This is a genomic window from Pseudomonas sp. NBRC 111131 (genome assembly GCF_001320525.1).
Taxonomy (GTDB): Bacteria; Pseudomonadota; Gammaproteobacteria; order Pseudomonadales; family Pseudomonadaceae; genus Aquipseudomonas; species Aquipseudomonas ceruminis.
Map to the genome: position 1 here is coordinate 1 of NZ_BCBH01000003.1, position 113,969 is coordinate 113,969.

The following is a 113,969-nucleotide window of genomic DNA, read 5'->3' on the forward strand; positions in this document are numbered from 1 at the left end:
TGAATCTGGAATATCACGCCTCTGCAACGCAGCAGGCCGACGCCACTCGTGCCCACAATAATAAAGAAGGTGTGATCAGAGCCTTGCGCCTGCACACAGCAATTGCGCACTATATTGCCCAACCGCCTTTCTCTATTCCAAGGATTGCCGCCCACCCATGAACACCCAGCCCCGCAGCCTGGCCGCTACTCTCTTCCCGATCGGCCTGCTGCTTATCGCCATGGCATCGATACAGTCCGGCGCCTCCTTGGCTAAAAGCATGTTCCCCATCATTGGCGCACAAGGCACCACAACGCTGCGCCTGATATTCGCCAGCATCATCATGCTGCTTATTCTTCGCCCATGGCGTGTCCGCATGACTGTCAGCACCCTGCGCAACGTAGTGATCTACGGCATGGCGCTGGGCGGCATGAACTTCCTCTTCTATATGGCCCTGCAAACGACTCCGCTGGGTATCGCCGTCGCCCTTGAATTTACCGGTCCCTTGGCCGTGGCACTTTTTGCCTCACGCCGAGCGCTTGATTTTCTGTGGGTTGCGGTGGCGGTAGTCGGCTTGCTGTTGCTGATTCCGGTCGGCGACGGCGGCCAGGCTCTCGATCCGATAGGGGTGACTTACGCACTCGGCGCAGGTGTCTGCTGGGCGTTGTACATTCTCTTTGGCCAGCGTGCTGGCGCAGAGCACGGCATCCAGAGCGCCGCGCTGGGTGTTGTGGTAGCCGCCTTGTTCGTTGCCCCCATTGGTATCGTCCATGCGGGCAGTGCCTTGCTCACGCCAGCCGTCATCCCGCTGGCCCTCGGCGTTGCGGTACTTTCGACCGCCCTGCCGTATAGCCTGGAAATGGTGGCCCTGACCCGTATGCCTGCACGCACATTCGGGACGTTGATGAGTATCGAACCAGCCATCGGCGCGCTTTCCGGTTTGCTGTTTCTCGGCGAGGTACTGAGTACGAGCCAATGGTTAGCCATCCTGGCAATCATTACTGCATCGGTAGGCGCCACACTGTCCATGCGCCGGGAAGCGGCACCCGTGGTCGCCGCCGACTGATTTGAGAAATATTTTCATTTGAGACAGGATTAACCATTGTGGCACCCCGCTCTGCTGATTAAGCTGTCACAAAATCATAATCTTTTAGCTATCTACTTGAATGAATACGGGCGCTGGGGAAAACTCAGGAAGAACCGAAGCGATAACGACAGGGTCAGACAGCTGATCAGCCCTGCATTTAAGGACAGGAATGAAACGTATTTTGCTCATCCTGGCCGTCCTGGCCATGGCTGGATGTGCCGCAACGGCCAAGACCGAGGTCAAAAAAGGAAAAAAGGGCCTGCATATCAATTGCTCCGGCCTCTCTTCGTCCTGGGACAAGTGCTACAGCAAGGCCGCCAGCTCGTGCAGCACACGCGGTTACAAAGTCATCGCGCGCTCTGGCGATACCGACGAGGAACCAGGTGATTATGTGTTCGGCATCAATCCGGCCGGGTACACCAGCCGCAGCATGATCGTCATCTGTAAATAACGAAAGGGCAGCCTTTGAGCTGCCCTCCGTTCATCTACCCATCTGCAGCGCCGCTCATAACGGCGCTGTACGCGCTTCAAGCCAAGCCAACGCCTCTCCCGCCAACAGTGGCGTCAAGCGCTCACGCACTGTCGAGTGATAGGCGTTCAACCATCCGAGCTCTTCCTTGGTCAGCAATTGCACAAGCAGGCAACGGGTATCGATTGGGCATAGCGTCAGCGTTTCGAAAGCAAGGAAGTCACCAAAGGCGCTCTTGCCCGAATCCCGATTCACCACCAGGTTCTCGATACGCACCCCCCACGCGCCGGGTCGGTAGGTGCCTGGCTCGATCGAGCTGATCATGCCCGCCTGCATGGCCGTCTGCGGCGTCGCGGCGGCCTGGTAGGCAATTACTTGGGGCCCTTCGTGTACATTCAGGAAATAGCCCACGCCGTGCCCGGTGCCATGGCCATAGTCAACCTGGTCTGCCCAGATGGGCGCGCGCGCGATGGCATCGAGCAGCGGCGACAGAATGCCGCGCGGAAAAGTAGCCCGCGACAGTGCAATCATGCCCTTGAGCACCCGCGTGCAATCCTGCTTCTGCTCAAGGCTCGGCGCGCCTACCGGAACCATGCGAGTAATATCGGTGGTCCCCCCCAGGTACTGGCCACCCGAATCGATCAACAGCAAGCCATCCCCCTCGATGACCGCATGGGACTGTTCGGTCGCACGGTAATGCGGCATCGCGCCATTGCCATTGAATGCGGCGATGGTGGCGAAGCTCAGCGAAACGAAACCAGGACGGCGAGCGCGCGCCGCGCTCAGTTGTGCATCGATGTCCAGCTCGGTAATTGCCTGCTTGCCGTGTTGCGCTTCAAACCAGGCGAAGAATTCGCACAACGCCGCGCCATCCTGCTCCATCACCCGCCGGATGTGCACCAGCTCCTCTTCACCCTTGCATGATTTGCTCAGGGTGGTCGGGTTCAATCCTTCGACCAGTTGCACCTGTTCGTCCAGGTGCTTGAGCAGGCCACAGGTGACCCGTGCCGGGTCGACCAACAACGTGCTGCCTGGCGGCAACGCTGCAAGCCCCTGGTGCACCTGCGTGTAATCGCGCACCTCGATGCCATCAACTGAAAGCACATGACACAGGTGTTCATCGACCTTCCCTGCGCCCACGAACAACAGCGCCTGCGCCTGGCCAATCAGCGCAAAGGAGACGAACACCGGGTTGTAGGACACATCGCTACCACGCAGGTTGAACAACCAGGCGATATCATCCAGGGTCGCAATGAAGTGCCACTCTGCGCCTTTCTGTGCCATCGCACGACGCAGCAAGGCAAGCTTTTCTGCCCGACTGACCGTGGCATGGGGCGGCAAGTGCTGGTAAACCGGATTGTCAGGCAGTGCCGGGCGGCCCTCCCACACCTCAGCCAGAAAATCTCGATCGGTAATCAGGCGCACCGCTTTAACCCGTAGCCGCTCCTCGAGCTGACGCGCCGACGCCAGGGCCATTACTGCGCCATCAACCGCCACGACACCCTCTGCTGCAACGTTGTCACCCAGCCACTCCAGTGCACCGGGCTTACCGGGTAGTAGCTTCATCAGTTCGATACCGCTGCCCGCCAGCTCTTTCTCGGCCTGTTCCCAGTAACGGCTATCGACCCACACACCGGCAAAACTCGCAGTGACTACCAGGGTACCCACCGAGCCATCGAACCCAGACAGCCAGCGGCGTCCTTGCCAATAACCCGGCAAGTACTCGGAAAGGTGAGGGTCGGCGGAAGGCACCAGCAAGGCATCGACACCCGCCCTGGCCAAAACTTCGCGCACGCGCGCCAGGCGCTCCGGCACTCGATGCTCAATGGTGGTCTGAACGTTCATGCGCACTCCTGCGGCGACATCTTGGTTGATCCAGAGACGATAATGGAGCAGCCACCACGGCCCTGCAATCATGGCGATCGCGTCACAGCACCAACCATCGATCGCCTTGTGCTGAACTTCCCACACGCAAGGGCTTCACACACAATACATTCATAGCAGACAGGCCGATCCTCATGTCCAGTGCCTGCGAACCGAAGACCGCTGTGGTACTCCTTGATACCCGCGAGCACACGCCAGAACACGAGCACGCGGTGCATCTCAAGCTTGCCGATGGCCTCGCCCATCTGCTGGGCTGCGCCCGCGCACAGCCTGATCAGCCGCACACCGCCGCGGACAACGTCTACTACCTGCCCACCGAAACCCTGATCGACCCGCAACGCTACGTGGCAATGGGTATCTGCTCTGAGCAGGACCTGTTCGGCGGCCTGGTCAGCCATCCCTACATGGCTACCAAGGCAATCTCCCACCCACTGCCGGCCAACGCCAGCTTCCCGCCAGGCTGGACCGACGCCTTCGCGTGCCAGGCGAGCGATGCACTGCTGTGCGGCTATACCGTGTTCAGCAAAGCCGATGCCCGACGCGCCGCGCAACTGCTGCTACAAGACGGGCCTCTACGGATCAAACCCGTGCTGGCGTGTGCCGGACGTGGCCAGGAGGTTATCACTCAGTTGCATGAGCTGGAGCCGTTACTGGCCAATATGGAAGATCAGGACCTTGCGCTGTGGGGACTGGTGCTGGAGGAAGACCTGAGCAATGTGCAGACCTTCAGCGTCGGCCAGGTGCGTGTTGCCGGGCTGACCTGCAGCTACTACGGCACCCAGCAACTGACCCGTGACCACCAGGGGGTTGAGGTCTACGGCGGCTCCGACCTGGTGCTGGTGCGCGGGGACTATAACGCCCTGCTGCAATTGCCCCTGGAAGACCCTCTGCGCCTGGCGATCAACCAGGCAATGTTGTACGAGCACGCCGCCGAGCAGCACTTCCCCGGTTTCATCGCCTCGCGGCGTAACTATGACATAGCCCGCGGCAACAACGCCCACGGCCATTTACGCAGTGGTGTGCTGGAGCAATCGTGGCGCCTGGGCGGTGCCAGCAGTGCAGAGCTGCTGGCATTGCAGGCGTTTGCCGACGACCCCGCGCTGCAGCGGGTGCGCGCCTCCACCCATGAAGTGTTCGGTGCGCTTGATCTCCCCGCTGACGCCACCCTCTTCTATCAAGGAAACGACAGTGAACTCGGACAATTCAGCAAATTCGCGCGGATTCGCGACCATGACCATTCAGAGTGAAACCGTTGAGCTGCACGTCGAGAATGACAGCATCGTCGGCACCCTGGTCAGCCCAGGGAGCAAGATGCCCGGCATTCTCTTTGTCCACGGCTGGGGCGGCAGCCAGCAGCGTGACCTGGCACGCGCCCGGCACATCACCGGCCTGGGCTGCGTGTGCATGACGTTCGACCTGCGCGGTCACGAAAAGACCGAAAGCCAGCGCCTTACGGTAACCCGCGAACAAAACCTCAAGGATTTGCTGGCCGCCTACGACCGCCTCCTCAGTCACCCTGCAGTAGACAGCAGTGCCATTGCCGTCATCGGCAGCAGTTATGGTGGCTACCTAGCCACTTTGCTGACCCTGCAGCGGCCAGTGAAGTGGCTGGCCCTACGCGTCCCGGCCATGTACTGGGACGACGACTGGGATGCGCCCAAGCAAACCCTCGACCGCCAGCGCCTCAACGCCTACCGCCAGCGAGCGCTCGGTCCGGCCGATAACCGCGCGCTTTGCGCCTGTGCAGAATTTGGCGGCGATGTCCTGTTGGTCGAGTCGGAACAGGACGACTACGTACCGCATGCAACGCTGATGAGCTACCGCTCGGCGTTCGTCAGCGCCCATTCGCTCACCCACCGCATGGTCGACGGGGCCGATCATGCGCTCTCCAGCGAGGAGAGCCAGAAAGCCTACAGCTCGATACTGGCGGCGTGGGTCAGCGAGATGGTCATCGGCGCCCGCCTGGACCGTTACCCCCATTACGCGCCTTGGTATGCCTGAGCCCCGCCGAGCGCGCAATGCAGGCCACCACCGGCCCCGCGCATCACACTGTGCAGCGCCTGATAGGCGGCAAAGTTGACACCACGCGCCTGATACCGGCACAGCAGGTCGAGAAACGGCTCCTCGACAAAGCACTGCGCTGACGCTGCCCAGGCCTGGCGCGACTCCCATTGCAGGTACTGCAATACCCGGCTGCCGTCGTCGCTGGCGTGGACGCTAACGCCTTGCAGGCCGTAACACCGTGCAGTCAGCGCCTCGCTGCGCGCGATGAGCGCATGGGCCAGTGCTGCCTGCCGGACGACAGGCACTTCATACTCGATCATCTGGGTAAACCACAGGGGATGCGGCTTGGCCGTCATGGACAGTCTCCTTGCTCCGGACGCTTGCAGCGCAATGGCCAGCAGGGTAAAACCTCCAGTCAACTCAAGGTCAAGAGTTTTTTGCATGCGAGAACATACGCCGGTGGTCCAGGACAAGCTGCTCAGCGTTGGTCAGTTGGCCGCACGCAGTGGCGTGGCCGTCACGGCCCTGCACTTCTATGAAACCAAAGGGTTGATCCAGAGCACCCGCAACTCAGGCAACCAGCGTCGCTATCCACGGGCGATGCTACGGCGTGTGGCGGTAATCAAGATGGCCCAGCGCCTGGGCATCCCCTTGGCCGATATCGCAAGGGCTCTAGCCGCCTTGCCGAACGACCACGTTCCCACGGCCGAAGACTGGCAACGGTTGTCGCAAGGCTGGCGCGAAGACCTCAATCGCCGTATCGACGAGATGCTCCTGCTGCGCGATCAACTGGACGGCTGCATTGGCTGCGGCTGCATGTCATTAAAGGAGTGCCCGTTGCGCAACCGGCAGGATCACCTGGCAGACGCAGGCCCCGGACCGCATTTGCCCTGAGCGGCGCGTCACGCTTGCAGTGCAAGGCGCCGCCGGTAATCACTGGGGGTCAGGCCGGTTATTCGCTGGAACACCTTGCGAAACGCACCCGGATCCTGGTACCCAACGCCCCAGGCGATCTGTTCGACATTGCGCCGGGTGAACTCCAGCATCCGACACGCCCGCCCCACCCTCACTTGCTGGCAATACTCCGTTGGCTTCAAGCCCGTAGCGGCTCGGAAACGGCGTAGAAACGTTCGTTCTTCCAGCCCGGCGCAAGCGGCCATGCCCGCCAGGTCAGCGTCCCGCGCGCCAATGGCCTGCAACCAGTGCTGCACCTTGAGCACCGCCCCATCGCCGTGGTCCAGCCGTGGGCTGAACAGCGCCCCGGGCAAAGGTGCCATGACGGGCTCGACGGAAAGGTAACGTGCCGTTTCCCAAGCTACCGAGGCGCCGAGAAAACGATCCAGCAGGCGCAGACCGAGCTCGGTCCATGCCATCAATCCGGCAGAGGTCATGATGTCTCCGTCGTCCAGCAACGGCTGGTTGGCCTCAACCCGGACCTTGGGGTAACGCTGTGAGAGTGTTTGGGCGTAGTTCCAGTGTGTACTCGCCGAACGGCCATCCAGCAAGCCGCTGGCAGCGATGAAGAACACGCCAATGCAGACAGAGGCCAGCACTGTGCCCTGACCGTGCCATACGCACAGCGCTCCCCGGTGGCGCTCGAGCAGCGCTGATGACGGTGTCGACGCCAGGCTCGGCGGGATGATCAATACGCGCACGTTCTGGATTGCACAGCGCCGGCTAGCTTCGGTGAGCCGCAATTGCCCTGCCTCATCCGCTTGCCAATGGCTGACGCGAATCTGTGGCAGTTCGTTTGCGCCGAGTTCGGCGGCCACCTGGTTGGCTACGCTGAACAGATCGGCAAGGCCAAGCACAGCCGCACGCTGCGCGCCCGGGTAAAGCAGCAGGCCGATCTCCAGGTTGTCGGTGCTGTCAGTTTTTGCCGTCATTGTGTCGATCGCGCCAATCCTCAACTCGGTGCGCACAGCCTATAACTATTGGCATCTAACCACTACTGCCACAGGAGGCAGCATGAGCAAGCAGGCGCTGATCATCATCGACATCCAGAACGATTATTTCCCCAGTGGCAAATGGCCCCTGGACGGCGCTGAACGGGCTGCCGACAACGCCGCCAGGCTGCTGGACGCGGCGCGACAGCGCGGCGACCTGGTGGTGCATGTACGCCATGAATTCAACAGCGCCGACGCGCCGTTCTTCGCACCAGGCTCGCGCGGTGCGGCGATCCACCCAAAAGTCCTGCCTGTGGACGACGAACCGGTAGTACTCAAGCACAAGGTCAATGCGTTTCTCGACACCAACCTCAAGCACCTGCTGGATCAGCAAGGCGTCAAGGCCCTGACCATTGTCGGCAGCATGAGCCACATGTGTGTCGATGCCGCTACTCGAGCCGCTGCCGACTTCGGCTATGACGTAACGGTGGCACACGACGCCTGCGCTACCCTGCCCCTGGACTTCAACGGCAAGCAGGTGCCGGCCGCACAGGTGCATGACGCGACGATGGCGGCATTAGCGTTCGCGTATGCCAGCGTAGTGAAGACCGACGAGCTGCTGAACGGCTGACCCGTCAAATCACCACGTTGCGCACGAAGCGGGTAGGCACATCACCATCGTTGCGGTAGGCATACCTGCAGTTGCTGGCAAACACATGAAACTGCCCGACCTGCAAGCAATGCTCCACACCTTCGATAATCAGGGTAAGTTGCCCTTCGGCCACATAGATCTGCTCGCTCCAGCCCTCGGCATCCGCTTCGCTGGCGTAGCGCTCACCCGGCGCCAGGGTCCACGCCCAGATCTCCACTTCCCGGCAGGCGGTGCTACTGGCCAGCAGCACCGCCTTGCTTTGCGGGTGCTCACCGGCCCACGCCAGCTCATCGATACGGCTGGGATCGCGCCGGTCGGGCGCCTGGATCAGCGTGCTGAAGGCAACGCCGAGCGCTTCGGCAATCCGATCGAGGGTTGTCAGGCTGACGTTTTTTTCCCCGGCCTCGATCGCTACCAGCATACGCCGGCTGACACCTGACCGTTCGGCCAGGGCGCTCTGGCTCATACCCGCCGCATTGCGCAAGCTACGGACATTCAGGCTGACATGCTGCAGCACCGACGCTCGGTGGGGGAAATCTTTGTGCACTCTATCGCTCACTTGTACGGACTGCGCAGTATACTGCCCACTTTGCGCAGATTGTGCGCCCCCCCCCTTCGAGTGTGCAAGAGCATGACCCTACCGAGCAGTAACCCAAGAACCGCCCTGTCCTTTCGTCTGAGCAAGGCCGAGATCGTGCTGGTGTTCATCACTATGCTGTGGGGCGGCACCTTCCTGCTCGTTCACAACGTGATGACCGTCAGCGGCCCGATGTTCTTCGTCGGCTTGCGCTTCGCAGCGGCAGCCCTGTTCGTCGGCCTGTTTTCTGCGCGTGCGCTATCCGGCCTGACCTTCACCGAACTGAAGGCCGGCGTGCTGATCGGTGTTTCCATCATGCTCGGTTACGGCTTGCAGACCATGGGCCTGCAAACCATCAGCAGCAGCCAGTCGGCGTTCATCACCGCGCTATATGTACCCTTCGTGCCGCTATTGCAGTGGTTGGTACTGGGCCGGCGGCCAGGGCTGATGCCAAGCATCGGCATCTGCCTGGCCTTTGCAGGCCTGATGCTGCTTGCTGGGCCTGAGGGCGGTGCGCTGCATTTCAGCGAAGGCGAAGTGGTGACGCTGGTGAGCGCCGTGGCCATCGCGGGCGAGATCATCCTGATCAGCCGCTATGCCGGGCAGGTGGACGTGCGGCGGGTAACGGTGGTGCAGCTGGCAACCGCATCGCTGCTGTCGTTCCTGATGATCGTCCCTACCCAAGAGCGAATTCCTGACTTTTCCTGGTTGCTGCTGCTCAGCGCCCTGGGCTTGGGCGCCATGAGCGCGGTGATTCAGGTGGCGATGAACTGGGCGCAGAAGTCCGTATCACCGACCCGCGCCACACTGATCTACGCTGGCGAACCGGTGTGGGCGGGGATCGTGGGGCGCATAGCCGGCGAGCGCTTGCCCGGCGTGGCGCTGCTTGGCGGGTTACTGATCGTGGTCGCGGTGGTGGTCAGCGAGCTTAAGGTTCGGCGTACCGCCTCGGTCCCCGAAGAACGCGATGAGCATCACGAATGCGAGCGAGAAACCGGCCGTTGAAGTGGGTAACTGCAGCTATGCTTTGTAAAAAACTGTTATAAAAAAATAGCGTGTCACACCCTGTTTGTATGATTCTGCGACAGCTTGCGTGTTGGTGATCACTTGCTCGGCACGTATGATCCTTGCAAACCTTTCCAGAATAGAACGCTATGTCATTGATAGTGCTACTGCTTCTGCCCTTCGTGGGCAGTTGCCTGGCAGCTGTGCTGCCGCACAACGCACGTAACGCCGAGTCCATTCTCGCCGGGCTCGTGGCCTTGGTCGGCACCGTCCAGGTAGCACTGCTGTACCCACAGGTCGCCCACGGCGGTGTCATTCGCGAGGAATTCCTCTGGCTACCCAGCCTGGGGTTGAACTTCGTGTTGCGCATGGACGGCTTCGCGTGGCTGTTTTCTCTGCTGGTGCTGGGCATCGGCACCCTGGTCTCACTGTATGCGCGCTACTACATGTCGCCACAGGACCCGGTACCGCGCTTCTTTGCCTTCTTCCTGGCATTCATGGGAGCCATGCTTGGCCTGGTCATCTCAGGCAACCTGATCCAGCTGGTGTTCTTCTGGGAACTAACCAGCCTGTTCTCGTTCCTGTTGATCGGCTATTGGCATCATCGCGCCGACGCTCGACGCGGCGCCTACATGGCGTTGATGGTGACCGGTGCCGGCGGCCTGTGCCTGCTGGTCGGTGCCGTGCTGCTGGGGCATGTGGTCGGCAGCTACGACCTGGACAAGGTACTGGCCGCCGGCGATACCATTCGCCAACACGCGCTTTACCCTGTGCTGCTGCCGCTGATCCTGATCGGCGCCTTGAGCAAAAGCGCGCAGTTTCCCTTCCAATTCTGGCTGCCCCATGCCATGGCGGCACCCACACCGGTATCGGCCTACCTGCATTCGGCAACCATGGTCAAGGCCGGGGTATTCCTGCTGGCGCGGCTGTGGCCGGTACTGTCGGGCAGCGAGGAATGGTTCTGGATCGTCGGTGGCGCGGGGGCCATTACGTTGTTGCTTGGCGCCTTCGCGGCCATGTTCCAGAACGACCTCAAGGGCCTGCTGGCCTACTCGACCATCAGTCACCTCGGGCTGATCACCCTGCTGCTGGGCCTGAACAGCCCACTGGCAGCCGTCGCTGCAGTGTTCCACATCCTCAACCATGCCACCTTCAAGGCCTCGCTGTTCATGGCCGCCGGCATCATCGATCATGAAAGCGGCACCCGCGACATCCGTCGCCTCAGCGGCCTGATTCGTCTGGTGCCCTACACCGCGACCCTGGCCATGGTAGCCAGCGCCTCCATGGCCGGCGTGCCCCTGATGAATGGTTTCCTGTCCAAGGAAATGTTCTTTGCCGAAACCGTCTTCATCAGTTCTACCGCCTGGGTCGAAGCCACACTGCCGGTAATCGCCACCCTAGCCGGCACCTTTAGCGTCGCCTATGCCCTGCGTTTTACTGTCGACGTATTCTTCGGCCCGACCGCCCAGGACCTGCCACACACGCCTCACGAGCCGCCACGCTGGATGCGCGCCCCGGTCGAACTGCTGGTGCTGACCTGCCTCGTGGTGGGGATTTTCCCCGCCCAGTCGGTCGGCCCGTTGCTGGCGGCGGCCGCCTTGCCTGTAGTGGGGGGCACGCTACCGGAGTACAGCCTGGCCATCTGGCACGGCTGGAATGCGCCCCTGATCATGAGCCTGGTGGCCATGAGCGGTGGCATCGTGCTCTACCTGCTGCTGCGCAACCAGCTGCGCCGTGGGCGCTTCCCTTATCCGCCGCTGATCGAGCGTTTCAACGGCAAGCGCCTGTTCGAGCAGGGTCTGGTACACCTGATGCTGCTAGCCCGACGTATCGAAGCGCTACTGACAACGCGCCGTTTGCAGTCACAGCTGTTCATGCTCGTGCTGGCCGCCTTCCTCGCCGGCATCACACCTATGCTGTACAGCGGCCTGACCTGGGGCGACCGGCCCAAAATCCCCGGCTCCGGCGTGTTCGTCGCCCTCTGGCTGATCGCCATCGCCTGTGCCATCGGCGCTGCCTACCAGGCGAAGTATCACCGTCTTGCCGCGTTGATCATGGTCGGTGTCTGCGGCCTGATGACCTGCATCACCTTCGTCTGGTTCTCCGCACCGGACCTTGCCTTGACCCAACTGGTGGTCGAGGTGGTGACCACGGTGCTCATCCTGCTCGGCCTGCGCTGGCTCCCTCGGCGTATCGAAGGCGTCTCGCCGCTGCCCGGCAGCCTCGACCGTGCCCGCATGCGGCGCTTGCGCGACCTATTGCTGGCGGTGCTGGTCGGTGGTGGCATGGCCGTGCTGTCCTACGCCATGCTGACCCGCCCGACGCCAAATGACATCTCTTCGTTCTACCTGAGCCGGGCACTGCCCCAGGGCGGCGGCACCAATGTGGTGAACGTGATGCTGGTAGACTTCCGCGGTTTCGATACCCTTGGCGAGATCACCGTACTGGTGGCGGTGGCACTCACTGTGTTCGCCCTGCTGCGCCGCTTCCGTCCGCCCAAGGAAAGCATGCAGTTACCGTCCCAGCAGCGGCAACTGGCGCCTGATGTGGTTACCGACCTGATCAACCCGCGCCACGCCACCGACACCGCACTGGGCTTCATGATGGTGCCCGCGGTGCTGGTACGCCTGCTGTTGCCGATCGCCCTATTGGTGTCGATGTACCTGTTCATGCGGGGTCACAATCAACCAGGCGGCGGCTTCGTGGCGGGCCTGGTGATGTCGGTGGCATTCATTCTTCAGTACATGGTGGCCGGCACCCAGTGGGTCGAGGCACAGATGAGCCTGCGGCCGCTGCGCTGGATGGGCACCGGGCTGCTGTGTGCGACCCTGACAGGGGTTGGCGCCATGCTGCTGGGTTATCCGTTCCTGACCACCCATACCGCCCACCTGCACCTGCCATTGCTCGGCGAGGTGCATGTGGCCAGCGCGCTGTTCTTCGACATCGGCGTGTACACCGTGGTGGTCGGCTCGACCCTGCTGATACTCACTGCCCTGGCGCACCAGTCGGTGCGTGCCTACCGCCCGGGCAACCCGTCGAAATCCAGCCAAGCAGGAGCCGCCTGATGGAAGAAGTCATTGCAGTCGCCATCGGTGTACTGGCCGCCTCGGGGGTGTGGCTGATCCTGCGCCCCCGTACCTACCAGGTGATCATGGGCCTGTGCCTGCTGTCATACGGTGTCAACCTGTTCATTTTCAGCATGGGCAGCCTGTTCATCGGCAAGGAGCCGATCATCAAAGAGGGAGTGACCCAGGACCTGTTGCACTACACGGACCCGCTGCCGCAAGCCTTGGTACTCACCGCGATCGTCATCAGTTTCGCCATGACCGCGCTGTTCCTGGTGGTGCTGCTGGCGTCCCGCGGGCTGACTGGTACCGACCACGTAGATGGCCGGGAGCGTGACGAATGAGTGTGATGAGCCAACTAATCGTCGCGCCCATCCTGCTACCGCTGCTGACCGCCGCAGTCATGTTGCTCCTGGGCGAAAAACATCGTCGGCTCAAGGGGCTTCTCAACCTGCTCTCGACGTTCAGCGGCCTGGCGATCGCCGTCTGCCTGTTGCTCTGGGTGCGCGCCCAGGGCCAGGCGGAATCCATCGGTGTCTACCTGCCGGGTAACTGGCCCGCGCCCTTCGGTATCGTGCTGGTGCTCGATCACCTGTCGGCACTGTTGCTGACCCTAACCGGCGTCATCGGCATCAGCGCCCTGCTGTTCGCCCGCGCCCGCTGGGACGGTGCCGGCGCCAGCTTCCATGCGTTGTTCCAGATACAGTTGATGGGCCTGTACGGCGCCTTCCTCACCGCTGACCTGTTCAACCTGTTCGTGTTCTTCGAAGTGCTGCTGGCAGCTTCCTATGGGCTCCTGCTGCATGGCTCCGGGCGTGCGCGGGTTCGCGCCGGCCTGCATTACATCGCCATCAACCTGTTCGCCTCGTCACTGTTCCTGATCGGCGCAGCCATGCTCTACGGCGTCACCGGCACCCTCAACATGGCAGACCTTGCGCTGAAGATCCCGCTGGTACCGGAAGCCGACCGCGGCTTGCTGCATGCCGGCGCGGCCATCCTGGCCACGGCCTTCCTGGTCAAGGCCGGTATCTGGCCGCTGAATTTCTGGCTGGTGCCGGCATATGCTTCGGCCAGCGCACCGGTTGCCGCGCTGTTCGCCATCATGACCAAAGTTGGCCTGTATGCGGTACTGCGCCTGTGGACGTTGCTGTTCTCGGGGCAAGCCGAGGCATCGGCGCATTTCGGTGGCCAGTGGCTGGTCTATGGTGGCCTGGTCACGTTGGCCGTTGCCGCAGTGTCGATTCTGGCCGCCCAACGCCTGGAACGCATGGCCGCGCTCAGCATCCTGGTGTCCGCAGGCACCCTGCTTGGCGCTGTCGGCTTTGCCCAGACGGCACTGACCGGGGCTGCCCTGTTCTACCTGGTGAACTCGACGCTGGCACTGTGTGCCCTGTTCCTTCTGGCCGAGCTCGTCGAACGCTCACGTTCGGCCAACGAAGCCCCCCTGGAGGATGAAGAGGGGGCCATGCCTCCTCCGCTCGAATCGTTGCATCCACCCAAGGGCATCAACCTCGACGATGAGCAAAAGGCAGTCATCGGCCAGATCATCCCCTGGACCATGGCGTTCCTCGGCCTGAGCTTCATCGCCTGCGCGTTGCTGATCATCGGTATGCCACCGCTGTCGGGTTTCGTCGGCAAGCTCAACCTGATCAGCGCGCTGTTCAACCCGCTGGGGCTCGGCGTTCCGTCTCAACAGCCTCTGAGCGTGGCAGGCTGGGCACTGGTTGCCCTGCTGATACTGTCGGGGATGGCCTCGCTGATCGCCTTCGGCCGCGTAGGTATCCAGCGGTTCTGGAAACCCGAGGAGCGCCCATCGCCTTTATTGCGTCGCTACGAATGTCTGCCGATCGTGATTCTATTGAGCCTTTGCATGGTGCTCAGTTTCCGCGCCGAACCGTTGCTGCGCTACACCCAGGACACTGCCGCCAGCCTGCAAGCGCCTGACGCCTACATCAAGGCCGTGATGGCCGCGCAGCCTGTCCCGGGCCCAACCACACCAGACGCACAGGTGCAGCCATGAGCCGACTGTTCCCCGCTCCGCTGCTCTCCGTCGCACTGTTCGTGCTATGGCTGTTGCTTAACCTGTCGGTCAGCCCGGGTAACCTGCTGCTCGCGGCCGTACTCGGCATCTTCGCACCGTTGCTGATGGCACCGCTGCGGCCACAGCACGCCCATGTGCGGCGCCCACTGACGGTGGCAAAACTGATTGGCCGGGTCGGCCTGGATGTCATCCGCTCCAACCTGCAGGTGGCACGCGGCGTGCTGGGTGCCGGGCAACGGCCGCCACGCTCGGCCTTCGTGCACATCCCCCTGGACCTGCACGACGCCCACGGCCTGGCCGCGCTATCGATGATCACCACCGTGGTGCCCGGCACGGTCTGGTCAGAGTTGGCCCTGGACCGCAGCGTACTGTTGCTGCACGTGTTCGACCTGGAGGATGAAAGCGCCTTCATCGAGCATTTCAAACAGACCTACGAACGCCCGCTGATGGAGATATTCGAATGACAGGCCTGCTCGCCAATGCAGTCCTCGCCAGCCTGTTCATCTTCGCCCTGGCCATGGGCCTGGCGCTGATCAGGCTGTTTCGCGGCCCCTCCGCCCAGGACCGGGTGCTGGCGCTGGACTACCTGTACATCCTGGCCATGCTGATGATGCTGGTGCTGGGGATTCGCTATGCCAGCGACACCTACTTTGAAGGCGCCTTGCTGATAGCGCTGTTCGGTTTTGTTGGCTCGTTCGCCCTGGCCAAGTTCCTGCTGCGCGGTGAGGTGATCGAATGAACGAAGCCCTTGAACTGCCGTTCTGGCTGGAGCTGGTGACTGCCGCTTTGCTGCTGCTTGGCAGCCTGTTTGCGCTGATCGGAGCCATTGGCCTGCTGCGCCTGAAGGACTATTTCCAGCGTATGCACCCACCCGCCCTGGCCTCGACCATCGGCGCCTGGTGCGTTTCACTGGCTTCGATCATCTACTTCTCGTGGCTCAAGGAAAGCCCGGTACTTCACGCCTGGCTGATCCCCATCCTGCTGTCGATCACGGTGCCTGTCACCACGTTGCTGCTGGCCAGGGCAGCACTGTTTCGCAAGCGCATGGCCGGGGATCCGGTGCCCGAGGAAGTCAGCAGCGGTCGGGATCGCGGTAACTGATCGCGGCAACCTCACCCCTGGGTGAGGCGTTGCAACTCACGGCGAACCATGGCCACATAGGGTGGCGGGCCAAGCTGGTAGAGCTGGGCTGCCACCCAGTTCACCCAGGCGCTCTGCATCTCGTCGCGTCGAGCCAGCAAGTATTCGGCCTGCGCCAGCGCTTGGGCCTGATGCTGGCGATGGAACGCGGCACGGCTGCCCTGCGGCTCACCAACGTCGCTCATTCACTTGCCTTGAACGTGGTCAGCTCGCCCTTGCGCCATTTGGCGACCTTGCCCGTCACTGCCTTGAGCAACTTGCCCAAGCCTTCCTGCACTTGTTGCTGGGCAGCGAATACCAGCATCACGCCCTGGCCTTCGCGGAACACGATACCTTCACCTTCTGGTACCGAGACAAAGGCATAGTCCCCTACACCGTAGACATTGAGCTTGATCTCGCGAAAGCGCATCTCCAGCTTGCCGCCTTCACGGCTAGGCAATACGGCGGCGCGAAAGTGGTCGCCGACTTTGAGCTCCAGGCGCTGTTTGTCATCGACCACCAATGCACTCTCGGTATCGATCTCGGCCATGTACAGGCCTTCGGGGTTCTGCTCGGTGACGTATACGAAACGGCCTTGAAACAGCTTGGCCAACTTGCCACGCAAATCGCCAAGGGCAAACAACGCGTGGGTATCCAGAGTACTGACTGCCAATGAAGTAATCCTCAAACCGGTGACATCCGCCCCCACACGGAGTCGGTGAGGCACGGCCTTGCTATTCGATGGACGAAAAGAGTAATGAAGCGATGAACGAAACGTCTGTGCCTACTGGCGATACAACATGCAGGAAACTTTACTCTGGCTTGCCAGACGTAGCCTCGACAGAGGCTTTAGGGACATTCCACAACCGGGATGCGTAAAGTCTTACAACTACTCCGCCAGAAAAGATGCGATAGATAACAGCCAGCCCCTCGGCAGAACGGGCTCTGCACACCATCAGCGCACTACTGGGTAAGAAATATGCACGAAAACACTGAAATCCGTCGAGAGGCAATGAGCATTTCTTACCGCTCAAGGCCCCGTTACGTTGTGATACCCGCTGGTATCGAGTTCTTCCATATCACTGAAAGCGCCACTGGCCGCGTCAAGGGCTTTCGCCGCCGTCACCATGACGCCTGTGAGCTGGCCCGAAGCCTGGAGCGCTGAAGTGCGCTCAGGCGGCTTGGCCCTTTTGCACCTGTTGCAACCAGGCCGCCTGACACTCCAACGCCTCTTCTCGGGTGGCAAACGCGGTGCCTCGGCGCTCGCCGTTGACCAATACCACCCAACATACCCGTTTGCCGAGGGCCTGCAAGGTGGCGGGCACGCCCGACCCAATCATCACGGCTACATCGACGCGGCTATTCATCATTCCCTCCGGAATTTAATTAGCAACCTAACGATGTAACCATGATACGCGCGCCATTGCGCCGGTAAAAGCCAACGTTGGTATAGCAGTGTTGCGTCATCAGCACCAATCGACGCGCCGCCACGTCAAGAAACGCAAAAAGCCCCAGGGACTGCTCCATGGGGCTTGGCACGTAACGCTCAGTCAGATCTGGCGCTGATGACGGTCGAGCTGCTCGTGACGCTCCTGGGCTTCGATGCAGTACTTGGTGGTCGGGCTGATCAGCAAGCGCTGCAAGCCGATCGGCTCACCACTGTCGTCGCACCAGCCGAAGCTTTCATCAGCAATACGGCCCAGCGCCATCTCCAGCTGCGGCAACAGGCGCTGGTCGCGTTCGATCGCGTTCACCAGCCAATGGCGCTCTTCTTCAACCGAGGCCACATCGGCAGGGTCCGAGGGCGTATCCAGGCTTTCGATGGTGGCACGGCTCAGCTCGATGCGTTCATGGGTTTCGACTTTCATCGCTTGCAGCAGCCCAGTGAAGAAGGCCAGCTGGTCAGCGTTCATGTAGTCATCGGCCGACATGGCCAGCAACTGTTCCTTGGTCATCGATTTCTCTATGAAAAAATGTGCATTTGGGCGATTCGGGTGTCGCCGACGCCAGGGCGTGGGCAACGGAATTCTTCAAGCGCCAACCGGCACTCTTTTACAGGGGGCGGCAGTCTAAGGCTCCACGTCGCATGGAGCAACTGCAATAAAGGGGGAATTTGCCGGAAATGACATCGATTCCGCCAGCCGGTGGGCTCTGGCCCTCAGCGTACGCGGCTTTGCAGGCCGACCCCACATACGATCACTGGCATCCAAGCCGGTGCTCCACGTGCGAGCCTGAGCGCTGCAAGCAGCGCCCAGGGGGCCATCAGCGGTCCTTGAACTGCGCTTCACGCTTGGCGACGAAGGCCGCCATGCCTTCTTTCTGGTCTTCAGTGGCGAAGGCGGCGTGGAACACGCGGCGCTCAAAGCGCACCCCTTCGCTCAAGGTCACTTCAAAGGCGCGGTTGACGCTCTCCTTGACCATCATGCTTACCGGGATCGATTTGCTCGCGATGGTCGCTGCCACCTTCAGCGCTTCATCGACCAACTCGGCCTGGGGCACTACACGCGCAACCAGGCCAGCACGCTCGGCTTCCTCGGCGCCCATCAGACGCCCCGTCAGGCACAGTTCCATGGCCTTGGCCTTGCCCACGGCGCGGGTCAAGCGCTGGGTGCCGCCCATGCCTGGAAGTACCCCAAGGTTGATTTCCGGTTGGCCGAACTTGGCGTTGTCGCCAGCAAGGATGAAATCGCACATCATCGCCAGCTCACACCCTCCGCCCAAGGCAAAGCCGGAGACCGCGGCGATGATCGGCTTGCGCCGGTTGGCAATACGGTCGGCGTCGCTGAAAAGGTCGTCGACGTAGATCTGCGGGTACTTGAGGTCAGCCATTTCCTTGATATCGGCGCCAGCGGCAAAGGCCTTGGCCGAGCCGGTCAGCACCACGCAGCCGATGTTTGGGTCACGCTCGAGCTGGTCCAGGGCCTGGTTGATTTCGCCGACGATCTGCGCATTCAGGGCGTTCAGCGCCTGCGGGCGGTTCAGTGTGATCAGGCCGACCTTGCCGTGGATGTCCAACAGGATGGTTTCGAATGCCATGCAGGCTGCTCCTTCAAAGATTGCGCGCAATAACCATGCGCTGAATATCGCTGGTGCCTTCGTAGATCTGGCAGACCCGAACGTCGCGGTAGATCCGCTCCAGCGGGAAGTCACTCAGATAGCCATATCCCCCCAGGGTCTGCAAGGCATCCGAACAGACCTTTTCGGCCATTTCCGAGGCAAACAGCTTGGCCATCGACGCTTCTACCAGCGCGGGGCGCTCGGCGTCACGCAGCGCGGCGGCATGCAGCACCATCTGCCGGGCCACGGCAATGCGTGTGGCCATGTCGGCCAGGCGAAAGGCCACCGCCTGGTGTTCGATCAAAGGCTTGCCGAAGCTCTGCCGCTCGTTGGCATAATCACGGGCCACCTCAAATGCCGCACGGGCCATGCCGACTGCCTGCGAGGCAATGCCGATACGCCCACCTTCAAGGTTGGCCAAGGCGATCTTGTAGCCCTGCCCTTCTTCGCCCAGGCGGTTGGCGACAGGCACGCGCACGTTGTCGAAGACGATCTGGCAGGTGTCCGAAGCATGCTGGCCGAGCTTGTCTTCCACCCTGGCCACCTGATAACCCGGCGTGTCAGTGGGCACGAGGAATGCCGTGATGCCTCGCTTGCCGGCATCCGGGTCGGTCACGGCGAATACGATCACCACACCCGCGTTCTGCCCGGAGGTGATGAACTGCTTGCTACCGTTGAGCACGTAATGGTCGCCTTCCAGGCGCGCGCGGGTCTTCAGGCTGCTGGCATCGGAACCGGCCTGCGGTTCGGTCAGGGCGAACGCCCCCAACATCGACCCGCTGGCGAGCGGAACAAGAAACTCCTGCTTCTGCTGTTCAGTGCCAAATTTCAGGATCGGTACACAGCCCACCGAGTTGTGCACGCTCATGATGGTCGAGCAGGCCCCGTCGCCCGCGGCGATTTCTTCCAGGGCCATGGCGTAGGCGACATAGCCTGTGTCGCTGCCGCCGTACTGCTCCGGCACCAGCATGCCGAACAGGCCCAGGCCGGCCATCTCGTCGACGGCTTCGCGGGGGAAGCGATGCGCCTTGTCCCACTGTTCGGCAAAGGGCCTGAGGCGCTCCTGGGCAAACTCACGGACGGCGTCGGCAATTTGTTGTTGCTCGTCAGTTACCAGCATGGTTCACCTCAATACAGGCATTCGACGGCCATGGCCGTGGCCTCGCCACCGCCGATGCAGATGGCTGCCACGCCACGGCGCAAGTTGTTCTGACGCAATGCCGACAGCAGGGTCACCAGGATACGGGCGCCCGAAGCGCCGATCGGATGTCCCAGGGCGCAGGCACCCCCGTGGATATTGACCTTGTCGTGGGGCAGATCGAGGTGCTTCATGGCCGCCAGGGTGACCACGGCAAAGGCTTCGTTGATCTCGAACAGGTCGACCTCGCCCAGGTTCCACCCAGTGCGTTTCATCAGTTTGTCGATGGCACCAATCGGCGCCGTGGGGAACAGTGCCGGGGCATCGGCGAAGGCAGCGTGCCCATGGATCACTGCAAGCGGCTTGAGGCCACGTTTATCGGCTTCGCAACGGCGCATGAGCACCAGCGCCGCAGCGCCGTCAGAAATCGAACTGGAGTTGGCTGCCGTAACGGTACCGCCCTCACGGAACGCCGGTTTGAGCTGTGGGATCTTGTCCGGCCGCGCCTTGGGTGGCTGTTCATCGTCCTTGACCAGGCGTTTTTCCTTGCCCTCGGTGACTTCCACGGGAACGATCTCGGCGCTGAAACGGCCGCTTCTGATCGCGTCCTGGGCGCGAGTCAGCGAGGCGATGGCAAACTGGTCCTGGGCTTCACGGCTGAACGCCCCCGCCTGGGCGCAGTCCTCGGCGAAGGTGCCCATCAGGCGCCCCTTGTCGTAGGCGTCCTCAAGGCCATCCATGAACATATGGTCGATGATCCTGCCATGGCCCATGCGGTAGCCGCCGCGGGCCTTTTCCAGCAGGTAGGGGGCGTTGGTCATGCTCTCCATGCCACCGGCCACCACCACATCGGCAGTACCTGCCAACAGCAGGTCATGGGCCATGATCGCCGCCTGCATGCCCGAACCACACATCTTGTTCAGGGTCGTGCAGGTGGTGTGCTTGTCCAGGCCGGCACCCAACGCCGCCTGGCGCGCAGGGGCTTGGCCCTGGCCTGCTGGCAGCACGCAGCCGAACAGCACCTGCTCGACACTGGCGGCCTGGATGCCTGCACGTTCGACGGCGGCGCGGATCGCCGCGGCCCCCAGCTGCGCAGCGGTGAGGCTCTTAAGGTCGCCCTGCAAGCCGCCCATGGGCGTGCGCACGGCGCTGACGATGACAATCGGGTCGTTGGCGAGGCTCATGTGCGTCTCTCCTTACTTGGCAGCCATGCGCAGTGCGCCGTCGAGGCGGATCACCTCGCCGTTGAGCATGCTGTTCTCGATGATGTGGCGGGCCAGTGCCGCGTACTCGTCAGGACGGCCCAGACGCGGTGGGAACGGTACCCCCGCTGCCAGTGAATCGCGCACCTCCTGGGTCATGCCCGCCATCATCGGCGTCTCGAAAATACCCGGGGCGATGGTCATGACACGGATCCCGAAGCGAGCCAACTCGCGCGCGACGGGCAGTGTCAGGCTGGCAATGGCGCCCTTGGAGGCTGCATAGGCGGCCTGGCCAATCTGCCCGTCATAGGCGGCAATGGAAGCAGTGTTGATGATCACACCGCGCTCGCCCCCCTCGTCCGCCTGCCCCTCGGCCATTGCCACCGCCGCCAGGCGGAGCAGGTTGAAGCTGCCGATCAGGTTGACGTTGATGACCTTGGCGAAGCTGGCCAGGCCATGGGGGCCCTGTTTGCCCAGTACCTTCTCGGCGCCGACGATACCGGCGCAGTTGACCAGGCCGTGAAGGCTGCCAAACGCACTGACTGCAGCGTCAATCGCAGACTGTGCGGCGTGCTCGTCGCTGATGTCGGCGATGGCGAACCGGGCGTTGTCACCCAGCGCCCGAGCCTTGGCCTCGACGGCAGGGGCATTGAGGTCGACCAGCATTACCTTGGCGCCAGCGTCTATCAGCATTTGTGCAGTGGCCGCGCCGAGCCCGGAGGCTGCGCCGCTAACGATGAAGTGCTTGTTGATGATCTGCATGGTGTCTTTCCTTTCAGGCGCTGGCGCGGGTGGCCTGTTGCGCTTGTTGTAGGGCAATTTCCTGGTTGCGCAGGATGAAACGTTGCAGCTTGCCGCTCGGGGTCTTGGGCAATTCGCTGACGAATTCGATTTCACGGGGATAAGCATGGGCGTACAGGCGTTGGCGCACATGCTGACGCAGGGTTTCTTCCAGGTCGGCGCCACCGTGGTATCCGCCGGCCAATACCACAAAGGCCTTGATCAGCTCAGTACGCTCGGGGTCGGGCTTACCGATCACCGCCGCTTCGACCACCGCAGGGTGCTCGATCAATGCGCTTTCCACGTCGAAGGGGCCAACCCGATAACCGGAGGTGGTGATCACATCATCGCTGCGCCCGACAAAACTGATACTGCCATCGGCATTGAGCTCCACGGTGTCGCCACTGAGGTAGTACTTGCCCACGAAAGACTTGGTGGGCACGCCGTGATAACCACCGAACCAGCACAACGGTGACTGTTCCCGGTCTACCGCCAGGATCCCAGGCTGCCCGGCTGGCAACTCCTCACCCTGTTCATCCAGCACGACGATGCGGTGGCCAGGAATGGCAAACCCGGCCGAGCCCAAATGGACCGGGTGGGCAAGGCCGTGGTGGTTGCACAGCACCATGCCCAGCTCGGTCTGGCCATAATGGTCGTGAATGGTCACTCCCAGCTGCTCGGCGAACCAGCGGATCACCTCTGGGTTGAGCGGCTCACCGGCGCTGCTGACTACCCGCAGCTGGCCCTTGATCGGCGTGGAGAACTCGTTGCCTGCGGCAATCAATAACCGGTAAGCCGTGGGCGAGCCTGCCAGGTTGGTGATGGCCAGCTTGTTGATGACCTGGGCACAGCTCTGGACGCTGAAGGGGCCATCGTAGAAGGTAGTGGCGCACCCGAGCGACAATGGGCCGGTGACAGCGTAGTAAAGGCCGTAGGCCCAGCCCGGGTCGGCCAGGTTCCAGAAGTTGTCCTCTGGACGCAGGTCAATGGCATCGCGCATGTAACCCTGGAAGGCGACGATGGCGCGCAGCGGCACTTCCAGTGGTTTGGCCGGGCCGGTAGTGCCAGAGGTGAACATCAGCAGAAACGGGTCGTTGCCGCTAAGCATGACCGGTTCGCATGCCTCGGCAGCCGCCGCCAGGCACTGATGGAAATCCAGCTCACCCGCGCGCGCCTGCACGCCGATGATGGTTGGGCAATCGGTTACCTCGTCCAGCTTGGCGCGGTTGAGGCTATCGGTGACCACTACCCGTGCATGTGACTGCTCGAGGCGGTGCTCGATGGCCTTGGGGCCAAAGGCAGTGAACAGCGGCTGATACACCGCGCCCAGCCGCCAGGTGGCAAGGATGGTCACCAACAATTCGGGGGTACGTGGAAGCAACCCTGCGACCCGATCGCCAGCGCCTACCCCTTGGGCTTTAAGGACATTGGCAAAGCGTGCAGACGAGGCGCGCAGTTCATCGAACGTGAAATGCTGGCTATTGCCGTCACGGTCTTCGTACCGCAACGCGAGCTTGTCGCTGCCACAATGGCGGTCGCAGCATTCGACACAGGCATTGAGCTCAGCAAGAGTGCCCTGCAGCGCTGCGGCAGCTGCCTGGGCATGGTCGAACGCACCTGCGGCCTGGGCGTAATCGCGCATCGTCAGACTCCTGGTTTCTTATTGTTGGAGTACAGCCTTGTTCTGAACGATGTTGTCCCCCTGCACGCTGCTCGGCAATGGCCAAACCGCTCAATCGAGATGAGCGGTTTGGCCGTACGTGTCAGCCCCGGCGTGCGGCATCGGACCTCAGCTCGTACCGGGTAAGCGCAACCCGATGCTGATTCACTGCCCTGTGGTGCTCGACCTCGTACTCATCCAATACCTGAGCGCGCATTTGCGGGGTAGCGTCAGGGTTTTCGGCATGGAACCTTGCGATACGTTCACGATAGGCATGCTCCATCGCCTGAAAATCGCTGGCGTAGCGGTTGCCCAGGTAACGCTGCCAGAAACTGCGCTGGCTCAGGTCCTCGGCAAAGTCTTCAATACCGCCTACCTGCTCGATGCGTTGCCTGACATCACCTATCAACGCATCATCCACCCCCAGCGCTTCAATACCTCGCAGGGTGCGGGGCTGGCCTGGCAGGCTCAGCGCCTCGCGCAGCCGTACGCGGTACAACAGGTCGATATCCCGGACGTCGACTTCAGCGACCTCTGCCTCGTCCCCAGCAGCCCGACGCGCAACCTCTCGCTCCTCATTCAGTTGCACAGCCGTCTGACGCGCAAGCAATGCCACATAATCGAGGCGGTACAAAGCAAACCCCAACCGGATATGCGCAGACACCTGATCAAGCTGGGTGGCATTACGCTCAGCCTGCGCCTGCAGCAGGCGCAGTTGCATGCGGCTGAATACATCCACGACCCGGTTCTGGGCCTGTGGCTGTTCAGCGGCCCACTCGAACATTTCGCTGCATAGCGATGGATAGATCTGCATGTCGTGGAGCAATGCCCACACCTGCTCGGCCAGGTGATCACGCGCGTTCTCATAGTCAGCGACATGCTCAAGCTGCCCCAGCAGCTGGATAAAAGCGTCGCTGTCGTTTTGCGCCGCCACGGCATCCCACGTCAGGCCGCGCTCGAAGCGTACCTCTGCGGCACAAGCACCCAGCCACACCTGACGTATGTGCTGCGGCTCGACCGCCAGTTCTGCTACCTCGGGAATACCCTCAAGCGCGTGAAGCGCCATGACCTGCACAGCGCTCAACCGGTTGTGATCCACCAGGAACGCCTGACGGAATGATCGTGGCATCTGCAAGGTCTCGGGTGCGATTTGGCTGAGCACGTTGTCACGCAGGTCAGCCACCTGCAGACGCGGGCATAATTCGATGTACTGCGGCCATGTGTTCAGCCGGCAATGGCGCAGGCTCAGATGCTCCAGTTGCTGGAGCCGATGGAATCTCAAGAACACCGCGCCAATGGGGTTGTAGCTCAAATCCAGGCGAGACAGCCGAGGAAGCGCGCTAAGCACTTCGATGGTCAACGGATTCAAGCGGATGAGATTGCGCGCCAGGCGCACCGTACGCAGCTCCTGCATATAGGCGAGCCCGATCGGGATACTCAACAGGCGGTTGCCGTTGAGGTTCAGGGTACGCACGTTGACGAAGCAGTGCAAAAAGTCAGTGGGCACATGGGTGATCGCGGTGTCGTTTATGACCAACGTTCTCACATACCTGAACGTCACGTGCCCAGGCAGCTCAGGCAAGCTGGCCAGCTGCGCGAAACCCAGTGTCATTCGCAGGCCAGCAGGCTGGCCGTCGGCCGCCGGAATAAACTCGCCCTGCCCACGCCAGGCGCGCAGCAGGCTATCTGCCAGACGCTGGCGATTGACACGCTGCGCATCACCCAGCTCTGCCAATACCCAACGGTTCAATGCACGGTTCAATTGTTCGTGGTCATCCTGCAACCGTGCCAGCGCAGCAAAGGGCGTTTCATCGCCGCCCATCAACCCCTCGAGCTCTTCGTTCAGCTGATTGTCACCCAAACCAGGAAAGAGCGCGCGCAAGCCATCGAGCAGGGTCTGCCGAGAAGTGGGCAGGCCTTCCCCGCGCCCACTGAGCGCGTACCCTACCCGGCCATTGGCCATCCGCTGGCCGGGGTTGAACCAAGGCGCCTGCACGGGCCAACCGAGCAGCGCTACCTTGCCCTGGTTACCGGCGGGTAGCCGCTCTGCAAGCATCCGGCGCAATTGCCCGGCCGCATCGCCCTGCTCGATACCCAAGGTGCGCAGTTGGGCAGGAGACAGGGCCGCCACCACCGCTTCGAAAACATTCAACGGTGCGGGACCTGTTACCGACAATGCGCGGCCTTGCCCATCGTACAGATGGAAGTGCCTGTCGATGCGCACCAACTGCAGGCGCCCCGCCTGCGGCTCTTCTGGGCCCAACACCGCCACCACACGTCCATCCGAGGCTGCTTCGCGCACCTCCAGCGCAAGCTCTGCGGGCCACCCCGGCAGGTTGGGCAACAGGGCAAACGCCAGTTCGTCGGTTTCGCTGCAGCTCACACCGTCCAGGTAGAAACCTTCGACAGCCCGCGTAAGCCGCGCGGCCCGCAGCAGCGACCGGGCCTTGTTCGCCAGCGCCAGCGGCACGCGTTGCTGCGCCCGGGCAATGTTCAGCGCCGTTGGGCTCAGGCCATCGAGCACTTGCGCAATATAGCTTTTGGGTAACCCGGGGAAATCACGTGCAATCACTGCTGCCACAGGACCGCTGGCGCGCGGTCCGTAAGCAAAATGCTCCAGCGCCCGCCAACGTATCGACGGCATCTGCCCGATCAGCCGCTGGCGCAAGCCCGCCGACGGCCCGGCCACTTCAGGCTGCGCGCTGCACCAGGCAAGCAGGTCGCCCTCAGTGTGGGCAAGCGTTCCTTCGCTCAGGTGGCCGATGAATGCCTCAATGCGTGCGTGTGCCTCAAAGCGGCGCAAGGTGTCGGCCAGCGTGATGGGTGCAGGACGGTTTTCCACCAGAATGCCGCGCAATTCATCCTGATCGATGCCGGCAATGCTGAGTATCTGCTGCGCTTGCAGGGCATCGACAGGAGGATGCTGCGGCCACAGGCAATCAAGCATCCGGGCGCTGTCCTGCCACTCCAGAGGCCGCTCCCCCATCAAGCGCCATCCGCGTTCGCCGTTATGCAGCACCCTCGGCCCGTATGCGCCGGCCCGTGAAGGGTGGCGTAGGCGCCAACCGTCTTCAGGCGTGGGGCGATGCACTTCGTAGTAGCGGCTCTGGATGCGCAACCAGCGCCGCGGCCCTGCGCCATACAGGCCATCCGCTTGCAGGCGGGCATCGCCAGGACTTGTTTCGTAAGGCTTCAAGTCGTTGGCCCACAGCCGCTTGCGCTGAGTATCCAGCGCGATCGGCTCAAGCGCATTGATGAACGCACTGCGCACGATCGCCACCGCCGCCACGGTGGCGGTGGCCACCGCGAGGGTTTCGGCCACGCTGAGCAGATGCTCCAGCGCCTCGTGCTGATGCCCCTCCTGCCAGTCCATGGCGCCCTCATAGACTTCAGAGACCATCTGCACCACCAACTGCCCGAGCAGCAGCGCGCCTACCACAGGCAAAAAGAGCCCAGCGAGGTTGATCAGCCCCATTGCCGATGCTTCCCACACCAGCAGCCGCTGCCTGGCCGCGGCCTCATCGATCTCGGCAGTGGGTACCAATAGCAAGCGCGCATCGTCCTTCACCTGCTGCACCTGAAGCCTGGCAACGGCGAAAAAACAATCTTCGACAATGGCGCCTCGCTCTATCTGCAGGTCTGGCTGCGGATCCTTCAGGCGGTTGTCGAGGGTCCTCAGGAAGGCCGGCCGATGCATCAGGCCCACTTGCCGGGCCACGCACTGGCGAAAACCAGGCGTTTTCAATTGCGTGACAAGGGCGTCATGCAGCTCGGCCAACGAGTTGAAACGCTGCAGAGCCTGTGCTGGGTCGCTGGGCACATAAAGCAGTACGCTTTCGACAGCGCCGTTGGGGGCTCGCAGCTCGATCAGCAGTGCATCACCCAACTGCTGCCCCAGTATTTGCAGCGTACTGACGCTGTGGGGCAAAGGCTGCCCGATGGTATTGGGGATGAAAGTGGCCACCTCGCGCAGCGCCACTTGCTGCAAACCGCTGATCTGTCCCTTGAGCACGGCGATTTCCAGGGCGAGTAGAAAACCGGCTCGCTTATCGTGGGCGACAAGCGCCAGGTTCTGCTCGTGGTAAACCTGCTCAAGTTGTTCCTGGTATAGCGTGCCGGCGTCCAGTTGGCGGCAACGCTCTATGAGCCTCGCATCACCGGCGACCAGCACGTCGTGGCTACCCGCACGCCCAAGGCCGCTTCCCTGGAAAAAGCGGGTACCCGCCTCAAACCCCTGCATCAGCCGCATCAGCCCAGGCGCGTAGCTGTAGGAGGGCGCATAGCGAAAGGGCTGCGAACCTTCCAACGAAGGAATTTCAGGCGTGACGGTCATCCAGCGCAGGTCAGCGATATCCGTCTGTGCAGGTAGATCGTCCTGCAGCAAGTGCTGAAACTGCTGCTGGGCGAACCGTTGCAAAGGCAGCAAGTCGCTGGTTGCGCTTCGCAGCCGGGCCTGGCTGTGTTGATGGGCTTTGAACGTATCGCGCAGTTTCCTGATCTGGCCCCGGGAAGCGCGCTTGAGCCAGTCAGGCAGCTGGGCCTTGACGAATTCGTCCGTGGCGCTCGATAGCCTGTCGTCCACGGAGCGTGTTTGGGAGGTGGGGGTGGCCAGGTTCATGGCGGCTCCAGCAAGGGTTGAAGGAGCTACATGCTTCTACCTCGCAGGCATCGCCAGCAGTTGGAAAGGCTTCAGTTGTCAGGGCAGCCCAGCTCACTCACCGGTATTGCCTGCCTGAATCAAGGCGCGGTAGTGGCCAGGGTTGCAACCGAACCATTTGCGAAAAGCCTTGTAGAACGAACTGCTGTCAGCAAACCCCAAACGCTCGGCGAGCTCGCCCAACGCTGGCTCCGCCTGGGCCAACCAGGCAATTGCCAGTTCACGGCGCGCGCTGTCTTTCAGGCGCTGGTATGTCTGCCCCTCGTCCGCCAGGCGCCGACGCAGGGTAGCGCCGGACAGGCACAAGCCGCGCGCCAGGCTGTCGGCATCTGGCCAATCGACCGGGTCCAGCGCAAGCAGCTCACTCCGGATGCGCCTGGCCAGGCTGGCGGGGTCGCGGTATTTGACCAGGATGTTGCCGGGGGCTTCGGCAAGAAACCGCTGCAGCTCCTGAGCAGTCCGCTTGAGCGGCAGCTCCAGGCAGTCGGCGGCGATGATCATGCGCGTACGCGGCCGGCCAAATTGCAGGTTTTCTGAGAACATGACCCGGTAATCATCGCAGAACGGTGGCTCGTCGCAGCGCAGGTCGATGGCCAGAATCGGAATGCGCCGCCCGGCCAGCCAGCAGGCCACTCCGTGGACGATCATCCAGAAGGTGAAATAGGTGAACGCGCGGCGCGGTTGCTCACGGGGTTCGTTGACCACAATCTCGGCCAGGCTCTGTTGGCGCACCAGGCTGGGCTGCAGGTCATCGAGCATCAACGAAAGGAAACCCAGCGCGATCTCCAGCCCCGCACCGAGGGTCGGCTGGGCCATGGCGGCCCGGGTCAGAAACGCCAGGCTACCCATGGGCAACCCGCGGCGGTCCATGGCGAAGAATTCATCGTTGCAGCGCCGGGCCAGCAGCCGCCAGAGCCGAGCGTATGCATCGGCTGAAACCCGCGCCTGCGCCAGGGTGAGTTGCGCGGGGTCGATCCCTGCGCGCAATAGCACGCCGACGTCGGGTTGCCCCGCCGGGCAGGTTTGCAACAGGGCCTCGCGCACCAGTTGCATGGAAATCGTGTCTTTCTCGCTCATCGGCCATCCAGCAGGTTGCGCGGTCCCGGCCCTCGATGGCCGACACCTGAAGTATGCCAGGGGGCGATCATGCCTGTGTCAAACCCATGAATGCCTGAATCAGGCGCAGTTCCCGACGCCGCTCCAGGCAGCCGATCATGTGCCGGTTCACCAGCCCGACACCGGCGATGGGCCGCGCCACCACACGTGGATCGTGGGACACCTCCATCGACGAGACGATGCCGATACCCAACTCGGCGGCCACCGCTTCGGTCACAGCTTCGCGACTGTCCAGTTCCAGCAGTACCCGGGGCTGGACGTTGGCCTGCGTACAGGCCTGGTCGAAGGTTCGGCGGGTGATCGAGCTGGGTTCGCGCAGCACCATGATCTGTTTGTGCAGGTCGACCAGCGCCAACTCTCCGCTGGCAAGCGCCCAAGGGTGGCCCAGCGGCAACAAGGCGCACATCCGCGAGTCGCCCAGGCTTTGCAAGTACAAGCCCTTGCGCGGCTCCACTTCGGTCAATACCGCCACATCGGCATGCTCCGAAAGCAATGCCGCCAAGGTTTCCTGAGCGTTGCCCAGGCGCAGGTTGACCGTAATGCCCGGGAAGCGCGCCCGCAGTTGCGCCAGCATGGGCATGACCCGGTGCGGCCCGTCGGCCGCCACCTCCAGCCGCCCGGTGAGCAATTGCCGATTGGCCTCGAGCATGGCCTGGGCTTCTTCGGCCAGGCCGAACATGGCGCGGGTAATGGCTGCCAGCCGAATTCCTTCCTCGGTCAGCTCGACCCGCCGGGCTGTACGGCGCAACAGCGTGATCTGGTAGCGCTCCTCCAGCGCCTTGACGTGCCCGGTCACCGCCGGCTGGCTGATGAACAGCCGCGCGGCGGCTCGAGTGAAACTGCCTTCACGGGCGACGGCATCGAAGGCACGTAGCTGGAATAGGTTCATTTCTATCGTTCTGACTTATACCTGGCATAACAACAAGCAATTTGATTGATGAGCAGGTGAATTGCAACCTAGCACCCGTAGTTTCAGCGCCAGATTTTTTGGCTGACCACCCGCAGCTTGTGAGGAACCACGGAATGAGCAACGCCCCGATCCTGCTTACCCCCGGCCCGCTGACCACGTCACTCCGCACCCGCCAAGCCATGCTGGTGGACTGGGGTTCGTGGGACCGCGACTTCAACCAATTGACCGCCAGCGTCTGCGAGCAACTACTGGCGATCATCGACGGTAGCGCCAGCCACCATTGCGTGCCCCTGCAAGGCAGTGGCACCTTCGCCGTCGAGGCTGCCATCGGCACCCTGGTACCGCGCGACGGCAAGGTGCTGGTACTGATCAACGGCGCGTATGGCCAACGCCTGGCCAAAATCTGCAAGGTACTGGGGCGCAACTACAGCACCTTCGAAACCGCCGAAGACCAGCCCACCACCGCCGCCGACGTTGATCGCCTGCTGGCCGGCGACCCTGCGGTGACCCACGTGGCGCTGATCCACTGCGAAACGAGCACCGGCATCCTCAACCCGTTGCCCGATATCGCCCAGGTGATCAAACGCCACGGCAAGCGCCTGATCATCGATGCCATGAGCTCGTTTGGCGCGCTGCCGATCGACGCTCGCCAGATTCCCTTCGACGCATTGATCGCCGCGTCCGGCAAGTGCCTTGAAGGCGTGCCCGGCATGGGCTTCGTCTTTGCCGAAAAAACCGCCTTGGCGGGTGCCGAGGGCAATGCCCACTCACTGGCCATGGACCTGCATGACCAGCATGCCTACATGGCCAAGACCGGCCAGTGGCGGTTCACGCCGCCCACCCACGTGGTCGCAGCCCTGCACGAAGCGTTGCAGCAGTACAACGAGGAAGGCGGCCTGCCGGCACGGCATCAGCGCTATGCCGACAACTGCAAGACCCTGCTCGATGGCATGGCCGCCATCGGCCTGCGCAGTTTCCTGCCGGCCGAAATCCAGGCCCCTATCATCGTCACCTTCCACGCCCCAAATGACGCCCGCTACCAGTTCAAGGACTTCTATGAACGGGTCAAGGCCAAGGGCTTCATCCTTTACCCAGGCAAGTTGACCCAGGTCGAGACCTTCCGCGTCGGCTGCATCGGCGTAGTCGGGCCAGACGGCATGCAGGCCGCCGTCGATGCCGTGGCCCACGTGCTGCGGGAGATGGAAGTGCTGGATATCTGACCTTTTGCCCACCCCAATTTAGGAAATAGCGCACATGAACTACAGCAATCCAACCCAGCTGCAAGCCGCCATCCTTGACTGGGCCGGCACCGTGGTCGACTTCGGCTCCTTTGCCCCCACGCAGATCTTCGTCGAGGCCTTTGCCGAGTTCGACGTCCAGGTGTCCATCGAAGAAGCCCGTGGCCCAATGGGCATGGGCAAATGGGACCACATCCGCACGCTGTGCAACGTGCCGGAAATTGCCGAGCGGTACCGCAACGTATTCGGCCGCACGCCGACTGATGATGACGTCACCGCCATCTACAACCGCTTCATGCCGCTGCAGATCGAAAAGATCGCCGTGCACTCGGCACTGATTCCCGGCGCCCTGGATACCCTCACCGGGCTGCGGCAGGACGGCCTGAAGATCGGCTCGTGCTCGGGTTACCCCAAAGTAGTGATGGACAAAGTGGTAGAACTGGCCGCGCAGAACGGTTATGTCGCCGATCATGTGGTGGCCACCGACGAAACCCCCAACGGGCGCCCCTGGCCGGCACAGGCCCTCGCTAACGTAATTGCCCTGGGTATTGACGATGTGGCGGCCTGCGTCAAAGTCGACGACACGGTGCCGGGCATTCTGGAAGGCCGGCGCGCCGGCATGTGGACTGTCGCGCTGGTGTGTTCGGGTAACGCCCTGGGTCTAACCTGGGAAGGCTACCGAGCGCTGAGCGCGGAAAAGCTGGAGAGCGAGCGCAAGCGCATTCATGCGCTGTTTTCGGGGTCGCGCCCGCACTACCTGATCGACACCATCAATGAGCTGCCCGAGGTAATCGCAGACATCAACCGGCGCTTGGCCAAGGGGGAGATGCCGCAGGCGTTCTGACATACCTGTGGTGTAGCTATCGCCGGCAAGCCGGCGATAGCACCGGCTCAGAGCGCTCGGTTCAATTTCACCCAGGACGCAAACTTGTCGATGAACCCCTGCAAGAACGGCCGCGTCTTGTCATTGAGCTTGCCACTGTCTTCGAACAGGCTCGCCGCCCCGCCGATGTAAGCCTCGGGCATCTGCATGCAGGGCATGTCGAGGAACACCAGCGACTGACGCACCGCATGGTTGGCGCCAAACCCGCCAATGGCCCCCGGCGACACACTCACCACCGCCGCCGGCTTGCCGCTCCAGGCGCTTTGCCCGTAAGGCCGCGAGCCAACGTCGATGGCGTTCTTCAGGCCGCCCGGCACTGAGCGGTTATATTCCGGAGTGACGAACAACACCGCGTCGCTGCGGCGGATCTCATCGCGAAACCGCTTCCAAGGCTCAGGCACGCCAGCGGCTTCGACGTCCTCGTTATAAAGCGGCAAGTCGCCGATTTCGACAATCTTCAGGGCAAGACTGGACGGTGCCAGCTCTGAAAGTGCCCGGGCCACCTTGCGGTTGTAGGAATCCTTGCGCAAGCTGCCGACGACGACCGCTACCGAATACACCTGGCTCATGGCGATTTCCAACCTTTGCTGGGTTAAGAGACGTTGTAGTTATAGATGACTGTTTCTCACTGCTTAGGTTTTTTTTCCCTGTACAGAAAACTTCCAGGTATCTTCCAAGGTCTATGCCTGCAGACATTTCCTACGTAATTCAGAGGTTTTCACCTAAATGGCAGCAGTAATGGTCGGCCAATTCCACGCCCGTGACGCCGAAGGCCGTATCTACCCCGTTCACGAGTTCCAGGAGTCTACCCTGCAGGCCGACGGCAGCGCCTTGGGCGCACCGATCACCACGTACCGCCTGGCCATCGGCGACCGGGTCAACCACCTGGGTGAGGACCGCTTCGAACTGGCGCAGACAGGCGTCGAGATCATCCGGATTCCTTGATGCAGTCCACCGTGTAGGTGCCGCCCTCGTTCTGCAGCCCATGCACATCGGCAACGAAGCCAGGGAAGCCGCTGTTGAAGGCACGGGCAAACGCCAGGTAGTCGAGGATTGCGCGGGTCGCTTCGGTAAAACGCTCACCGGGCATGATCAGCGCAATACCCGGTGGATACGGCACCAGCATCACAGCCGCAACCCGGCCCAGCAGCGCCTCGATCGGTACGGCCTCGACCTCACCGCGGACCATCTGGTCATAGGCCCGTGCCGGGCTCAGCGCCGCCTCCGGCAGGCAGCTGAACAGGCGCTTCAACTGCTTGGCCGTGGCATTGGCCCGATAACAGTCATGCAACTGGTCGCACAAGTCGCGCAAACCGATACCTTGATAACGTGACGCATCGACCGCAACGATGCTGGGCAAGCAGACGTTCAACGCCGTATTGCCGTCATAGTGCCGTTTGAACTCGAGCAATTCGGTCAACAAGGTGCTCCACTTGCCCTTGGTGATACCCATCGAGAACAGCACCAGGAAGCTGTACAGGCCGGTTTTCTCCACCACCAACCCGCGCTCCCAGAGAAACTTGCTGACAACTGCTGCCGGAATCCCCCGTTCACCCAATACGCCACCCGCGCTCAGGCCCGGCATCACCAGTGTCACCTTGAGCGGGTCGAGCAGCACATAATCCGCCGTCACCTCGCCAAAGCCGTGCCACTCAGCCCCCGGCTGCAACAGCCAGTCCTGCGCGGCAAGCCGATGGATACCCTCCGCCGCCGGCGGTTGCCAGATGCTGAACCACCAATCATCCACCGCGATGTGTTCGCGCAGGTTGGCCAACGCCCGCCGAAAGCTCAGCGCCTCATCGAACATCTCCTGCAGCAGCGACCGCCCTGCAGGGCCCTCCATCATGGTCGAGGCTACATCCAGCGAGGCGAGGATGCTGTATTGCGGCGAGGTGGAAATGTGCATCATGAAGGCTTCATTGAAGCGGTCACGGTCCAGTTGCCGCTGGGCGCCGTCTTGCACGTGGATCATCGACGCCTGGCTGAAGGCGGCGAGCAGCTTGTGCGTCGAGTGAGTACTGAACACCAGCGGGCTGTCCTCGGCACAGGCCGTGCCCATGGCAAAGCGCCCGGTGAAGAAGTCATGGAACGCCGCATAGGCGAACCAGGCTTCGTCGAAATGCAGCACCTCGACGCTGCTACCAAGGGCCTGCTTGATCAGCCCGGCGTGATAGCACAGGCCGTCGTAGGTGGAGTTGGTGACCACCGCCAGCTTGATACGCGGCTCACGCCCATTGGCCAGTGGGTTGGCCTGGACCTTGGCACGGATTGATTCAGGGCTGAACTCGCTGAGCGGAATCGGCCCGATGATGCCCAGCTCGTTGCGTTCCGGACACAGGTAAATGGGGATGGCACCGGTCATGATGATCGCGTGGACCACCGACTTGTGGCAGTTGCGATCTACCAGCACCAGGTCATCACGCCCTACCATGGCGTGCCAGACGATCTTGTTGGCGGTGGAGGTGCCATTGATGACGAAAAAGGTATGGTCAGCGCCAAAATTGCGTGCGGCACGGGCCTCGGCCTCGGCCAAGGGACCGGTGTGATCCAGCAGCGAGCCCAGTTCCGGCACTGAAACGGAAAGGTCCGAGCGAAGCGTATTTTCCCCAAAGAACTGGTGAAACGCCTGGCCAACAGGGCTTTTGCGGTAGGCAACGCCACCGCCATGGCCGGGCGTATGCCAGGAGTAATTCGATTGCGCGGTGTGCTGCACCAGCGCCTTGAAAAACGGCGGTAGCAGGCCATCCAGGTAATTGTGCGCGGCTCTTGCAACCTGACGGGCGAGGAACGGCACGGTGTCCTCGAACAGGTACAGAACGCCGCGCAGCTGATTGAGCTCGCTCATGGCCTCGGCCGGGGCGTTTTCCAAGGTCACTTGCTCGCCCAGGGCGAAGATCGGCAGGTTCGGTGCACGCTGCCGCGCCAGACGGATCAGCTCAGCCATGTTTTGTAGCAGGTGGGTGTTTTCGCCGACGCCTTCGGCGGCTATCAGCATGCACGCCAGGCCGTGGTGCGTGGCGGCCACCAGCCGCGCCTCGGCATTGTCTGCCGCCGCGAGGATGGCAAACCCATCCTGGCGCAGCTCCTCGGCGATGCCGCGCACGCGCTCGCCGGCAACGCTGTCAGCCTTGATGGAGCGGTGGACAATGAGGATGGGGAACTTGAGGTCCTTGTACATCAGGTGGCTACCTCCGAAGGACGGGTCGTCCATTTCAGGGTAGTAGAGCTTGATGGCCGCTACTGGCTACGAATCAGCCGGCCGGTGTTTCGGTCAACACCTGCCACATCGAAGGCCCACCCGCGGACTTGGCAATTGCCGCCAGACGCTCGGCGTGCGCCTCCAGTTCCTCGGCATTGGCCAGAATCACCCGCCCAGGTGCACGCCCGGTAATCCGACGGATCTCGCTGCCGCCAGTGCCCTGCCCTTCGTTGTCGCCGTCAGCCCCATGCCCAGCCAGCGAAAGGCTGGTTTGGCCACCGGTCATTGCCAGGTAGACGTCGGCCAGCAGTTCCGAGTCGAGCAACGCGCCGTGCAGGTCACGGCCAGAGTTGTCGATGTCGTAACGTTTGCACAGCGCATCGAGGCTGTTGCGCTGGCCTGGGTGGCGCGCTCGCGCCAGCAGCAGGGTATCGAGGATGGTGCAGTGCTGGGCGAGATCAGCGCGGTCGTGCTGCCCCAGCAGGGCAAATTCGTTGTTGATGAAGCCGACGTCGAACGCCGCGTTGTGGATGACCAGGGTGGCGCCCTGGATGAACTCGAAGAATTCCTCGGCCACATCACCGAAGCGCGGCTTGCCGACCAGGAAGGCGTCGGTGATGCCGTGGACGTTGATGGCGCCCTCGTCACTTTCCCGATCCGGCTGCAGGTAGACATGGAAGTGCCGCCCGGTCAGTCGCCGACCAATGACTTCGACACAACCGATCTCGATGATCCGGTGGCCTTCGCTGACCGGCATGCCGGTGGTTTCGGTATCGAGAATGACCAGCCGTTTATCTTGTTGCTGCTCCACGCGGGGCGCTCCAACTTGCATCAGTTACAGAGCCGGGGAGTATACCTCAAGCGGTAACGTGCAAGCTGCTTTCAACGTTTGGCACGCACCTCATCGACACCACGGTTGGCCAACTGGTCGGCACGCTCGTTGCCGGGGTGGCCGATGTGGCCCCGCACCCACTTCCAGGTGACCTTGTGTCGGTTGACCTGCTCATCGAGCTGCTGCCACAGGTCGGCATTCTTCACCGGCTCTTTCGAGGCCGTCTTCCAACCGCGCTTCTTCCAGTTGACCATCCACTCATTGATGCCCTTCATCACGTATTGCGAGTCGGTGGTCAGTTCCACCTCGCATTCGCGCTTGAGTGCCATCAGCCCCTGGATCGCAGCCATCAGCTCCATGCGGTTGTTGGTGGTTTCGCGCTCGCCGCCCCACAGTTCCTTCTCGACGCCCTTGTAGATCATCAGGACGCCCCAGCCACCGGGGCCGGGATTGCCCTTGCAGGCACCATCGGTATACATCTGGACGCTATCGCTCATGTACCACTCATGTCAGTGCTTTTCAGTATCCGGGTTGGCCGCGGTGCGGTTGACCTTGGCCAGCGGCAACGGCAACAGCTTGCCCATCGGCTCGCGGCGCTCCTGGCGCAGCGGCCGCAGACCGACCACCATCTTGCGCGCCACCAGCAGGTACACGCCGCCGCCGGACGTCTGCCAGCCGCCGGCCACCCGCTCCCAGCCAACCAGGCGCTGTTGCCAGGCCGGTGAGGCAAGCGGCGGACGATAGCACCCGAAGCGGCGTTTCTCCAGCGCGAAGCCCAGCAGGTTGAGCCAGTCGCCCACCCGCGACGGCGAGATGCAGCGGGCCTTGCGCAGCGCCCCATGGCTGAAAAAGTGACGCACGCCCCAACTGCTCCAGGGGTTGATGCCGACAATCAGCAAATGACCGCCTGGGCGCACGGCGCTGGCTGCCTCGCGCAGCAGCCCATGGGGCGACAGGCTGAAATCCAGCCCATGCTGCAGGACCACTACGTCGGCGGCATGTTCGCTCAAGGGCCAGGCCTGCTCTTCGCAGGCGATCTCCACCCCTGGCAGTGGCGCGCCAAGGCGAACGTTACGCTGTACCTGAGGGGCGCTGGGGGGTGCCTCGGCGCAAGGGCCGTAGTGCACCAGATAACCACCGAAGAAGCGCCCGAGCTCCTCTTCCAGCAGTTTTTCCTCTTCCTTGAGCATCAGTTGGCCCAACGGGCCGTTGAACCACTCACGGGCCAGGCTGATCAGTTCGACCCAGTCAGGGTCGGCCTGGGCAAAGGCTTGGTCGTTCATTGCGCTCTCCCTCGAAGGTTCTCGCACCGCGCCATCGCGGCTAAGATGCCTTCATGTGCCACGCTTGGCGATACGGATCCGCACCATGATACAGATCGATGCTCTTCCCGCTTTCTCCGACAATTACATCTGGTTGTTACAGGATACTGCCAAACGCCGTTGCGCGGTGGTCGATCCCGGTGACGCCGCCCCGGTGGAGGCCTGGCTGGCCGAAAACCCCGGCTGGGTGCTCGAGGACATCCTGGTGACCCACCACCACAATGACCACGTAGGCGGTGTCGAACGCCTCAAGGCACTCACCGGCGCAAGGGTTTGCGGCCCCGCCAACGAGCGCATACCCGCCCGTGACCTTGGCCTGAATGAAGGCGACCAGGTGACAGTGCTGGGCGTCGCCTTCAACGTCATGGCGGTGCCCGGCCACACGCTGGGCCATATCGCCTTTTTCAGCGACCAGCCCACCACTCCGTTACTGTTCAGCGGGGACACGCTGTTCGCTGCCGGTTGCGGGCGCATGTTCGAGGGCACGCCAGAACAGATGCAACCCGCCCTCGCCCGCTTGGCGGCATTGCCCGAACAGACTGAGGTTTACTGCGCCCATGAATACACCCTGAGCAATCTGCGCTTTGCCAAGGCCGTGGAACCGCAGAATCCGCACGTTCAGCAACGTTTCGATGACGTTACCCGGTTGCGTGCGGAAAATCGCATCACATTGCCATCAACCATTGCCCTGGAGAGATTGACCAACCCTTTTCTGCGTACTTCTGAAACATTAGTTAAACAAAAAGCAGACGAATGGAAGGGACAATCAAACACCACGCATGTCGCTGTTTTTGCTGCTTTGAGGTCTTGGAAAGACACCTTCTGATAACCTCAAGATATATCGCAACATCAGTTGGACGGTTGACCCGGCCGGGTACGGTTTCTAGAATCGCCGAAATTTTTTGCCCGGAAACCTGTCCCCGCCGATGTCTTCCCGTAGCCGCAGAACCGCTCATTCAGTCGCCCTGACGCGCCTGGCCCAAATCAGTGCGCTGGCGCTGGCCGCCACCCTGGTGGGCTGCCAGAGCACCCGTCAGCTCGACGAATCCGACAGCGTTCGCGCGCACAGCTACCAGGCGCGGATCAAGCACAAGCCGGCGCCGCTGGCGATCAAGCCGGTCGACCAGCCTCCGCAGGATGTATGGGAGCGGATGCGCCAGGGCTTTGCCCTGCAGGACAGCATCGACGTCAACCCGCGCATCGAGCAGCAGCGCCTATGGTTCGCCAGCAACCCGTCGTTCCTGGAAAACGCCGGCGAGCGCGGCAGCCTCTACCTGCACTACATTGTCGAACGCCTCGAAGAGCGCGATATGCCACTTGAGCTGGCGCTGCTGCCAGCCATCGAGAGCGCCTACAACCCGATGGCCTACTCGCGCGCCCATGCCGCGGGCATGTGGCAGTTCATCCCGTCGACCGGGCGCCACTTCAACCTGCGCCAGACCCACTTCTACGACGGCCGCCGTGACATCACCGCGTCGACCAACGCCGCCCTGGACTACCTCGGCCGCCTCCACGACATGTTCAACGGCGACTGGCTACTGGCGCTGGCCGCTTACAATGCTGGCGAAGGCACCGTCAGCCGGGCCATCGAACGTAACGAAAAGCTAGGCTTGCCGACCGATTACTGGAACCTGCCCCTGCCGCAGGAAACCCGCGACTATGTACCCAAGCTACTGGCCCTGTCGCAGGTGGTCTCAACCCCTGAGGCCTATGGCGTGAACCTCAACCCGATCGCCAATGAACCCTACTTCGAAGCCGTCGCCATCAATGACCGCCTCGACCTGTCGCGGGTCGCCGCCTTCGCCAACATCGACGAAGACGAACTCATCCAGCTTAATCCGGCATTCAAGAAGCGCATGACCGTGGACGGCCCCAAGCAACTGCTGGTGCCGACCGCCAAGGCACAACTGCTGTCGGCCAGCCTCTCCAACCTCAAGCCTGAGCAACTGGTCAGCCTGCAGCCAAACAAGGCAGTCTTTGCTGCCGCAGTGGCCGAGGCCAAGGCACCTGCAACCGCGCGCAGCTACCGGGTCAAGCGCGGCGACAACCTGAGCAGCATCGCCAAGGCCAACCGGGTATCGGTCAAGGATATCCAGCGCTGGAACAAACTGCCGGGTAACCGCGTCAAGGCCGGGCAGGTGCTGGCACTGCGTGGCGGCAATGCACCCAGTGCAGCAGCCAACCGAGTGGCTGCGGCCGGGCAGCGCTCCACCCAGTACAAGGTACGCAAGGGTGACTCGTTGTATTTGGTTGCCAAACGTTTCAATGTTGAAATGCAGCACCTCAAGCGCTGGAATCCGCGCAGCGGGCATGCCCTGAAACCAGGGCAGACGCTGACCGTATATCTGTCGCACTGATGTGATCTGCGGGGCTGCCTTGCAGCCCCACCTCGATCCCTCTGACATCCTCTTTTTCCAACCCCGCCAAGCTGTTACTGTACCCGATCAAAGCCCAACGCCTCTGGATCGGATGCCGACTTGATACGTCCCCTCCTGCTGTCACTCAGCCTGGCCTTGAGCTTTCCCGCAGTCGCGATGGTGAGCGAAAGCCACGGTTACGCGCAGTTCGGCACGCTCAAGTACCCAGCCACGTTCACCCACTTCGACTGGGTCAACCCGCAAGCGCCCAAGGGCGGCACCTTGCGGGCCATGGCGTTTGGCACATTCGACACGCTCAACCCCTACACCTTCAAGGGCACCAGCCCGGTGACCACGCCGAACTTCCTGCAGTACGGCGTCAGCGAGCTCAACGAAACGCTGATGGTCGGTACTGGCCAGTACGACCCCTCCGGCGACGAACCAACCTCCAGCTATGGCCTGATCGCCCGGTCGGTGGAATACAGCGAAGATCGCAGCTGGGTAGTGTTCAACCTGCGCCCCGAGGCGCGCTGGCACGATGGCAAGCCAATCACCTCGGCGGATGTGGCCTTTTCCTACCGCACCCTGCTCAAGGAAGGCCACCCGATCTACCGGACCAACCTGCAGGAGGTGCAGCGGGTCGACGTGCTCGGTCCGCTGCGCATCCGCTTCGTCTTCAAGCGCGCTGGCAACCCGCTGTTGATCCTGCGCCTGGGCGAAATGCCAGTGCTGCCCAAGCACTACTGGCAAGGCCGCGACTTCCAGGCGACTACGTTCGAGCCACCGCTGAGCAGCGGCCCTTACCGCATTACCCAGGTACAGCCTGGCCGGCGCCTAGTGTTCGAACGGGTGAAACACTACTGGGGCAAGGACCTGGCCGTGAACCGCGGCAAGTACAACTTCAACCGTGTCGAGTACGAGTTCTACCGGGACGCCACCGTGGCGTTCGAAGCCTTCAAGGCTGGCGAGTTCGACATCTATATCGAGCACCAGGCGAAAAACTGGGCCAATGGCTACAACTTCCCGGCGGTGCGCCGTGGCGATGTGATCAAGGCACAGATCCCGCACCGCATTCCGACCCAGACCCAAGGCTTGTTCATCAATAGCCGGCGCGCCACGTTCAGCGACCCCAGCGTGCGCCAGGCGCTGGGCTTGATGCTCGACTTCGAGTGGACCAACCGCGCCCTGTTCAGCAGCGCCTACCGCCGCTCAACGAGCTATTACCCCAACAGCGAATTTGCCGCCTCTGGCCTGCCCACGGGCAAGGAGTGGCTGCTGCTTGCTCCGTTCCGCGACCAGTTGCCGGAAAAGCTGTTTACCCAGCCTTACCAGGTCAGCCACACCGACGGCCGCGGCATCAGCCGCCAAACCTTGCGCCAGGCCCTTGCCCTGCTTGGGCAAGCCGGCTGGAAGCTTGATGGCCAGCGGCTGGTGGACAAGAAAGGCCAGCAACTGACCATTGAGCTGCTGTTGGTCAACCCCAACCTCGAACGCATTTTGCAACCGTATGTCGAAAACCTGGCGAGCATCGGCATCGATGCGCGCTTGCGCACGGTGGACCGCGCCCAGTACAAACAACGCCTGGACCAGTTCGACTTCGACATGATCCTGATGACCCTTAACCAGACGTTGAGCCCGGGCCTCGAGCAGTGGCTGTACTTCCATTCCAGCCAGGCCGCGACCAAGGGCAGCAAGAACTATGCGGGTGTCAAGGACCCGGTGGTCGACCACCTGCTCGACACCCTGCTGGCAGCCCGCACCCGCGACGATCAGGTCGCTGCTGCCCGCGCCCTGGACCGCGTGCTTTCCTGGCACTACTACATGATCCCGAACTGGTATCTCGACAATCACCGCCTGGCCTATCGCAACCGGTTCGCCTTCGTCACCACGCCGCCCTACACCCTCGGGCTGAACACCTGGTGGATAAAGACTTCGGAGAAAGCCCAATGATGCCTACGCACCGCCTGCGCCAGCTGGCAGGCAGCCTCCTGTTCGCTTGCCTGAGCCTGTCGGCCATGGCCGCGCCACAACACGCGCTCACCCTGTATGACGAGGCGCCGAAATACCCCGCCGACTTCAAGCACTTCGACTACGTGAACCCCGATGCACCCAAGGGTGGCACCTTCCGCCAGTCCAGCTTCGGGGGCTTCGACAGCCTCAACCCCTTCATCAACAAGGGCGTTCCTGCCGATAACGTCAGCGCCATCTACGACACCTTGATGCGTCAGAGCCTGGACGAACCGTTCACCGAGTACGGCCTGGTGGCCGGCAAGATCGAGAAAGCCCCGGACAATAGCTGGGTACGCTTCTACCTGCGCCCCGAGGCGCGCTTCCATGACGGCCACCCGATGCGCGCCGACGACGTGGTGTTCACCTTCAATGCCCTGATGAAGGACGGCGCACCGCTGTACCGCCAGTACTACGCCGACGTCGCCGAAGTGGTCGCCGAAGACCCGCTGCGGGTGCTGTTCAAGTTCAAGCACAAGAACAACCGGGAACTGCCGCTGATCCTGGGCCAGTTGCCGGTGCTGCCCAAGCACTGGTACGAAGGCCGCGACTTCAACCGTGGCAACCTGGAAATCCCCTTGGGCAGCGGCCCTTACAAGATCACCCAGGTCAAGGCCGGCCGCTCGATCCGCTATGAGCGAGTCAAGGACTACTGGGCCAAGGACCTGCCGATCAACCGCGGCCAGTTCAATTTCGATGCCATGACATTCGACGCCTACCGCGACACCGCCGTCGCCTTGGAAGCATTGAAGGCCGGGGCATTCGACTATGCCCTGGAGATAAGCGCAAAAAACTGGGCCACCGCCTACAACGTACCTGCGGTACGTGATGGTCGTCTGATCAAGGAAGAACTGCCCAACGGTAACCCCACCGGTATGCAAGGCTTCATCTTCAACATCCGCCGCCCGGTGTTCCAGGACGTGCGTGTGCGCGAGGCCCTGAGCCTGCTGCTGGACTACGAGTGGACCAACAAGCAACTGTTCAACGGCGCCTATACCCGCACCAGCAGTTACTTCGAGAACTCGGAAATGGCCGCCCGAGGCCTACCCGGCGCCGAGGAGCTGAAAATCCTCGAGCCGCTGCGCGGCCAGATTCCCGAAAAAGCCTTGACCGAGGCGTTTCACAACCCCGTCAGCGACGGCAGCGGCATGATCCGCGAACAGCAGCGCAAGGCCTACAGGTTGCTGCAGGAAGCAGGCTGGAAGATCGTCGACGACAAGATGGTCGATGCCCAGGGCAAACCAGTGGCCATCGAATTTCTGCTCGCACAGTCCGAGTTCGAACGCATCCTGCTGCCATTCAAGCGCAACCTCGCCGACCTGGGTATCGACCTGACCATCCGCCGGGTCGATGTGTCACAGTTCATCACCCGCCTGCGCTCACGGGATTTCGACATGATTGTCGGCAACTTCCCGCAGTCCAACTCCCCGGGCAATGAGCAGCGCGAATTCTGGTCAAGCGTCTCTGCCGACAACCCCGGCAGCCGCAACTACATCGGCCTGCGCGACCCGGCGATCGACCAGTTGGTGGAGCAACTGATCAACGCCGACTCCCGCCAAAGCCTGATCGACCACGCCCGTGCCCTGGACCGGGTGTTGCTGTGGGGCTACTACGTGATCCCCAACTGGCACATCAAGACCTGGCGCGTGGCCTACTGGAACCACATTGGTCACCCCAAGGTGTCGCCTAAATACGATGTCGGCATCGACACTTGGTGGATCAAGCCAGACGTGACGCCTGCCGTGACTGAAGCCGCAGCGGACGAGGCCAATTGAGATGCTGGCCTATATCCTGCGCCGCCTGCTACTGATCATCCCGACCCTGTTCGGCATCCTGATCATCAACTTCATTATTGTCCAGGCAGCCCCCGGCGGCCCGGTCGAGCAGATGATTGCCAAGCTCGAAGGCTTCGAGGGCGCCACCAGCCGTATCGCCGGTGGCGGCGCCGAAGTCTCCGTAGCCGGTTCCAACTACCGCGGCGCCCAGGGCCTGGACCCGGCCCTGATCGCCGAGATCGAGCGCATGTATGGCTTCGACAAATCGGCGCCGGAACGCTTGTGGATCATGGTCAAGAACTACGCCCAGCTGGACTTCGGCGACAGCTTCTTCCGCGACGCCAAGGTTATCGACCTGATCGCCGAGAAGATGCCGGTTTCAATCTCGCTGGGGCTGTGGAGCACGCTGATCATGTACCTGGTGTCGATCCCGCTTGGCATCGCCAAGGCGGTACGCCACGGCAGCCATTTTGACGTCTGGACCAGCTCGGCGATCATCGTTGGCTACGCCATCCCCGCCTTCCTGTTCGCCATTTTGCTGATTGTGCTGTTCGCCGGCGGCAGTTACTTCGATTGGTTCCCGCTACGCGGGCTTACCTCCAACAACTTCGACGAGCTGTCCACCACCGGCAAGGTGCTCGACTACTTCTGGCACCTGGTATTGCCGATTACCGCGCTGGTGATCGGCAACTTCGCCACCATGACCCTGCTGACCAAGAACAGCTTTCTCGACGAGATCAACAAACAGTACGTGGTCACCGCCAAGGCCAAAGGGCTGAGCCGCTCGCGCGTGCTGTACGGGCACGTGTTCCGTAACGCCATGCTGCTGGTCATCGCCGGCTTCCCCTCGGCGTTCATTGGCATCTTCTTCACCGGCTCCCTGCTGATCGAGGTGATCTTCTCCCTCGATGGCTTGGGGCTGATGAGTTTCGAAGCGGCAATCAACCGCGACTACCCGGTGGTGTTCGGCACGTTGTTCATCTTCACCCTGCTGGGGCTGGTGGTGAAACTGATCGGCGACCTCACCTACACCCTGGTCGATCCGCGCATCGACTTCGCCAGCCGGGAGCACTGACATGGCCTTGTCCCCTCTCAACCGCCGACGCTTCGAGCGCTTCAAGGCCAACCGACGCGGCTGGTGGTCACTGTGGCTGTTCCTCATCCTGTTTGGCCTGAGCCTGGGCGCCGAGCTGATCGCCAACGACAAACCGATCGCCGTGCGCTACGAAGGCCAATGGTATTTCCCAGCCTTCAAGCGCTACCCGGAAACCACCTTTGGCGGTGAATTCCCCCTCGAAGCCAACTACAAGAGCCCGTACATCCGCGAGCTACTGGCCAGCAAGGACAGCTTTGTACTGTGGGCACCGATCCCCTTCAGCTACCAGAGCATCAACTATGACCTGCGCGTCCCCGCCCCAGCCCCCCCCTCGGCGGATAACCTGCTAGGCACCGACGACCAGGGCCGGGACGTGTTGGCTCGGGTGATCTACGGTTTCCGTGTGTCGGTGCTTTTTGCCCTGACGCTGACCATCCTCAGTTCCATCGTCGGCGTCATCGCCGGCGCGCTGCAGGGCTTCTACGGCGGCTGGGTCGACCTTGCCGGCCAGCGTTTCCTGGAGGTCTGGTCCGGCCTGCCGGTGCTGTACCTGCTGATCATTCTTGCCAGCTTCGTGCAACCCAACTTCTGGTGGCTGCTGGGCATCATGCTGCTGTTCTCGTGGATGAGCCTGGTGGACGTGGTGCGCGCCGAGTTCCTGCGTGGGCGCAACCTCGAATACGTGCGCGCTGCCCGCGCCCTGGGGATGCGCAACGGTGCGATCATGTACCGGCACATTCTGCCCAACGCGATGATTTCGACCATGACCTTCATGCCCTTCATCCTCACCGGTGCCATCGGTACCCTCACCGCGCTGGACTTCCTCGGCTTCGGCCTGCCCGCCGGTTCGCCATCGCTGGGCGAGCTGGTCGCCCAAGGGAAGTCCAACCTGCAGGCGCCTTGGCTGGGTATCAGTGCCTTTGCCGTCTTGGCGATCATGCTAAGCCTGCTGGTGTTCATCGGTGAATCCGCCCGCGATGCCTTCGACCCGAGGAAGTGACATGACAGAACAGAACGTGATCGAAGTGCGTGACCTGGCGGTGGAGTTCGTTACCGGTAACCAGGTCAACCGCGTGGTCGATGGCATCAGCTTCGATATCCGCAAAGGTGAGACCCTGGCGCTGGTCGGCGAAAGTGGCTCGGGCAAGTCGGTCACTGCCCACTCGATTCTGCGCCTGCTGCCCTACCCACTCGCGCGTCACCCCAGCGGCAGCATCCGCTATGAAGGCAAGGACCTGCTGCAGCACGGCGAAAAAGCCATGCAGCGGATACGCGGCAACCGTATTGCGATGATTTTCCAGGAGCCGATGACGTCGCTGAACCCGCTGCACTGCATTGAGAAACAGATCAACGAGATCTTGTTGCTCCACAAGGGGCTGACGGGCAAGGCGGCCACGGCACGCACGCTGGAGCTGCTGGAGCTGGTAGGCATTCCCGAGCCGCGCAAGCGCTTGAAGGCCCTGCCCCATGAGCTGTCGGGTGGGCAGCGGCAGCGGGTGATGATTGCCATGGCGCTGGCCAACGAGCCAGAGCTGCTGATTGCCGATGAGCCGACCACGGCGCTCGATGTGACCGTGCAGTTGAAGATCCTCGACCTGCTCAAGGAGCTGCAGGCACGGTTGGGGATGGCGCTGTTGCTGATCAGCCATGACCTGAACCTGGTGCGGCGCATTGCGCACCGTGTGTGTGTCATGCAGCGCGGCAAGATCGTCGAGCAGGCGCAGTGCGCCACCCTGTTCAGCGCACCCCAGCATCATTACACGCAGATGTTGATCAATGCCGAGCCCAGCGGTGAGCCTGCCCATAACCCGGTTGGCGCGCCGTTGCTTGAAGTAGATGACCTCAAGGTCTGGTTCCCGATCAAGAAAGGCTTCTTGCGCCGCACGGTTGACCATGTAAAGGCGGTGGACGGGATCAATTTCAGCCTGCCGCAAGGGCAGACGCTGGGGATCGTCGGTGAGTCCGGGTCGGGGAAGTCCACACTTGGGCTGGCGATCCTGCGTTTGATTTCAAGTCAGGGCGGTATCCGCTTTCATGGGCAGGCCCTGGAGGGGTTGAACCAGAAAGAAGTGCGCCCACTGCGACGGCAAATGCAGGTGGTGTTCCAGGACCCGTTTGGCAGCCTCAGCCCACGGATGTGCGTGGCGGATATCGTTGGCGAGGGCCTGCGTATTCACAAGATAGGTACACCGGCGGAGCAGGAAGCCGCCATTGTTGCGGCGCTGGAGGAAGTCGGGTTGGACCCTGCCACTCGGCACCGCTATCCGCACGAGTTCTCCGGTGGGCAGCGGCAACGTATTGCCATTGCCCGGGCGCTGGTGTTGAAGCCTGCCTTGATTTTGCTGGATGAACCAACTTCGGCGCTGGACCGCACGGTGCAGCGGCAGGTCGTGGAGTTGCTGCGCAATCTGCAGCAGAAATACAACCTGACCTACTTGTTCATCAGCCATGACCTGGCGGTGGTCAAAGCGTTGAGCCATCAGTTGATGGTGATCAAGCATGGGCATGTTGTGGAACAAGGTGACGCCCGCGAGATCTTCCATGCGCCACAGCATGCTTATACGCAGCAGTTGCTGGAGGCGGCGTTCCTGGGTCACGACAACGGCCGGTGATTGATCGTTTCCACCTCAGCACAATGGACGCCGACGAACATACCTGGGCCTACATTTGCACCTACATGCAAGAAGGCCCGTCTGCCCTACCCCCGCCTGCCCCGCCCAAAGACCACAACGATATCCTCTGGTGCGAGTTTGCGTTGCAACTGGCACCCAAAGTAGCCTGCCCCGCTGACATGGACCTGGAATCGCGAACAGCACCTGCCGGCCACCTTCCAGCAATCGACGGTGCTTGCGGGTATGAGGGGCGTTCAGATAACAGGTGCCACTAATCGGTACCCCACTCCAGCCTCGGTGATGATGAACCGCGGCGCGGTAGGGTCATCCCCAAGCTTTTGCCGCAGGTGGCCCACCACAATGCGCAGGTAGTGAGTATTCTCCACGTGGGTCGGGCCCCAGATGTCCTTGAGCAGTTGCTGCTGGGTAATGACCCGCCCGGGGTGCCCGGCCAACTGGGCCAGTAGCGCGTACTCCTTGCGCGTCAGCGCTACCTCCACGCCGTCGAGCGTCACTTTGCGAAAGGCAAAGTCCACGGTCAACGGCCCGAAGCTTGCGGCCACCTCTCCCCCACCGGATTGCGGCACCTGGCGCAGCAGCGCGCGCACGCGGGCGAGAAATTCCTGAATGCCGAACGGCTTGGTCACATAATCATTGGCGCCGCCATCCAGCGCATCGACCTTCTGCAGCTCACTGGCACGTACAGACAGCACCATCACTGGCACCGTACTCCACTCGCGCAGTTCACGCAGCACCTGCTGGCCGTCCATATCCGGCAGGCCGAGGTCCAGCACCACCAGGTCGGGTTTGGCCAACGCAGCCTGGGCCAGCCCTTCGCCCCCGGTAGCGGCCTCGACCACCTTGTAGCCCTGGGAGGTCAGGCTGATACGCAAGAACTTGCGAATCTGCGGTTCGTCATCGATCACCAGGAGGGTGGCGGGCTGGCTCATGGCGTTTCGCTTTCGGCTTCAGGTTGTTGGGGCAGCGGCAAGCATAGTGTGATGCACGTGCCTTGGCCATCAATGCCTTCGCCTACCAGGATCTGCCCGCCATGGGCACCGATCATGCCCTGGCAGATCGCCAGACCCAGGCCAGTACCCTGCCCGCCTCGGTCGCCTCGGGCAGCAGTGTAGAACATGTCGAAAATCTTCTCGCGCTCCGCCACGGGGATGCCGGGGCCCTGGTCACTGACTGCAAAACGCAGTTGTTGGTCATTGACCGACACCTGCAATTCCAGGCGGCCTTGGGCAGGCGAGAAACGTGCAGCGTTCTCCAACACATTGATCAGCGCTTGTTCGATCAGTGCAGCATGCACGAACAGCAGCGGCAATTGGGCGGGCACGTCGGTCTGCACGCGCAGCGGTGCCAGCACTACACGCAGGCGGTTGAGGGCGCTGCCGACGATATCGGCGGGGGCGACCCAATCGCGGGCCAGCTTAAGGCCGCCGTGGCCGAGGCGAGTCATGTCCAGCAAGTTTTGGATGTAGCGGTCAAGCCGCTCGGCTTCGTTGCGGGTGCCTTCCAGCAGCTCGCGGCCGTCGTCGGCAGGGATGGCCTCGCCCAGCGCCAGCAGGCTGTCGATACTGCCGCGCATCGCGGTCAGGGGAGTGCGCAGGTCGTGGGACACCGAAGCCAATAAAGCGCTGCGCAGTTGCTCGGTTTCGCCGTGCAGGCGCGCAGCCTCGAGCTGTTCGGCCAGGCGCGCCCGCGCCAGGGCCTGGGCCAATGGTTGGCCCAGGGCCATCAGCAGGCGGCGGCGTTGTGCGCTCAGAGGATCGCCCGAACGTGGGCGCACGCCAAGCAGTGCCAGAGGGTGATCATCGACGGCCAGCGGCCACCACCACCAGCGACCATTGGGCAGCGTGTCACTGCCATGGCCTGCGGCCTGGCCATGCTGCCAGGCCCACTCGGCCGCGGCGCGTTCGTTGTCGCTCAGCGCAGGGGCTTCGCCACTGGCCTGGTGCAGTGAGCCTTCGCTGTCGCGCTCCAGCAGGCATACCTGAACGTCCTGCAAACCGTTCAGGTGCTGACCGGCAGCGTTGAACACAGCCTGGCGATCGGTGGCCACGGTCAGGCGACGTGAAAGGTCGAGCAGTTGGCTGGTCTGTGCCTGGGTCTCGCGCAAGGCTTGCAACTGGCGGCGCTGGCGTGCGGCAAGGTTGCCGGTCAGGGCCGCCATGAGCAGGAAGAACACCAGGGTCAGCACATCCTCTTCGCGCTGGATACTGAACGAAAAATTCGGCGGAATGAACAAGAAGTCGTAGGCCAGGAACGACATGGCCGCGCACGCCAGGGCAGGCCCCAGGCTGCTGCGAACGGCAACCAGCAGCACGGCGGCAAGAAACACCAGCGAGATATTGGGCAACGCCAGCACACTGGATACCGCCCACGCCAAGCCCGCCGCCAAGCCAGTGGCCAGCAGTGCCAACAGATAGTGCCGCCACACCCATACGCGGGTGACGGCAGCGCGTGTTGCCTGTGCCTGGGAATCGCGGTCGAGCACGTTGATTTCCAGGCCATGGCTTTCGCGCAACAGCCGCGCTGCCACGCCGGCGCCCAAGAACCGCCGGCGCAAGCGGTCACGGGACTGGCCGACCAGCACCAGGCTGGCCCGACGCTCGCTGGCATGCTGGATCAGCGTGCGCGCCACTTCACCTGCGCGCAGCAGCACCACTTCGCCCCCCAGACGCTCGGCCAACTGCTGAGCGGCCTGCAAACGCTGGCGGGCGGTTTCGTCGCGCAGTCGGCCATTATCCACGTGCACCAGGCTCCAGGGCAGATGCCGCCGCTGGGCCACTCGGCAGGCATGGCGCACCAGCCGTTCGGCCTGGTCGTCGCCATCGACGCCCACCAGCAAGCGCCCACGCAGGGCCGGTGCCTCCTGCCCACGCTGACGGTAGCCATGGGCCAGGTCGGCGTCCACCTGGGCGGCGGCAGTCTGCATGGCCAGTTCACGCAACGCCGTGAGGTTGGTCTGGGAGAAGTAGGCATCGATCGCGGCGCGGGCCTGCTCGGGTACGTACACCTTGCCCTCGCGCAAGCGTTCGAGCAGTTCCCGCGGGGGCAGGTCGATGAGCACCAGCTCGAAGGCCTCTTGCAGCACCCAGTCCGGCAGGGTTTCACGTACCTGCACGCCGGTGATGTCGCGGACCTTGTCGTTGAGGCTTTCCAGGTGCTGCACGTTGACGGTGGTGTATACGTCGACGCCGGCGGCCAGCAGCTCCTGCACGTCCTGCCAACGCTTGGCGTGCCGACTTCCAGGCGCGTTGGTGTGGGCAAGCTCATCGACCAGGGCCAGGGTGGGGGCGGCGTCGAGTAGGCCGTCGAGGTCCATTTCCTCGAGGGTGACGCCGCGGTATTCACTGCGCAGCAGCGGTTGCTGAAGCAGCCCGCCGAGCAGCGATTCGGTTTCGGCGCGGCCGTGGGTTTCGACTACTCCCGCCAGCACTTGCACACCTTGGCGCTGCTGGGCGTGGGCGGCCTGGAGCATGGCGTAGGTCTTGCCAACCCCAGGGGCAGCGCCGAGGAAGACCTTGAGCCTACCGCGGCCTTCGCGCGGGAGGTTGGCCAACAGCGCATCGGCGCGGGCTGCGTTACTCATGTTCGATCCTTTGATTGTTGGGCCTGATTCGCAGCCCTACTGTCACTGCGTCAACTTCTCCAACGCCTGGTTCAGCGCCAGCACATTGACCACCGGCGGCCCGATCAATGGGTGGAGGGTGGCCTCTTCCTGCAAGGCTTGCAACCTCTGCACCGGTACCTGCCGCGCCGCCGCCACCCGAGGGATCTGATAAGCCACCGCCTGGGGCGGCAAATGCGGGTCCAGTCCACTGCCGGACGTGGTCAGCAATGCCTGCGGCACCGGCCCTTGCTCCGCCCGATACCACGTGGCGGCATCAGCGGCCACCCGTTCGGCCAACGCCGGGTTGCTCGGTGCCAGGTTACTGGCACCACTGGCCACCGTGGCATAGGCCCCCGCTGAAGGCCGCGAATGGAACCAGCCATCGCCCTGAAAGTCCTGGGCAATCAGCGCCGAACCGCGCACCTGGCCCTGCGCATCGCGCACCAGGCTGCCATTGGCCTGTTCCGGGAAAGCCACCTGGGCAATACCGGTCACCGCCAGCGGGTACAGCGCGCCGGTGACCACGGTCATCAGCAGGATCAGGCTCAGCGCCGGGCGTACATAAGGGTTCATGATGGCCTCCTCAGACCAGGTGCAGTGCGTTGAGCAGCAAGTCGATCAGCTTGATCCCGGCGAACGGCACAATGATGCCGCCCAAGCCATAGATCAGTAGGTTGCGCCGTAGCAGGTGGGCAGCGCTGGCCGCCTGCACGCGTACGCCTCGCAAGGCCAGGGGGATCAGCACGATGATGATCAGCGCGTTGAACACGATGGCCGAAAGGATCGCGCTCTGCGGGCTGGCCAGGTGCATCAGGTTGAGCACGCCCAGTTGCGGGTAGATCGCAGCGAACAGTGCCGGCAAGATGGCGAAGTACTTGGCCACGTCGTTGGCGATGGAGAAGGTGGTCAGCGCTCCACGGGTCACCAGCAGTTCCTTGCCAACCTGCACCACGTCCAGCAACTTGGTCGGGTCGCTGTCCAGGTCAACCATATTGGCGGCCTCACGGGCGGCCTGGGTGCCGTCGTTCATGGCCATGCCCACGTCCGCCTGGGCCAGGGCCGGCGCGTCGTTGGCGCCGTCACCGCACATGGCCACCAGGCGGCCGTCGTTCTGCTCCTGGCGGATACGCGCCAGCTTCTTCTGCGGGGTGGCTTCGGCCAGTACGTCATCGACCCCGGCTTCGGCCGCGATGGCCGCGGCGGTAAGCGGGTTGTCGCCGGTCACCATCACAGTGCGGATACCCAGCTTGCGCAGTTCGGCAAAGCGTTCACGAATGCCCGGCTTGACCACATCCTTTAGGTGAATCACGCCCAGCAGCCGCTTGTCCACGCAGACCAGCAGCGGCGTGCCGCCACTCTGGGCAATGCGTTCGACTTCGCGGGCCAGCGCCGCCGGCATCTCCAGGCGTTGCATGCCGACAAAGGCCAGTACCGCATCGACCGCACCCTTGCGGTAGCGATGCTGCTGGAAGTCGATGCCCGACAAGCGTGTTTCGGCACTGAAGGCAATGGCTTCGAACTGCCCGGGCTGCGGCTCGACGAAATCATGCAACTGGCGCAGGTACTCGACGATGGACTTGCCCTCGGCAGTGTCATCGGCCAACGAGGCGAGCAAGGCGCCTTCGCCCAGCTCCTTGGGGGTGACCCCGGTGGCCGCGTGCAGGGCACTGCAACGGCGGTTGCCAAAGGTAATGGTGCCGGTCTTGTCGAGCATCAGCGTGTGCACATCACCGGCTGCCTCCACGGCACGGCCCGAGCGGGCGATCACGTTCAGGCGTACCAGGCGGTCCATGCCGGCGATACCAATGGCCGACAACAGCCCACCAATGGTGGTCGGGATAAGCGTCACCAGCAGCGCCGCGAGAAAGATCAGCGGCAGGCTGCCACCAACGAAATGGGCGAACGGCTGCAGCGTCACCACCACGACCAGGAAGATCAACGTCAGGCCGATCAGCAGGATGTCCAGCGCAATCTCGTTGGGGGTCTTCTGCCGCTTGGCACCTTCGACCAGGGCGATCATGCGGTCCAGGGTGGACTCCCCCGGGTTGCTGGTGATGCGGATCAGCAGCCAGTCGGAGACCAACCGGGTATTGCCGGTCACGGCCGAGCGGTCGCCGCCGGACTCGCGGATCACAGGTGCGGATTCACCGGTGATAGCCGCTTCGTTGACCGCCGCTATGCCTTCAAGCACTTCGCCATCGCCGGGGATCATCTCACCCGCCACCACCCGCACCACATCGTCCTTGCGCAGCTGGCCGGCGGCGACGGTTTCAAACCCGCCGTCGTGCTTGCGGCGTTGCGCCGTCAGGCCTTGGCTGCCGGCCTTGAGGCTGTCGGCACGGGCCTTGCCACGGCCTTCGGCCAGTGCTTCGGCGAAGTTGGCGAACAGCACGGTGAACCACAGCCATAACGCAATTTGCACAGCAACCCCGGTACTCACGCCACTGCCGGGCGCCAGGCACAGCACGGTCGTCAACACTGCGGTAAGGGCGACCACCAGCATCACTGGCGAGCGCTTTAGCTGACGGGGGTCGAGCTTGACGAACGCTTGTACCAGCGCCGGACGCCACAGGGCGGCGAAGCGCGTCTGGTCCTTGGCGCTGGATTGAGCGTTCACTTCAGGAATGGGCATGTTCATGGTCAGTTCCTCAGAAACCCAGGCTCAGGTGTTCGGCAATTGGCCCCAGGGCCAGCGTTGGCAGGAAGGTCAGGCCGCCGACCAGAAGAATGGTCACCAACAACAGGCCGGTGAACAGCGGACCGTGCGTGGGGAAACTATTGAGCCCCTGGGGCGCGCTCTTCTTCGCGGCCAGGCTGCCCGCCAGCGCCAGGATGGGCAGGATGTAGCCAAAACGGCCGATGAACATGGCCAGGCCGATCATCAGGTTGTGGAATACCGTGTTGGCGCCGAAGCCGGCGAACGCCGAACCGTTGTTGGCGGTGCCGGAGGTATAGGCATACAGCAGTTGGCTGAAGCCATGCGCACCCGGGTTGCTGACCGCTCCGGCAGGGCCCGGCAGGCTGGCAGCGATGGCACCGAGCACCAGCACGCCCACAGGCATGACCAGCAAGGTCGCCACCAGCAGTTGCACCTCCCGCGCCTGCAGCTTCTTGCCCAGGTATTCCGGTGTGCGGCCGATCATCAGGCCAGCCAGGAATACCGCTATCAGCACGAACAGCAGCATGCCGTAGAGCCCCGCACCGACCCCACCGAAGATCACCTCCCCTACCATCATGTTGACCATGGCGACCATGCCCGTGAGCGGGTTTAGGCTGTCGTGCATGGCGTTGACAGAGCCGTTGGACGCGGCGGTGGTGGTCACTGTCCATAACACCGAACCGGTGGTACCGAAGCGGCTTTCCTTACCTTCCAAAGGTGCGCTTTGCACAACCTGTGGGCTCTCCAACGCGGGGTTGGGCTGGTACTCAGACCACAACGCAGTGGCACCGCCAAGCAGGAACAGGCCAAGCATACAGGCCAGGATAGCCCGGCTCTGGCGCAGGTCCTTGACGTAATGGCCAAAGGTGAACACCAGGGCCACCGGGATCAGGATGATCGACACGACTTCAAACAGGTTGCTCCAGGCCGTAGGGTTTTCGAACGGGTGCGCCGAATTCACGCCGAAGAACCCGCCACCGTTGGTGCCCAACTGCTTGATGGCGATCTGGCTAGCGGCCGGGCCTAATGGAATGGTCTGGTCAGCGCCTTGCAAGGTGACGGCGTGGGCGTAGTCGGCGAAGGTTTGCGGCACGCCCTGCCAGACCAGCAGCAACGCCAGGAGCAGGCACAGCGGCAACAAGCCATAGAGGGTGGCGCGCGTCATGTCGACCCAGAAGTTGCCCAGGGTCGTGGCCGAGCGCCGGGCAATGCCGCGGCACAGCGCAACCAGCACAGCCAGGCCGGTGGCGGCGCTGACGAAGTTCTGCACGGTCAGGCCCAGCATCTGGCTCAGGTAGCTCACCGAGGCCTCACCGCTGTAGGCCTGCCAGTTAGTGTTGGTGACGAAGCTCACGGCGGTGTTGAAGGCCAACGACCATTCCTGCCCTGGCAAGTGCTGCGGGTTGAGCGGCAGGTAGCCCTGCAACAACAGAACGGCAAACAGCAGCACGAACCCGGCGAAGTTGAAGGCCAGCAAGGCCAGGGTGTATTGCTTCCAGTTCTGCTCCTGATCGGCACGGACCCCGGCCAGTCGATAGCAGCCCTGCTCGAGTGGCCCCAGCAGTGGCGTCAGCCAAGTGCGCCGCCCTTCCATCACGTTGTAGTAGAAACGCCCGAGCCACGGCGCCGGTAGCAGCACGATGGCAAAAAATGCCAGCAGTAACCAATAGTCGTAACTGTGCATGGCCGCTCCCTAGCTGCGATCGGCGCGCAGCAGCGCCACCAGCAGGTAAACCGCCAATGCCACTGCCAATAGCAGTGACAGCCCGTCGAGCATGTTCATGTGTGGAGCTCCCCGTGGTGCGGCGTGGGCCGCTTTGGGGAAATTGTCCGCGGGAGGGGCGTAAAGGCGCGAGATCGGCGGCCGGGGGTAGGTATAAAGAATGCGTAAAGATCAGGTTTCAGAGGCGCCTGAACGGGCCCTTGCGCAAGGTCCGCCACCGCGCTCAGGGCAATGGCGTAATACCGTTAGCGCTGCGGTGGCTGTTGCCCTGCGTTGCGGCTCCAGTCCAGCAGCAGGCTGTACCCTACTGCGAGCAAGGTGGGCCCGATGAACAGGCCAATGAAACCAAAGGCAATCAACCCGCCAAACACCCCCAGCAGCACGATCACCAGCGGCAGGTTGCCGCCCCGGCTGATCAGGTAGGGCTTGAGCACGTTGTCCACGCCACTGATGACGAAGGTGCCCCAGATGCCCAGGAACACCGCCATGCCGTAGTCGCCTTTCCATACCAACCAAGCCGTCGCGGGGATCCACGCCAATGGCGGCCCCATGGGGATCAGGCTGAGCATGAAGGTCACCAGGCCCAGCACGATGGCCCCCGGAACACCGGCGATCAGGAAGCCGATCAGGGCCAGCAGTGCCTGTGCAGCAGCGGTACCGATCACGCCGTTGACGACCCGCTGCACCGTACCGGCCACCAGCTCGAGGTAATAGTTGGCGCGATCGCCCACCAGCCGGTTCAGCAAGCGCAGCACGAACGCAGCCAGGCGCGGCCCGTCGCGGTAGAAAAAGAACACAAAGATCAGGCTCAGGGTCAATTCCAGCACACCGCTGCCTATCTGCGCGCTGCGCGCCAACAGCCAGTTACCGACCTGGCCCAGGTAAGGCTTGACCGAGGCGATCAGTGCCGCACCTTGCTGGTCGAGGGACTGCCACCAACTGACCATGCGCTCACCCACGAAGGGGATGCCCGCCAGCCACGCCGGTGCATCGGGCAGGCCGTCCACCTGGACATCACGCACGAAGGCTGTGGCATCGCGGATGTGGTCCGCCAGGTTGAAGCCAAGCCATACCAGTGGCAATGCCACGATCAAGATCCAGGCCGTGGTCAACAGGCTGGCAGCCAACGTTTCCCGCCCGCCCAGCAGGCGGGTGAGCAGACGCATCAAGGGCCAGCTGGCAAAAGCCAGGATGGCGCCCCACAGCAATGCGGAAATGAACGGTGCCATCACCCAGAGGGCAGCGCCGAGCAATGTCAGCAGGATAATCTGGATCAGCAGGCGATCATTGTTGACCATGGTGTCGCTCGTTCAACGAATCAGTTCCAGGTGCAGGCCCTCGGTGGGTGCATCGCCTACTTCGAGCCGGCTGCTGCGCACGCCGGCTTTCACCAATTGCTCGCGCCAGGCCTCGGCCTCGGTGCCGCTGAGGCTGGCGCGCAAGGTGCTGTCCAGGTTCAGGCTGCGTCCCAGCAGCGCTACCCAGGCCGCTTGCGGGGCCTTCAGATCAGGGTAGTCGAGCTTGCCGGTGTCGCGCATTTCACGCAATACCGTGGCAGCGGTGGGCAGCAGTTCACCCAATGGGCTACCGGCCACGAACTCCTCCACATGCAGGTACGCACGGCGGTTGCCACGGGTGACGCTGTACAGCGCGACCAGCGTATCGGCTTCTTCGGCAGAGCGGCGCAGCAGGATGAACGCCTGTTGCTCGTCACCCCCATTGAGGCGGGCATTGGCGAATACATCATTGGCCCAGATGCTGGCTTCGCCGCAATCACGGCCCTGGCACCAGAACAATGGGTAGCCGCCGTCGCGCTGCAATGCTTCGCGGGCACTGGTGAAGGCTTCACGGGCCGTACGCTCCACCGGCAGCTCATAGGTCACCGAACTGACCTGGCCACGGCTCTCGACCTTGTCCTCGACCCGCAGGCGGCCACTGATCTTGCGCAACGGGCCCATCGGGTAGACACGTTCCTGTTCGGCGGCCGGCCGCTGGTCTACCACCTTGGCGTCCACGGGCACCGGCAGGCTCCCGGCCCACAGCAATGGGCTGGCCAGCACCAGGCAGGCAGCGATGGCGGTGCGGAAGGATACGGGCGCGCTCATCGGCGAACCTGGCGGCGATCGGCGCCGCGGTGAAGCTCCAGGATGTCTGGCAGTTGCATGGTTGTCTCCCTGTTCAACCCGCCAAGCCTCGACACTTGTCCGGTGCAAGTCAAGCAAAGCCAAAGAAGCGATTGATACAGTCTGCGACAAGGGTCGCGCCCTGCTCATCGTTCAGGTGCAGATGATGGCCGCCGGGCAGCGTGGTCTGCTCAAAGGGTAGCTGGTCCAGCAGCGCGTGTTGACGTGCCAGCATGCCATCTGCGGCAATGACCAGGCAGGCCGGGCAGCGCACCCTGCTTACATAGGCCATGGCCTGGGCATGGCTCAAGCGCACCGGCGATGGCAGGGTCAGGCGGCTGTCACTGCGCCAGCTGTAGCCGCCGGGTACCGGCATCAGCCCACGCTGGGCAAGCAGCTCGGCGGCTTCGAGGCTGACCGCGACCATACCCTTCATGCGTGCCTGCACGCCCTCTTCCAAGGTCTTGTAGACCGACTTGCGCTTGCCATCGAGGCGTAGCTGGGCCTGCAGTGCCAGGCCCAGGCGTTCGCCGGCATCCTGCTCGGCGCCGGTTGGCGGGATGACGCCGTCGATCAGCGCCAGGTGGCTGACCCGCTCGGGCAAGGCAGCGGCCAGTTGCACGGCAATGATCGCCCCCAGCGAATGCCCCAACAGGGCAAAACGTTGCCAGCCCAGCTGTTCGGCCACCCGCAGTACGTCGTGGGCATAATCGGCCAGCGCGTAACCGGCCCCTGGCGGTCGGTGTTGCGAATAGCCATGCCCGGCCAGGTCCAGGGCGACGATACGCAGGCCCTTCAAGCGTGGCGCCAATAGGGCAAAGCTGTTGGCGTTGTCCAGCCAGCCATGCAGGGCGATCACAGGCACGCCATCGGCTGGCCCGAACAGGTGGGCTGCCAATTCGATGTGGCCCAGGCTCAGGCGAACTTCTTCGACCTGGGCGTTCATGCCACGCTCCAGCGGTCGAACAGGCCTTTGATCAGGCTGGCGGTGTCGGTGGGACGCTCCAGAGGGAACATGTGCCCGCCGGGCACACAGTGGTACTCGCCCTTGGGCATGCCGCGCACGGCCAGCGTGTGGTGGCGGCGAATCACATTGCTGCGATCACCGCGCACCATCGCCAGCGGCACCTGAAGCTGCCGTGCGGGCGCTGGGCTGGCGTGCGGAATGTTGCGGTAGATATCAATCTCGGTCGCCGGATCGAAGCGCAGGCGCACCCCGTGCTCCGCGTCCTGCAGGCCGTGCTCCAGATAGGCCTCCAGGCAGTCGGGGTCAAAATGTCGAAACAGGCGTTTGCTGGCGAAATAGTCACGTGCACTGTCACGGTCAGTGAACGCTTCACGCCGTCCAAGGGTGCGGCCTGCCGGGGTGATGCGGTCGATGAAGCCGAAACGCTTGGCGGTGCGCAGCAACCATTGATCGGCCCGGGTGAGCACGGGCGAGTCAAGCATCACCACGCCGCGGTAGTACTCCGGGCAACGCAAGGCGGCATGCAGGTGCAACACCCCACCCAGGGAATGACCGACACCCCATATCGGCGCACCTTGCTGCGCCAGGTGGTGCAACAGTTCATCGACCAGGTTCTGCCAGTTGTCATCCACCGGGAAGCGCGGATCGTGGGCATGCTGGGCCAGGTGCTGCACGTGGTAGTCCGGCGCCAGGGCAGCGAACAGCTTGCCATAGGTGGCCGACGGGAAGCCGTTGGCATGGGCGAAGAAAATCTGCTGCGACATGGCGCCTGGTCCGGGTCGAGGATGATGGCCTATTGTCGGTATCCGCCTTACATTCGGCAACGTTTGTAAAGGTCATCGCCAAGGGCGATCAGGTCAGCCAGCGCCTGTGCAGCTGCCACATCAGGCCGGTGAGGTGAGCGCGCGCAGTGTCATCAGCCCGGCCAGCGGCCAGTCGCCTTCCAGTTCGGCGAGGCTAGCAGTGCTCAACGGCGCCGGCTGCTGGGCATGGCCGTGCTCCAGCATGCCGACCAGTGAGCCCACCAACGGCTGATGGCTGACCAGCAGGACATGCTCCAGGCCCAGGCGCTCGATTTCACCGATGGCCTGTTGCACATTGCTGTCGGGGGTCAGCCACGGCACGGTCTGTACCGCCTCGGCAAAGTCCAACGTGTCATGCACCAGGGCCGCCGTTTGCTGGGCGCGCACATAGGGGCTGGCGATAATGGCCTGCAGTGGTTGGCCAAGCAGGCGTGCGGCGCTGCGCAGCACCTGTTCGCGACCATGGGCGGTCAGGCGCCGTTCGGCGTCGGTGTTGGCCCGCGGCTCCGCTTCGCCGTGGCGCAGTACCCACAGCTTCACAGCTTGGGTTCCTCGTCACGTACCGGGTGGGCGGCCGGGGCTACGGCATGGGGCGCCTCGCCTTCCGGTGCACGCGCTGCGGGCCAGTCGGCAAACGGCCACGGCTTGCTGTCGGTATGGAAAGTGCCAAAGCGACCGATCTGGGCAAGGTACTGGCTGAGGCTATCGCCGAAGTTCATCAGGCTGGCGCTGGGTGCGCCGTAGATCAGCCGGTAGATGAGCTGCACCAGCACCAGGCCGCCGAGCAGCAGTTCGGCCAGTTGCCAGACCACCAGAAACACCAGCATCCACACCACGCGCAGGATGATCGACTCACGCTGGGCGCGCTCGGGGGTATCGTTCATGTCTCGCTCCTTACTCTGCTCAGCGCCGCTGAGGGCTCAATTGAAACCGCTGGTGGAAATGAAATCGACGTCGGTCTTGGGCTCGGCGCGCATCAGGCGCTCGATCACCTGGGCCAGCGTGCGGCCTTCGAACAGGATGGCGTGCAAGCCAGCGACCAGCGGCATGTACACCTGCACCTCTTCAGCCTTGGCCTTGAGCACCTTGAGGGTGTTGACCCCCTCGGCCACTTCACCCAGGCGATTGACCGCCTGCTCCAGGCTCAGCCCCTGGCCCAGGGCGTGGCCGACCTGGTAGTTACGGCTTTTGGGCGAGGAACAGGTGACGATCAGGTCGCCTACGCCGGCCAGGCCCAGGAAGGTCATTGGGTTGGCACCCTGGCTCACGGCGAAACGGGTCATCTCGGCCAACGCTCGGGTGATCAGCATGCTTTTGGTATTCTCGCCCATGCCCAATGCCACGGCCATGCCGGCGATGATCGCGTAGACGTTCTTCAGCGCACCGCCCAGCTCGACACCGAAGCGGTCGCTGCTGGCGTAGACGCGGAAGGTGCTGCCGTGCAGCACGCTTTGCACGCGTTGGCAGAGGTCTTCATCCTCGCTGGCCACCACGGTGGCGGTGAGCGCGTGCTCGGCAATTTCGCGGGCAAGGTTCGGCCCGGAGAGCACCCCGATACGTGCCTGGGGCGCGATTTCTTCAAGGATCTGACTCATCAGTTTGAAGGTCTGCGCTTCGATGCCCTTGGTCAGGCTGACCAGGCATTTGCCGCACAGCAGCTCGGCATGGGGCGCCAGCACGCTGCGCAAGGCACTCGAGGGTAGCGCGACGAAGATCAGGTCGCTGTACTGCAAGGTCGCCAGCAGGTCGTTGACCGGCTCGACACCGTCGTGCAGGCGAATCCCCTTGAGGTAGCGCGGATTCTCGCGATTGACCCGCATGGCTTCGGCCTGCTCGGGGTCACGCATCCATTGGCGCACTGGCACGCCGTTCTGCGCCAGAAGGTTCGCCACGGCGGTGCCGAAGCTGCCGCCTCCCAGAACTGCAACAGGTTGCTGTTCAGTCATATTCAATCCGTTAAAGCCATAAGTTAAGTGGCGACCGAGCCATTATACGGCGCGCAGGCAACAGAGCCAGTGTCAGGCCCGTGAAAGCGCCCGCAGCCTCGGCGCAGATCACTGGCAAAACCGCAAAGGTCAGTTAACATGCCTGTTTCAACTGTGATACAAGGCCGTATCGTGTTTTCTGGCACGCCTCCCTACCCTCGCCTGCTGCTATTGACCGCGCTGCTCGGTAGCCCGGCCATGGCCGACGACCTGTTCATCGACAACTCAGACCTGCCGCAGGTTCTGACCGCCACACGCCTGAAACAATCCCCAGCTGCCGTACCGGGCAGCATGACCGTGCTCGACAGCGAACTGATCCGTGCCAGCGGTGCCCGCGACATCCCCGAACTGCTGCGCCTGGTGCCCGGCATGATGATCGGCTACAGCGCGGGCAACCAGCCGAACGTCAACTACCACGGCACCAGCGTCAACGAAGCACGGCGGATGCAGGTGCTGATCGATGGCCGCTCGGTCTACCGGGCTGGCCTGGCCACGGTGGACTGGAGCGACATTCCGGTGGCGCTGGAGGACATCGAACGCATCGAAGTTTTCCGCGGCCCCAATACCGTCAGTTACGGCGCCAACGCGCTGATGGCGGTGGTCAACATCCTGACCCGCAACCCCGCTGACAGCCATGGCACCCGGATGAAGCTGACCCGTGGCCAGGACGGCATCGACGACTACTACCTCAGCCATGGCTTAGGCTGGGACGGCGGCGACCTGCGCCTGTCGCTGTCGGGGCAGAAGGACGATGGCTTCGATGAAAACCAGTTCGGCCAGGCCTACCGCGACAGCCGCCGCCTGAACCGCTTCAACCTCAGCGTCAGCCACACCCTGGCACCGAACCAGACCCTGGAATGGCAATTGGCGGCCAAGGAAGGCAGCAACCAGCGCCCGTACACCTACCAGCCGGTGTTCCCCTACGTCAGCGAAAGCGGTGACAACGCCGATGTCAACGCCAAGGACTACGCAGGCTCGGTGCGCTGGAACATCGATTTCAACCCCGAGCACAGCCTGTATGTGCAGGGGTCGGCACAGCACTTCGACCGCCAGCAGGTGTGGCGTGCCTGCGATGCCGCACTGGCCTTCAGCCCGCAGCTGAACCGGCTGTGGCAGCTCAACCCGAACTACGCTGAGCTGGTGGCGCGCGGGGCCAACAACCCGCCCAACAGCAGCAACCCGGAAGAACAGGCCCTGGTCGATGCGATCAAGGACCAGTGGACCCACCAGGGCGGCAGTAACGTGGTGTGCGGCGATGTCGACCAGAGCACCCGCGAAACCCGTTACGACCTTGAGATTCAGGACACGCTCAGCCTCACCGACAGCCTGCGCCTGCTCAGCGGCATGAACTACCGCTATGACCGCGCCGACTCGCAGACCTACTTCAATGGCAGCGTCGACGACCAGACCTGGCGCCTGTTCGGCCAACTGGAGTGGCGCGCCGATGAACACTGGATCGTACAAGGCGGCGCGATGTTCGAGGACTCGCAACTGTCGGGCAGTTCCCTGACCCCGCGCGTGGCGGTCAACTACCTGATCACGCCGCGCCACGGCCTGCGCGCGGTGTATTCCGAAGCGGTGCGCTCACCGGACATGTTCGAGAACAACGTCAACTGGAGCTACACGGTCAAGAACCTGACCCCCACCGCCTTCGGCCAGCAACACGGTGAATACTTCGTAAAGACGCGCGGGCCAGGCGACCTTGACCAGGAGCGCATGCGCTCACGCGAGCTTGGCTACAACGGCTACTTCAGCGACATCGACCTGAGCATGGACATCAAGTTGTTCTATGACGAGATCACCGGCATGATCAGCGAGCCCCTGAAGAACAACCAGTACATCGCCAGCAATGCCAACAAGGCCCGCTTCAGCGGTAGCGAGGCGCAGTTGGACTGGCGCGTCACCCGGCGCGACCGGTTGCGGCTGACGTACGCCTACGTGGACGCCTGGGCCAGTAACCCCGCCGACGCCGCCAACACTGCCCGTAACAGTGGTTCGGCCGGCTGGATACGCGAGTGGGGCGACGGCTGGTCGAGTGCGCTGTTCTATTATGGCGACGATGCGCTCAACCAGTACCGTTTTGAACGCCTCGACTTGCGCCTGGCCAAACGTTTCCGTATCCAGGGCAGCAACCTGGAGCTGGCGGCGTTGTGGCAACAGCGTCTGGACGACGAACCGACCACGATGGTCCAGAACCGTTATGACAGCCGCCACCGCCTGAGCGTCAGCGCGGAGCTGGAGTTCTGATGTCCCGACTGCTGCGCCTGCTGCTGTTCTGCCTATGGCCACTGGGTTCGCTGTCCGCCAGCGAAATCCTCCTGGTCGGTGGCGAGGACCAGCCTGGCATCCGCAGCTTCGTCAGCGCCCTGGAGAGCCGTCGCAACCATGACCAGGTGCGTTTCAAGGCCGTCAGCGAGCTGCCACGTCCCGGGCAGCTCAAAGGCGACCTGCGCCTGATACTGCTCGACAGCGGAGCACTTGACTGGCGCCTGAGCGAACCCAGCGGTCCGCCGGCATTGGCCATGCGCATCAGTCGGGTGCAAGCCCAACAACGCCTGGGAAAGTCACGCCCCGCCTACCTCACGCTGCTGTGGAGTGATCCGCCGCTGGGCCGGCAGTTGCGCCTGGCACGCTACCTGCTCCCGCAGGCCCAACGCGTCGGCGTGCTGTACGGCGAACACAGCCACTTCCTGATCGACGAACTGCGCCAGGCGGCCCGCCCGCTGGGGCTGGAAATCATCGCCCAGGACTGGCCAGATCAACGCGACAGCAGGCCGCTGCAGCACCTGCTGGGCAGCAGCGACCTGCTTCTGGGCCTGGACGACCCGGCGCTGTACAACTCCAAGACGGCGAAAAACCTGTTGCTCAGCAGCTATGGCCGGCAAATGGCACTGATCGGCCCCAATGCCGGCTTCGTCCGTGCCGGCGCCCTGGCCAGCACCTACAGCGATCAGGAGGACTGGCTGGCAGTGCTCGATCAACTGCTTGATCATCCGCCCTCGCGCTGGCCCCGCAGCCTGTACCCGTCGCGCTTTGGTGTCAGCGGCAACCAGCAGGTGGCGCGCGCCCTGGGCCTGGAGCCGATCGATCCGAACGCCACTGCCAAGGCCTTGGCCGAAGGAGAACCCACCCCATGAGCAAACGCCTGAGCTGGGACATCCACACCCGCACCCAGATCATCAGCCTGGACCCTGCGCTGCTGCTGACCTTGTTGCTGATCAGCTTCTTCACCTTCGTGCGCATCCAGGACCTGCGCCAGGAGCTCAACCATACCGGCCAACTGATTGCCAACCAATTGGCGCCGGCCTCCGAATACGGGGTGATTTCCGGTAACAACGAAGTCCTCGAAGGCCTGATGCGTGCGACCCTGAGCATCCCCCATGTACGTTTTCTCGAGGTTCAGGACAACGGCAACCACATTCTGGTGTATGTCGAGCAGGCTGACGAAAGTGCCAACCGGGCCCAACGCGTGGAGGTGTTCCAGGCACCGATCCGCCTGCAGCAAATCCGCCTGGACAATGACTTCCTGCAGCAGGGCAAGGCACCGCCCACCGCCATCGGCGACGACTACCTGGGGCGGGTAATCGTCGGTATGTCGGACGACGCGTTCAGCCAGCGCCAACAGGAAATCGTGATCAAGGCCGGCATCCTGGCCCTGTTCGCCCTGCTGTTCACTTTCCTTCTCGCCCGCCGCCTGGCCGTGAGCCTGGCCAAGCCGATCAGCGACATGGGGCGCGCCGTCAAGGCGATTCAGGAGGGTGATTACAACACCCCACTGCCGGTGGTCGACGACAGCGAGCTGGGCCACCTGGCGCGTCACATCAATAATCTGGCCCGCGCCCTGGAACAGGCCAGCGCCGAACAGAAGCAGGCCATTGCCCAGTTGATCCAGGCGCGCGAGGAGGCCGAACAGGCCAACGGCGCCAAGTCGGAATTCCTGGCAATGATGAGTCACGAACTGCGCACGCCCATGAACGGTGTGCTGGGCATGCTGCAATTGTTGGAAACCACCCAGTTGACCAGTGAACAGGCCGACTATACAGCCGTGGCCAGTGAATCCACCGGGCACCTGCTCAAGGTGATCAACGATATCCTCGACTTCTCGCGGATCGAACGCACCACACTGCAGTTGGAGCACATCGACTTCCATCTGGGCGAGCTAATCACCAGTTGCGTGCAGTCATTCCAGCACAGCGCGCAACAGCGCGGCCTTCAGTTGCACCTGCAGTTGCCCGTGGACCGCGAGCACCTGCAGGTGGTAGGCGACCCTACCCGTATTCGCCAGATCCTGCTCAACCTGGTAGGTAACGCCTTGAAGTTCACCGAACGGGGCCAGGTGCAGGTAGAGGCCCACTGGCAGCTACTCGATCGCCAGACGCTGCAATTCACCTGCAGTGTGCGCGACACCGGCATCGGCATCGACAGCGAGCGCCTGGAGATGATGTTCGTCGCCTTCCAGCAAGCGGACAGCTCGATTTCCCGGCGCTATGGGGGTACCGGCCTGGGCCTGTCCATCGCCCGTACCCTGGCCGAACGCATGGGCGGCAAATTGCGCGGTGAAAGCCGCGAGGGGCTGGGTTCGACCTTTACCCTGGAGATGCCATTGGCCCTGGCCAGCGCCCTGCCAGTGCCAGCCCCCGGCACACTGGCAGCCCCAGGGTCGCTGGCCGAGGGCCAACGCGTGCTGCTGGTCGAGGACAACCCGGTCAACCAAAGTGTCATCGAGGCCATGCTGCGCAGCCTGGGCCTGGAGGTCAGCGTGGCTCACGATGGTGCCCAGGCAGTGGAGCAGGTCAGCCAGCAGCACTTTGCCGCCATTCTGATGGACTGCCGCCTGCCGCAGGTCGACGGTTACGAGGCCACCCGGCGCATTCGCCGGCTGCCCAACGGTGGCCAGTTGCCGATCATCGCGCTGACCGCCAATGCCCTGCAGGGCGACCGCGAGCGCTGCATGGCCGCCGGCATGGACGATTATCTGAGCAAACCGTTCCGCCGCACTGACCTGCAGCGGGTATTGCAACGCTGGTTACCTGGCCGGACAGCCGCGACTGGCGATAAATGCTAAAGTGCGGCAGTCTTAAGGACTGGACAGGACCTTCGTCGGCCCTGAAAATAGACGTTTCAGTGCACACCTGTACTTCTTTCGCCAGGTGCGCTGTGACTTTCACCACAACGCAATAGTCTACCTGTAGGCTGCCGCCCCGTAGTCATCGAACTGTGTGTCATCGATTGCGGGCCGGCCGGGAAGATTCATCCCCTGCCACAGGGGGTTATTGAGGAGCTCGCATGACCAAACAACACGCCTTTACTCGGGAAGACCTGCTGCGCTGCAGTCGCGGTGAGCTGTTCGGCCCAGGTAATGCGCAACTGCCCGCGCCGAACATGCTGATGGTCGATCGCATCACCCATATCAGCGAAGAAGGCGGCAAGTACGGCAAAGGTGAATTGGTCGCCGAGCTGGATATCACCCCGGACCTGTGGTTCTTCGCCTGCCACTTCGAAGGCGACCCGGTAATGCCTGGCTGCCTGGGCCTCGATGCCATGTGGCAGCTGGTGGGCTTCTTCCTCGGCTGGCAGGGCCTGCCGGGCCGTGGCCGCGCGCTGGGCTCGGGCGAAGTGAAGTTCTTTGGCCAGGTGCTGCCTACCGCCAAGACGGTCACTTACAACATTCATATCAAGCGCGTCCTGAAGGGCAAGCTGAACATGGCCATCGCCGATGGCTCGGTCAGCGTTGACGGCCGCGAGATCTACACTGCCGAAGGCCTGCGGGTCGGCGTGTTCACCTCCACTGACAATTTCTAAGGGTTATTCGCATGCGCCGCGTCGTTATCACTGGTCTGGGCATCGTATCGTGCCTGGGCAATGACAAAGCTACCGTCACCGAAAACCTGCGCAACAGCCGTCCGGGTATCCGTTACAACCCGGAGTACAAGGAACAGGGGCTGCGTAGCCAGGTTTCCGGCTCCATCGACCTCAACCTCGAAGAACTGATCGACCGTAAGGTCTACCGCTTCGTTGGTCACGCCGCCGCCTATGCCTACCTGGCAATGCAGGACGCGATCAAGGACGCTGGGTTGACCGAAGAACAGGTCTCGAACCCGCGCACCGGCCTGGTAGCCGGCTCCGGCGGCGCTTCGACCCTGAACCAGATGGAAGCGCTGGACACCCTGCGCGAGAAAGGCGTCAAGCGCGTCGGCCCATACCGCGTCACCCGCACCATGGGCAGCACCGTTTCGGCGTGCCTGGCCACCCCGTTCAAGATCAAGGGCATCAACTACTCGATCTCGTCGGCCTGCGCCACTTCTGCACACTGCATCGGCACTGCGCTGGAGCAGATCCAGTGGGGCAAGCAGGACATCGTCTTCGCCGGTGGCGGTGAAGAAGAACACTGGAGCCAGTCGTTCCTGTTCGATGCCATGGGCGCCTTGTCGACCAAACGCAACGAAACCCCGGAGCTGGCTTCCCGCGCCTACGACGCCGACCGTGATGGCTTTGTCATCGCCGGCGGTGGCGGCATGGTGGTGGTCGAGGAGCTGGAGCACGCGCTGGCCCGCGGCGCCAAGATCTACGCCGAAATCGTTGGCTACGGCGCCACGTCCGACGGCTACGACATGGTTGCCCCAAGCGGCGAAGGCGCCATCCGCTGCATGCAGCAGGCGCTGTCCACCGTCGACACCCCGATCGACTACCTGAACACCCACGGCACTTCGACCCCGGTCGGTGACGTTGCCGAAATGAAGGGTGTGCGCGCAGTGTTCGGCGACAAGGCACCGAAGATCAGCTCGACCAAGAGCCTGTCTGGCCACTCGTTGGGCGCTGCAGGTGTGCACGAGGCAATCTACTGCCTGCTGATGATGGAAAACAACTTCATCGCCGGCTCTGCCAACATCGACGAGCTGGACCCGGAGGTCGCCGACCTGCCGATCCTGCGTAAAACCGAAGAAAGCGCCAAGATCGACACGGTCATGAGCAACAGCTTTGGCTTTGGTGGCACCAACGCCACCCTGGTACTCAAGCGCTGGGAAGGCAAGTAAGGCCTTTTGATGCTGCGATGAAAACGCCCCGACTGGTTCGGGGCGTTTTCATTTGTGCTTGGTTGCACTGGCCATTTTCGCGGGGCAAGCGCAGACGGTTAACCAGCCTTGGGCAATACAGCCAGAAAATTATCCCTTGCCACCTGCTTCGCCACCGCCTCTGGCAAGGCATCCAGGAACGGTTTGAAGCCGTGCATCTGTTCACCAAGGCTGCCAAACCTACCCACCACATCAGAGCCGAGCATGAACCGCTCCGGGAAGCGCTCGACCAACGCGACCCACTCCTTGCGAGGCACGCCCTTGTCATCCAGCAGGTAAGGCTCCAGCACGCTCCACGATAAATCGATGTACAAGTTGGGGTAGTCCTCCAGCATTCGGGTCAGCACCGGCAACAGAAAATCCATCTGTGTCTGATGCCGGTGAATCTCCAGGCTCGTGCCCGCATGCGCCCAGATAAACCGGGTATGCGGATGATTGCGCAGCGGCTCTTCGATTTCTGCCAGGTACAGCGGGTTGCGCTCGCGCTTGGAGGTGATGTTGGAATGCACCAGCACTGGCATATCGTGTTCGGCCGCCAGGTGGTAGATGCGAGTCATGGCCTCGTTATTGGCACGCGGTGTATCGCCACTGGTCAGGGCGGTGAGGTCATCATGGCGGGTGAACACTTCACCAATGCCCTGCCACAGCCCCGGGTACAGCTCGAGCATGCGCTCGATATGGCTCACGGCGTTCTTGTCCACCGGATTGAAACCCGCAAGGAACGGGTGGAAGCGTTGACGCTGCGCCTCGGGCAACTTCTGCAACGCTGCAGCCACGTAGAGGTCAGTGGCGCTATACCAGTACGCATCTGCGTCATCACCGGCGTAGTAGCGAGGGCGCTTGGGTTCGTCCTCGTGCCACTTCTTGGCCACGGAGACACCAGAAATCATCGAGTGCTCGACACCGGCGTCATCCATGGCCTTGATCAGCGCAGGCATGCCTTCGCTCTCCTGAAAGAAGTCCACGTAGTGCAGGTGGGCATCACTGTAGCGATAGTCACGGGCCTGTATTGCCTGGCACAGGCATCCTGACAACAACGCACAGGCCAGCACTCTGGCGATCATGGGCAGTTTTCCTTTTGCAGATACGAACAAGGTAGACCGGCAGGCTGGCGCTACGGTTCAGCAATACCGGGCAAAGCGCTATGCTGGGGGCATTACGCCTCGCCTGGAGTCCACCATGAACCGACCCTTGGTCATCCGCCCCCGCGCCGAGTCGGTCGAGGGCCAGCCAATCCTGCGCCCGTTGCCTTCAGCACAGTGCCGCAGTGTTGGCCCATTCGTATTCTTCGACCATATGCTGGAAACCGACTATGCGCCGGGCCATGGCATGGATATTCGCCAGCACCCGCACATCGGGCTATCGACCCTGACTTACTTGTTCGAAGGGGCGATCCTGCACAAGGACAGCCTGGGCTCGGAGCAGCGCGTGCTGCCAGGCGACGTCAGCTGGATGACGGCCGGCAGCGGTGTGGCACATGTCGAACGCACGCCCGCCGATGCCCTGGCCCACGGTTCGCGCCTGCACGGGCTGCAGGTGTGGCTGGCGTCACCCCGCGCACTCGAGCAAGGTGCACCAAGCTATAGCCATCACCCAGCGGCCAGCCTGCCGGTGAGCGACAACCTCGGCGTGCGTATCTGCATGATTGCTGGCAATGGTTTTTGCCTTGAATCGCCGGTGCCGGTGCTCTCCCCTACCCTTTACGCCCATGTACGGATGCAACCGGCCACCACGTTGCTGGTGCCTGCTGACCAGGCACAGCGGGCGCTGTATCTGCTCGATGGCGAGCTGCTCATGGACGATGAGGACATCGAGCCGTGCAGCTTGGTGGTGCTGCCGGAAGGCGAACAGGTAACGCTGTTTGCCGAAGGTGAATGCCAGCTGGTGCTGATTGGCGGCGAGCCTCTGGACGGGCCGCGGCGGATGAACTGGAATTTTGTCGCAAGCGACCCGGAATTGATCGAGCAGGCCAGGGTAAAGTGGGCTGCCGGCGATTGGCCGGTGGTGCCGGGAGAAGTCTCAAGGATCGAGCTGCCTCGCTGATTGGGGCCGCGCAGCGGCCCCAATGCACGGTCAGCGCTGGAACACTTCGGTCAGCAGGTTATGCATCGAGCGGAACGCCCGCTCTGAGGTCCGACGGTCATACTGCATCATGCCCGGCACATTGGCCGCCGGGTCGGTGAACGAATGCACCGCACCGCCATAGCTCAGCAGCTGCCAATCCACCTTGGCCGCATTCATCTCGTCCTCGAACGCTGGCAGTTGTTCCTTCGGCACCAACGGGTCCGACGCCCCGTGCAGCACCAGCACCGAACCCTTGATATGCTTGGCATCCTGCGGGTCCGGGGTATCAAGCGTGCCGTGGAACGAAATGGCGGCCTTCAGATCGGCGCCAGTACGGGCCAGCTCCAGAGCGCAGCAACCACCAAAGCAAAAACCGAAGGTGGCCACTTTGCCAGGCTCCAGCAGTGCCTTGGACTGCGCCAACAGTTGCGAGAGCGCTTCCTTCATGCGCTTGCGCAGTTCACCACGGTCGTTCTTCAACGGCATCATCGCCGCACCTGCCTCATCGGCATTGGACGGACGCACCGATTGCCCATACAGATCGGCAATCAGCACCACGTAGCCTTTCTCGGCCACCTCCTTGGCGATGCGTTCGGCACCTTCGCCAATGCCCATCCAGTTCGGCGCCATCACCAGACCTGGACGCCCCAGCGAACCTGGCTCATACACCAGACGGCTTTCATAGGTTTTGCCGGACAGGTGATAGACCAGCGATTCGACGATTACCTTGCTCATCAAGCAACTCCTTGGGTACTCACCATGAAAAAAGCCCGCCGAAGCGGGCTTTCCTGTGCATCAAGTCAAGCAGACAGCTCGACCAACAGCTTGTTCAGACGGCGAACATAAGCCGCCGGGTCTTTCAAGCTGTCGCCGGCCGCCAGGGCCGCCTGGTCGAAGAGGATGTGCGACAGTTCGGCGAAGCGGTCTTCGCTCTGCTCGTTGTCCAGTTTCTCGATCAGCGGGTGAGTCGGGTTGAATTCGAAGATCGGTTTGGACTCCGGCACCTTCTGCCCGCTGGCTTCGAGGATCTGGCGCATCTGCAGGCCCAGGTCCTGTTCGCCGATGGCAAGAATCGCCGGCGAGTCGGTCAGGCGGTGCGATACGCGCACTTCGGCGACGCTGTCACCCAACGCACCCTTCAGGCGCTCGACCAGGCCTTCTTTGTCCTTGGCGACTTCTTCCTGGGCCTTCTTGTCTTCCTCGGAGTCCAGCTTGCCCAGGTCCAGGTCGCCACGGGCAACGTCGACGAAGGCCTTGCCATCGAACTCGTTGAGGTAGCTCATCAGCCACTCGTCGATGCGGTCGGTCAGCAGCAGCACCTCGATGCCTTTCTTGCGGAAGACTTCCAGGTGCGGGCTGTTCTTGACCTGCGCGTACGACTCGCCGGTAAGGTAGTAGATCTTGTCCTGGCCTTCCTTGGCACGTGCCAGGTACTCAGCCAGCGATACGCTCTGCTCGCCGCTTTCATCGTGGGTGGAAGCGAAGCGCAGCAGGCCGGCGATCTTCTCCTTGTTGGCGAAGTCTTCGGCCGGGCCTTCCTTCATCACCTGGCCGAAATTCTTCCAGAAGCCCTTGTACTGCTCCGGCTCGTTTTTCGCCAGCTTCTCAAGCATGTCCAACACACGCTTGGTGAGGGCAGTCTTCATCGAATCGATGACCGGGTCTTTCTGCAGAATTTCGCGGGAAACGTTCAGCGACAGGTCGTTGGAATCGACCACACCTTTGATGAACCGCAAGTACAGCGGCAGGAACGACTCGGCCTGGTCCATGATGAACACGCGCTGCACGTACAGCTTCAGGCCGCGTGGCGCTTCACGCTGGTAAAGGTCGAACGGCGCGCGGGCCGGCACATACAGCAAAGAGCTGTATTCGAGCTTGCCTTCGACCTTGTTGTGGCTCCAGGCCAGCGGGTTTTCGAAGTCATGGCCGATGTGCTTGTAGAACTCCTGGTATTCCTCGTCCTTGATTTCGGTACGCGGACGGGTCCACAGGGCGCTGGCACGGTTGACGGTTTCCCACGCTTCAGCCGGCTGCTCTTCGCCTTCGGCGGCAGCTTGCTCCTTGGGCAACTGGATCGGCAGGGCAATATGATCGGAGTACTTCTTGACCACGTTGCGCAGGCGCCAGCCATCGGCGAATTCCTGCTCGTCCTTCTTCAGGTGCAGGACGATGCGCGTGCCGCGCTGTGGTTTTTCGACCGTGGCGACTTCAAACTCGCCCTCGCCTTTGGACGACCAATGCACGCCTTCGGCGGCCGGCTGGCCGGCGCGACGGCTGAAGACATCGACCTTGTCGGCCACGATGAACGCCGAATAGAAGCCCACGCCGAACTGGCCGATCAGGTGCGAATCTTTCTTCTGGTCACCCGTGAGGTTCTTCATGAAGTCGGCAGTGCCGGACTTGGCGATGGTGCCCAGGTGGGTGATCACGTCTTCGCGGCTCATGCCGATGCCGTTATCCTCAAGGGTAACGGTCCCGGCGTCCTTGTCGAAGCTCAGGCGGATCTTCAGGTCGGCGTCGCCCTCATACAGCTCTGGCTTGGCCAGGGCTTCGAAACGCAGCTTGTCGGCCGCGTCGGAGGCATTGGAAATCAGCTCACGCAGGAAAATTTCCTTGTTCGAGTACAAGGAATGAATCATGAGGTGAAGCAGCTGCTTTACCTCGGTCTGGAAGCCCAGGGTTTCCTTTTGTGTTTCCACACTCATGGTCTTCAAAACTCCGATCTGATGGCAGTGGGCGCCCGGCGGCCGGTTTGGCCTGCGTTAATGGCGGATGTCATGCAGATGGGGGCTGCCCGGACGATTTCAAGGGCTTTTCCGGTTCGATCTTGAAATGCGCGCGCGCAGTGGCGATCGGTGACTGCCGATCCGCCTGCCACGCGGTGATCGCAACGTTGGTCACCCGCCTCCCCTGGCGCCACAGCTGACACTGCGCATAGGTATCGCGGTAAAGACCGGCACGCAGGTAATCGATGGAGAAGTCGATGATCTTCGGGATGCTGGCGCTCTCGCTATAGATCAGCAGGTATAGCGCTGCGCTTAGCTCCATGAAGCCGGCGATCACCCCGCCATGAATGGCCGGCAGCAATGGGTTGCCGATGTTATCCGCGCTGGCTGGCAGACAAAACAGCAAGTCGTCACCCTGGCGCTGACAGGTGATGCCGATCAGCCCGGCATAAGGGATCAACGCCAGCAAGGGCTGGTAGTCGCCCACGGCGTGGGCGGCGTTCAGGCGTTGACGAACGTCCGGCGCAATCATGCTCCGCCCTCCTTCAGACTGTTGCCGAATCGGATACCGCCCTTGATCTCCTGGCCCAGGCGCATGAAGGTGCCTACGACCTGGCAGATTGGCTGCTGGGGGTCATCCTGGTAAGCAGTGCCGCGGGTGAAGATCACATCCCGGGTCACGCGGTAGCACTGAGCGTGGCCGTAGATGGCCTTGCCCGCCTCGGCAGGGTGCATATAGTCAATGCGCAGGTCCAGGGTCGGGCACACCTCGAAGCTCGGCAGCACGCAGAGCGTGGCCATCCCGCAGGTGGTATCCATCAGGGTGGTCAGGGCGCCGCCATGTACTGCACCGGTCTGGGGGTTCCCGACGATGGCGGGCGACCAGGGCAACAGCAGCGTCATGCCGTCGGCGTCCGCATGGGCCACGCGCATCTGCAATACTTGGCAATGTTTCAGCGCCGACAAGAAGCGCTCGGCCATGGCCATCAAGCGTGTATCGGTCATCGGTACGTTCCCTGATCAGTGGGCCAGCGGCATAAAACCGATAAAAAGTCTATATAGAACGGGGTGTTATATATCTGTAACTGAAGCGGAACTAATGTCGCCCCGTCGAACTCGAAGGAACAAGTCACTTATTCCACCAAGGAGATATACCCCCATGCGTAAACCTTTTGCTTTTGCTCTGATGCTGGCTGCTGCCATGGGCCTGGCTGCTTGCGATAAAGCGAGCGAAGACAAAGCCCAGGACGCACAGCAACACGCCGAGCAAGCCCAGGAAAAGATGGGCGAAGCTCAGGATAAAATGAACGACGCCGCCAAGGAAAACGCCGAAGCCGCCAAAGATCAGGCCGAAGCCGAGAAGAAGGCTGCCGAAGAAGCCGCTCCGGCGACTCCGGCGCCAGAAACCGCGCCAGCCGAGCCTGCCAAGCAGTAATCGAGCGGCATAAAAAAACCCGACACTGTCGGGTTTTTTTATGTCTGTCATTTAGGATTAAACGTTTCAGTTATTCATACTGGCGTTTTCCCTGCTCATCTCTGACGCACTTTCCGTTGGCGTAAATACCATCACTTCCAGCACGTCGGAATGAAACTCGCGGCGATACAGAATCAGCACAACCCCGACACTCACGAGCATGAACAACCAGGGACTGATGAACCAGGTGAGCATGGCCATGCCGAAATAATAAGAGCGCAACCCAAAGTTGAACTGGTTGGCCGCCAGCGACAACACCCTCGCCGCCCGCAACGCAAATGCCTTGCGTTCCTGTTCATTGACCAGACGCTCGCCAATCATCGGGGCGGAGCCAACCAATACGGCTGCGAAGTTGTACTGGCGCATGCACCAACTGAAGGTGAAGAACGCGTAGACAAACACCATCGCCAGGCACAACAGCTTGATTTCCGACATCCCTTGCGAGGCCTGCTGCACCAAAGGCAGATCCGCCAATAGCGACAATGCACGGTCGGATGCACCCAGCACGGTCAGGATACCGGCGAGGATGATCAGGGTACTGGAGGCGAAGAACGACGCATTGCGCTCCAGGTTACCGATCACGCTCGCATCGGCAATTCGGTTATCGCGCAGCAGCATACGGCGCATCCAGTCTTCCCGGTACAGGTGCAGGACGCTGGCCAGGCAGGCAGTATCGCGGCCTTTGCAAATGGCATAGCGGGTGTAGCCGCCCCAGCAAAGGGCGAACCAACAGACAGCCAGCACGTTGTGGAGGTTGTTTTGGATGAAGTGCATGCAGGGTTCCCGAAGGGCTGTTGCATAAAGGATACGGACCGGGTTTCGACGCCCGCACGCGTGGAAAGACACACGCTTGGCACAAAATGCTTGTTGCTTCCGAGCCCACTTACCTTGATGGGCGCCAGGTTGCCAGCGATGGGCCAAGTGCAAGCAAAAAAAACCCGCATCCTTTCGAATGCGGGGTTTCTGGTCTACAGCCGTGGCTGGCGCTTATGGCTTGTGGCCGCTACCAGCGTGGAGGCTTCGACACATCAGGCCAGCGATTCACGCGGCTTGCCAAGCATGCGGTCGCACGCCACGGCACCCGCCAGGGTGACCACGGAAGGCACCAACCAGGCAAGGCCCTGATCGCTCAGCGGCAGGTGCGCCAGGAAGTCCGGCAACACATGGGCAATGCTGCTGCCCTTGATCGCATCGACGATGCCGAACACCAGCGACACCAGCATCACCGGCGCGAGGATGCGCGCCGGCGAGTTCCACAGTTCTTTGACGAAGCTCAGGCCCACCACCACGATGCAGGGCGGGTAGATAGCGGTCAGCACCGGGATCGAGAACATGATCAGCTTGGTCAGGCCCAGGTTGGAGATCAGCAGCGAGAAGCCCGCCAGGATCACCACCAACGCCCGGTACGACAGCGGCAGAATCTGGCTGAAGTACTCGGCGCACGCACACGTCAGGCCAACTGCGGTCACCAAGCAGGCCAGCGCGATCAGCACGGCAAGGAAACCGCTGCCAAGCGAGCCGAAGGTGTGCTGCACATAAGCGTGCAATACCGCCGCGCCGTTGGTGGCGCCCGCCGCGATTTCGTGGCTGCCGGCACCCAGGCGGAACAGGCTGATGTACACCAACGCCAGGCCCACACCGGCAATCAGGCCGGCAATGATGGCATAGCGGGTGATCAGCTTGGGCGACTCGACGCCACGGGAGCGGATGGCATTGACGATGACGATACCGAAGACCAGCGCCCCCAGCGTGTCCATGGTCAGGTAACCATCGGAGAAGCCTTTGGAGAAGGCGGCGGCAGCATACGCTGGCTGCGCCTCACCCATAGTACCGGCCGGCAGCGCGAACGCAGCGATGCCCAGTACCGCCAGGGCAATGATCTTCAGCGGCGCAAGGAAACGGCCCACGGTATCGAGCAACTTGCCCGGATACATGGAAACCGCCAGCACCACGATGAAGTACACCAGGCTGTAGATGAACAAGGCCAGTGGACTTTCACCGGTGAGCGGGGCTACGCCCACCTCGAACGACACGGTCGCCGTACGCGGTGTGGCGAACAGCGGGCCGACCGACAGGTAGCACACCGCGGCCAGCAGGCCACCGAAGAACTTGCCGATCGGGCTGCTCAGGGCATCCATGCCGCCGCCGACCTTGGCCAAGGCAACCACGGTGATGACCGGTAGGCCCACGGCGGTGACCAGGAAGCCCAGGGCCGCCATCCATACATGCGGGCCGGACTGCAGGCCAACGATAGGCGGGAAGATGATATTGCCCGCGCCGACGAAAAGCGCAAACGTCATAAAGCCAAGCGCCAGGATATCCTGGCCTTTTAACACTTTCATTTAGGGTAGTACCACACTGCTGAAATCGGGATTCGAGAAGGGATTTCCCCATGGGTGGGGGAAATGCTGCCCGGCTTGATAGGCCAGACCCGTTTAGCGTGTCGTTCCCTTTTGGGGTACGGGCACAGAGTGAACGCGTAGATTAACCGTTTTACCCGGCAAACGCACTGACACAGGGCTGCTTGTCCGATGTGCGTATGTGTTTGTCGTCTGTGCGACCGAGGACAACAGGAATTATCCCCAGGGCAAGAACATTCGTCTGTGTGAAAATTCCTATCAAACCAATCGAAAACGCTCTGCTATTGATGCCAACCTGTAACGCATAAACGACAAAGGCCACCCGAAGGTGGCCTCTGTGCGCGTGGGGGGTGCTACGTGTTACTTACTTCTTCACTTCCCAGCCGGTCAGCTCGGCCAGGGCCTTGCCGATATCAGCCAGGGAACGCACGGTCTTCACACCCGCGTCCTGCAGGGCGGCGAACTTTTCATCCGCAGTACCCTTGCCGCCGGAGATGATGGCGCCAGCGTGGCCCATGCGCTTGCCCGCAGGTGCAGTAACACCGGCGATGTAGGAAACGACAGGCTTGGTGACGTTGGCCTTGATGTAGGCCGCCGCTTCTTCTTCAGCCGAACCGCCGATCTCACCGATCATGACGATCGCTTCGGTCTTCGGGTCTTCCTGGAACAGCTTCAGGATGTCGATGAAGTTGGAGCCTGGGATCGGGTCACCGCCGATGCCGACGCAGGTCGACTGGCCGAAGCCGGCGTCGGTGGTCTGCTTGACCGCTTCGTAGGTCAGGGTACCGGAACGGGAAACGATACCGACTTTGCCTGGCAGGTGGATGTGGCCAGGCATGATGCCGATCTTGCACTCGCCCGGCGTGATGACACCTGGGCAGTTAGGGCCGATCAGGGTAACACCCAGTTCGTCGCACTTGACCTTGGCATCCAGCATGTCCAGGGTAGGAATGCCTTCGGTGATGCAGACGATCAGCTTGATGCCGCCGAAGGCTGCTTCCAGGATCGAGTCCTTGCAGAAAGGAGCTGGAACGTAAATGACCGAAGCGTCAGCGCCGGTTGCTTCCACAGCTTCCTTGACGGTGTTGAACACCGGCAGGCCCAGGTGGGTGGTACCACCCTTGCCCGGGGTAACGCCGCCGACCATCTTGGTGCCGTAGGCGATGGCTTGTTCGGAGTGGAAAGTACCCTGCGAGCCGGTGAAGCCCTGGCAGATGACTTTGGTGTCTTTATTGATCAGGACGCTCATTACTTGCCCTCCGCAGCTTTGACAACTTGTTGAGCAGCGTCGGTCAGGCTGGTTGCCGCAATGATGTTCAAACCGCTTTCTGCCAGTACTTTAGCGCCCAGTTCGGCGTTGTTGCCTTCGAGGCGAACGACGACCGGAACTTTAACGCCGACTTCTTTCACTGCACCGATGATGCCTTCGGCAATCATGTCGCAACGAACGATGCCGCCGAAGATGTTGACCAGAACGGCCGCGACATTGCTGTCGGACAGAATGATCTTGAACGCTTCGGTAACGCGCTCTTTGGTAGCGCCGCCACCCACGTCGAGGAAGTTGGCTGGCTTGCCGCCGTGCAGGTTGACGATGTCCATGGTACCCATGGCCAGACCAGCACCGTTGACCATGCAGCCGATGTTGCCTTCGAGGGCAACGTAGTTCAGTTCGAACTTGGCAGCGTGGGCTTCACGGGCGTCGTCCTGGGACGGGTCGTGGAAGGTTTTCAGCTTTGGCTGACGGTACATGGCGTTAGCGTCGATGTTGATCTTGGCATCGAGGCAGTGCAGGTCGCCGTCGGCCTTGATGACCAGCGGGTTCACTTCCAGCAGGGCCAGATCGTGATCCTTGAACAGCTTGGCCAGACCAACGAAAATCTTGGCGAACTGTTGAACTTGCTTGCCTTCCAGGCCCAGCTGGAACGCCAGTTCACGACCCTGGAACGGCTGAGCGCCGACCAGCGGGTCGATAGTAGCCTTGAGGATCTTCTCAGGCGTTTCGTGCGCAACTTTCTCGATGTCCACGCCACCTTCGGTGGAGGCCATGAACACGATACGGCGGCTCGAACGATCCACTACAGCGCCCAGGTACAGCTCTTTGGCGATGTCAGTGCAGGATTCGACCAGAATCTTGGAGACGGGTTGACCGTTGGCATCGGTCTGGTAGGTAACCAGATTTTTGCCCAACCACTGTGCAGCGAACGCCTTGGCGTCTTCCTTGCTGCGAACCAGCTTGACGCCGCCCGCTTTACCGCGACCACCGGCGTGAACCTGGGCTTTGACAACCCACTCGGAACCGCCAATCTTGTCGCAGGCTTCTGCAGCTTGCTCAGGGGTATCGACCGCGAAACCCTTGGAAACTGGCAGGCCGTACTCAGCGAACAGCTGCTTACCCTGATACTCGTGAAGATTCATGCTTTTTACCGTCTTCGTTAGGTACTGCGCTTCGGCGCTGCGCCATTGCTGGCGCCGCACCACCTGTGACCGTTAACCCCGGGTTTTCCCATGTGGTCGGTCCGGCGGACGTTCCGCGGTGAGTCATGCACGCAAGACTCACGACGGGCAGCCCGCCGTGGTTTCTTATAATTAACGCTTCTTACGGTTGGCCACGTGAATGGCGCCGCCATTCACTGCCAGCGCTGCTTCATGCAACGCTTCGGACAGGGTCGGATGGCTGAAGACCATCATGCCCAGATCCTCGGCACTGGTGCCGAATTCCATTGCGATTGCGCCCTGCTGTACCAGTTCGGCAGCCGATGGGCCAATCACGTGTACACCCAGTACGCGGTCGGTCTTGGCATCAGCGATGACCTTGACAAAACCACCGGTATCGTTGGCTGCCATCGCACGGCCGCTGGCCGCGAACGGGAAGGTGCCTACGTTAACCTCAACACCCTCGGCCTTCAAGGCTTGTTCAGTCTTGCCAACCCAGGCGATTTCCGGGTGGGTGTAGATGACCGAAGGGATCAGGTCGTAGTTCATCTGGGCTTTGTGGCCCTTGATGCGCTCGACCACCATGATGCCCTCTTCCGAGGCCTTGTGCGCCAGCATCATGCCACGCACCACGTCACCGATGGCGAATACGCCCGGCACGCTGGTGGCGCAGTGATCGTCGACGAAGATGTAGCCACGCTCGTCGATGTTCACGCCGCTGTCGGAAGCCAGCAGGTCGGTGGTTACCGGACGACGGCCGACCGCGACGATCAGTTTGTCGAAGGTAATCTTCTGCTCGCCGTTGGCGTCGGTGTAGGTCACTTCGACTTCGTCGCCGTTGACCTTGGAACCGGTCACGCGGGCGCCCAGCTTGATGTCCAGGCCCTGCTTGGTCAGGGTTTTCTGGGCTTCTTTGGAGACCGCAGCATCGGCGGCCATCAGGAAGGTGTCCAGGGCTTCCAGCACGGTGACTTCAGCACCCAGGCGAGCCCAGACCGAGCCCAGTTCCAGGCCGATGACGCCAGCGCCGATGACGCCCAGGCGCTTGGGTACCGACTGGAATTCCAGGGCGCCGGTGGAGTCGACGATGACGTTCTGGTCGACCGGAGCCGGCGGAATGTCGATGGGACGCGAACCGGAAGCCAGGATCACGTTTTCCGCTTCGATCACTTCGGTGGTGCCGTCAGCCTTGGTGACTTCGACCTTTTTGCCAGCCAGCAACTTGCCGTGGCCCTGAATCGAAGTCACGCCGTTGGCCTTGAACAGGGTGGCGACGCCACCCGTCAGGTTCTTGACGATGCCAGCCTTGCGGCCAACCATCGCGGCGACGTCCATCTTCACTTCACCGGTGGAGATGCCGTGGACGTTGAAGCTCTCTTTGGCTTCCTTGTACTTCCAGGAGCTGTCCAGCAGCGCCTTGGATGGAATGCAGCCTACGTTCAGGCAGGTGCCGCCCAGGGCCAGCTTGCCCTCAGCGTCGGTGTATTTCTCGATACAGGCAGTCTTCAGACCAAGTTGTGCGGCCTTGATGGCAGCTACATAGCCGCCAGGACCTGCACCAATCACCACTACGTCGAATTTCTGGGTCATAAAAGATTCCTTATCAGCAACAAGCTACACGCCAAAAGCTGCAAGCCTACACGCTTCTACTTGAAGCTTGCAGCTTGCAACTTGTGGCTGTTCGATTAGATGTCCAGCAGCAGGCGAGACGGATCTTCCAACAGGTTCTTGATGGTGACCAGGAAGGTTACCGCTTCCTTACCGTCGATCAGGCGGTGATCGTACGACAGCGCCAGGTACATCATCGGGCGGATTACCACTTGGCCATTGATGGCCATCGGGCGCTGGATGATGTTGTGCATGCCGAGAATGGCAGCCTGCGGCGGGTTGACGATCGGAGTCGACATCATCGAACCGAAGGTACCACCGTTGGTGATGGTGAAGGTACCGCCAGTCATCTCTTCGATGGCCAGCTTGCCGTCACGGGCCTTCTTGCCGAAGGTGGCGATGCCGTTCTCGATTTCTGCCAGGCTCATCGACTCGGCGTTACGCAGTACCGGTACGACCAGGCCGCGGTCGCTGGACACGGCAACACCCACGTCGGCGTAACCGTGGTAGACGATGTCGTTGCCGTCGATCGAGGCGTTGACTGCCGGGAAACGCTTCAGCGCTTCGGTGGCTGCCTTGACGAAGAACGACATGAAGCCCAGGCGCACGCCGTTGTGGGTCTTCTCGAACAGGTCCTTGTACTTCGAACGCAGGGCCATGACTTCGGTCATGTCGACTTCGTTGAAGGTGGTCAGCATGGCCATGTTGGACTGCGCTTCGACCAGACGCTCGGCGATCTTGGCACGCAGGCGGGTCATCGGCACGCGCTTCTCGGTACGGTCGCCAGCGGCAACCACAACCGGAGCGGCAGCTGCAGCGGCAGGCTTGGCAGCCGGTGCCGGAGCGGCTTTCTTGTTGGCGACTGCCGCGACCACGTCTTCCTTGGTCACGCGGCCACCTTTGCCCGTGCCGGCAACCGAAGCCAGGTCGATGCCGTTCTCTTCAGCCAGCTTGCGCGCGGCTGGAGCGGCGACCGGGTCGTCTTCACCAGCATCGGCAGCAGCAGCGGCCGGCGCGGCAGCCGAAGCGGCCGGTGCAGCGGCTGGCGCAGCAGCGGCAGCGCCACCTTCAACGATCGAACCCAGCACTTCGTCGGACAGGACAGTTTCGCCCTCGCCCTTGACGATGTCACCCAGCACGCCATCAGCGGTGGCCAGAACTTCCAGGACGACCTTGTCGGTCTCGATGTCGACGATCAGTTCGTCACGCTTGACGGCTTCGCCCGGCTTCTTGTGCCAGGTGGCAACGGTGCCGTCGGCGACCGATTCCGGGAAGGTTGGGGCTTTGATCTCGATAGCCATTATCAGTATTTCCTTAAATTCGGTTTCAGGTGCGCGAAGGCGTTAGACAGTGAAGGCGTCTTGCAGCAGTTTTTCCTGCTGTTCGGCGTGCTTCGATGCGTAACCACAAGCTGGCGCGGCCGATGCGTCGCGGCCGGCGTATTCCAGGGTCAGCGCCTTGTTGTGGCGGCCCAGGATACGGCGCATGTGGTGCTGGCTGCTGTACCAGGCGCCCTGGTTCATGGGTTCTTCCTGGCACCACACCGCATGCTTGAGGTTGGTGTACGGCGCCAGAATCTCGACCAGGTCGTCCTCAGGGAACGGATACAGCTGCTCGATACGCACGATGGCGATGTCTTCGCGGCCTTCGGCACGGCGTTTTTCCAGCAGGTCGTAGTACACCTTGCCACCGCACAGTACCAGGCGCTCGACCTTGGCCGGATCGAGGGTATCGATTTCCGGGATCACGGTCTGGAACGAGCCTTCTGCCAGGTCTTCCAGGGTCGAGATGGCCAGCTTGTGGCGCAGCAGCGACTTCGGCGTCAGGACGATCAGCGGCTTGCGCAGCGGACGGATGACCTGGCGACGCAGCAGGTGGTAGATCTGTGCCGGAGTGGTCGGTACGCACACCTGGATGTTGTGCTCGGCGCACAGCTGCAGGTAACGCTCCAGACGTGCGGAGGAGTGCTCCGGACCCTGGCCTTCATAGCCGTGCGGCAGCAGCATGGTCAGGCCGCACAGACGGCCCCACTTGTGCTCGCCACTGGTAATGAACTGGTCGATCACCACTTGCGCGCCGTTGGCGAAGTCGCCGAACTGGGCTTCCCAGATCACCAACGCGTTCGGCGTGGTGGTCGAGTAACCGTATTCGAAGGCCAGCACGGCTTCTTCCGACAGGAAGGAGTCGTACAGCTCGAACTTCGGCTGGCCCGGGAACAGGTTCTGCAGCGGCACGTAGGTGCTGGCGTCCTTCTGGTTGTGCAGCACCGCGTGGCGGTGCGAGAAGGTGCCACGGCCGATGTCCTGGCCGGTCATGCGGATCGGGTGACCTTCGAACTGCAGCGTGGCGTACGCCATGGTCTCTGCATAACCCCAGTTGATCGGCAAGCCACCGGCCTGCATCTTCTGGCGGTCTTCGTAGATCTTCGACACCTGACGCTGGACGACGAAGCCTTCCGGCAACTCGAGCAACTTGGCCGACAGCTCCTGAAGGGTCTTGAGGTCGAAGCGGGTGTCGTGACGCGCGGTCCAGGCGTGACCCAGGTACGGACGCCAGTCGACGAACAGCTCGCGGTTCGGCTCCTTGACCAGGCTCTTGACCACGTGCAGGCCGTTGTCCAGGGCATTGCGGTATTCGTCGATCTTGGCCTGAGCACGCTCGGCGTCGATACGACCCGCTTGAATCAGGGCCTCGGCATACAGTTCACGGGTGGTGCGCTGCTTGCTGATCTGTTGATACATCAGCGGCTGCGTACCGTTCGGCTCGTCGGCCTCGTTGTGGCCGCGGCGGCGGTAGCAGACCAGGTCGATGACCACGTCACGCTTGAACTGCATGCGGTAATCGATGGCCAGCTGGGTCACGAACAGCACTGCTTCCGGGTCGTCACCGTTCACGTGCAGGATCGGCGCCTGGATCATCTTGGCGACGTCGGTGGCGTACTCGGTGGAACGCGAGTCCAGCGGGTTGCTGATGGTGAAACCAACCTGGTTGTTGATCACGATGTGCACGGTACCGCCGGTCTTGAAACCGCGGGTCTGCGACATCTGGAAGGTTTCCATGACCACGCCCTGGCCGGCGAACGCAGCGTCACCGTGGATCGAGATCGGCAGCACCTTGTCACCAACGGTATCGTTGCGACGGTCCTGACGGGCGCGCACCGAACCTTCCACCACCGGCGAGACGATTTCCAGGTGGGACGGGTTGAACGCCATGGCCAGGTGAACTTCGCCACCAGCGGTCATCACGTTCGAGGAGAAGCCCTGGTGATACTTCACGTCACCGGAGCCCAGCTCGTTCATCTTCTTGCCTTCGAACTCGTCGAACAGCTCGCGCGGGTTCTTGCCGAAGGTGTTGACCAGCACGTTCAGACGACCTCGGTGGGCCATGCCGATCACGACTTCCTTGGTGCCGTAAGAGCCGGAGCGCTGGATCATTTCGTCCAGCATCGGGATCAGGCTTTCGCCACCCTCCAGACCGAAGCGCTTGGTGCCCGGGTACTTGGTGCCCAGGTACTTTTCAAGGCCTTCACCAGCCGTCACGCGCTCGAGCAGGTGGGCCTGCACGTCGGCGGAGAATTCCGGGCGGCCGCGCACGCTTTCCAGGCGCTGCTGGAACCAGCTGCGCTGCTCGGAATCGACGATATGGGTGAACTCGGCGCCAATGGTGCGACAATATGTCTTCTGGAGCGCCTCGAAGATCTCGCGTAGGCTCGCTTCCTCTTTGCCGATGAACAGGTCGCCGGCACGGAAGGTCGTATCAAGATCGGCATTGGTCAAGCCGTAGTGATTGATCGACAGGTCTACGGGCGCAGGGCGCTGCCACAACCCCAACGGGTCGAGCTTGGCAGCCTGATGGCCGCGCATACGATAGGCCTGGATCAGTCGCAGAACTTCAACCTGCTTCTTCTCGTGTTCACTGCTCACGCTCCCGGCGGATACCGGTTGGGCGCGGCGCTGGTTCTTTGCCAGCAGTACGAAATGGTCGCGGATTGTCGAGTGCGATACATCAGTAGCGGTGCTGCCATCAGCAGGCAACTTCTGGAAGTAAGTGCGCCACTCTTCTGGCACAGCGTTAGGGTCGTGCAGGTAGAGCTCGTAGAGCTCTTCCACATATGCAGCGTTACCACCTGAAAGGTGGGCGCTTTCCCACATGCGCTGCATCACGCTTTCTTGCATGCTTGGTCACCCTCGGTTAGGGGACTGATCGGCGAGAGCCACAGCAAACCTGGAAAAGTCCGAACACAGCGACTGAACCACGCCACTTGGATCTTGCTGATTTTCCGGGTACCAGCCCGGAAAGCCCCTGCTGGTCTCATATCTTCATAGGTATCGAGCGCGAGCTTTGTGGGCCCTTGCTCAGGTTTTACCTCAGTGCGGGCTCACCACCCGCACCTCGGCTTACTGCAGTTACAACGCTTTGAATCAGGTGCCGCTTTGCAGCAGCATGTTACGTACGTGGCCGATTGCCTTGGTAGGGTTCAGACCCTTCGGGCAAACGTTGACGCAGTTCATGATCCCGCGGCAGCGGAACACGCTGAACGGGTCATCCAGGGACGCCAGGCGCTCCTGGGTCTTGGTGTCACGGCTGTCGGCCAGGAAGCGGTAGGCCTGCAGCAGGGCGGCGGGGCCCAGGAACTTGTCCGGGTTCCACCAGAACGACGGGCAGGAAGTCGAGCAGCAAGCGCACAGGATGCACTCGTACAGGCCGTCCAGCTTGTCGCGGTCTTCCGGCGACTGCAGACGTTCGATGGCCGGAGCCGGCGTATCGTTCTGCAGGAATGGCTTCACCTTCTCGTACTGCTTGTAGAAGATGCTCATGTCGACGACCAGGTCACGAATGACTGGCAGGCCCGGCAGCGGGCGCAGCACCAGCTTGTTGCCCTTGACCACGCCCGACAGCGGGGTGATGCAGGCCAGGCCGTTCTTGCCGTTCATGTTCATGCCATCGGAGCCGCAAACGCCTTCACGGCAGGAGCGACGGTACGAGAAGCCCTCGTCCTTCTCCTTGATCAGCGCCAGCACGTCCAGCACCATCAGGTCTTTGCCGCCGGTATCGACGTCGAACGACTCCATCTTGGGCGCCGAGTCGGTGTCCGGGTTGTAACGATAAACTTCGACTTTCAACATAGCAGCCACCCTTAGTAAGTCCGGACTTTTGGTTCGAAGGCTGGAACAGTCTTCGGCGCAAAGTTGACACCACGCTTGGCGACGCGCTTCTCACCCGGATAGTACAGGGTGTGGCACAGCCAGTTTTCGTCGTCACGGTCTTCGAAGTCTTCACGGGCGTGAGCGCCGCGGGACTCTTTACGGGCTTCGGCCGCAATGGCGGTAGCTTCGGCGACTTCCAGCAGGTTCTGCAGCTCCAGCGCTTCGATACGCGCGGTGTTGAAGGCCTGGGACTTGTCGTTGATCTTGACGTTGGCGATGCGATCACGCAGGCCCGCCAATTGCTCGATACCCTTCTGCATGTATTCGCCGGTACGGAATACACCGAAGTAGTTCTGCATGCAGCTCTGCAGCTCGCGCTTGAGGCTGGCAACGTCTTCGCCGGTAGTACGCTCGTTGAGCTTGTTCAGGCGGTTCAAGGCGACATCCACGTCGGTGTCGCTGGCATCGCGGTACTCGACGCCTTCGGTCAGCGCCTTTTCCAGGTGCAGGCCGGCAGCACGGCCGAAGACCACCAGGTCGAGCAGCGAGTTGCCGCCCAGACGGTTGGCACCGTGGACCGATACGCACGCTACTTCACCTACAGCGAACAGACCCGGAATGATCTGGTCCTTGCCTTCGGCGTCCATGGTAATGGCCTGGCCATGGATGTTGGTGGCGACACCACCCATCATGTAGTGGCAGGTCGGTACGACCGGGACCGGCGCGACGACAGGGTCGACGTGGGCGAAGGTCTTGGACAGCTCGCAGATGCCTGGCAGGCGGCTGTGCAACACTTCCTCGCCCAGGTGGTCCAGCTTCAGCAGTACGTGGTCCTTGTTCGGGCCCACGCCGTTGCCGGCGATGATTTCCTTGACCATGGAGCGGGCGACGACGTCGCGACCGGCCAGGTCCTTGGCGTTCGGCGCGTAACGCTCCATGAAGCGTTCGCCGTGGGCGTTGATCAGGTAACCACCTTCACCGCGGCAACCCTCAGTGACCAGTACACCGGCGCCGGCGATGCCGGTCGGGTGGAACTGCCACATCTCGATGTCCTGCACCGGCACGCCGGCACGCAGGGCCATGCCGACGCCGTCACCGGTGTTGATCAGGGCGTTGGTGGTCGAGGCGTAGATACGGCCCGCACCACCGGTGGCCAGAACGGTGGCCTTGGACTTGATGTACAGGGTTTCGCCAGTTTCGATGCAGATCGCGATCACACCGACGAACGCGCCGTCCTGGTTTTTCACCAGGTCCACAGCGTAGTACTCGTTCAGGAAGGTGGTGCCCGCTTTCAGGTTGCCCTGATACAGGGTGTGCAGCAGGGCGTGACCGGTACGGTCGGAGGCGGCGCACGTACGAGCAGCCTGGCCGCCCTTGCCGAAGTCCTTGGACTGGCCACCGAACGGACGCTGGTAGATACGGCCGGTTTCGGTACGCGAGAACGGCAGGCCCATGTGGTCCAGCTCGAAGACCGCAGCCGGGCCTTCCTGACACATGTATTCGATAGCGTCCTGGTCACCGATGTAGTCGGAACCCTTGACGGTATCGTACATGTGCCAGCGCCAGTCGTCGTTCGGGTCGGCCGAAGCGATGGCGCAGGTGATGCCGCCCTGGGCGGATACAGTGTGCGAACGGGTCGGGAAGACCTTGGTGACTACGGCAGTCTTGTGACCGCCCTGGGCCAGCTGCAGCGCTGCGCGCATGCCGGCACCGCCGCCACCGATGATGATGGCGTCGAAGGAAATGGTTGGAATGCTAGCCATGGATCAGATACCCCAGAGAATCTGCACACCCCAGACGAAGTAAGCGAACATCGCAACGCCGCATACCGCCTGGAACAGGAAACGAATCGCAGTCGCCGACTTGCCGAACGACATCGGCGTCAGGTAGTCGGTGGCGATGGTCCACATGCCAACCCAGGCGTGAGCGCCCAGGGCAACGAGAGCCAGCAGACTGAAGATCCGCATCGCGTTATTGGAGAACAGACCGTGCCACTGGGCATAGTCGATGCCTGGGTGGGCGACCACGTAACCGATCAGGAAGAGGAAGTAAGCCGCGAGAACGACCGCCGAGACGCGCTGCGCCATCCAGTCATAGAGGCCCGAACGCGACAGGTTCGTGACATTGGTTACCATACCCAAACTCCCACCAGAACGATCACCACCACGGAGATGACAATCACGATTTTCGAGCCCAGCTTGCCGCCTTCCAGCGTCTCACCGATGCCCATGTCCATGATCAGGTGGCGTACGCCTGCCACCAGGTGATACAGCAGGGCGGACAGCAGGGCCCAGGTCACCAGTTTGGCCAGCGGGCTGGTCAGACACGCCTTCACCTCACCGAAGCCTTCCTCGGAACCCAGCGACTTGCCCAGTGCATAAAGCATGATGGCAAGGCCGAGGAACAGGATGACGCCGGAGATACGGTGAAGAATGGACGTGTACGCGGTGATCGGGAGCTTGATGGTCCTTAGGTCTAGGTTTACAGGTCGTTGGCTTTTCACGGCTTTTTTCACACTGAAGAGCCCCTAGCGAATCAGGGCAAAGTTGTTGGTAAGTGTACTGGTCAGGTACCCACCACCCAGGGAACGGCGACCCCCAGCAGTTCGGGCTTGCAAGCCCCTGGCGGTCGGGTGCCGAGTATAGACAGTTAGGCTGCTTATGACAACGGAAGGGGGTAGCCCAAATAGCGCATTGCCTTTAGCGAGCAAAAGGCGTAAATGGGCGAGAATTTCGCGAAAAATCAGGCCTCGGAGCCGGTTTCAACCAGCCTTTAGGCAAATTGACATTCGAATTTACTTCTCTATAGTGGTGCGGGCCCTGCGTGGGGGGTCTGTCTGATGATTTCAAGCATTAATAGGAGGCCACATGGCTGACAAAAAAGCGCAGTTGGTCATCGAGGGCGCTGCCCCCGTCGAGCTGCCCATTTTAACCGGCACCGTTGGTCCTGATGTAATCGACGTCCGCGGGTTGGGGGCCACTGGTCACTTCACCTTCGACCCTGGTTTCATGGCGACCGCCTCGTGCGAGTCGAAGATCACCTACATCGATGGCGACAAGGGCGTACTGCTGCACCGCGGCTACCCGATCGAACAGCTCGCCGAGAAATCCGACTACCTGGAAACCTGCTACCTGCTGCTTAACGGCGAACTGCCCAATGCCGAGCAGAAGGCCCAGTTCGTCAGCACCGTGAAAAACCACACCATGGTTCACGAGCAGCTGAAGTCCTTCTTTAACGGTTTCCGCCGCGACGCTCACCCGATGGCGGTGATGTGCGGCGTGGTTGGCGCCCTGTCGGCGTTCTACCACGACTCCCTGGACATCAATAACCCGCAACACCGCGAGATCTCCGCGGTGCGCCTGGTCGCCAAGATGCCGACCCTGGCCGCGATGGTTTACAAGTACTCCATGGGCCAGCCAATGATGTATCCGCGCAACGACCTGTCGTACGCGGAAAACTTCCTGCACATGATGTTCAACACCCCGTGCGAGATCAAACCGATCAGCCCGGTACTGGCCAAGGCAATGGACCGGATCTTCATCCTCCACGCCGACCACGAGCAGAATGCCTCCACGTCCACCGTGCGCCTGGCCGGCTCGTCGGGTGCCAACCCGTTCGCCTGTATCGCCGCTGGTATCGCCGCACTGTGGGGCCCTGCCCACGGCGGTGCGAACGAAGCCGTACTGACCATGCTCGATGAAATTGGCGATGTCTCGAACATCGACAAGTACATCGCCAAGGCCAAGGACAAGAACGACCCGTTCAAGCTGATGGGCTTCGGTCACCGCGTGTACAAGAACCGCGACCCGCGCGCCACCGTGATGAAGAAGACCTGCGACGAAGTCCTGGGCGAACTCGGCATCAAGAACGATCCGCAGTTGGAACTGGCGATGCGCCTGGAAGAGATCGCCCTGACCGATCCGTACTTCATCGAGCGCTCGCTGTACCCGAACGTCGACTTCTACTCGGGCATCATCCTGAAGGCGATCGGCATTCCGACCAGCATGTTCACTGTGATCTTCGCCCTGGCACGTACCGTAGGCTGGATCTCGCACTGGAAAGAAATGCTCTCCAGCCCGTACAAGATTGGCCGCCCGCGCCAGCTGTACACCGGCGAGCTGCAGCGCGATATCGTCGAGCTGAAAGACCGCAAGTAAGCTCCCAGAGCCGAACGCAAAAAGGCTGCCCTCGGGCAGCCTTTTTCATGCTTGAGGCAGCGGGCTTACCCGCGAAAACACCAGCACGCGCCAGCCAAAAGGCCTCAGTTCTTCTCAGCCCGCTCGCGCAACCCCTTCAGGGTATTGAACGGTGCATCGACCACGAACTTGTTGGCGACCATCGCTGGCACACTGCCCCCCGGCTCGGTGTGCACCTGGTAGGTCACTTCGGTGCTGTCGCCCTTGGGCACCAGCTTCCAGAAGCCTTCGACTTTCGCCACCCGCACGAACCCCTTCTCTTCCGGGATATAGGTCGGCTCTTCTTTCAGCTCCCGAGTCAAGCTGCCATCGGCGCCCTTGACCGTGGTGATGTGCAGCACCGAGTCCCGCGGCGTCACCGGCCAAGGCGTATTGAACCGGGTGTAGGTCCAGCTCTGATCACCCTCATGCTTGAGCAGCTTCTGCGATTCGCACTCATGAATCCAGGCACATGCACCGGCCACATCTTCCTGCAGCGCCTGCACCTTGGCCAAAGGGGCCTTGATCAGGGTCACGCCGCGGTAGGCCTTGTACTTGGACCCCGGCACTTCGCTGAGGGAAACCTTGATCCCCTCCTCGTCCTTGGCCACTTGCCAGTTTTCCGCCCAGGCGGCCGGGGCCAGCAGGACACCCATGCCACACAGCAGTGCAATACGCTTGAACGATCTCATCATCTTTATCCTTGTTGTCGAAGATCCAGCTTGTCACGCCGCCGTCATTTGCTCCCACCAACCAAGAATCCTGATTGCCTCATCGCGATCACTGCCACAGACCTCGACATCTGCCTTGAAACCACCACACACCGCCGGCCGCTCAGGCTTGCCGAACAGGTCGCAGAGGTTGTCGACGGTCAGGTGCAGGCAGCGCTCGCCGGCAGGCTTGCCGTGAGGCATGCGCGGCATCGCAGAGCTGATGGACGGGGCGATGCAGCAGGCACCACAGCCTTCACGGCAATTCATGGCAATACACCAAAATCAGGACTCCCTGGAACAAAACGGGACGAACGTCCCTGGATACTAACCGCTCAAACATACGTTTGAAATTGCTGGCCCGATGAAATCTGCCGTGACCCAGTAGTCAGTTGGGCTGGGCTACTGGCGGAATTCGAAATCGATCGCCGCACCTTCGACGTCATGACGGCTCTCGTTGCGCAGTTGAAGCTGCATTTCATTGCTGATCAGTCGGCCATTGAGCTGGAACGGGCTGTCGTTGCTCTGCGGTTTTTCGGTGAACATCGCCGGCAGCAAAGGTTTGCGGCGAGTGGCAGGATCACCGACATTCGGCTCGAGGTCCTTAACCATGTCCGCCGGCAGACTCAGGTCGAGCTTCGCCTTGGGCACTGGCTTGGCCACCGCCTTGCTGACCGGTTTGCGTACAGCCTTTGGCTTGGCGCTGGGCTTGGTCTGAGGCTTGACTGCCTGCTTGGCCGGCGCCTTTTTTGCGGCCGATTTGCCCTGTACCGCTTGGGCTGAAGGCTGTGCAGCCTGCGCCGCATGACAGGGCATGCACAGGGGCGCAAGGCAGAAAATCAGGGCAAAGCTACGCAACAGGTTCATGGACATCGGCAGACAGGTTGTCAAAATGCGTATGCTGTCTGTTCCGCCGACGCCTGGCAAGCCTTACAAAAGTGTTGGCGCAGACTCTCTGCACAGTTGCTGGGCCAGCAAACCAAGGGTGATCACCGCACGCTCGGCTTCCTTGTTCCACGGGATGCCACAGTTCAGGCGAATGCAGTGATTGAACTGCTCGGTATTACTGAAGATCAGCCCCGGTGCAATGCTGATGCCCTGCTCCAGCGCGCGCACATGCAAATCCTGGGTATTGACCCGCCCCGGCAGGCTGACCCAGAGGATGAAGCCACCGGTTGGCCGGGTCATCTGGGTGCCCTCCGGGAAATGCTGCTGTACGGCCAATTGATAGGCACTGAGATTCTTGCGGTACTCCTGACGGATAAAACGCAGGTGACGGTCATACCCGCCATTCTCCAGATAGGCTGCCACCCCCATCTGCGTCACGCTGCACGCCGAGTGGGTGGTGAAGGTCTGTAACCGTTGAATCTCGTCCTGATAGCGCCCAGCCACCATCCAGCCGACCCGCACACCGGGCGACAGGGTCTTGGAAAAGCTGGAGCAGTAGATCACCCGGTCCAGACGGTCGAACGCCTTGAGGGCTTTGGTCTTGCCTTGCTCGAACATCAACTCGCCATAGATATCGTCTTCAACGATCTGAATATCGAAGTCCGAAGCCAGGCGCAGCAGCTGCTTCTGCCGCTCCTCGGGGATGGTGCCACCCAACGGGTTGCTAAGACGCGAGGTCAGTACCAACGCCTTGATCGACCACTGGTTGGCCGCCAACTGCAGGGCCTCGAGGCTGATGCCGGTGGACGGGTCACTGGGAATCTCGATCACTTTCAGCCCGAGCAGATCGGCCAACTGCAACAGGCCGTAGTACGTCGGTGACTCGGCGGCGATCAGGTCACCTGGGCGGGTCAACACCCGCAGCGACATTTGCAAGGCGTCCACGCAGCCATGGGTCACGATCACTTCGCGCGGATCGACCAGTACCCCGGCATCGCGCATGCGGATTGCAATCTGCCGGCGCAGCGGCTCGAAACCGGGGCTGAACATGTAGCTGAAGGCCCGCGGGCTATGGAAGCGCGTAACCTTGGCGATCTGCTGATGCAGGGCGCGTACCGGCAGGTAATCGACGTGCGGCACGGCGGCACCAAAGGGGAAGACGCCGTCGCGACGGGCCTCGGTCAGCACCTGCTGAATGATACTGGCGCGGGTGACCAGGCCGGGGCGCTCTACGCGGGCGATGTCCGGGGTCTGCGCGGTCAGGGCCGGGGTCTGGTGCACGTAGTAGCCCGACTGCGGCCGGGCGCGGATCAGCCCTTGGTCCTCGAGATTGGCATAGGCCTGCAGCACCGTGGCATGGCTGACGTTGAGCTGGGCACTCATCTTGCGCACGGAAGGTACACGTTCGCCTGGCTGGTAGACACCGCGACGGATGTCATCGGCCAGTTGCTGGGCGATGCGCTGGTACAGCAGCAGGTTGGTCATGGCGATATCTCGACCCGCGCAGGGGCTCGTTGTTTTTGTGCGACTCACTGACGGTAGAGGATACCGTAACAGTTGCAAAGTGTACGGGAACAGATTGCAGAATAGTCGACAATACAGTTGCGTTGGCAGCTGTTGGGGGCCGCGGTGCCGGCCCCCGCTGCAATCGGTCAACGCGCCGGCGCGAGCTTGCCTTTGTCGTCAGAGAAGACGATCTCGACCCGACGGTTCTGCGCCCTGCCCCGCTCCGAGGCATTGGCCTCGATCGGGTATTGGTCGCCATAGCCTTCCACCGTCAGGCGTTTCTCGTCGATCCCAAGGTCGACCAGCATGTCGGCCACCGCCTGGGCGCGATCACGGGACAACGTGAGGTTGTCCTCCGGCGTGCCCGTGCTGTCGGTGTAGCCTTCGATACGCACCACACGACGGGGATTGAGCTGCAGAAACTGCACCAGCTTGAGCACGGTGCGGCTGGCCGAGTTCTTCAGGTCGGCACGACCGGTATCGAACAGCACATCACCCAGGGTCATCACCAGGCCGCGATCAGCCTGCTCCGAAGCCAATGCGGCGATCTGCGTCTCAACCCACTTGCCCTGCTGCTGCACACTCGCAAGCTTGGCCTCGCGCAACGCCAACTGCAGGCGCTGGCGCTCGAGGTCGAGCTTGGCCAAGCGTTCCTGGTTCAGCGCCAGCCTGGCGTGTTCACTGGCGATTTCGCTGTAACGCTGGCTCAGGTAAGCATAATGACGCACATCGCTGCCGGTGCCGACATAGCTGGACAAGCGTTCGGCACGGGCCAGCGACTCACCGGCGCGGATTACGTCGCGCGGTGCGCTGCGCAACACGTCAGAATCATCCTTGACCTTCTGGAAGGCGGCGGCTGCATCGTCCAGTGCCGAGGCGCTGCGCTGGCTGGCACACCCTTGCAAGCCGGCCGCCAGCGTCAGCAGCGCCAGCGCGGCGATTGGCTTGAAGCGCATCATGGCTGCACCTCCAGCTGCTTGCGCAGGCGTTTGACACGCGACTGCAGCAACTCGAGCTGCTCGTCACTTTTCTGGTTCAGCACGCGCGCCTCTGCAAGGCGCGCATCCAGTTCGGCCTGTTCGGCACGCATGCGGGCATCGCGGTAGTCTTCGGTGAGCATGTTGGTCTTGGCCCGGGCGAGCTTGTCTTCGGCAAGCTTCAGCTCCTCGACCTGATCGGTAGCGCCAACCGCCTTGGCCTGCTCCAGCGCCTGCTCGGAAATACGCATCTGCTCATTGGGCGCCGGGTCGTTGGCGCAGCCGGCCAGGCCGAGCATGGCCACGGCAAGGATCAGTGATTGGGTTTTCACGCACTCTTCCTACTGTTTGGGGGCGTCCGCCTGCACTTGCATCTGCGCTTTCCAGCGCTCGACATTACGTTGCAGCACGGCTTCGGACGCACCGGAGATCGGCAATTCTGTCAGTTTTTTCGCCAGTTGCCCACGCAACCAGGTGTCATTGCATGCCGAGTTATGCGAGACGGCCAGGTACAAGCCCGGCCGATCCACCGGCAGGCCTCGGGCGATCAGGTCATTGCTCATGCCCAGGCTCTGGGTCATGGCCATGCCCGAGTAGCGTCCAGCCAACACGTAGTCGACCTGGCCCAGCACCAGCTTCTGGAAAGCTTGTGTCAGGTTCTGCGCCGGCTCCAGCTTGAGCTGCGCCTTGGCGAATGCGCTGAATGCCGGCGTCAGGCGGGCCCGCTCCGACAGGCTACCCTGGTACCTGGCCAGGTCAGCAGGGCCATCGAAGTCCAGCTCGGCATCATGACGGGTCCAGACCAGGTACTCGTTGAGCTGCAAAGGCGGATGGATGTAGTCCAGCGCCGTGAGCTGCTCCACCTGCATCGGGGTATCGAGCAACAGGTCCATGCGTCCGCTACGCACTTCCTCCAGGGCCTGATCGCGCTTGCCGGCATTGAGCACGTCCACCTTGACGCCCAATTCGCCGGCCACCTGGCGCAACAGGTCGACATTGGCACCGATCAGGTGCTTGGGGTCTTTCGGGTCTTGCCAGGAGTAAGGCGGTGCGTCCGGGCTGCCGGTCGCCACCAGACGCTCACACTTGCCTGCTGCCATCGTCAGCGGCGACAACATCGCCATCGTGCACGCCAGCACCCTGCCCGCTTTGCGAAACGCCATCCTTCACTCCTTGCCCGCACAAAAAAGCCCGGCCCTCAGTACGAGGGCCGGGCTTCTTTATAAGTGAAGCAGGCGGATCAGACCAGCTTTTCCAGCTCTGGGACGGCTTCGAACAGGTCAGCGACCAGGCCGTAGTCAGCCACCTGGAAGATCGGCGCCTCTTCGTCCTTGTTGATCGCGACGATCACCTTGGAGTCCTTCATGCCGGCTAGGTGCTGGATCGCGCCGGAGATACCGACGGCGATGTACAGCTGCGGTGCAACGATTTTGCCGGTCTGGCCGACCTGCATGTCGTTGGGCACGAAGCCTGCGTCGACCGCGGCGCGCGAGGCACCGACGGCAGCGCCAAGCTTGTCGGCCAGGCTGTACAGGTGCTTGAAGTTGTCACCGTTGCCCATGCCACGGCCGCCGGAAACGACGATCTTGGCAGCGGTCAGCTCAGGGCGGTCGGACTTGGCCAGTTCTTCGCCGACGAAGGCAGAAATACCGGTGTTGTGGGCTGCACCCACCGCTTCGACAGTAGCCGAACCCCCTTCGGCAGCGACAGCGTCGAAGCCGGTGGTACGCACGGTGATGACCTTGACCGCAGCGCTCGATTGCACAGTGGCAATAGCGTTACCGGCATAGATCGGGCGCTTGAAGGTATCGGCAGCTTCGACCGAGATGATCTCGGAGATCTGGTCGACGTCCAGCAGCGCAGCAACACGCGGCAGGATGTTCTTGCCGTTGGTGGTGGCCGGGGCCAGCACGTGGCTGTAACCCTTGGCCAGCTCGACGATCAGCGGCGCAGCGTTCTCTGGCAGCAGGTGCGCGTAGGCCGCATTGTCGGCGACCAGCACCTTGGCGACACCCGCGATCTTGGCGGCGGATTCGGCGACGCCACCCACATTCTGGCCCGCGACCAGCACGTGGATATCACCACCGATCTTGGCAGCTGCGGCGACAGTGTTCAGGGTGGCCGGGGCTACGGCACCGTTCTCGTATTCAGCGACAACCAGGATAGTCATTTAGATTACCTTCGCCTCGTTCTTCAGTTTCTCGACCAGTTCAGCCACCGACTTGACCTTGATCCCGGCGCTGCGCGCAGCAGGCGCTTCGACCTTCAGGGTCTTGTTGGTGGAGGCGAGCGATACGCCCAGGGCATCTGGCGTAACGGTTTCCAGCGGCTTCTTCTTGGCCTTCATGATGTTCGGCAGCGACGCGTAGCGCGGCTCGTTCAGGCGCAGGTCGGTGGTGACAATCGCCGGCAGGTTCAGAGCAACGGTCTGCAGGCCGCCATCGATTTCACGCGTGACGTTGAGTTTGTCACCAGCGACTTCGACCTTCGAGGCGAAGGTGCCTTGGGCGAAGCCGGTCAACGCAGCCAGCATCTGGCCGGTCTGGTTGTTGTCGCTGTCGATGGCCTGCTTGCCGAGAATGACCAGCTGCGGCTGTTCTTTATCGACAACGGCCTTGAGCGCCTTGGCCACGGCCAGGGAGTTCAGTTCATCGGCGGCTTCGACCAGGATAGCGCGGTCGGCACCCAGTGCCAGGGCAGTACGCAGCTGCTCCTGGGCAGTGGTCGGGCCGACAGAGACGACGACGATTTCGCTCGCCACGCCCTTCTCTTTCAGGCGCACAGCTTCTTCCACAGCGATTTCGCAGAAGGGGTTCATGGACATCTTGACGTTTGCAAGGTCGACGCCGGAGTTGTCCGCTTTGACGCGAACCTTGACGTTGTAGTCGACCACTCGTTTGACAGCTACAAGAACCTTCATGGATTCCTCGTTACTCTCCGGTGAATAGATAGTCGCCTGGGGCCATGCCCGGCGATGCGCGTGGGTACAAGGGCACCTCTAAAAACGTTGCGGGAGGGGCAAAGTTAACGGTGACCGATAAGTCTTGTTCAGACTATCGCGGCAAATACCCGCGGGTCATTTCCTGTCGTGGCGTGTAAACTCCACTACAACCCGGGTTTGGCCCGAAAACCCTGCTCCACAGCTGGTCTTTAGAGGTGTACCTGCGCCCGGCGGTAAGCCTACGGCGAACGGTAAACCGCTCGTATCTTGACCGTAACACCCAATCCGGTCAATACGGCAAATCGGTCACCCTCCAGCCGCGCTCCTGTGATTTTACTGGCCTGCGGCAAATTCAAACAAACGTTTGTATTGGACCCGCCAAGTGGTGTAGATATAATGCGCGGCCAAGACAAAACGGTGTAGTCCATCCTCTGCGCTGCTACAGCCCCGCTCCCGTGAAGGGCGGCCGCGCAGGATCACCCCACACCCATAAGACAAAGCAACAGCATGAGCCTTGATGAGTAGGAGAGAACCAGTGGAACGCGAATACATGGAATTCGACGTGGTCATCGTCGGCGCCGGCCCGGCGGGCCTGTCCGCCGCCTGCCGCCTGAAGCAGAAGGCCGCCGAAGCCGGTAGCGAGATCAGCGTCTGCGTGGTCGAGAAAGGCTCCGAAGTCGGTGCCCACATCCTCTCCGGTGCGGTCTTCGAACCGCGCGCCCTGAACGAACTGTTCCCCGACTGGAAAGCACTGGGTGCGCCGCTGAACACCGAGGTCAAGCGCGACGACATCTATGTGCTCAAGGATGCCGGTAGCGCGACCAAGGTACCTGACCTGTTCGTGCCCAAGACCATGCACAACCAGGGCAACTACATCATCTCGCTGGGCAACCTGTGCCGCTGGCTGGCCCAGCAGGCCGAGAACCTTGGCGTGGAAATCTACCCAGGCTTCGCCGCCCAGGAAGCGCTGTTCGACGAAAACGGTGTGGTCCGCGGCATCGTCACCGGCGACCTGGGCGTTGACCGTGAAGGCAACCCCAAGCAAGGCCTGTATACGCCAGGCATGGAACTGCGCGCCAAGTACACCTTGTTCGCCGAAGGTTGCCGTGGCCATATCGGCAAGCAACTGATCAAGCGTTTCAACCTCGACAGCGAGTCCGATGCCCAGCACTACGGCATCGGCCTCAAGGAAATCTGGGAAATCGACCCGAGCAAGCACGAACAGGGCCTGGTGGTACACACCGCCGGTTGGCCACTGGACGTGATGAGCGCCGACAATACCGGCGGCTCGTTCCTTTATCATCTGGAAAACAACCAGGTGGTGGTCGGCCTGATCGTCGACCTGTCGTACACCAACCCCTACCTGTCGCCGTTCGACGAGTTCCAGCGGCTCAAGCACCACCCGGTGATCAAACAGTACCTTGAAGGCGGCAAACGCATCAGTTACGGCGCCCGGGCCATCTGCAAAGGTGGCTTGAACTCGTTGCCGAAGATGGTCTTCAATGGCGGCGCGCTGATTGGCTGCGACCTTGGCACCCTGAACTTCTCCAAGATCAAGGGCAGCCACACCGCGATGAAGTCCGGCATGCTGGCAGCCGACGCCGTGGCCGATGCACTGGTCGCCGGCAGCGAGGGCGGCGATGCACTCACCACTTATGTCGATGCCTTCAAGGCCAGCTGGCTGTATGAAGAGTTGTTCGCCAGCCGTAACTTTGGCCCGGCGCTGCACAAGTTCGGCCCGATCCTGGGCGGTGCGTTCAACTACATCGACCAGAACTGGTTCGCCGGCAAGCTGCCCTTCACCCTGCATGACACCAAGCCGGACTACGCCTGCCTCAAGCTGGCGGCCGATTCGAAAAAGATCGATTACCCGAAACCGGACGGCAAGCTCAGCTTCGACAAGCTCAGTTCGGTGTTCCTCTCCAGCACCAACCACGAAGAGGAACAACCCTGCCACCTGAAGCTGACCGACCCGAACGTGCCAATCGCCAGCAACCTACCGCTCTACGACGAGCCGGCGCAGCGTTACTGCCCGGCAGGCGTGTACGAAGTGGTTACCCAGGAAGATGGCAACAAGCGCTTCCAGATCAACGCGCAGAACTGCGTACACTGCAAGACCTGCGACATCAAGGACCCGGCCCAGAACATCACTTGGGTCACCCCTGAAGGCGCCGGCGGGCCGAACTACCCGAACATGTAAGCCCTGCCCCGCGCAACGACAAAGCCCCCAGGTCACAAGACCTCGGGGGCTTTTTCATGAGCCATGCAGCACGGTCAGGTTGACCCCGCCTGACGCCTGTAGCAAACCACCGCTTGGCCAGTGTCCAAGCCGTTCGAGTACATGCCCAGGCAAACGCCGCCGTCGAGCGGCAACGCCCGGAGGCATCGGCCTGCCGGGCGCCCCATCAGGATGCCGAGGTTGCCGGGCGCTGCGCCCTGCAGCCTGCATCACGGCGGCCATAATGCAGCGCCGTCATCAGCCCCACCAGGCCCATGATCAGGCAGAAGCCGACACATACCCAAGGACTCCAGGGCATCAGCGCAATCAACGCCAGCGGTGTGGTGCTGGCCCACAGTGCATAGGCGACGTTATAGGTAAAGGAAATACCCGATACCCGGATCTCGGCCGGGAACAACCCCACCATCACCGAGGGCACCACCCCCACCACACCACAGCTCAACCCTGCCACGGCATACGCCAGCCAGGTCAGGCCCCACTGCCCCACCAGGCTCGCATACAGCGCGCCAATGCCCAGTGGCAGCAGCAGGCTGTAGATCATCAGCGCACGCCAGGCCCCCAGGCGGTCGACCAGCAGCCCAGCCAGCACACAGCCAATGTTGAGAAAAATGATCCCCACACTGCTCAGGGCGAAGGTGTGCCCGGCCGACATGCCGAAACGTTGCTGCATCACGGTCGGGGTAATGACCACCAGCACCACAACCGCCGACGTCAGCACGCAGGTCAACAGCGCCGCGGGGAGCAGTGACCGCCGGTGCTCGCCCAGCACCCGCCGCAGCGGGAATGCCACAGGTTGCTCCTGACGTTGACGCAGCGCCAGGAACACCGGTGTTTCATTCAGCCAGCGGCGCAGCCACACACCAATCACACCAAATACCCCCCCGAGCAGGAACGGATAGCGCCAGGCGTAATCGAGAATTTCCTGGGCGGTAAACGCCTGGGCCAGCAGCGTCGCAGTCAGCGCGCCCAAAAGGTACCCAAAGGTCAGCCCCGCTTGCAGAAAGCCCAGGGCATACCCACGGCGCCCCTGCGGAGCGTGCTCAGCAACGAAGGTCCAGGCGCTTGGCACTTCACCGCCCACTGCAGCACCCTGCAGGATACGCAACGCCAGCAGCAACAACGGGGCTGCGTAACCGATCTGGGCATAGGTGGGCATCATGCCGATCAGCAGACACGGCAAGGCCATCATCAGAATGCTCAGGCTGAATACCCGCTTGCGCCCCAGGTGGTCGGCGAAGTGGGCCATGAGAATGCCGCCCAAAGGCCGCGCCAGGTAGCCGGTGACGAAGATGCCGAAGCTCTGTAACAGGCGCAGCCATTCGGGCATTTGCGGGGGGAAGAACAACTGGCTGAGGGTCAGGGCGAAGAACACGAAGATGATGAAATCGTAGATTTCCAGCGCACCACCCAGTGCCGCCAGGCCCAGGGTCCGATGGTCACCGCGGCTGAACCGGGGCGGGGGAGCGGTATCGATGGCAGTCATGGAAGAGCCCACAAATCGGCAAAGGGCAAGAGGATAACAAATACCCGCCGCCTTGCCCTGCCCCGGCTAGCGGCTGAACACCGTCTGGCCGAAGTTCTTGCGCTGGTATGCTGGCGGCCCGCTGCCCGCGACGCCCGGGGGCAAGGCGATCTTGCCAACCAGCACCGGCCCATCGATGATCGCCATGAACGACTCCAGCGCCTCGTTATCAGGCACCTGCGGCAGGCTGACGCTCACGGCCTGGCGCTCGGTCTGCGGCACCGTGGGTACTTTCAGCTGCCGGGAGTGGTACAACAGCGCATGTTGGATCTGCGTGCTGACCCGGCAAAAACGGGCCAGGTCGACACCTGCATGGCTGGCCAGCTCGATATTGCCAATCAGCAGGTTGAACGGTTGCAGCGCGCAATGTACCAGGCGCTGGAGCTCCTCGAAGCTCTCCACGGGCGCGATCCGGTAATAGCCCAGACCATTGAGCAGTCTCTCCAGCTGCAGGCGCTGAGACGGATGCTCGTCGGCAATCAGGATGCGCAGGGTCTTGTTTGGCATTGTCGGACCTGGGCAGTCGGGTGAATAGGGGCACGCTCCCTGACCAAACTGCGCCAGTAACAGGCAACCGCCAGGGCTGTGCCTGGAGGGGTCAATCTAGATAGTTGTCGGGAAACACCTAGAAATCAAGTGGCCAGCACACAGAATTTTCACTGGCGGTTTACCACTTTTTCAAGATTCCCATTGGCGCATGCGCACGCGGCAATGCTTCATGGCGTTGACGATGTGCTTTTCCACCAGACAGCGGGAGATGCCCAGGCGCTCGGCAATCTGCTGATGCGACAGGCCTTCGAGCTTGCGCAGCAGGAAGCTTTCGCGGCAGGGTTTGGCCAGCTCGTCCAGGGCTTTCGTCATCAGCGCCAGGCGCTGGTCAAGCTGCAGATCCTGCTGCAGCTCGGCGCTGTGCAAACGCCCATCCTCATCGAGTACGTCCAGCGGCTCGGCCCGACGCACCAGCAGGCGCCGGTGCCGGTCGACCACCAGGTTGAGCGCAGTGCGGTACAAAAATGCTCGGGGGTGGGTGATCTGCTTGTCGTCGGCGCACTCGAGCACCCGCACATAGGCATCGTGGGCAACGTCCTCGGCCGCCTGACGGCTGCCCAGGCGCGCGGAGAGAAAACTCACCAGTTCGCGATAGTAACGTTCCACAACAACACCTGAGATCGCCTTGCAACCCCGCAGTGCGGGGGCGGGACAGAGTGATAGCAGCGTCGAATACTACAAACTATAACCATTCTCAGCAACACGTTGCCCCCACGCCGCTGGGGCTAAATCCGTCGCCCCTGCCTTCGTTTACTTGGCACCTCCCTGCGCGCCACGAGTGGCAGCGCGTGGCCGTTCCCCCTGGCTGGAAGCCCCCATGAGCCGTTTAACCCACCCCCGCCGCCCGTTCATTCTTGCCGGCCTGGGCCTGCTGAGCGTGGGCTGCCTGCTAGCCTGGCAGCGCCTGCCCTTGGGTGCGCACCCGACCAGCACCGTCACGGTGACCCGAAGCGACATCGAAAGCAGCGTCACAGCCTTGGGAACGTTGCAACCCCGACGTTATGTGGATGTGGGCGCCCAGGCATCCGGGCAGATCCGCAAACTGCATGTTGAAGCGGGCGACCCGGTGCGCAAGGGCCAACTGCTGGTCGAGATCGACCCTTCCACCCAACAGGCGCGGCTTGATGCCGGGCGGTTCTCGATCGATAACCTCAAGGCCCAGCTAGCCGAACAGCGCGCGCAGTTCCAACTCGCCAGTCACCAGCTCAAGCGCCAGCGTGACCTGGCCGCCGCTGGCGCCACGCGTGACGAGGACGTGCAAGCTGCCCAAGCACAGCTCAAGGTCACCCAGGCACGCATCGACATGTTCCAGGCCCAGATTCGCCAGGCCCAGGCCAGCCTGCGCAGCGACGAAGCCGAGCTGGGCTATACCCGCATCTACGCCCCCATGGACGGTACGGTGGTGGCCGTCGATGCTCGAGAAGGCCAGACCCTCAACGCCCAGCAACGCACCCCCTTGATCCTGCGCATCGCCAGGCTCTCGCCCATGACGGTCTGGGCACAGGTCTCCGAAGCCGACATCGGCAAGGTAAAACCCGGCATGACCGCCTATTTCACCACGCTGGCCGGCGGCAAGCGGCGTTGGAGCAGCACCGTGCGGCAGATCCTGCCGATCCCGCCCAAACCTTTGGAAGAAGCCAGCCAAGGCGGCGGCAGCCCTGCCAGCGCAGGCAGCACCGGCAGCCATGTGGTGCAGTACACCGTGCTGCTCGATGTGGAAAACCCCGATGGTGCGTTGATGGCCGACATGACCACGCAGGTGTTCTTTGTCGCCGGGCAAGCCAGCCAGGTGCTGACCGTGCCTCTGGCCGCGCTGGATGGCGACGATGGCCAGCACGTGGCACGCGTGCTCGATCAGCACGGCAAGGTGGTGCAGCGCCAGGTTCGCACCGGGCTCAGTGATCGCCTGCGCGTTCAGGTGCTCGACGGCCTCAGCGAAGGCGAGCAGCTACTGATCGGCGCTCCCAGCGCCAGTGGAGGTTGAATGACTGCGCCGCTGATCGAACTGGTCGATATCCGCAAGTCATACGGTGGTGTGGACACACCGAAGGTCGAGGTGCTGCAGGGCATCAGCCTGAGCATCCATCCCGGCGAGTTCGTCGCCATCGTTGGCGCCTCCGGCTCAGGCAAATCGACCCTGATGAACATCCTGGGCTGCCTGGATCGCCCTACCTCGGGCAGCTACCACTTCGCCGGCAAGGACGTTGCTGACCTGAGCAGCGACGAACTGGCCTGGCTACGTCGCGAAGCGTTCGGCTTCGTGTTCCAGGGGTACCATCTGATTGCCTCAGGCTCGGCCCAGGAGAATGTCGAAATGCCGGCCATCTATGCCGGCACCCCCGCCACCGAGCGCCATGCCCGCGCCGCCACCCTGCTGGCACGTCTGGGGCTGTCCAGCCGTAGCGGCAACCGCCCGCACCAGTTGTCGGGCGGCCAGCAACAGCGGGTCTCGATCGCCCGTGCGCTGATGAACGGGGGCCACATCATCCTTGCCGACGAACCCACCGGCGCGCTCGACAGCCACAGCGGGACCGAGGTCATGGCCCTGCTCGACGAACTGGCTGGCCAGGGCCATGTGATCATTCTCATCACCCACGATCGCCAGGTGGCGGCACGGGCGCAGCGGGTGATCGAGATTCGCGATGGCCTGATGATCAGCGACACCCCCACCCACCAAGCGCCCGCCGCGCCACGCCAGGCTTTGCAAGCCGGCGACTTGCGCCAGCGTCTGGATCGCGGTGCTACCCTGCGCGGTGCGTGGAAAGGAGAACTGCTCGAAAGCCTGCAAGCAGCCTGGCGCGTAATGTGGGTCAACCGCTTTCGCACCGCCCTGACCCTGCTCGGCATCATCATCGGGGTGGCATCAGTGGTGGTCATGCTTGCCGTGGGCGAAGGCAGCAAACGCCAGGTGATGGCGCAGATGGCCGCGTTTGGCGCCAACATCCTCTACCTCAACGGCAAGCCGGCAACGTTGGGCGAACCCGCCGGGACCATTACCCTGGACGATGTCGCCGCCATTGGCCAGTTACCGCAGGTCAAGCAGATCATGCCAGTCCTGGGTGACAAGGTCATGGTGCGCCACGGCAACAACAGCCAGCGCTTCTATGTGGGCGGCAACAACACCTGGTTCCCGCAGATATTCAACTGGCCAGCGGTAGAGGGCGCGTTTTTCACCGAAACCGACGAAGCCAACGGCGCAGCCGTGGCGGTCATCGGCCAGAAAGTACGGGAAACGTTGCTGGAGCCCGGTCGCGATCCCATCGGGCAATACATCCTGATCGGCAACGTCCCTTTCCAGGTCGTCGGCATCCTCGCCGGTAAGGGCGCAAGTTCCGGTGACCAGGACGCCGACGGGCGGATCGTCGTGCCCTACTCGGCGGCGGCGGTCCGCCTGTTCGGGCAGCGTGACCCTGATTACATCACCGTTGCGGCCCTCGACTCGACCAGGGTCGATGAAACCGAAGCCGCCATCGACCACCTGCTGCGACAGCGCCACCAGGGCCGCCATGACTTCGAACTGACCAACGCCGCCGCGCTGATTCAGGCCGAGGCGCGCACCCAGAACAGCCTGTCGCTGATGCTAGGGGCAATTGCGGCCATCTCTCTGCTGGTAGGCGGCATCGGCGTGATGAACATTATGCTCATGACGGTCCGTGAACGTACCCGCGAGATAGGCATACGCATGGCCACTGGCGCACGGCAGCGCGACATCCTGCGCCAGTTCCTCAGCGAGGCGGTCATGCTGTCGATGGTCGGCGGCCTGGCCGGCATCGCCTTGGCCCTGCTCATCGGCGCGGGCCTGATGCTGGCCGACGTGGCCGTGGCCTTCGCCCTGTCGGCCATGCTCGGCGCCTTTTCCTGCGCAGTTCTCACCGGCATCGTGTTCGGCTTCATGCCGGCGTGCAAAGCCTCCCGACTCGACCCGGTCAAAGCACTCACCAGCGAATAGCCCATGACATTGCCAAGCCGCATCAGCCTGTTGTTTCTGAGCCTGGGCCTCACCGCCTGCAGCTTGCCGACCGCCCCGCAAAGCGGCATCACTGCGCCCTCCACCTGGCAAGGCGAAACCGCCCAGGCCAGCGCACCCTCGGCCCAGTGGTGGCACGCCTTCGCCAGCCGCGAACTGGACCGTCTGGTGGCGCGTGCCCAACGCAATGCCCATGACCTTGGTGCAGCGACCGCCCGGGTGCGCCAGGCCCAGGCCCGGGCCGTGATCGCCGGCGCACCTTTGTTGCCGGAACTGCAGTTGGGCCTTGAGGGTAGCCGCCAACGCCTGCTGCATGGTGAAGGCAATGATCAGCTGGACGTCAGCACCTATGAGCGAACGAGCACCTCGTTCGGCCTGCAACTTACCGCCAGCTATGAAATCGACTTCTGGGGTGGCCTGCGCGCAGCCCGGGCAAGTGCCTTGCACGGCCTTGATGCCAGCCGTTTCGAGCGCCAGACGGTCGAGCTGACCCTGGTCAGCAGCGTTGCCAACAGCTACCTGCAAGGCCTGGCCCTGGAAGAGCAACTGCGCATCGCCCGCCTTAACCTGCGCAACGCACGCGATGTGCTGGGCCTGGTCGAGAGCCGCCAGCGCGCAGGCTCCGCTACTCGCCTGGAGCTGGCCCAGCAGCGCAGCCTGGTGGCGGCCCAGGAACGGCAGTTGCCGTTGCTCGAACAGAAGCGCCAAGACAACCGCATCACCTTGGCCACCCTGCTGGGCGACCCGGTACAGGCGTTGCCGGCCAGCCCCGAAGCGATCGATGCGCTGCACTGGCCACGCACAGGCAGCGGCCTACCCAGCGAACTGCTCACCCGGCGCCCGGATATCGCCGCCGCCGAAGCACGCCTGGCCGCGGCCAACGCCAATGTGCAAGTGGCCAGGGCCGCGCTGCTACCAAAACTGACCTTGGGCGCCAATGTGGGCACGGGGGCAAGCACCTTCGCCGAGGTGTTCAACAGCGCCTATTACACCCTTACCGCGGGCCTTGTCGCGCCGGTGTTCAACAATGGTCGGCTGCGCGCATCGCGGGACTTGGCCGAAGCCGAGCAGGACGAACTGCTGGAAACCTACCGCAGCAGCATCATTGCAGGCTTCGCCGACGTCGAAAAGGCACTCAACGCCCTCCACGGCGTGGCAGTGCAGTGGCAGTGGCAGGCCCAGGAGGTCGAGCACGCACGCACCGCCTTCGACTTCGCTCAACAACGCTACGCGGCGGGTGCAGAAACCTTGTTGAGCGTGCTTGAAACGCAGCGCACCCTATACCTTGCACAGGATCAGCAGGCGCAACTGCGCCTTGCCCGCCTGCAAGGCAGTGTGGCGCTGTACAAGGCCCTGGGGGGAGGCTGGCAGGTGGAGCACTGAGCCGTGGCAGGCCATGAAGGTAATTTGCAGCGGCACCGGCTCGTTCCTCAAGAAAGCCGTTTGCAAGAGGACTTCCGCATGTCCAGCTCCGCCAGCATGATAAAGGCATGCCAGCAAGGCCTACGCCGCCTGATTTCAGGCCGTTCACCGGCCACCAGCGCCTACCGCGTCTTCGACCTGATGCTCGCCCGGCGTATCTGCCTGGGCCCATCGCTCGCTCGCCTGGTGTTTACCGGCCCGGATATCGAAGCAATGCACACCCTGGCGCCCGACCAACGGGTCAAGCTTTTCTTCCCCGCCCCTGACGGCTCGTTGCCTGTCCTGCCCCAGGACGCTCACTGGAAAGCCGCGCACACTGCGCTGCCAGCAGCCCAGCGCCCGCCCATGCGCACCTACACCATCCGTGCGTTGCGGCGGGAAACCCTGGAGGTCGATGTGGATTTCGTTCTGCATGGCGTCAGCGGCCCCGCATCGGCCTGGGCTACCCATGCCCAGGTCGGCGATAGGCTGCAGATGGTCGCGCCAAACCTGGCCTTCAATGACGATCCAGGCGGTTACGCGTGGAAGCCCCCTGCCGGGGTCCGCTCTGTATTGCTGGTGGGTGACGAGACGGCACTGCCCGCCATCGCCGGCATTCTCGAACAGCAGGCCGACACCCAGCCTACGCTGGCCATCGAGGCATTCATCGAGGTGCCCCTGGAGGCAGACTGCCTGCCCCTGCGCCACGGCGCGGCCACCCGCCTGCACTGGTTACCCCGTGAACTGCTGCGCTGCAGCCATGGCCAGGCCATGCAACATGCCGTACGCGAACTGGCACTGCTGCCGCAGGGGCACGACGCGGCCGGCCTGCAGCTTGAAGACGTGGACATCGACAAGCGCATTCTCTGGGAGCAGGCGAGCAGCGCCAGCAGTGGCTTCTATGCCTGGGTGGCAGGGGAATCGGCGGCTGTGATGGACATTCGCCGCTACCTGATCAAGGCGCGCGGGCTGCCGCGCGATTGCCTGACATTGATGGGGTACTGGCGGGCCGGGCGCACCCTTGACTGATTCGGTAAAGGGGCCGCCATGCGGCCCCTCTGCCTTCAGTTGGCGATGGCAGCCGCCACTGCATCGGCAAAGCGCTGCGCCACGTCGTCGATCTGTTGCGCGCTGATGATCAACGGCGGCAGAAAGCGCACCACCGCACCATAGCGCCCACCCAGTTCGAGAATCAGGCCACGCTTGAGGCATTCACGCTGCACCCTGGGCGCCAGCTCGCGGTTGGCCGGTGGATGGCCCAGTGCATCAGGCTGGCCTTGCGGCTCTACCAGCTCTACCCCGAGCATCAGGCCACGGCCACGGATATCGCCCAACTGCGGGTAATCCTTCTGCAGCAGAGTCAGGTGACCACGCAAGCGCTGGCCCATGGCCTCGGCATGCTCGGCCAGGCGGTGTTCGACCAGGTAATTGATCACCGCAGACCCTGCAGCCATGGCCATCTGGTTGCCGCGGAAGGTGCCGGCATGGGCGCCTGGCTTCCAGGTGTCGAGCCAGTCGCGATAGACCACCACCGCCAGCGGCAGGCTACCGCCAATAGCCTTGGACAGGGTGACCACATCCGGCACGATGCCCGCGTGCTCGAAGGCGAACATGCGCCCGGTACGGGCGAAACCGCTCTGGATCTCGTCGACGATCAGCGCCACGCCAGCTTGTTCGGTGATACGGCGCACGCCCTGGAGCCACTGGATATCGGCGGGAATCACCCCACCTTCGCCCTGTACCACTTCCAGGATCACCGCTGCCGGCAGCGGCACGCCGCCTTCAGGGTCGAGCAGCAGGTTTTCCAGGTAATGCAGGTTGGCCTTGACCCCGGCCTCGCCACCCAGGCCAAACGGGCAACGGTAATCGTAAGGGTACGGCATGAACTGCACACCGTTGCCGAGCAAGGCGCCCAGCGGCTGCTTGGGGCCGTGGCTGCCCATCAGGCTGAGCGCGCCCTGGCTCATGCCATGGTAGGCACCCTGAAACGCCAGCACGGTGCTGCGCCCGGTGGCACTGCGCACCAGCTTGAGCGCCGCTTCCACCGCGTCGGTGCCGGTCGGGCCGCAGAACTGCACCTTGGCCTCACGGCGCAGCGCTTCTGGCAGCACACCGAACAGGTCCTGGACAAAGCGGTCCTTGACCGGTGTGGTCAGGTCGAGGGTATGCAGCGGCAGTTCATCGGCCAGCACACGCTGGATCGCTTCGATCACCACCGGGTGGTTATGGCCCAGGGCGAGAGTCCCTGCACCGGCCAGGCAATCGATGAACTGACGGCCTTCGACATCCTCGACATGAATGCCACGGGCGCGCTTGAGCGCCAGCGGGATGCGCCGCGGGTAGCTGCGGGCGTTGGACTCCTGGTGCTGCTGGCGTTGCAGCAACGGCGACTCGTTGAACTCGTACAACGGTTGCGGCGCGTTGGCCGGCAGGACCTGGGCAAGGCTGGAAGCGGTCGACATGGGGTAAATCCTCGCAAGCAAGCGAATGTGCGGGTGGTTATCGCTTGGAAAACGCTTGGCCGCAGGGAGGATTTAGCGCTTGCTGTTGGATTTTTGCGGCTCAGGTACCCGATCGCGCCGGCACTTGCAGCAACACCCGCAACCCATCACTGCGGCTGTCGAACCTCAGGTTCCCGGCACAGCGCTGCACGATGGCCTGAACGATTGCCAGCCCCAGGCCACAGCCACCGCTTTGCCCATTGCGCCAGAAGCGCTCGGTCAGGTGCTGCAAGTCGCCCTCGGCAATGCCTGGCCCATGGTCACGGACCATGAACCCCACCTGACCATCGGCCATCTGCACCTCCAGCTCCACCTCGGTATCACCGCCGTGGCGCAGGGCGTTGTCCAGCAGGTTGCGCAAGGCCGCCACCGCCAGCGGCGCAGGCATGCCGAGGTAGATGCGGGTCGCCTCCTCGGGCAGGCGCAGAACGATGCGTCGGTTGTCACCGCCACCGGCATCCTGCACCGCCTGGCGGGCAACCTGTTCGGCGCTGCACTGCACCCCGTCCTCGAACGACAGGCTGCCCTCCACCCGCGCCAGCATCAGCAACTGTTCCAAGGTCCGATGCATGCGATCGGCGCCCTGCTCGGCGTGCTCAAGCGCCTGCTCGCGCACGGTACCGTCGGTCATCCGTGCCACCTGCAGGTGGGTCTTGATGGCCGTCAGCGGGCTGCGCAGCTCATGGGCGGCGTCGTCCGTCAGGCGCCGCTCACGCTCGATGGTCTGGGCAATCCGCAGGAACAGCTGGTTCTGGGTATCCAGCAGCGGTTGCAGTTCGCTGGGCAACCCCGCCACCTGCAAGGGCTCGACACTGTCTGCACGCCTTCGGCGCAGGGCGTCACGCATGCGATTGAGCGGTTCCAGGCCTTTCCCCAGGCCGATCCAGAGCAACCCGAGGCTGCCCAGCAAGGCCATCAGCACCGGCGCCGACGCGGCCAACAGAATCGACTGGTTCAGTGCCTCGCGCTCCATGTGTCGGTCGGCAGTGGTGATGCGCACGTCACCGTGGTTGTAGGTGAAGGTGCGCCATAGCGCGCCATCGATGGTCTGGTCGCGAAAGCCGCTGCGTTCGTCATCCATGGCACCTTCATGCTTGTGGTTGCTGGCGAGGATTTCACCCCGCAGCGAACTCACCTGGCAGGCCATGCCGTCGGGCACGCTGAACTGATCGGCGGAGAAGTGCGCGTCCTCGCCCTTGGCGGTCAACGGTTGCGGCAACTGGTCAACCAGCCCGGCGACCATCCGCGCCGATGCCACCAGGCGCTGGTCGAGGGAGAACATCATCTGCTGGCGCAGGTCGCGCAACATCCACGCAGCCGCCAGCACCCAGATGATGACGAAGGCGCTACCAAGGATCAGGCTCAAGCGCACCCGCAGGCTCATGATGCCGCTTCCTCCGACGCCTGCGCCGGCCCCAGGCGATAGCCCAGGCCGCGCACGGTCTCGACGATGCTGTTGCCTAACTTGCGGCGCAAATGGTGGATATGCACGTTGAGCGCGTTGCTTTCGACTTCGTCGCTGAAGCCGTACACGCAGTCCTTGAGCTGCTCGCTGGAGAGCACCCGCCCGGGGTTTTGCAGCAGGGCCTGGAGCAAGGCCTGTTCACGCCGCGACAAGTCCACCGGCTTACCGCCCAGGGTCGCTTCGCAACTGCTCGGGTCATAGCGTAGCGGGCCATGCTCGATCACGTTCACCGCCCGCCCTGCGACCCGACGCAGCAACGTGTGCAAGCGCGCGGCCAGTTCACGCAAGTCGAACGGTTTGAGCAGATAGTCGTCGGCACCGGCCTGCAGGCCATCCACCCGATCGGTGACCGCGTCGCGCGCGGTGAGCACCAGCACCGGCAGGTCCACGCCCTGCTGACGCAGGCGGCGCAGGAGCTTGAGGCCGTCTTCATCAGGCAGGCCGAGGTCGAGAATCATCACATCGAACTGCGCTGCCTGAAGCATGGCCCGCGCACCGGCGGCGTTGGCCACACGGTCGACGGTCAGGCCCTGGGCGGCAAGGCCGGCGCAGATGCCGCTGGCGATCAGGTCGTCGTCCTCGCAGAGCAGAACGTGCATGGTGGGGGCTCCCGGAATGGTGTGGCTGGCATTGCACTACTGGGGGATTAAGGGGGGATTATGGGCCCTTTCTTGCCACCAGTGGGCATCACACTCACGGGCGTAACGCGTCAGGCCTGTCGACATCCTGCAGCACCCCGGCATCCTCCACCTGCAGCCTGACGCAACAGGCCGGGTGTGCCTGTACCAGCGAACGCGCACCTTCATCGCCCGTCAGGCGTGCCAGCGCAGGCCAGAAATCACGCCCGAACAGCACAGGATGGCCGGGTTGCCCGCCATGACAAGGCAGGACGATGGTCGATGCGCCGGCCTCGGCGGCAAGCTTTCGAAGGGTGGCGGGTGCAATCCAAGGCATATCGCCCAACAGAATCGCCACCGCTTGCGCTTCGCTGTCCAGCAGCGAGGCGGCACCCGCCGCCAGGCTATGGCCCAAGCCCAGGGCAAAATCCGGGTTGGAGATGACTCGGCATTGCGCTGGCAAGCCCAGGTCCTCGCCCTGCTCCCCTTCGCGCAACACCACCCGCACGTCATCGAACGCCGTGCAGGCACGCTCGACGCTATGCACCAGCAAGCTGCGGCCGTCCGGCAGGGCAGCACGGCGCTTGTCACGGCCAAAACGCACACTGCTGCCTGCCGCCAACACCAGCGCGACCACGCTCACAGCGCCGCCCGGGCGATGCCATTGCGCATGCGCAAAATGTCCGCCAGCACCGCCAGGGCGATCTCCGCCGGCGTCTTGCTGCCCAGGTTCAGCCCAATCGGCGCATGGATGCGCGCCAGTTCGTCGTCGCCCAGGCCGCCAATACGGTGCAGGCGTTCACGGCGTTTGTCGGAAGTGGCCCTTGAGCCCATCACACCGATGTAGAACGCATCGGTATGGACCGCCTCGAGCATGGCGAGGTCGTCGATTTTCGGGTCGTGTGTCAGTGCAACGACCGCCGTGTCGGCATGGCAACCGCCGTTGGCGATGAATACCGATGGCAGTTCGCGGCGCACCTCGATGCCGTCCAGGACCACGCCTTCGAGCACCTCGTCGCGTGGGTCGCAAAGGATGACTTCAAAGCCCATACCCTTGCCAAACTCGGCGCAGAAATGCGCAACACTGGAATACCCGGCCAACAGCAAGCGCTGGGCGGCCCCCACGCGAATGCGCACGCAACCGCCTTCACGTTCCACCCGCGGGCCGTGGGCAGCATCACTGGCGAGGCGGCGCAGCCCGTGTGGCAGGCTCACCTCGCGCAGCAACCGACGCTGCCCTTGCAGGGCGCCCTGCAGCTCGCGCAGGTGCGCCTGCACCTCGCAGCCTGCCGCCAGATTTTCCACCAGCACCTCAAGCACGCCACCACAGGGCAGGCGAATGTTCGAGCGCGGGTCGCTGCCGTCGCCGTAGCGCACGATGACAACGGGTTCGGGGAATTCGCCCCGGGCCACACGTTCGAGGAAGTCCTCCTCGACGCAGCCACCTGACAACGACCCCACCCACTGCCCGGCATCGTTCACCGCCAGCAACGAGCCCGGCGCACGGGGCGCCGAACCGTAGGTGGCGAGGACCGTGCATAACCATACCCGCTGGCCGCTGCATGACCACTGCAACGCCTGGCGTACGACCTGCAGATCAAGATGCTGCACGGCTTACTCCGCCTTCAGCTCGGCGAGCTGCTGCACGCTCAGGTCACCGGGTAAACCGCCCCAGGCCTGGCGCAGGTAATTGACCATATCCGTCACCTGCTCATCAGTGAGCTTGTTGGCAAAGCCCGGCATGGGCTGCATACGCTCGAAACCGGTGAACTGCTGCTCACGGATACCTTCCAGGATAGCCTTGACCAGGTTACGCGAGTCGCCCTGGCGCAGCACCGTATTGCCCTGCATGGCCACCGCAATGTGCGGCTTGCCCTCGCCTTCGACGCCGTGGCAACCGGCGCAGACGTTGAGGTACTGCTGATGGCCGCGCGTGGCACTGTCGCTGAGCTGGTCCAGGGGCACTTCCTTTATGACCTTCGCTGCGGGCGGCTGTTCACCCAACAGGTACGTGGCCATGGCAGCCAGGTCGGCGTCCTCCAGGTGCTGGGTGCTGTGGTGCACCACCGGGTACATCTCGTTGAACATGCTGCCCTGGGCGCTGATCCCGTGCTTGAGGAAGGTGGTGAGGTCTG

The 113,969-nt window shown here is 62.5% G+C and carries 106 protein-coding genes (1 of these 106 running past the window's edge); 38 read left to right on the forward strand and 68 right to left on the reverse strand.

What is annotated here, in order from left to right:
* The first annotated feature begins 157 nt into the window (after positions 1-157).
* Positions 158-1,045 carry a threonine/homoserine exporter RhtA gene (rhtA, locus tag APH34_RS03780; RefSeq protein ID WP_054899851.1) on the forward strand — a complete coding sequence of 296 codons (888 nt, stop codon included), beginning with the start codon at positions 158-160 and terminating at the stop codon, positions 1,043-1,045.
* Between the two features lie 190 nt (positions 1,046-1,235).
* Complete coding sequence (locus APH34_RS03785) at positions 1,236-1,517, forward strand: hypothetical protein (RefSeq protein WP_054899852.1); 282 nt, start codon at positions 1,236-1,238, stop codon at positions 1,515-1,517.
* Positions 1,518-1,571: 54 nt separating this feature from the next.
* Here APH34_RS03785 and APH34_RS03790 read toward each other — a convergent pair whose 3' ends face one another.
* Positions 1,572-3,380: an aminopeptidase P family protein gene (locus APH34_RS03790; RefSeq protein WP_054899853.1), complete on the reverse strand. Its 1,809-nt coding sequence runs from the start codon at positions 3,378-3,380 to the stop codon at positions 1,572-1,574.
* 167 nt (positions 3,381-3,547) lie between these two features.
* Here APH34_RS03790 and APH34_RS03795 point away from each other — a divergent pair, with 167 nt between their 5' ends.
* On the forward strand, positions 3,548-4,666 hold the full coding sequence (locus APH34_RS03795; RefSeq protein WP_054899854.1) for a DUF3182 family protein: 1,119 nt from the start codon (positions 3,548-3,550) through the stop codon (positions 4,664-4,666).
* Entirely contained in the window at positions 4,650-5,420 is a 771-nt protein-coding gene (locus APH34_RS03800) for a S9 family peptidase (protein WP_054899855.1), read from the forward strand. Before APH34_RS03795 ends, APH34_RS03800 begins: the two co-directional genes overlap by 17 nt.
* Here the strand turns inward: APH34_RS03800 and APH34_RS03805 are convergent.
* Positions 5,399-5,779: an antibiotic biosynthesis monooxygenase gene (locus APH34_RS03805; protein ID WP_054899856.1), complete on the reverse strand. Its 381-nt coding sequence runs from the start codon at positions 5,777-5,779 to the stop codon at positions 5,399-5,401. The genes APH34_RS03800 and APH34_RS03805 overlap by 22 nt on opposite strands.
* A gap of 85 nt (positions 5,780-5,864) precedes the next feature.
* Between APH34_RS03805 and soxR the strand changes: the two genes are divergently transcribed.
* The gene (gene soxR, locus APH34_RS03810) at positions 5,865-6,317 is read left to right on the forward strand and encodes a redox-sensitive transcriptional activator SoxR (RefSeq protein WP_054899857.1); all 453 of its coding nucleotides are present in this window, start codon (positions 5,865-5,867) and stop codon (positions 6,315-6,317) included.
* 8 nt (positions 6,318-6,325) lie between these two features.
* Here soxR and APH34_RS03815 read toward each other — a convergent pair whose 3' ends face one another.
* Positions 6,326-7,309, reverse strand: coding sequence for a GlxA family transcriptional regulator (locus tag APH34_RS03815; protein ID WP_054899858.1), 984 nt, complete (start codon positions 7,307-7,309; stop codon positions 6,326-6,328).
* Positions 7,310-7,391: 82 nt separating this feature from the next.
* On the opposite strand from APH34_RS03815, the gene APH34_RS03820 reads away from it, so the two are divergent.
* Positions 7,392-7,940 (forward strand): cysteine hydrolase family protein, encoded by a 549-nt coding sequence (locus APH34_RS03820; protein WP_054899859.1) that lies wholly within the window; start codon positions 7,392-7,394, stop codon positions 7,938-7,940.
* 4 nt (positions 7,941-7,944) lie between these two features.
* On the opposite strand, the gene APH34_RS03825 is transcribed toward APH34_RS03820, so the two are convergent.
* Positions 7,945-8,508 (reverse strand): helix-turn-helix domain-containing protein, encoded by a 564-nt coding sequence (locus APH34_RS03825; RefSeq protein WP_054899860.1) that lies wholly within the window; start codon positions 8,506-8,508, stop codon positions 7,945-7,947.
* 84 nt (positions 8,509-8,592) lie between these two features.
* Between APH34_RS03825 and APH34_RS03830 the strand changes: the two genes are divergently transcribed.
* The 7 genes from APH34_RS03830 to APH34_RS03860 all read left to right on the forward strand — a co-directional run bounded on the left by APH34_RS03830 (position 8,593) and on the right by APH34_RS03860 (position 15,750).
* The gene (locus tag APH34_RS03830; RefSeq protein WP_054899861.1) at positions 8,593-9,543 is read left to right on the forward strand and encodes a DMT family transporter; all 951 of its coding nucleotides are present in this window, start codon (positions 8,593-8,595) and stop codon (positions 9,541-9,543) included.
* A gap of 149 nt (positions 9,544-9,692) precedes the next feature.
* On the forward strand, positions 9,693-12,608 hold the full coding sequence (locus APH34_RS03835) for a monovalent cation/H+ antiporter subunit A (protein ID WP_054899862.1): 2,916 nt from the start codon (positions 9,693-9,695) through the stop codon (positions 12,606-12,608).
* On the forward strand, positions 12,608-12,952 hold the full coding sequence (locus tag APH34_RS03840) for a Na+/H+ antiporter subunit C (protein ID WP_012315281.1): 345 nt from the start codon (positions 12,608-12,610) through the stop codon (positions 12,950-12,952). Before APH34_RS03835 ends, APH34_RS03840 begins: the two co-directional genes overlap by 1 nt.
* Positions 12,949-14,628, forward strand: coding sequence for a monovalent cation/H+ antiporter subunit D (locus APH34_RS03845; protein WP_054899863.1), 1,680 nt, complete (start codon positions 12,949-12,951; stop codon positions 14,626-14,628). Before APH34_RS03840 ends, APH34_RS03845 begins: the two co-directional genes overlap by 4 nt.
* Positions 14,625-15,113 carry a Na+/H+ antiporter subunit E gene (locus APH34_RS03850; RefSeq protein WP_054899864.1) on the forward strand — a complete coding sequence of 163 codons (489 nt, stop codon included), beginning with the start codon at positions 14,625-14,627 and terminating at the stop codon, positions 15,111-15,113. The genes APH34_RS03845 and APH34_RS03850 overlap by 4 nt, the downstream gene beginning before the upstream one ends.
* A complete protein-coding gene (locus APH34_RS03855; protein WP_054899865.1) occupies positions 15,110-15,388 on the forward strand; it encodes a K+/H+ antiporter subunit F in 279 nt (92 codons plus the stop codon). The genes APH34_RS03850 and APH34_RS03855 overlap by 4 nt, the downstream gene beginning before the upstream one ends.
* On the forward strand, positions 15,385-15,750 hold the full coding sequence (locus APH34_RS03860; RefSeq protein WP_054899866.1) for a Na+/H+ antiporter subunit G: 366 nt from the start codon (positions 15,385-15,387) through the stop codon (positions 15,748-15,750). Before APH34_RS03855 ends, APH34_RS03860 begins: the two co-directional genes overlap by 4 nt.
* Before the next feature lie 11 nt (positions 15,751-15,761).
* Here APH34_RS03860 and APH34_RS03865 read toward each other — a convergent pair whose 3' ends face one another.
* Both APH34_RS03865 and APH34_RS03870 read right to left on the reverse strand, forming a co-directional pair.
* Positions 15,762-15,974 (reverse strand): hypothetical protein, encoded by a 213-nt coding sequence (locus APH34_RS03865; protein WP_054899867.1) that lies wholly within the window; start codon positions 15,972-15,974, stop codon positions 15,762-15,764.
* A complete protein-coding gene (locus APH34_RS03870) occupies positions 15,971-16,441 on the reverse strand; it encodes a hypothetical protein (protein ID WP_039602828.1) in 471 nt (156 codons plus the stop codon). The genes APH34_RS03865 and APH34_RS03870 overlap by 4 nt, the downstream gene beginning before the upstream one ends.
* 339 nt (positions 16,442-16,780) lie before the next feature.
* Here APH34_RS03870 and APH34_RS29190 point away from each other — a divergent pair, with 339 nt between their 5' ends.
* Positions 16,781-16,933: a hypothetical protein gene (locus tag APH34_RS29190; RefSeq protein ID WP_156358061.1), complete on the forward strand. Its 153-nt coding sequence runs from the start codon at positions 16,781-16,783 to the stop codon at positions 16,931-16,933.
* 7 nt (positions 16,934-16,940) lie between these two features.
* Here APH34_RS29190 and APH34_RS03875 read toward each other — a convergent pair whose 3' ends face one another.
* The 10 genes from APH34_RS03875 to APH34_RS03920 all read right to left on the reverse strand — a co-directional run bounded on the left by APH34_RS03875 (position 16,941) and on the right by APH34_RS03920 (position 30,267).
* Positions 16,941-17,135 carry a hypothetical protein gene (locus APH34_RS03875; RefSeq protein ID WP_054899868.1) on the reverse strand — a complete coding sequence of 65 codons (195 nt, stop codon included), beginning with the start codon at positions 17,133-17,135 and terminating at the stop codon, positions 16,941-16,943.
* A gap of 183 nt (positions 17,136-17,318) precedes the next feature.
* Positions 17,319-17,723 carry a TraR/DksA C4-type zinc finger protein gene (locus tag APH34_RS03880; RefSeq protein ID WP_012315289.1) on the reverse strand — a complete coding sequence of 135 codons (405 nt, stop codon included), beginning with the start codon at positions 17,721-17,723 and terminating at the stop codon, positions 17,319-17,321.
* 307 nt (positions 17,724-18,030) lie between these two features.
* Complete coding sequence (locus tag APH34_RS03885; RefSeq protein ID WP_054899869.1) at positions 18,031-18,804, reverse strand: enoyl-CoA hydratase; 774 nt, start codon at positions 18,802-18,804, stop codon at positions 18,031-18,033.
* Between the two features lie 13 nt (positions 18,805-18,817).
* Positions 18,818-19,945: an acyl-CoA dehydrogenase gene (locus APH34_RS03890; RefSeq protein WP_054899870.1), complete on the reverse strand. Its 1,128-nt coding sequence runs from the start codon at positions 19,943-19,945 to the stop codon at positions 18,818-18,820.
* An 8-nt stretch (positions 19,946-19,953) separates the two neighbouring features.
* Positions 19,954-21,147: an acetyl-CoA C-acyltransferase gene (locus tag APH34_RS03895; protein WP_054899871.1), complete on the reverse strand. Its 1,194-nt coding sequence runs from the start codon at positions 21,145-21,147 to the stop codon at positions 19,954-19,956.
* A 12-nt stretch (positions 21,148-21,159) separates the two neighbouring features.
* Positions 21,160-21,927, reverse strand: coding sequence for a 3-hydroxyacyl-CoA dehydrogenase (locus tag APH34_RS03900; protein WP_054899872.1), 768 nt, complete (start codon positions 21,925-21,927; stop codon positions 21,160-21,162).
* Between the two features lie 13 nt (positions 21,928-21,940).
* Complete coding sequence (locus APH34_RS03905; protein WP_054899873.1) at positions 21,941-23,587, reverse strand: acyl-CoA synthetase; 1,647 nt, start codon at positions 23,585-23,587, stop codon at positions 21,941-21,943.
* Positions 23,588-23,708: 121 nt separating this feature from the next.
* Positions 23,709-28,223, reverse strand: a complete 4,515-nt coding sequence (locus tag APH34_RS03910; protein ID WP_054899874.1) for an NEL-type E3 ubiquitin ligase domain-containing protein — start codon at positions 28,221-28,223, stop codon at positions 23,709-23,711.
* Positions 28,224-28,316: 93 nt separating this feature from the next.
* A complete protein-coding gene (locus APH34_RS03915; RefSeq protein ID WP_054899875.1) occupies positions 28,317-29,339 on the reverse strand; it encodes an AraC family transcriptional regulator in 1,023 nt (340 codons plus the stop codon).
* A 67-nt stretch (positions 29,340-29,406) separates the two neighbouring features.
* On the reverse strand, positions 29,407-30,267 hold the full coding sequence (locus APH34_RS03920) for a LysR substrate-binding domain-containing protein (RefSeq protein WP_054899876.1): 861 nt from the start codon (positions 30,265-30,267) through the stop codon (positions 29,407-29,409).
* A 134-nt stretch (positions 30,268-30,401) separates the two neighbouring features.
* Between APH34_RS03920 and APH34_RS03925 the strand changes: the two genes are divergently transcribed.
* Both APH34_RS03925 and phnX read left to right on the forward strand, forming a co-directional pair.
* Positions 30,402-31,508 (forward strand): 2-aminoethylphosphonate--pyruvate transaminase, encoded by a 1,107-nt coding sequence (locus APH34_RS03925; RefSeq protein WP_054899877.1) that lies wholly within the window; start codon positions 30,402-30,404, stop codon positions 31,506-31,508.
* 34 nt (positions 31,509-31,542) lie between these two features.
* On the forward strand, positions 31,543-32,370 hold the full coding sequence (gene phnX / locus APH34_RS03930) for a phosphonoacetaldehyde hydrolase (RefSeq protein ID WP_054899878.1): 828 nt from the start codon (positions 31,543-31,545) through the stop codon (positions 32,368-32,370).
* A gap of 47 nt (positions 32,371-32,417) precedes the next feature.
* On the opposite strand, the gene APH34_RS03935 is transcribed toward phnX, so the two are convergent.
* Entirely contained in the window at positions 32,418-32,978 is a 561-nt protein-coding gene (locus APH34_RS03935) for an NADPH-dependent FMN reductase (RefSeq protein WP_054899879.1), read from the reverse strand.
* 157 nt (positions 32,979-33,135) lie between these two features.
* On the opposite strand from APH34_RS03935, the gene APH34_RS03940 reads away from it, so the two are divergent.
* Positions 33,136-33,354: a hypothetical protein gene (locus APH34_RS03940; protein WP_054899880.1), complete on the forward strand. Its 219-nt coding sequence runs from the start codon at positions 33,136-33,138 to the stop codon at positions 33,352-33,354.
* On the opposite strand, the gene APH34_RS03945 is transcribed toward APH34_RS03940, so the two are convergent.
* The 4 genes from APH34_RS03945 to APH34_RS03960 all read right to left on the reverse strand — a co-directional run bounded on the left by APH34_RS03945 (position 33,338) and on the right by APH34_RS03960 (position 37,723).
* Positions 33,338-35,587 (reverse strand): Orn/Lys/Arg decarboxylase N-terminal domain-containing protein, encoded by a 2,250-nt coding sequence (locus tag APH34_RS03945; protein WP_054899881.1) that lies wholly within the window; start codon positions 35,585-35,587, stop codon positions 33,338-33,340. The two genes, APH34_RS03940 and APH34_RS03945, sit on opposite strands and share 17 nt — an antisense overlap.
* Before the next feature lie 73 nt (positions 35,588-35,660).
* Entirely contained in the window at positions 35,661-36,419 is a 759-nt protein-coding gene (gene dnaQ / locus APH34_RS03950) for a DNA polymerase III subunit epsilon (RefSeq protein WP_054899882.1), read from the reverse strand.
* A gap of 71 nt (positions 36,420-36,490) precedes the next feature.
* Positions 36,491-36,937, reverse strand: coding sequence for a ribonuclease HI (rnhA, locus tag APH34_RS03955; RefSeq protein ID WP_054899883.1), 447 nt, complete (start codon positions 36,935-36,937; stop codon positions 36,491-36,493).
* Between the two features lie 12 nt (positions 36,938-36,949).
* Positions 36,950-37,723, reverse strand: coding sequence for a class I SAM-dependent methyltransferase (locus APH34_RS03960; RefSeq protein WP_054899884.1), 774 nt, complete (start codon positions 37,721-37,723; stop codon positions 36,950-36,952).
* Positions 37,724-37,808: 85 nt separating this feature from the next.
* Between APH34_RS03960 and gloB the strand changes: the two genes are divergently transcribed.
* The 8 genes from gloB (at position 37,809) to APH34_RS30255 (ending at position 47,884) form a co-directional block, all read left to right on the forward strand.
* A complete protein-coding gene (gene gloB, locus APH34_RS03965; RefSeq protein ID WP_054899885.1) occupies positions 37,809-38,588 on the forward strand; it encodes a hydroxyacylglutathione hydrolase in 780 nt (259 codons plus the stop codon).
* Between the two features lie 100 nt (positions 38,589-38,688).
* Positions 38,689-40,119, forward strand: a complete 1,431-nt coding sequence (locus tag APH34_RS03970) for a lytic transglycosylase domain-containing protein (protein WP_054899886.1) — start codon at positions 38,689-38,691, stop codon at positions 40,117-40,119.
* Positions 40,120-40,239: 120 nt separating this feature from the next.
* Positions 40,240-42,069 (forward strand): extracellular solute-binding protein, encoded by a 1,830-nt coding sequence (locus tag APH34_RS03975; protein ID WP_218187067.1) that lies wholly within the window; start codon positions 40,240-40,242, stop codon positions 42,067-42,069.
* Positions 42,066-43,901, forward strand: coding sequence for an extracellular solute-binding protein (locus APH34_RS03980; RefSeq protein WP_054899888.1), 1,836 nt, complete (start codon positions 42,066-42,068; stop codon positions 43,899-43,901). The genes APH34_RS03975 and APH34_RS03980 overlap by 4 nt, the downstream gene beginning before the upstream one ends.
* A gap of 1 nt (position 43,902) precedes the next feature.
* A complete protein-coding gene (locus tag APH34_RS03985; protein ID WP_054899889.1) occupies positions 43,903-44,976 on the forward strand; it encodes a microcin C ABC transporter permease YejB in 1,074 nt (357 codons plus the stop codon).
* A gap of 1 nt (position 44,977) precedes the next feature.
* The gene (locus APH34_RS03990; protein WP_054899890.1) at positions 44,978-45,997 is read left to right on the forward strand and encodes an ABC transporter permease; all 1,020 of its coding nucleotides are present in this window, start codon (positions 44,978-44,980) and stop codon (positions 45,995-45,997) included.
* A 1-nt stretch (position 45,998) separates the two neighbouring features.
* Positions 45,999-47,609 (forward strand): ABC transporter ATP-binding protein, encoded by a 1,611-nt coding sequence (locus tag APH34_RS03995; protein WP_054899891.1) that lies wholly within the window; start codon positions 45,999-46,001, stop codon positions 47,607-47,609.
* A gap of 23 nt (positions 47,610-47,632) precedes the next feature.
* A complete protein-coding gene (locus tag APH34_RS30255) occupies positions 47,633-47,884 on the forward strand; it encodes a DUF6708 domain-containing protein (protein ID WP_312352033.1) in 252 nt (83 codons plus the stop codon).
* Here APH34_RS30255 and APH34_RS04000 read toward each other — a convergent pair.
* From APH34_RS04000 to APH34_RS04055, 13 genes are all read right to left on the reverse strand, one after another.
* Positions 47,864-48,559, reverse strand: coding sequence for a response regulator (locus tag APH34_RS04000; protein ID WP_054899892.1), 696 nt, complete (start codon positions 48,557-48,559; stop codon positions 47,864-47,866). The two genes, APH34_RS30255 and APH34_RS04000, sit on opposite strands and share 21 nt — an antisense overlap.
* The gene (locus APH34_RS04005; protein WP_054899893.1) at positions 48,556-51,210 is read right to left on the reverse strand and encodes a sensor histidine kinase KdpD; all 2,655 of its coding nucleotides are present in this window, start codon (positions 51,208-51,210) and stop codon (positions 48,556-48,558) included. Before APH34_RS04005 ends, APH34_RS04000 begins: the two co-directional genes overlap by 4 nt.
* Before the next feature lie 42 nt (positions 51,211-51,252).
* Positions 51,253-51,804 carry a potassium-transporting ATPase subunit KdpC gene (kdpC, locus tag APH34_RS04010; protein ID WP_054899894.1) on the reverse strand — a complete coding sequence of 184 codons (552 nt, stop codon included), beginning with the start codon at positions 51,802-51,804 and terminating at the stop codon, positions 51,253-51,255.
* A 10-nt stretch (positions 51,805-51,814) separates the two neighbouring features.
* Positions 51,815-53,869 (reverse strand): potassium-transporting ATPase subunit KdpB, encoded by a 2,055-nt coding sequence (gene kdpB / locus APH34_RS04015; protein ID WP_054899895.1) that lies wholly within the window; start codon positions 53,867-53,869, stop codon positions 51,815-51,817.
* Positions 53,870-53,879: 10 nt separating this feature from the next.
* Entirely contained in the window at positions 53,880-55,574 is a 1,695-nt protein-coding gene (gene kdpA, locus APH34_RS04020; RefSeq protein ID WP_054899896.1) for a potassium-transporting ATPase subunit KdpA, read from the reverse strand.
* A gap of 9 nt (positions 55,575-55,583) precedes the next feature.
* Complete coding sequence (gene kdpF, locus APH34_RS28535) at positions 55,584-55,673, reverse strand: K(+)-transporting ATPase subunit F (protein ID WP_082422724.1); 90 nt, start codon at positions 55,671-55,673, stop codon at positions 55,584-55,586.
* 185 nt (positions 55,674-55,858) lie between these two features.
* Complete coding sequence (locus tag APH34_RS04025; protein ID WP_054899897.1) at positions 55,859-56,911, reverse strand: AI-2E family transporter; 1,053 nt, start codon at positions 56,909-56,911, stop codon at positions 55,859-55,861.
* Between the two features lie 12 nt (positions 56,912-56,923).
* The gene (locus tag APH34_RS04030; RefSeq protein ID WP_054899898.1) at positions 56,924-57,718 is read right to left on the reverse strand and encodes a DUF4892 domain-containing protein; all 795 of its coding nucleotides are present in this window, start codon (positions 57,716-57,718) and stop codon (positions 56,924-56,926) included.
* A 109-nt stretch (positions 57,719-57,827) separates the two neighbouring features.
* Positions 57,828-58,682, reverse strand: coding sequence for an alpha/beta hydrolase (locus APH34_RS04035; RefSeq protein ID WP_054899899.1), 855 nt, complete (start codon positions 58,680-58,682; stop codon positions 57,828-57,830).
* On the reverse strand, positions 58,679-59,467 hold the full coding sequence (locus APH34_RS04040) for an alpha/beta fold hydrolase (protein WP_054899900.1): 789 nt from the start codon (positions 59,465-59,467) through the stop codon (positions 58,679-58,681). The genes APH34_RS04035 and APH34_RS04040 overlap by 4 nt, the downstream gene beginning before the upstream one ends.
* Positions 59,468-59,587: 120 nt before the next feature.
* Positions 59,588-60,046, reverse strand: a complete 459-nt coding sequence (sixA, locus tag APH34_RS04045; protein WP_054899901.1) for a phosphohistidine phosphatase SixA — start codon at positions 60,044-60,046, stop codon at positions 59,588-59,590.
* Positions 60,043-60,390, reverse strand: coding sequence for a DUF4389 domain-containing protein (locus APH34_RS04050; RefSeq protein WP_054899902.1), 348 nt, complete (start codon positions 60,388-60,390; stop codon positions 60,043-60,045). Before APH34_RS04050 ends, sixA begins: the two co-directional genes overlap by 4 nt.
* A gap of 36 nt (positions 60,391-60,426) precedes the next feature.
* Positions 60,427-61,452, reverse strand: a complete 1,026-nt coding sequence (locus tag APH34_RS04055) for an NAD(P)H-dependent glycerol-3-phosphate dehydrogenase (RefSeq protein WP_054899903.1) — start codon at positions 61,450-61,452, stop codon at positions 60,427-60,429.
* Between the two features lie 138 nt (positions 61,453-61,590).
* On the opposite strand from APH34_RS04055, the gene APH34_RS04060 reads away from it, so the two are divergent.
* The 5 genes from APH34_RS04060 to fabB all read left to right on the forward strand — a co-directional run bounded on the left by APH34_RS04060 (position 61,591) and on the right by fabB (position 68,525).
* Positions 61,591-63,738 (forward strand): TonB-dependent siderophore receptor, encoded by a 2,148-nt coding sequence (locus tag APH34_RS04060; protein WP_177337011.1) that lies wholly within the window; start codon positions 61,591-61,593, stop codon positions 63,736-63,738.
* Entirely contained in the window at positions 63,738-64,628 is an 891-nt protein-coding gene (locus APH34_RS04065) for a hypothetical protein (protein WP_054899904.1), read from the forward strand. Before APH34_RS04060 ends, APH34_RS04065 begins: the two co-directional genes overlap by 1 nt.
* Positions 64,625-66,556 carry an ATP-binding protein gene (locus APH34_RS04070; RefSeq protein WP_054899905.1) on the forward strand — a complete coding sequence of 644 codons (1,932 nt, stop codon included), beginning with the start codon at positions 64,625-64,627 and terminating at the stop codon, positions 66,554-66,556. The genes APH34_RS04065 and APH34_RS04070 overlap by 4 nt, the downstream gene beginning before the upstream one ends.
* Before the next feature lie 221 nt (positions 66,557-66,777).
* Positions 66,778-67,293 (forward strand): 3-hydroxyacyl-[acyl-carrier-protein] dehydratase FabA, encoded by a 516-nt coding sequence (gene fabA, locus APH34_RS04075; protein ID WP_054899906.1) that lies wholly within the window; start codon positions 66,778-66,780, stop codon positions 67,291-67,293.
* Positions 67,294-67,304: 11 nt separating this feature from the next.
* Positions 67,305-68,525, forward strand: coding sequence for a beta-ketoacyl-ACP synthase I (gene fabB / locus APH34_RS04080; protein ID WP_054899907.1), 1,221 nt, complete (start codon positions 67,305-67,307; stop codon positions 68,523-68,525).
* A gap of 98 nt (positions 68,526-68,623) precedes the next feature.
* On the opposite strand, the gene APH34_RS04085 is transcribed toward fabB, so the two are convergent.
* Entirely contained in the window at positions 68,624-69,628 is a 1,005-nt protein-coding gene (locus APH34_RS04085) for an amidohydrolase family protein (RefSeq protein ID WP_054899908.1), read from the reverse strand.
* Between the two features lie 115 nt (positions 69,629-69,743).
* On the opposite strand from APH34_RS04085, the gene APH34_RS04090 reads away from it, so the two are divergent.
* Entirely contained in the window at positions 69,744-70,607 is an 864-nt protein-coding gene (locus tag APH34_RS04090; protein WP_054899909.1) for a pirin family protein, read from the forward strand.
* 30 nt (positions 70,608-70,637) lie between these two features.
* Here the strand turns inward: APH34_RS04090 and APH34_RS04095 are convergent, their stop codons facing one another.
* From APH34_RS04095 to APH34_RS04110, 4 genes are all read right to left on the reverse strand, one after another.
* Positions 70,638-71,363, reverse strand: a complete 726-nt coding sequence (locus tag APH34_RS04095; protein ID WP_054899910.1) for a dienelactone hydrolase family protein — start codon at positions 71,361-71,363, stop codon at positions 70,638-70,640.
* A gap of 65 nt (positions 71,364-71,428) precedes the next feature.
* Positions 71,429-73,333 (reverse strand): molecular chaperone HtpG, encoded by a 1,905-nt coding sequence (gene htpG / locus APH34_RS04100; protein WP_054899911.1) that lies wholly within the window; start codon positions 73,331-73,333, stop codon positions 71,429-71,431.
* Between the two features lie 70 nt (positions 73,334-73,403).
* Positions 73,404-73,886, reverse strand: a complete 483-nt coding sequence (locus APH34_RS04105) for a PaaI family thioesterase (protein ID WP_054899912.1) — start codon at positions 73,884-73,886, stop codon at positions 73,404-73,406.
* Positions 73,883-74,359 carry a PaaI family thioesterase gene (locus APH34_RS04110; protein ID WP_054899913.1) on the reverse strand — a complete coding sequence of 159 codons (477 nt, stop codon included), beginning with the start codon at positions 74,357-74,359 and terminating at the stop codon, positions 73,883-73,885. The genes APH34_RS04105 and APH34_RS04110 overlap by 4 nt, the downstream gene beginning before the upstream one ends.
* A gap of 154 nt (positions 74,360-74,513) precedes the next feature.
* On the opposite strand from APH34_RS04110, the gene APH34_RS04115 reads away from it, so the two are divergent.
* A complete protein-coding gene (locus APH34_RS04115) occupies positions 74,514-74,789 on the forward strand; it encodes a hypothetical protein (RefSeq protein ID WP_016393105.1) in 276 nt (91 codons plus the stop codon).
* A 66-nt stretch (positions 74,790-74,855) separates the two neighbouring features.
* Here the strand turns inward: APH34_RS04115 and APH34_RS04120 are convergent, their stop codons facing one another.
* From APH34_RS04120 to sdhC, 11 genes are all read right to left on the reverse strand, one after another.
* Entirely contained in the window at positions 74,856-75,602 is a 747-nt protein-coding gene (locus APH34_RS04120) for a DUF599 domain-containing protein (RefSeq protein ID WP_054899914.1), read from the reverse strand.
* A 254-nt stretch (positions 75,603-75,856) separates the two neighbouring features.
* Entirely contained in the window at positions 75,857-77,170 is a 1,314-nt protein-coding gene (gene brnQ, locus APH34_RS04125) for a branched-chain amino acid transport system II carrier protein (protein WP_054899915.1), read from the reverse strand.
* 382 nt (positions 77,171-77,552) lie between these two features.
* The gene (gene sucD, locus APH34_RS04130; RefSeq protein ID WP_004376004.1) at positions 77,553-78,437 is read right to left on the reverse strand and encodes a succinate--CoA ligase subunit alpha; all 885 of its coding nucleotides are present in this window, start codon (positions 78,435-78,437) and stop codon (positions 77,553-77,555) included.
* Positions 78,437-79,603 carry an ADP-forming succinate--CoA ligase subunit beta gene (gene sucC / locus APH34_RS04135; RefSeq protein ID WP_011534748.1) on the reverse strand — a complete coding sequence of 389 codons (1,167 nt, stop codon included), beginning with the start codon at positions 79,601-79,603 and terminating at the stop codon, positions 78,437-78,439. The genes sucD and sucC overlap by 1 nt, the downstream gene beginning before the upstream one ends.
* A gap of 171 nt (positions 79,604-79,774) precedes the next feature.
* Positions 79,775-81,211 (reverse strand): dihydrolipoyl dehydrogenase, encoded by a 1,437-nt coding sequence (lpdA, locus tag APH34_RS04140; RefSeq protein WP_054899916.1) that lies wholly within the window; start codon positions 81,209-81,211, stop codon positions 79,775-79,777.
* A 95-nt stretch (positions 81,212-81,306) separates the two neighbouring features.
* Positions 81,307-82,530, reverse strand: a complete 1,224-nt coding sequence (odhB, locus tag APH34_RS04145; RefSeq protein WP_054899917.1) for a 2-oxoglutarate dehydrogenase complex dihydrolipoyllysine-residue succinyltransferase — start codon at positions 82,528-82,530, stop codon at positions 81,307-81,309.
* A gap of 42 nt (positions 82,531-82,572) precedes the next feature.
* The gene (locus APH34_RS04150) at positions 82,573-85,404 is read right to left on the reverse strand and encodes a 2-oxoglutarate dehydrogenase E1 component (protein WP_054899918.1); all 2,832 of its coding nucleotides are present in this window, start codon (positions 85,402-85,404) and stop codon (positions 82,573-82,575) included.
* A gap of 246 nt (positions 85,405-85,650) precedes the next feature.
* Positions 85,651-86,355, reverse strand: coding sequence for a succinate dehydrogenase iron-sulfur subunit (locus APH34_RS04155; RefSeq protein ID WP_012315348.1), 705 nt, complete (start codon positions 86,353-86,355; stop codon positions 85,651-85,653).
* Between the two features lie 11 nt (positions 86,356-86,366).
* Positions 86,367-88,139, reverse strand: a complete 1,773-nt coding sequence (sdhA, locus tag APH34_RS04160) for a succinate dehydrogenase flavoprotein subunit (RefSeq protein WP_054899919.1) — start codon at positions 88,137-88,139, stop codon at positions 86,367-86,369.
* A 3-nt stretch (positions 88,140-88,142) separates the two neighbouring features.
* On the reverse strand, positions 88,143-88,511 hold the full coding sequence (gene sdhD, locus APH34_RS04165) for a succinate dehydrogenase, hydrophobic membrane anchor protein (protein ID WP_054899920.1): 369 nt from the start codon (positions 88,509-88,511) through the stop codon (positions 88,143-88,145).
* Positions 88,505-88,891 carry a succinate dehydrogenase, cytochrome b556 subunit gene (gene sdhC / locus APH34_RS04170; RefSeq protein WP_077068487.1) on the reverse strand — a complete coding sequence of 129 codons (387 nt, stop codon included), beginning with the start codon at positions 88,889-88,891 and terminating at the stop codon, positions 88,505-88,507. The genes sdhD and sdhC overlap by 7 nt, the downstream gene beginning before the upstream one ends.
* Positions 88,892-89,243: 352 nt before the next feature.
* On the opposite strand from sdhC, the gene gltA reads away from it, so the two are divergent.
* Entirely contained in the window at positions 89,244-90,533 is a 1,290-nt protein-coding gene (gltA, locus tag APH34_RS04175; RefSeq protein WP_054899921.1) for a citrate synthase, read from the forward strand.
* Positions 90,534-90,637: 104 nt separating this feature from the next.
* On the opposite strand, the gene APH34_RS04180 is transcribed toward gltA, so the two are convergent.
* From APH34_RS04180 to APH34_RS04220, 9 genes are all read right to left on the reverse strand, one after another.
* Positions 90,638-91,243: an START domain-containing protein gene (locus APH34_RS04180; RefSeq protein WP_054899922.1), complete on the reverse strand. Its 606-nt coding sequence runs from the start codon at positions 91,241-91,243 to the stop codon at positions 90,638-90,640.
* 33 nt (positions 91,244-91,276) lie between these two features.
* Positions 91,277-91,531 carry a YkgJ family cysteine cluster protein gene (locus tag APH34_RS04185; RefSeq protein ID WP_033699278.1) on the reverse strand — a complete coding sequence of 85 codons (255 nt, stop codon included), beginning with the start codon at positions 91,529-91,531 and terminating at the stop codon, positions 91,277-91,279.
* A 132-nt stretch (positions 91,532-91,663) separates the two neighbouring features.
* Positions 91,664-92,128, reverse strand: coding sequence for a hypothetical protein (locus APH34_RS04190; protein WP_054900113.1), 465 nt, complete (start codon positions 92,126-92,128; stop codon positions 91,664-91,666).
* 63 nt (positions 92,129-92,191) lie between these two features.
* The gene (locus APH34_RS04195; protein ID WP_054899923.1) at positions 92,192-93,634 is read right to left on the reverse strand and encodes a PLP-dependent aminotransferase family protein; all 1,443 of its coding nucleotides are present in this window, start codon (positions 93,632-93,634) and stop codon (positions 92,192-92,194) included.
* A 167-nt stretch (positions 93,635-93,801) separates the two neighbouring features.
* Positions 93,802-94,614 (reverse strand): OmpA family protein, encoded by an 813-nt coding sequence (locus APH34_RS04200; protein WP_054899924.1) that lies wholly within the window; start codon positions 94,612-94,614, stop codon positions 93,802-93,804.
* On the reverse strand, positions 94,611-94,964 hold the full coding sequence (locus APH34_RS04205; RefSeq protein WP_054899925.1) for a DUF4398 domain-containing protein: 354 nt from the start codon (positions 94,962-94,964) through the stop codon (positions 94,611-94,613). The genes APH34_RS04200 and APH34_RS04205 overlap by 4 nt, the downstream gene beginning before the upstream one ends.
* Positions 94,965-94,973: 9 nt before the next feature.
* Positions 94,974-95,795 (reverse strand): ABC transporter substrate-binding protein, encoded by an 822-nt coding sequence (locus tag APH34_RS04210; RefSeq protein WP_054899926.1) that lies wholly within the window; start codon positions 95,793-95,795, stop codon positions 94,974-94,976.
* Positions 95,796-95,872: 77 nt separating this feature from the next.
* Positions 95,873-96,802 (reverse strand): electron transfer flavoprotein subunit alpha/FixB family protein, encoded by a 930-nt coding sequence (locus APH34_RS04215; RefSeq protein ID WP_054899927.1) that lies wholly within the window; start codon positions 96,800-96,802, stop codon positions 95,873-95,875.
* Positions 96,803-97,552, reverse strand: a complete 750-nt coding sequence (locus APH34_RS04220) for an electron transfer flavoprotein subunit beta/FixA family protein (RefSeq protein WP_025339979.1) — start codon at positions 97,550-97,552, stop codon at positions 96,803-96,805.
* Positions 97,553-98,108: 556 nt separating this feature from the next.
* Between APH34_RS04220 and APH34_RS04225 the strand changes: the two genes are divergently transcribed.
* Entirely contained in the window at positions 98,109-99,773 is a 1,665-nt protein-coding gene (locus tag APH34_RS04225; RefSeq protein WP_054899928.1) for an electron transfer flavoprotein-ubiquinone oxidoreductase, read from the forward strand.
* 205 nt (positions 99,774-99,978) lie between these two features.
* On the opposite strand, the gene APH34_RS04230 is transcribed toward APH34_RS04225, so the two are convergent.
* The 3 genes from APH34_RS04230 to APH34_RS04240 all read right to left on the reverse strand — a co-directional run bounded on the left by APH34_RS04230 (position 99,979) and on the right by APH34_RS04240 (position 102,489).
* On the reverse strand, positions 99,979-101,295 hold the full coding sequence (locus APH34_RS04230; protein ID WP_054899929.1) for an MFS transporter: 1,317 nt from the start codon (positions 101,293-101,295) through the stop codon (positions 99,979-99,981).
* Positions 101,296-101,361: 66 nt separating this feature from the next.
* Positions 101,362-101,841, reverse strand: coding sequence for a response regulator (locus APH34_RS04235; protein WP_054899930.1), 480 nt, complete (start codon positions 101,839-101,841; stop codon positions 101,362-101,364).
* Between the two features lie 171 nt (positions 101,842-102,012).
* Positions 102,013-102,489 (reverse strand): sigma-70 family RNA polymerase sigma factor, encoded by a 477-nt coding sequence (locus APH34_RS04240; RefSeq protein ID WP_054899931.1) that lies wholly within the window; start codon positions 102,487-102,489, stop codon positions 102,013-102,015.
* Positions 102,490-102,700: 211 nt separating this feature from the next.
* On the opposite strand from APH34_RS04240, the gene APH34_RS04245 reads away from it, so the two are divergent.
* The 4 genes from APH34_RS04245 (at position 102,701) to APH34_RS04260 (ending at position 108,280) form a co-directional block, all read left to right on the forward strand.
* On the forward strand, positions 102,701-103,867 hold the full coding sequence (locus tag APH34_RS04245; protein WP_054899932.1) for an efflux RND transporter periplasmic adaptor subunit: 1,167 nt from the start codon (positions 102,701-102,703) through the stop codon (positions 103,865-103,867).
* Positions 103,868-105,832 carry a MacB family efflux pump subunit gene (locus APH34_RS04250; RefSeq protein ID WP_054899933.1) on the forward strand — a complete coding sequence of 655 codons (1,965 nt, stop codon included), beginning with the start codon at positions 103,868-103,870 and terminating at the stop codon, positions 105,830-105,832.
* Positions 105,833-105,835: 3 nt separating this feature from the next.
* Complete coding sequence (locus APH34_RS04255; protein ID WP_054899934.1) at positions 105,836-107,233, forward strand: efflux transporter outer membrane subunit; 1,398 nt, start codon at positions 105,836-105,838, stop codon at positions 107,231-107,233.
* Between the two features lie 78 nt (positions 107,234-107,311).
* Positions 107,312-108,280 carry a siderophore-interacting protein gene (locus APH34_RS04260; RefSeq protein ID WP_054899935.1) on the forward strand — a complete coding sequence of 323 codons (969 nt, stop codon included), beginning with the start codon at positions 107,312-107,314 and terminating at the stop codon, positions 108,278-108,280.
* 35 nt (positions 108,281-108,315) lie between these two features.
* Here APH34_RS04260 and APH34_RS04265 read toward each other — a convergent pair whose 3' ends face one another.
* From APH34_RS04265 to APH34_RS04290, 6 genes are all read right to left on the reverse strand, one after another.
* Complete coding sequence (locus tag APH34_RS04265) at positions 108,316-109,713, reverse strand: aspartate aminotransferase family protein (RefSeq protein WP_054899936.1); 1,398 nt, start codon at positions 109,711-109,713, stop codon at positions 108,316-108,318.
* 100 nt (positions 109,714-109,813) lie between these two features.
* Positions 109,814-111,136: an ATP-binding protein gene (locus APH34_RS04270; protein WP_054899937.1), complete on the reverse strand. Its 1,323-nt coding sequence runs from the start codon at positions 111,134-111,136 to the stop codon at positions 109,814-109,816.
* Positions 111,133-111,816: a response regulator transcription factor gene (locus tag APH34_RS04275; protein WP_054899938.1), complete on the reverse strand. Its 684-nt coding sequence runs from the start codon at positions 111,814-111,816 to the stop codon at positions 111,133-111,135. Before APH34_RS04275 ends, APH34_RS04270 begins: the two co-directional genes overlap by 4 nt.
* A 94-nt stretch (positions 111,817-111,910) precedes the next feature.
* A complete protein-coding gene (locus APH34_RS04280) occupies positions 111,911-112,477 on the reverse strand; it encodes an NTP transferase domain-containing protein (RefSeq protein WP_054899939.1) in 567 nt (188 codons plus the stop codon).
* Positions 112,474-113,445, reverse strand: a complete 972-nt coding sequence (locus APH34_RS04285; RefSeq protein WP_054899940.1) for an XdhC family protein — start codon at positions 113,443-113,445, stop codon at positions 112,474-112,476. The genes APH34_RS04280 and APH34_RS04285 overlap by 4 nt, the downstream gene beginning before the upstream one ends.
* A 3-nt stretch (positions 113,446-113,448) precedes the next feature.
* Positions 113,449-113,969, reverse strand: the 3' end of a protein-coding gene (locus tag APH34_RS04290) for a cytochrome c (protein ID WP_054899941.1). 691 nt of this gene lie beyond the right edge of the window; only the last 521 of its 1,212 coding nucleotides appear in the window; its start codon lies beyond the right edge, outside the window — the gene reads right to left on this strand; it ends in the stop codon at positions 113,449-113,451.

What these genes read in the sequence shown, in the direction of transcription:
- APH34_RS29190 (WP_156358061.1), top strand. Translation starts at nt 16,781, where the DNA reads ATGAGCATTTCTTACCGCTCAAGGCCCCGTTACGTTGTGATACCCGCT.
- APH34_RS04110 (WP_054899913.1), bottom strand. Translation starts at nt 74,359, where the DNA reads ATGACCGATACACGCTTGATGGCCATGGCCGAGCGCTTCTTGTCGGCG.
- APH34_RS04185 (WP_033699278.1), bottom strand. Translation starts at nt 91,531, where the DNA reads ATGAATTGCCGTGAAGGCTGTGGTGCCTGCTGCATCGCCCCGTCCATC.
- APH34_RS04230 (WP_054899929.1), bottom strand. Translation starts at nt 101,295, where the DNA reads ATGACTGCCATCGATACCGCTCCCCCGCCCCGGTTCAGCCGCGGTGAC.
- APH34_RS03915 (WP_054899875.1), bottom strand. Translation starts at nt 29,339, where the DNA reads ATGAGCGAGAAAGACACGATTTCCATGCAACTGGTGCGCGAGGCCCTG.
- APH34_RS04150 (WP_054899918.1), bottom strand. Translation starts at nt 85,404, where the DNA reads ATGCAAGAAAGCGTGATGCAGCGCATGTGGGAAAGCGCCCACCTTTCA.
- APH34_RS03995 (WP_054899891.1), top strand. Translation starts at nt 45,999, where the DNA reads ATGACAGAACAGAACGTGATCGAAGTGCGTGACCTGGCGGTGGAGTTC.
- sucD (WP_004376004.1), bottom strand. Translation starts at nt 78,437, where the DNA reads ATGAGCGTCCTGATCAATAAAGACACCAAAGTCATCTGCCAGGGCTTC.
- kdpC (WP_054899894.1), bottom strand. Translation starts at nt 51,804, where the DNA reads ATGAACCCTTATGTACGCCCGGCGCTGAGCCTGATCCTGCTGATGACC.
- APH34_RS04000 (WP_054899892.1), bottom strand. Translation starts at nt 48,559, where the DNA reads ATGAGCCAGCCCGCCACCCTCCTGGTGATCGATGACGAACCGCAGATT.
- APH34_RS04265 (WP_054899936.1), bottom strand. Translation starts at nt 109,713, where the DNA reads ATGTCGACCGCTTCCAGCCTTGCCCAGGTCCTGCCGGCCAACGCGCCG.
- APH34_RS04120 (WP_054899914.1), bottom strand. Translation starts at nt 75,602, where the DNA reads ATGCACTTCATCCAAAACAACCTCCACAACGTGCTGGCTGTCTGTTGG.
- odhB (WP_054899917.1), bottom strand. Translation starts at nt 82,530, where the DNA reads ATGGCTATCGAGATCAAAGCCCCAACCTTCCCGGAATCGGTCGCCGAC.
- APH34_RS03835 (WP_054899862.1), top strand. Translation starts at nt 9,693, where the DNA reads ATGTCATTGATAGTGCTACTGCTTCTGCCCTTCGTGGGCAGTTGCCTG.
- APH34_RS04060 (WP_177337011.1), top strand. Translation starts at nt 61,591, where the DNA reads ATGCCTGTTTCAACTGTGATACAAGGCCGTATCGTGTTTTCTGGCACG.
- lpdA (WP_054899916.1), bottom strand. Translation starts at nt 81,211, where the DNA reads ATGACCCAGAAATTCGACGTAGTGGTGATTGGTGCAGGTCCTGGCGGC.
- APH34_RS04115 (WP_016393105.1), top strand. Translation starts at nt 74,514, where the DNA reads ATGCGTAAACCTTTTGCTTTTGCTCTGATGCTGGCTGCTGCCATGGGC.
- APH34_RS30255 (WP_312352033.1), top strand. Translation starts at nt 47,633, where the DNA reads ATGGACGCCGACGAACATACCTGGGCCTACATTTGCACCTACATGCAA.
- APH34_RS03860 (WP_054899866.1), top strand. Translation starts at nt 15,385, where the DNA reads ATGAACGAAGCCCTTGAACTGCCGTTCTGGCTGGAGCTGGTGACTGCC.
- APH34_RS04255 (WP_054899934.1), top strand. Translation starts at nt 105,836, where the DNA reads ATGACATTGCCAAGCCGCATCAGCCTGTTGTTTCTGAGCCTGGGCCTC.
- fabA (WP_054899906.1), top strand. Translation starts at nt 66,778, where the DNA reads ATGACCAAACAACACGCCTTTACTCGGGAAGACCTGCTGCGCTGCAGT.
- APH34_RS04065 (WP_054899904.1), top strand. Translation starts at nt 63,738, where the DNA reads ATGTCCCGACTGCTGCGCCTGCTGCTGTTCTGCCTATGGCCACTGGGT.
- APH34_RS03970 (WP_054899886.1), top strand. Translation starts at nt 38,689, where the DNA reads ATGTCTTCCCGTAGCCGCAGAACCGCTCATTCAGTCGCCCTGACGCGC.
- phnX (WP_054899878.1), top strand. Translation starts at nt 31,543, where the DNA reads ATGAACTACAGCAATCCAACCCAGCTGCAAGCCGCCATCCTTGACTGG.
- APH34_RS04200 (WP_054899924.1), bottom strand. Translation starts at nt 94,614, where the DNA reads ATGATGCGCTTCAAGCCAATCGCCGCGCTGGCGCTGCTGACGCTGGCG.
- APH34_RS04270 (WP_054899937.1), bottom strand. Translation starts at nt 111,136, where the DNA reads ATGAGCCTGCGGGTGCGCTTGAGCCTGATCCTTGGTAGCGCCTTCGTC.
- APH34_RS03800 (WP_054899855.1), top strand. Translation starts at nt 4,650, where the DNA reads ATGACCATTCAGAGTGAAACCGTTGAGCTGCACGTCGAGAATGACAGC.
- APH34_RS04250 (WP_054899933.1), top strand. Translation starts at nt 103,868, where the DNA reads ATGACTGCGCCGCTGATCGAACTGGTCGATATCCGCAAGTCATACGGT.
- APH34_RS03790 (WP_054899853.1), bottom strand. Translation starts at nt 3,380, where the DNA reads ATGAACGTTCAGACCACCATTGAGCATCGAGTGCCGGAGCGCCTGGCG.
- APH34_RS03785 (WP_054899852.1), top strand. Translation starts at nt 1,236, where the DNA reads ATGAAACGTATTTTGCTCATCCTGGCCGTCCTGGCCATGGCTGGATGT.
- APH34_RS04070 (WP_054899905.1), top strand. Translation starts at nt 64,625, where the DNA reads ATGAGCAAACGCCTGAGCTGGGACATCCACACCCGCACCCAGATCATC.
- APH34_RS03945 (WP_054899881.1), bottom strand. Translation starts at nt 35,587, where the DNA reads ATGTACAAGGACCTCAAGTTCCCCATCCTCATTGTCCACCGCTCCATC.
- APH34_RS03850 (WP_054899864.1), top strand. Translation starts at nt 14,625, where the DNA reads ATGAGCCGACTGTTCCCCGCTCCGCTGCTCTCCGTCGCACTGTTCGTG.
- APH34_RS04155 (WP_012315348.1), bottom strand. Translation starts at nt 86,355, where the DNA reads ATGTTGAAAGTCGAAGTTTATCGTTACAACCCGGACACCGACTCGGCG.
- APH34_RS04055 (WP_054899903.1), bottom strand. Translation starts at nt 61,452, where the DNA reads ATGACTGAACAGCAACCTGTTGCAGTTCTGGGAGGCGGCAGCTTCGGC.
- APH34_RS03900 (WP_054899872.1), bottom strand. Translation starts at nt 21,927, where the DNA reads ATGCAGATCATCAACAAGCACTTCATCGTTAGCGGCGCAGCCTCCGGG.
- APH34_RS03875 (WP_054899868.1), bottom strand. Translation starts at nt 17,135, where the DNA reads ATGAATAGCCGCGTCGATGTAGCCGTGATGATTGGGTCGGGCGTGCCC.
- gloB (WP_054899885.1), top strand. Translation starts at nt 37,809, where the DNA reads ATGATACAGATCGATGCTCTTCCCGCTTTCTCCGACAATTACATCTGG.
- APH34_RS03910 (WP_054899874.1), bottom strand. Translation starts at nt 28,223, where the DNA reads ATGAACCTGGCCACCCCCACCTCCCAAACACGCTCCGTGGACGACAGG.
- rhtA (WP_054899851.1), top strand. Translation starts at nt 158, where the DNA reads ATGAACACCCAGCCCCGCAGCCTGGCCGCTACTCTCTTCCCGATCGGC.
- APH34_RS04235 (WP_054899930.1), bottom strand. Translation starts at nt 101,841, where the DNA reads ATGCCAAACAAGACCCTGCGCATCCTGATTGCCGACGAGCATCCGTCT.
- APH34_RS03935 (WP_054899879.1), bottom strand. Translation starts at nt 32,978, where the DNA reads ATGAGCCAGGTGTATTCGGTAGCGGTCGTCGTCGGCAGCTTGCGCAAG.
- APH34_RS04035 (WP_054899899.1), bottom strand. Translation starts at nt 58,682, where the DNA reads ATGAACGCCCAGGTCGAAGAAGTTCGCCTGAGCCTGGGCCACATCGAA.
- kdpA (WP_054899896.1), bottom strand. Translation starts at nt 55,574, where the DNA reads ATGCACAGTTACGACTATTGGTTACTGCTGGCATTTTTTGCCATCGTG.
- APH34_RS03830 (WP_054899861.1), top strand. Translation starts at nt 8,593, where the DNA reads ATGACCCTACCGAGCAGTAACCCAAGAACCGCCCTGTCCTTTCGTCTG.
- APH34_RS04275 (WP_054899938.1), bottom strand. Translation starts at nt 111,816, where the DNA reads ATGCACGTTCTGCTCTGCGAGGACGACGACCTGATCGCCAGCGGCATC.
- brnQ (WP_054899915.1), bottom strand. Translation starts at nt 77,170, where the DNA reads ATGAAAGTGTTAAAAGGCCAGGATATCCTGGCGCTTGGCTTTATGACG.
- APH34_RS03895 (WP_054899871.1), bottom strand. Translation starts at nt 21,147, where the DNA reads ATGAGCCTCGCCAACGACCCGATTGTCATCGTCAGCGCCGTGCGCACG.
- sdhD (WP_054899920.1), bottom strand. Translation starts at nt 88,511, where the DNA reads ATGGTAACCAATGTCACGAACCTGTCGCGTTCGGGCCTCTATGACTGG.
- htpG (WP_054899911.1), bottom strand. Translation starts at nt 73,333, where the DNA reads ATGAGTGTGGAAACACAAAAGGAAACCCTGGGCTTCCAGACCGAGGTA.
- APH34_RS04195 (WP_054899923.1), bottom strand. Translation starts at nt 93,634, where the DNA reads ATGACCAACCTGCTGCTGTACCAGCGCATCGCCCAGCAACTGGCCGAT.
- APH34_RS03865 (WP_054899867.1), bottom strand. Translation starts at nt 15,974, where the DNA reads ATGAGCGACGTTGGTGAGCCGCAGGGCAGCCGTGCCGCGTTCCATCGC.
- APH34_RS04215 (WP_054899927.1), bottom strand. Translation starts at nt 96,802, where the DNA reads ATGACTATCCTGGTTGTCGCTGAATACGAGAACGGTGCCGTAGCCCCG.
- APH34_RS03885 (WP_054899869.1), bottom strand. Translation starts at nt 18,804, where the DNA reads ATGGCATTCGAAACCATCCTGTTGGACATCCACGGCAAGGTCGGCCTG.
- APH34_RS04105 (WP_054899912.1), bottom strand. Translation starts at nt 73,886, where the DNA reads ATGATTGCGCCGGACGTTCGTCAACGCCTGAACGCCGCCCACGCCGTG.
- APH34_RS03820 (WP_054899859.1), top strand. Translation starts at nt 7,392, where the DNA reads ATGAGCAAGCAGGCGCTGATCATCATCGACATCCAGAACGATTATTTC.
- APH34_RS03905 (WP_054899873.1), bottom strand. Translation starts at nt 23,587, where the DNA reads ATGCGCGATTACGCCCAGGCCGCAGGTGCGTTCGACCATGCCCAGGCA.
- gltA (WP_054899921.1), top strand. Translation starts at nt 89,244, where the DNA reads ATGGCTGACAAAAAAGCGCAGTTGGTCATCGAGGGCGCTGCCCCCGTC.
- APH34_RS04095 (WP_054899910.1), bottom strand. Translation starts at nt 71,363, where the DNA reads ATGAGCAAGGTAATCGTCGAATCGCTGGTCTATCACCTGTCCGGCAAA.
- APH34_RS03815 (WP_054899858.1), bottom strand. Translation starts at nt 7,309, where the DNA reads ATGACGGCAAAAACTGACAGCACCGACAACCTGGAGATCGGCCTGCTG.
- APH34_RS03985 (WP_054899889.1), top strand. Translation starts at nt 43,903, where the DNA reads ATGCTGGCCTATATCCTGCGCCGCCTGCTACTGATCATCCCGACCCTG.
- APH34_RS03845 (WP_054899863.1), top strand. Translation starts at nt 12,949, where the DNA reads ATGAGTGTGATGAGCCAACTAATCGTCGCGCCCATCCTGCTACCGCTG.
- APH34_RS04210 (WP_054899926.1), bottom strand. Translation starts at nt 95,795, where the DNA reads ATGGCGTTTCGCAAAGCGGGCAGGGTGCTGGCGTGCACGATGGCGATG.
- APH34_RS03960 (WP_054899884.1), bottom strand. Translation starts at nt 37,723, where the DNA reads ATGAACGACCAAGCCTTTGCCCAGGCCGACCCTGACTGGGTCGAACTG.
- APH34_RS04040 (WP_054899900.1), bottom strand. Translation starts at nt 59,467, where the DNA reads ATGTCGCAGCAGATTTTCTTCGCCCATGCCAACGGCTTCCCGTCGGCC.
- APH34_RS04180 (WP_054899922.1), bottom strand. Translation starts at nt 91,243, where the DNA reads ATGAGATCGTTCAAGCGTATTGCACTGCTGTGTGGCATGGGTGTCCTG.
- APH34_RS03990 (WP_054899890.1), top strand. Translation starts at nt 44,978, where the DNA reads ATGGCCTTGTCCCCTCTCAACCGCCGACGCTTCGAGCGCTTCAAGGCC.
- APH34_RS03840 (WP_012315281.1), top strand. Translation starts at nt 12,608, where the DNA reads ATGGAAGAAGTCATTGCAGTCGCCATCGGTGTACTGGCCGCCTCGGGG.
- APH34_RS04050 (WP_054899902.1), bottom strand. Translation starts at nt 60,390, where the DNA reads ATGAACGATACCCCCGAGCGCGCCCAGCGTGAGTCGATCATCCTGCGC.
- APH34_RS04260 (WP_054899935.1), top strand. Translation starts at nt 107,312, where the DNA reads ATGTCCAGCTCCGCCAGCATGATAAAGGCATGCCAGCAAGGCCTACGC.
- sdhA (WP_054899919.1), bottom strand. Translation starts at nt 88,139, where the DNA reads ATGGCTAGCATTCCAACCATTTCCTTCGACGCCATCATCATCGGTGGC.
- APH34_RS04085 (WP_054899908.1), bottom strand. Translation starts at nt 69,628, where the DNA reads ATGATCGCCAGAGTGCTGGCCTGTGCGTTGTTGTCAGGATGCCTGTGC.
- APH34_RS03920 (WP_054899876.1), bottom strand. Translation starts at nt 30,267, where the DNA reads ATGAACCTATTCCAGCTACGTGCCTTCGATGCCGTCGCCCGTGAAGGC.
- APH34_RS03805 (WP_054899856.1), bottom strand. Translation starts at nt 5,779, where the DNA reads ATGACGGCCAAGCCGCATCCCCTGTGGTTTACCCAGATGATCGAGTAT.
- sucC (WP_011534748.1), bottom strand. Translation starts at nt 79,603, where the DNA reads ATGAATCTTCACGAGTATCAGGGTAAGCAGCTGTTCGCTGAGTACGGC.
- APH34_RS04245 (WP_054899932.1), top strand. Translation starts at nt 102,701, where the DNA reads ATGAGCCGTTTAACCCACCCCCGCCGCCCGTTCATTCTTGCCGGCCTG.
- APH34_RS04190 (WP_054900113.1), bottom strand. Translation starts at nt 92,128, where the DNA reads ATGAACCTGTTGCGTAGCTTTGCCCTGATTTTCTGCCTTGCGCCCCTG.
- APH34_RS04005 (WP_054899893.1), bottom strand. Translation starts at nt 51,210, where the DNA reads ATGAGTAACGCAGCCCGCGCCGATGCGCTGTTGGCCAACCTCCCGCGC.
- kdpB (WP_054899895.1), bottom strand. Translation starts at nt 53,869, where the DNA reads ATGAACATGCCCATTCCTGAAGTGAACGCTCAATCCAGCGCCAAGGAC.
- APH34_RS04090 (WP_054899909.1), top strand. Translation starts at nt 69,744, where the DNA reads ATGAACCGACCCTTGGTCATCCGCCCCCGCGCCGAGTCGGTCGAGGGC.
- APH34_RS03925 (WP_054899877.1), top strand. Translation starts at nt 30,402, where the DNA reads ATGAGCAACGCCCCGATCCTGCTTACCCCCGGCCCGCTGACCACGTCA.
- rnhA (WP_054899883.1), bottom strand. Translation starts at nt 36,937, where the DNA reads ATGAGCGATAGCGTCCAGATGTATACCGATGGTGCCTGCAAGGGCAAT.
- APH34_RS03980 (WP_054899888.1), top strand. Translation starts at nt 42,066, where the DNA reads ATGATGCCTACGCACCGCCTGCGCCAGCTGGCAGGCAGCCTCCTGTTC.
- soxR (WP_054899857.1), top strand. Translation starts at nt 5,865, where the DNA reads ATGCGAGAACATACGCCGGTGGTCCAGGACAAGCTGCTCAGCGTTGGT.
- fabB (WP_054899907.1), top strand. Translation starts at nt 67,305, where the DNA reads ATGCGCCGCGTCGTTATCACTGGTCTGGGCATCGTATCGTGCCTGGGC.
- APH34_RS03880 (WP_012315289.1), bottom strand. Translation starts at nt 17,723, where the DNA reads ATGACCAAGGAACAGTTGCTGGCCATGTCGGCCGATGACTACATGAAC.
- APH34_RS03890 (WP_054899870.1), bottom strand. Translation starts at nt 19,945, where the DNA reads ATGCTGGTAACTGACGAGCAACAACAAATTGCCGACGCCGTCCGTGAG.
- APH34_RS03855 (WP_054899865.1), top strand. Translation starts at nt 15,110, where the DNA reads ATGACAGGCCTGCTCGCCAATGCAGTCCTCGCCAGCCTGTTCATCTTC.
- APH34_RS04025 (WP_054899897.1), bottom strand. Translation starts at nt 56,911, where the DNA reads ATGGTCAACAATGATCGCCTGCTGATCCAGATTATCCTGCTGACATTG.
- kdpF (WP_082422724.1), bottom strand. Translation starts at nt 55,673, where the DNA reads ATGAACATGCTCGACGGGCTGTCACTGCTATTGGCAGTGGCATTGGCG.
- APH34_RS03940 (WP_054899880.1), top strand. Translation starts at nt 33,136, where the DNA reads ATGGCAGCAGTAATGGTCGGCCAATTCCACGCCCGTGACGCCGAAGGC.
- APH34_RS04220 (WP_025339979.1), bottom strand. Translation starts at nt 97,552, where the DNA reads ATGAAGGTTCTTGTAGCTGTCAAACGAGTGGTCGACTACAACGTCAAG.
- APH34_RS04030 (WP_054899898.1), bottom strand. Translation starts at nt 57,718, where the DNA reads ATGAGCGCGCCCGTATCCTTCCGCACCGCCATCGCTGCCTGCCTGGTG.